Source organism: Streptomyces rubellus, assembly GCF_036323805.1.
Taxonomy (GTDB): Bacteria; Actinomycetota; Actinomycetes; order Streptomycetales; family Streptomycetaceae; genus Streptomyces.
On the sequence record NZ_JAZDCX010000026.1, the window covers coordinates 1 to 97,302 of the forward strand.

At 73.9% G+C, this 97,302-nt stretch carries 83 protein-coding genes and 1 pseudogene; 63 read left to right on the forward strand and 21 right to left on the reverse strand.

Annotated elements, in window-relative coordinates; genetic code table 11:
• From V1L54_RS24590 to V1L54_RS24640, 11 genes are all read left to right on the forward strand, one after another.
• Positions 1–313, forward strand: a 313-nt coding sequence (locus tag V1L54_RS24590) for an acyl carrier protein (RefSeq protein WP_330120303.1), incomplete at its 5' end; no start/stop codon positions are given.
• Positions 310–2,253 (forward strand): aminotransferase class I/II-fold pyridoxal phosphate-dependent enzyme, encoded by a 1,944-nt coding sequence (locus V1L54_RS24595; RefSeq protein ID WP_330120304.1) that lies wholly within the window; start codon positions 310–312, stop codon positions 2,251–2,253. The genes V1L54_RS24590 and V1L54_RS24595, both read left to right, overlap by 4 nt.
• Before the next feature lie 5 nt (positions 2,254–2,258).
• Positions 2,259–3,959, forward strand: a complete 1,701-nt coding sequence (locus V1L54_RS24600) for an amino acid adenylation domain-containing protein (protein ID WP_330120305.1) — start codon at positions 2,259–2,261, stop codon at positions 3,957–3,959.
• A gap of 11 nt (positions 3,960–3,970) precedes the next feature.
• The gene (locus tag V1L54_RS24605) at positions 3,971–10,762 is read left to right on the forward strand and encodes an aminotransferase class I/II-fold pyridoxal phosphate-dependent enzyme (protein WP_330120306.1); all 6,792 of its coding nucleotides are present in this window, start codon (positions 3,971–3,973) and stop codon (positions 10,760–10,762) included.
• 114 nt (positions 10,763–10,876) lie between these two features.
• Entirely contained in the window at positions 10,877–11,875 is a 999-nt protein-coding gene (locus tag V1L54_RS24610; protein ID WP_330120307.1) for an NAD-dependent epimerase/dehydratase family protein, read from the forward strand.
• A gap of 67 nt (positions 11,876–11,942) precedes the next feature.
• The gene (locus V1L54_RS24615) at positions 11,943–12,824 is read left to right on the forward strand and encodes a thioesterase II family protein (RefSeq protein ID WP_330120308.1); all 882 of its coding nucleotides are present in this window, start codon (positions 11,943–11,945) and stop codon (positions 12,822–12,824) included.
• Complete coding sequence (locus tag V1L54_RS24620; protein ID WP_330120309.1) at positions 12,812–13,900, forward strand: SAM-dependent methyltransferase; 1,089 nt, start codon at positions 12,812–12,814, stop codon at positions 13,898–13,900. The genes V1L54_RS24615 and V1L54_RS24620 overlap by 13 nt, the downstream gene beginning before the upstream one ends.
• A 20-nt stretch (positions 13,901–13,920) precedes the next feature.
• Positions 13,921–16,626, forward strand: a complete 2,706-nt coding sequence (redH, locus tag V1L54_RS24625) for an undecylprodigiosin ligase RedH (protein ID WP_330120310.1) — start codon at positions 13,921–13,923, stop codon at positions 16,624–16,626.
• A gap of 114 nt (positions 16,627–16,740) precedes the next feature.
• Positions 16,741–18,009, forward strand: coding sequence for a Rieske 2Fe-2S domain-containing protein (locus V1L54_RS24630; RefSeq protein ID WP_330120311.1), 1,269 nt, complete (start codon positions 16,741–16,743; stop codon positions 18,007–18,009).
• 76 nt (positions 18,010–18,085) lie between these two features.
• Positions 18,086–18,769, forward strand: a complete 684-nt coding sequence (locus tag V1L54_RS24635) for a DUF1295 domain-containing protein (RefSeq protein WP_330120312.1) — start codon at positions 18,086–18,088, stop codon at positions 18,767–18,769.
• Between the two features lie 72 nt (positions 18,770–18,841).
• Entirely contained in the window at positions 18,842–19,810 is a 969-nt protein-coding gene (locus V1L54_RS24640) for a lysophospholipid acyltransferase family protein (protein WP_443076780.1), read from the forward strand.
• A 112-nt stretch (positions 19,811–19,922) separates the two neighbouring features.
• Here the strand turns inward: V1L54_RS24640 and V1L54_RS24645 are convergent, their stop codons facing one another.
• The 3 genes from V1L54_RS24645 to V1L54_RS24655 form a co-directional block, all read right to left on the reverse strand.
• Entirely contained in the window at positions 19,923–22,274 is a 2,352-nt protein-coding gene (locus V1L54_RS24645; protein ID WP_330120313.1) for an ABC transporter permease, read from the reverse strand.
• A 5-nt stretch (positions 22,275–22,279) separates the two neighbouring features.
• Positions 22,280–23,005 (reverse strand): ABC transporter ATP-binding protein, encoded by a 726-nt coding sequence (locus tag V1L54_RS24650; RefSeq protein ID WP_330120314.1) that lies wholly within the window; start codon positions 23,003–23,005, stop codon positions 22,280–22,282.
• A gap of 103 nt (positions 23,006–23,108) precedes the next feature.
• A complete protein-coding gene (locus V1L54_RS24655) occupies positions 23,109–23,747 on the reverse strand; it encodes a TetR/AcrR family transcriptional regulator (protein WP_330120315.1) in 639 nt (212 codons plus the stop codon).
• A 292-nt stretch (positions 23,748–24,039) separates the two neighbouring features.
• On the opposite strand from V1L54_RS24655, the gene V1L54_RS24660 reads away from it, so the two are divergent.
• Positions 24,040–24,777: an SRPBCC family protein gene (locus V1L54_RS24660; RefSeq protein ID WP_330120316.1), complete on the forward strand. Its 738-nt coding sequence runs from the start codon at positions 24,040–24,042 to the stop codon at positions 24,775–24,777.
• A 118-nt stretch (positions 24,778–24,895) separates the two neighbouring features.
• Entirely contained in the window at positions 24,896–25,762 is an 867-nt protein-coding gene (locus V1L54_RS24665; protein ID WP_330120317.1) for a DUF4184 family protein, read from the forward strand.
• Positions 25,763–25,784: 22 nt separating this feature from the next.
• Here the strand turns inward: V1L54_RS24665 and V1L54_RS24670 are convergent, their stop codons facing one another.
• Positions 25,785–26,813: a rod shape-determining protein gene (locus tag V1L54_RS24670; RefSeq protein ID WP_330120318.1), complete on the reverse strand. Its 1,029-nt coding sequence runs from the start codon at positions 26,811–26,813 to the stop codon at positions 25,785–25,787.
• Positions 26,814–27,276: 463 nt separating this feature from the next.
• Here V1L54_RS24670 and V1L54_RS24675 point away from each other — a divergent pair, with 463 nt between their 5' ends.
• The gene (locus tag V1L54_RS24675; protein ID WP_330120319.1) at positions 27,277–27,603 is read left to right on the forward strand and encodes a hypothetical protein; all 327 of its coding nucleotides are present in this window, start codon (positions 27,277–27,279) and stop codon (positions 27,601–27,603) included.
• Between the two features lie 116 nt (positions 27,604–27,719).
• Here the strand turns inward: V1L54_RS24675 and V1L54_RS24680 are convergent, their stop codons facing one another.
• Positions 27,720–28,127, reverse strand: coding sequence for a RidA family protein (locus V1L54_RS24680; RefSeq protein ID WP_330120379.1), 408 nt, complete (start codon positions 28,125–28,127; stop codon positions 27,720–27,722).
• Positions 28,128–28,368: 241 nt separating this feature from the next.
• Here V1L54_RS24680 and V1L54_RS24685 point away from each other — a divergent pair.
• From V1L54_RS24685 to V1L54_RS24695, 3 genes and pseudogenes are all read left to right on the forward strand, one after another.
• A pseudogene (locus tag V1L54_RS24685) lies at positions 28,369–29,573 on the forward strand (helix-turn-helix domain-containing protein); the annotation flags it as partial.
• A 272-nt stretch (positions 29,574–29,845) separates the two neighbouring features.
• Complete coding sequence (locus V1L54_RS24690) at positions 29,846–30,427, forward strand: flavoprotein (protein WP_330120320.1); 582 nt, start codon at positions 29,846–29,848, stop codon at positions 30,425–30,427.
• Positions 30,428–30,736: 309 nt separating this feature from the next.
• Positions 30,737–31,288 (forward strand): helix-turn-helix domain-containing protein, encoded by a 552-nt coding sequence (locus V1L54_RS24695; protein WP_330120321.1) that lies wholly within the window; start codon positions 30,737–30,739, stop codon positions 31,286–31,288.
• A 90-nt stretch (positions 31,289–31,378) separates the two neighbouring features.
• On the opposite strand, the gene V1L54_RS24700 is transcribed toward V1L54_RS24695, so the two are convergent.
• Complete coding sequence (locus V1L54_RS24700) at positions 31,379–33,286, reverse strand: ABC transporter ATP-binding protein (protein ID WP_330120322.1); 1,908 nt, start codon at positions 33,284–33,286, stop codon at positions 31,379–31,381.
• A 337-nt stretch (positions 33,287–33,623) separates the two neighbouring features.
• Here V1L54_RS24700 and V1L54_RS24705 point away from each other — a divergent pair, with 337 nt between their 5' ends.
• Entirely contained in the window at positions 33,624–33,983 is a 360-nt protein-coding gene (locus V1L54_RS24705) for an ArsR/SmtB family transcription factor (RefSeq protein ID WP_330120323.1), read from the forward strand.
• A 305-nt stretch (positions 33,984–34,288) separates the two neighbouring features.
• Positions 34,289–34,528, forward strand: coding sequence for a DUF397 domain-containing protein (locus V1L54_RS24710; RefSeq protein WP_100202822.1), 240 nt, complete (start codon positions 34,289–34,291; stop codon positions 34,526–34,528).
• 4 nt (positions 34,529–34,532) lie between these two features.
• On the opposite strand, the gene V1L54_RS24715 is transcribed toward V1L54_RS24710, so the two are convergent.
• Positions 34,533–35,156, reverse strand: a complete 624-nt coding sequence (locus V1L54_RS24715) for an ATP-binding protein (protein ID WP_330120324.1) — start codon at positions 35,154–35,156, stop codon at positions 34,533–34,535.
• A gap of 354 nt (positions 35,157–35,510) precedes the next feature.
• Between V1L54_RS24715 and V1L54_RS24720 the strand changes: the two genes are divergently transcribed.
• The 4 genes from V1L54_RS24720 (at position 35,511) to V1L54_RS24735 (ending at position 39,876) form a co-directional block, all read left to right on the forward strand.
• Positions 35,511–36,350: a Sco1979 family transcriptional regulator gene (locus V1L54_RS24720; RefSeq protein ID WP_330120325.1), complete on the forward strand. Its 840-nt coding sequence runs from the start codon at positions 35,511–35,513 to the stop codon at positions 36,348–36,350.
• A 324-nt stretch (positions 36,351–36,674) separates the two neighbouring features.
• Positions 36,675–37,238 carry a DinB family protein gene (locus V1L54_RS24725; protein WP_330120326.1) on the forward strand — a complete coding sequence of 188 codons (564 nt, stop codon included), beginning with the start codon at positions 36,675–36,677 and terminating at the stop codon, positions 37,236–37,238.
• A gap of 129 nt (positions 37,239–37,367) precedes the next feature.
• Positions 37,368–37,994, forward strand: a complete 627-nt coding sequence (locus V1L54_RS24730; RefSeq protein ID WP_330120327.1) for a PadR family transcriptional regulator — start codon at positions 37,368–37,370, stop codon at positions 37,992–37,994.
• Between the two features lie 202 nt (positions 37,995–38,196).
• Positions 38,197–39,876 (forward strand): threonine/serine exporter family protein, encoded by a 1,680-nt coding sequence (locus tag V1L54_RS24735; RefSeq protein ID WP_330120328.1) that lies wholly within the window; start codon positions 38,197–38,199, stop codon positions 39,874–39,876.
• Positions 39,877–39,901: 25 nt separating this feature from the next.
• On the opposite strand, the gene V1L54_RS24740 is transcribed toward V1L54_RS24735, so the two are convergent.
• A complete protein-coding gene (locus tag V1L54_RS24740) occupies positions 39,902–40,399 on the reverse strand; it encodes an inorganic diphosphatase (RefSeq protein ID WP_330120329.1) in 498 nt (165 codons plus the stop codon).
• A gap of 123 nt (positions 40,400–40,522) precedes the next feature.
• Here V1L54_RS24740 and dacB point away from each other — a divergent pair, with 123 nt between their 5' ends.
• From dacB to V1L54_RS24810, 14 genes are all read left to right on the forward strand, one after another.
• Positions 40,523–41,998 (forward strand): D-alanyl-D-alanine carboxypeptidase/D-alanyl-D-alanine endopeptidase, encoded by a 1,476-nt coding sequence (gene dacB, locus V1L54_RS24745; protein ID WP_330120330.1) that lies wholly within the window; start codon positions 40,523–40,525, stop codon positions 41,996–41,998.
• 165 nt (positions 41,999–42,163) lie between these two features.
• Positions 42,164–43,312, forward strand: a complete 1,149-nt coding sequence (locus V1L54_RS24750; protein ID WP_330120331.1) for an Rv3626c family coenzyme F420 biosynthesis-associated protein — start codon at positions 42,164–42,166, stop codon at positions 43,310–43,312.
• Positions 43,313–43,466: 154 nt separating this feature from the next.
• A complete protein-coding gene (gene tilS, locus V1L54_RS24755; RefSeq protein ID WP_330120332.1) occupies positions 43,467–44,588 on the forward strand; it encodes a tRNA lysidine(34) synthetase TilS in 1,122 nt (373 codons plus the stop codon).
• Between the two features lie 36 nt (positions 44,589–44,624).
• Entirely contained in the window at positions 44,625–45,164 is a 540-nt protein-coding gene (hpt, locus tag V1L54_RS24760; protein WP_330120380.1) for a hypoxanthine phosphoribosyltransferase, read from the forward strand.
• Between the two features lie 294 nt (positions 45,165–45,458).
• Complete coding sequence (ftsH, locus tag V1L54_RS24765; RefSeq protein ID WP_330120333.1) at positions 45,459–47,507, forward strand: ATP-dependent zinc metalloprotease FtsH; 2,049 nt, start codon at positions 45,459–45,461, stop codon at positions 47,505–47,507.
• 121 nt (positions 47,508–47,628) lie between these two features.
• A complete protein-coding gene (folE, locus tag V1L54_RS24770; protein WP_330120334.1) occupies positions 47,629–48,234 on the forward strand; it encodes a GTP cyclohydrolase I FolE in 606 nt (201 codons plus the stop codon).
• 71 nt (positions 48,235–48,305) lie between these two features.
• Positions 48,306–49,181: a dihydropteroate synthase gene (gene folP / locus V1L54_RS24775; protein ID WP_330120335.1), complete on the forward strand. Its 876-nt coding sequence runs from the start codon at positions 48,306–48,308 to the stop codon at positions 49,179–49,181.
• A gap of 174 nt (positions 49,182–49,355) precedes the next feature.
• Positions 49,356–49,856 (forward strand): nuclear transport factor 2 family protein, encoded by a 501-nt coding sequence (locus tag V1L54_RS24780; RefSeq protein ID WP_330120336.1) that lies wholly within the window; start codon positions 49,356–49,358, stop codon positions 49,854–49,856.
• A gap of 87 nt (positions 49,857–49,943) precedes the next feature.
• Complete coding sequence (gene folB / locus V1L54_RS24785; RefSeq protein WP_330120337.1) at positions 49,944–50,303, forward strand: dihydroneopterin aldolase; 360 nt, start codon at positions 49,944–49,946, stop codon at positions 50,301–50,303.
• Complete coding sequence (gene folK, locus V1L54_RS24790; protein ID WP_330120338.1) at positions 50,300–50,896, forward strand: 2-amino-4-hydroxy-6-hydroxymethyldihydropteridine diphosphokinase; 597 nt, start codon at positions 50,300–50,302, stop codon at positions 50,894–50,896. The genes folB and folK overlap by 4 nt, the downstream gene beginning before the upstream one ends.
• Positions 50,897–50,962: 66 nt before the next feature.
• The gene (locus tag V1L54_RS24795) at positions 50,963–51,448 is read left to right on the forward strand and encodes a DUF3180 family protein (RefSeq protein ID WP_330120339.1); all 486 of its coding nucleotides are present in this window, start codon (positions 50,963–50,965) and stop codon (positions 51,446–51,448) included.
• Positions 51,449–51,509: 61 nt separating this feature from the next.
• The gene (locus tag V1L54_RS24800; protein ID WP_330120340.1) at positions 51,510–52,133 is read left to right on the forward strand and encodes a class I SAM-dependent methyltransferase; all 624 of its coding nucleotides are present in this window, start codon (positions 51,510–51,512) and stop codon (positions 52,131–52,133) included.
• Between the two features lie 62 nt (positions 52,134–52,195).
• Positions 52,196–53,338 (forward strand): hypothetical protein, encoded by a 1,143-nt coding sequence (locus tag V1L54_RS24805; protein ID WP_330120341.1) that lies wholly within the window; start codon positions 52,196–52,198, stop codon positions 53,336–53,338.
• A 123-nt stretch (positions 53,339–53,461) separates the two neighbouring features.
• A complete protein-coding gene (locus V1L54_RS24810; RefSeq protein WP_330120342.1) occupies positions 53,462–54,490 on the forward strand; it encodes a hypothetical protein in 1,029 nt (342 codons plus the stop codon).
• Positions 54,491–54,516: 26 nt separating this feature from the next.
• On the opposite strand, the gene V1L54_RS24815 is transcribed toward V1L54_RS24810, so the two are convergent.
• Together V1L54_RS24815 and V1L54_RS24820 are read right to left on the reverse strand one after the other, a co-directional pair.
• Positions 54,517–55,836 (reverse strand): PH domain-containing protein, encoded by a 1,320-nt coding sequence (locus V1L54_RS24815; protein WP_330120343.1) that lies wholly within the window; start codon positions 55,834–55,836, stop codon positions 54,517–54,519.
• Positions 55,836–56,402, reverse strand: coding sequence for a PH domain-containing protein (locus V1L54_RS24820; RefSeq protein ID WP_330120344.1), 567 nt, complete (start codon positions 56,400–56,402; stop codon positions 55,836–55,838). Before V1L54_RS24820 ends, V1L54_RS24815 begins: the two co-directional genes overlap by 1 nt.
• A gap of 69 nt (positions 56,403–56,471) precedes the next feature.
• Between V1L54_RS24820 and V1L54_RS24825 the strand changes: the two genes are divergently transcribed.
• The 4 genes from V1L54_RS24825 to V1L54_RS24840 are packed head-to-tail and all read left to right on the forward strand — an operon-like array spanning position 56,472 to position 60,666.
• Positions 56,472–57,641: an NADH-quinone oxidoreductase subunit D gene (locus V1L54_RS24825; protein WP_330120345.1), complete on the forward strand. Its 1,170-nt coding sequence runs from the start codon at positions 56,472–56,474 to the stop codon at positions 57,639–57,641.
• Positions 57,638–58,687, forward strand: a complete 1,050-nt coding sequence (locus V1L54_RS24830; protein ID WP_330120346.1) for an SAM-dependent methyltransferase — start codon at positions 57,638–57,640, stop codon at positions 58,685–58,687. The genes V1L54_RS24825 and V1L54_RS24830 overlap by 4 nt, the downstream gene beginning before the upstream one ends.
• A gap of 36 nt (positions 58,688–58,723) precedes the next feature.
• Positions 58,724–59,944, forward strand: coding sequence for a sensor histidine kinase (locus V1L54_RS24835; protein ID WP_330120347.1), 1,221 nt, complete (start codon positions 58,724–58,726; stop codon positions 59,942–59,944).
• Positions 59,945–59,973: 29 nt separating this feature from the next.
• Positions 59,974–60,666 carry a response regulator gene (locus V1L54_RS24840; protein WP_330120348.1) on the forward strand — a complete coding sequence of 231 codons (693 nt, stop codon included), beginning with the start codon at positions 59,974–59,976 and terminating at the stop codon, positions 60,664–60,666.
• A gap of 776 nt (positions 60,667–61,442) precedes the next feature.
• Here V1L54_RS24840 and V1L54_RS24845 read toward each other — a convergent pair.
• A complete protein-coding gene (locus tag V1L54_RS24845) occupies positions 61,443–62,627 on the reverse strand; it encodes a threonine aldolase family protein (protein ID WP_330120349.1) in 1,185 nt (394 codons plus the stop codon).
• A gap of 137 nt (positions 62,628–62,764) precedes the next feature.
• Between V1L54_RS24845 and V1L54_RS24850 the strand changes: the two genes are divergently transcribed.
• The 11 genes from V1L54_RS24850 (at position 62,765) to V1L54_RS24900 (ending at position 73,790) form a co-directional block, all read left to right on the forward strand.
• On the forward strand, positions 62,765–63,676 hold the full coding sequence (locus tag V1L54_RS24850; protein WP_330120350.1) for a Rossmann-like and DUF2520 domain-containing protein: 912 nt from the start codon (positions 62,765–62,767) through the stop codon (positions 63,674–63,676).
• A gap of 11 nt (positions 63,677–63,687) precedes the next feature.
• On the forward strand, positions 63,688–64,614 hold the full coding sequence (panC, locus tag V1L54_RS24855) for a pantoate--beta-alanine ligase (protein ID WP_330120351.1): 927 nt from the start codon (positions 63,688–63,690) through the stop codon (positions 64,612–64,614).
• Positions 64,611–66,320 carry an L-aspartate oxidase gene (locus V1L54_RS24860; protein WP_330120352.1) on the forward strand — a complete coding sequence of 570 codons (1,710 nt, stop codon included), beginning with the start codon at positions 64,611–64,613 and terminating at the stop codon, positions 66,318–66,320. Before panC ends, V1L54_RS24860 begins: the two co-directional genes overlap by 4 nt.
• The gene (gene nadC, locus V1L54_RS24865) at positions 66,317–67,366 is read left to right on the forward strand and encodes a carboxylating nicotinate-nucleotide diphosphorylase (RefSeq protein ID WP_330120353.1); all 1,050 of its coding nucleotides are present in this window, start codon (positions 66,317–66,319) and stop codon (positions 67,364–67,366) included. The genes V1L54_RS24860 and nadC overlap by 4 nt, the downstream gene beginning before the upstream one ends.
• Positions 67,366–68,163 carry a type III pantothenate kinase gene (locus V1L54_RS24870; RefSeq protein ID WP_330120354.1) on the forward strand — a complete coding sequence of 266 codons (798 nt, stop codon included), beginning with the start codon at positions 67,366–67,368 and terminating at the stop codon, positions 68,161–68,163. Before nadC ends, V1L54_RS24870 begins: the two co-directional genes overlap by 1 nt.
• Before the next feature lie 140 nt (positions 68,164–68,303).
• Positions 68,304–68,804 carry a hypothetical protein gene (locus V1L54_RS24875; RefSeq protein ID WP_330120355.1) on the forward strand — a complete coding sequence of 167 codons (501 nt, stop codon included), beginning with the start codon at positions 68,304–68,306 and terminating at the stop codon, positions 68,802–68,804.
• 54 nt (positions 68,805–68,858) lie between these two features.
• Positions 68,859–69,041: a hypothetical protein gene (locus tag V1L54_RS24880; protein ID WP_330120356.1), complete on the forward strand. Its 183-nt coding sequence runs from the start codon at positions 68,859–68,861 to the stop codon at positions 69,039–69,041.
• A 145-nt stretch (positions 69,042–69,186) separates the two neighbouring features.
• A complete protein-coding gene (locus tag V1L54_RS24885) occupies positions 69,187–69,597 on the forward strand; it encodes a BlaI/MecI/CopY family transcriptional regulator (protein WP_330120357.1) in 411 nt (136 codons plus the stop codon).
• Positions 69,598–69,606: 9 nt separating this feature from the next.
• Positions 69,607–70,134: an amino-acid N-acetyltransferase gene (locus V1L54_RS24890; protein WP_330120358.1), complete on the forward strand. Its 528-nt coding sequence runs from the start codon at positions 69,607–69,609 to the stop codon at positions 70,132–70,134.
• A 171-nt stretch (positions 70,135–70,305) separates the two neighbouring features.
• Entirely contained in the window at positions 70,306–70,638 is a 333-nt protein-coding gene (locus tag V1L54_RS24895) for a histone-like nucleoid-structuring protein Lsr2 (RefSeq protein WP_330120359.1), read from the forward strand.
• A 626-nt stretch (positions 70,639–71,264) separates the two neighbouring features.
• Positions 71,265–73,790, forward strand: a complete 2,526-nt coding sequence (locus V1L54_RS24900; protein WP_330120360.1) for an ATP-dependent Clp protease ATP-binding subunit — start codon at positions 71,265–71,267, stop codon at positions 73,788–73,790.
• Between the two features lie 100 nt (positions 73,791–73,890).
• Here the strand turns inward: V1L54_RS24900 and V1L54_RS24905 are convergent, their stop codons facing one another.
• Entirely contained in the window at positions 73,891–76,452 is a 2,562-nt protein-coding gene (locus V1L54_RS24905) for an NACHT domain-containing protein (RefSeq protein ID WP_330120361.1), read from the reverse strand.
• 156 nt (positions 76,453–76,608) lie between these two features.
• Between V1L54_RS24905 and V1L54_RS24910 the strand changes: the two genes are divergently transcribed.
• Complete coding sequence (locus tag V1L54_RS24910) at positions 76,609–77,058, forward strand: VOC family protein (RefSeq protein ID WP_330120381.1); 450 nt, start codon at positions 76,609–76,611, stop codon at positions 77,056–77,058.
• Positions 77,059–77,127: 69 nt separating this feature from the next.
• Here V1L54_RS24910 and V1L54_RS24915 read toward each other — a convergent pair whose 3' ends face one another.
• From V1L54_RS24915 to V1L54_RS24940, 6 genes are all read right to left on the reverse strand, one after another.
• Positions 77,128–78,480 (reverse strand): sensor histidine kinase, encoded by a 1,353-nt coding sequence (locus V1L54_RS24915; protein ID WP_330120362.1) that lies wholly within the window; start codon positions 78,478–78,480, stop codon positions 77,128–77,130.
• Positions 78,481–78,487: 7 nt separating this feature from the next.
• The gene (cseB, locus tag V1L54_RS24920) at positions 78,488–79,192 is read right to left on the reverse strand and encodes a two-component system response regulator CseB (protein WP_330120363.1); all 705 of its coding nucleotides are present in this window, start codon (positions 79,190–79,192) and stop codon (positions 78,488–78,490) included.
• A gap of 9 nt (positions 79,193–79,201) precedes the next feature.
• Positions 79,202–80,053, reverse strand: coding sequence for a hypothetical protein (locus V1L54_RS24925; protein ID WP_330120364.1), 852 nt, complete (start codon positions 80,051–80,053; stop codon positions 79,202–79,204).
• A gap of 62 nt (positions 80,054–80,115) precedes the next feature.
• Complete coding sequence (locus tag V1L54_RS24930) at positions 80,116–80,718, reverse strand: SigE family RNA polymerase sigma factor (protein ID WP_330120365.1); 603 nt, start codon at positions 80,716–80,718, stop codon at positions 80,116–80,118.
• Positions 80,719–81,077: 359 nt separating this feature from the next.
• Positions 81,078–82,040, reverse strand: a complete 963-nt coding sequence (locus V1L54_RS24935) for an iron-sulfur binding domain-containing protein (protein WP_330120366.1) — start codon at positions 82,038–82,040, stop codon at positions 81,078–81,080.
• 167 nt (positions 82,041–82,207) lie between these two features.
• Positions 82,208–82,849 carry a phosphatase PAP2 family protein gene (locus V1L54_RS24940; RefSeq protein WP_330120367.1) on the reverse strand — a complete coding sequence of 214 codons (642 nt, stop codon included), beginning with the start codon at positions 82,847–82,849 and terminating at the stop codon, positions 82,208–82,210.
• Between the two features lie 226 nt (positions 82,850–83,075).
• On the opposite strand from V1L54_RS24940, the gene V1L54_RS24945 reads away from it, so the two are divergent.
• Entirely contained in the window at positions 83,076–83,897 is an 822-nt protein-coding gene (locus V1L54_RS24945; RefSeq protein ID WP_330120368.1) for a hypothetical protein, read from the forward strand.
• A 111-nt stretch (positions 83,898–84,008) separates the two neighbouring features.
• Here the strand turns inward: V1L54_RS24945 and disA are convergent, their stop codons facing one another.
• A complete protein-coding gene (gene disA / locus V1L54_RS24950) occupies positions 84,009–85,109 on the reverse strand; it encodes a DNA integrity scanning diadenylate cyclase DisA (RefSeq protein WP_330120369.1) in 1,101 nt (366 codons plus the stop codon).
• A 114-nt stretch (positions 85,110–85,223) separates the two neighbouring features.
• Positions 85,224–86,672 carry a DNA repair protein RadA gene (radA, locus tag V1L54_RS24955; RefSeq protein ID WP_330120370.1) on the reverse strand — a complete coding sequence of 483 codons (1,449 nt, stop codon included), beginning with the start codon at positions 86,670–86,672 and terminating at the stop codon, positions 85,224–85,226.
• 225 nt (positions 86,673–86,897) lie between these two features.
• On the opposite strand from radA, the gene V1L54_RS24960 reads away from it, so the two are divergent.
• The gene (locus V1L54_RS24960; protein ID WP_330120382.1) at positions 86,898–88,571 is read left to right on the forward strand and encodes a BACON domain-containing protein; all 1,674 of its coding nucleotides are present in this window, start codon (positions 86,898–86,900) and stop codon (positions 88,569–88,571) included.
• Here the strand turns inward: V1L54_RS24960 and V1L54_RS24965 are convergent.
• Positions 88,559–89,290 (reverse strand): DUF3109 family protein, encoded by a 732-nt coding sequence (locus V1L54_RS24965; protein WP_330120383.1) that lies wholly within the window; start codon positions 89,288–89,290, stop codon positions 88,559–88,561. The genes V1L54_RS24960 and V1L54_RS24965 overlap by 13 nt on opposite strands.
• Positions 89,291–89,499: 209 nt before the next feature.
• Here V1L54_RS24965 and V1L54_RS24970 point away from each other — a divergent pair, with 209 nt between their 5' ends.
• The 8 genes from V1L54_RS24970 to proC all read left to right on the forward strand — a co-directional run bounded on the left by V1L54_RS24970 (position 89,500) and on the right by proC (position 97,228).
• Positions 89,500–90,447, forward strand: coding sequence for a Ppx/GppA family phosphatase (locus tag V1L54_RS24970; protein ID WP_330120371.1), 948 nt, complete (start codon positions 89,500–89,502; stop codon positions 90,445–90,447).
• A gap of 104 nt (positions 90,448–90,551) precedes the next feature.
• Positions 90,552–91,382, forward strand: a complete 831-nt coding sequence (locus V1L54_RS24975) for a sugar phosphate isomerase/epimerase family protein (RefSeq protein WP_330120372.1) — start codon at positions 90,552–90,554, stop codon at positions 91,380–91,382.
• Positions 91,379–92,089 carry a TetR/AcrR family transcriptional regulator gene (locus tag V1L54_RS24980; RefSeq protein WP_443076782.1) on the forward strand — a complete coding sequence of 237 codons (711 nt, stop codon included), beginning with the start codon at positions 91,379–91,381 and terminating at the stop codon, positions 92,087–92,089. Before V1L54_RS24975 ends, V1L54_RS24980 begins: the two co-directional genes overlap by 4 nt.
• Before the next feature lie 172 nt (positions 92,090–92,261).
• Entirely contained in the window at positions 92,262–94,100 is a 1,839-nt protein-coding gene (gene ilvD, locus V1L54_RS24985) for a dihydroxy-acid dehydratase (RefSeq protein ID WP_330120373.1), read from the forward strand.
• A 43-nt stretch (positions 94,101–94,143) separates the two neighbouring features.
• Complete coding sequence (locus V1L54_RS24990) at positions 94,144–94,668, forward strand: hypothetical protein (RefSeq protein WP_330120374.1); 525 nt, start codon at positions 94,144–94,146, stop codon at positions 94,666–94,668.
• Between the two features lie 121 nt (positions 94,669–94,789).
• A complete protein-coding gene (locus tag V1L54_RS24995) occupies positions 94,790–95,548 on the forward strand; it encodes an ABC transporter ATP-binding protein (RefSeq protein ID WP_330120375.1) in 759 nt (252 codons plus the stop codon).
• Entirely contained in the window at positions 95,545–96,282 is a 738-nt protein-coding gene (locus V1L54_RS25000; protein WP_330120376.1) for an ABC transporter permease, read from the forward strand. The genes V1L54_RS24995 and V1L54_RS25000 overlap by 4 nt, the downstream gene beginning before the upstream one ends.
• 133 nt (positions 96,283–96,415) lie before the next feature.
• The gene (gene proC, locus V1L54_RS25005; RefSeq protein WP_330120377.1) at positions 96,416–97,228 is read left to right on the forward strand and encodes a pyrroline-5-carboxylate reductase; all 813 of its coding nucleotides are present in this window, start codon (positions 96,416–96,418) and stop codon (positions 97,226–97,228) included.
• The last annotated feature ends 74 nt before the right edge of the window (positions 97,229–97,302 follow it).

Here is a 97,302-nt window from a genome sequence, read left to right on the forward strand (position 1 = left end):
GCACCCCCGCCACCTCCTCATGACCACCGCCCCGGCGGCCGAGCCCAGGAAGCCCATGAGCACTCAGCAGTCCATCATCAACCACATCGCCGACGTCTGGCTGGACGGCGACGCCGACGGGCTGGACGCGCAGGTCCCCATCACCGAGCTCAACATCGTCGACTCGGCCGGGATCTTCGACCTCGTGCACTACCTCCAGGAGACGTTCCGGGTCACCGTGCCGCTGCACGAGATCACCCCGGCGAACTTCCGGACGGTCGAGGCGATCACCGGCCTCGTCGAGCGCCTGCGGAAGGAGGGGGCCGTCCGATGACGCACACGGCGGAGGAGACCGCGGCGGACCGGGCAGCCGGCACCCCGGCCGGCACCGCTGCCGGGGAGACCAAGGACGTCCACCGGCAGGTGGTGGACATCATCGCCTCGCGCACCCTGTACGACGAGTCCTACCTGCTGCCGGAGAGCGACTTCGAGGGCGAGCTGGGCATCGACTCGGTCGTCTTCGAGTCGATCCTGGAGACGGTGCGCGAGCACTTCGCCCTCGCCGGGCCGCTGCCCGGCGGGCTGACCACGATCCGCGAACTGGCCGAGGCGGTCGAGGAGGCGCTCGGCACCGTGCCGGACACCACATCGGGCACCGCGCCGGACACCGTGCCGGGCCCGGACGGCGACGTCCTGTTGGAGACCCTGGTCGCCCAGGCCATGCACCACACCCGGTACCAGCGGCACCAGCTCGGGCCGGACGCCGACTTCGAGAGCGAACTGGGCATCGACTCCGTGGTGCTGACCTCGATCGTCGCCGACACCGCCGACGCCCTCGGCCTGGCCGCGGACGTGGCGGGCGGCGTGACGGCGACCACCCTGCGGACCCTGGCCGAGGAGCTCCGTCCCCACCTCACCGGGACCGCGGGGGTCGTCCCCGTCCGGCCGGGGACCGGCGCGGACACCGGCGCGGAGCCCGGTGCCGTACCGCCGGAGCCGTACGGCGAGGACTCCTGGGACAGCCGCTCCATGAAGGACTTCATGGAGGAGCGCGACCCCGACCTCTTCGCCAAGACCCGCAGCTTCGGCGCCTATCTGCGGCGGCGCAGGCGGGACCGGCTCTACTGGTACGGCATGCCGCTGCGCTCCCGCTGCGGGAACCGGGCCGTGATCTTCGACGAACTCACCGGGCGCGAGCGCGAGTTCCTGATGTTCGCCTCCAACAACTACCTGGGCCTGGCCAACCACCCGAAGGTGGTCGAGGCGATCTGCGAGGCCACCCGCACCTACGGCGCCACCCACACCGGCTCCCGCTTCATCGGCGGCACCAACACCCTGCACAAGGAGCTGGAGCGGCGGCTGGCCGCCTTCAAGCAGCGCCCGGCCTGCATCGTCTATCCCGGCGGTTACGCGGCCAACCTCGGCGCCATCTCCGCGCTGGTCAAGAGCTACGACACGCTGATCACCGACAGGCTCAACCACATGAGCATCCTCGACGGCGGCAAGCTCTCCGGCGCCGAGCGCCGGATCTACCGGCACAACGACATGGCCGACCTGGAGCGCGTCCTGGCGCGCTGCGCGGACCGGCCCACGGGCAGGCTCATCGTCGCCGACGGCGTGTTCAGCATGCACGGCGACATCTGCGACCTTCCCGAGATCGTCCGCCTGGCCCGGGAGTACGGCGCGCGGGTGATGATCGACGACGCCCACGCCACCGGGGTGCTGGGCCGGCGCGGCTCCGGCACGGCCGAGCACTTCGGCCTCAAGGGGGCGGTGGACCTCGAACTCGGCACCATGAGCAAGACCCTCGCCGGCATGGGCGGCTTCGTCGTCGGCGAGGAGGAGGTCGTCGAGTACCTGCGCCACTACTCCAACTCCTACGTCTTCGCCGCGAACATCCCCGCCGGGGTGGCGGCCGGGCTCATCGCCTCGATCGACGTGATCGAGTCCGAGCCGGAGCGGATCGAGCGGCTGTGGGACAACATCCGCCTGCTGCACGGCCTGCTGACCGACGCCGGGTTCGATCTGGAGAACACCCGGAGCGCCATCCTCCCCGTGGTCGTCGGCGACGAGCGGGCCGCGATGGAGATGGGCCGGGCCGTACGCGCCCGCGGGCTGTACTGCCAGACCGTCGTCTTCCCCGGGGTGCCGCTGGGCGACGCCCGGCTGCGGGTCAGCGTCACCTGCGAGCACACCCGCCAGGACCTGGCGGAGGCGGCCGGGATCTTCGTCGACGCCGCCCGCGAGGTCGGCGTCCTGCCGTCGGCGGGGTGAGGCCGGTGACCAGGCAGCAGACCGGCCGCCCCGGCGCGTACGCCCCCGGCGGCGAGCCCGACGACCCCGATGACGTGGCCCTGATCCGGCTCCCCGCGCGGCTGCCGGACGGACAGGCCGTCCGTCCGGCGTTCGTGGGCGAGCGGACCGTGACCTACGGGGAACTCGCCGGGGAGGTCGTGGCGCTCGCCGCCGCCCTGGCGGAGCTGGGCGCCGTACCCGGCGACCGCGTCGCCGTCTGGACGGACAAGCAGCCGCGCTACGCCGGGGCCGTCCTGGCCGCCCTGCGGGCCGGGTGCGCGTACGTGCCCCTGGACGGCCGCCAGCCGCCGGACCGGGTGGGCACCATCCTGGCGGACGCCGAGCCGGCCGTGGTGTTCACCGACCGGACCCGGCTGGGCCCGCTGGCCGGGGCGGGCCTGCCCGCGTCGGTCCGGGCGGTCGTCCTCGTGGACCCGGAACCGGACGCCGGACCGGACGCCGGGCCCGCCGGTACGGCGCCGGAGCGCGGGACCGCACCCGTCCCGGTGCCCGTCCGCACCTGGGACGCCCTCACGGACCGCACCGCCGGCCGCACCGCCGGACCGGCACCCGGCCGCGACGACCTCGCCGCCCTCCTCTACACCTCGGGATCGACCGGCACCCCCAAGGGCGTGCGGATCACCTACCGGAACCTGGCGGCCTTCATCCGCTGGGCCCGCGCCGAGCTCGCCCTCGGCCCCGGGGACGTCCTGGCCAACCACGCGTCGTTCAACTTCGACCTGAGCACCTTCGACCTGTTCGCCGGGCTGTCGTCCGGCGCCGCGGTGTGGATCGTCCCCGACGACCGGACGCGCGACGTGGCGGCCCTGGCCGCGGGCGTCCGCGAGCACGGCGTCACCGTCTGGTACTCGGTGCCCTCGGTGCTCAACCTGCTGACGGTCTCCGGCGCGCTCACCCCCCGGGCCACCCGCACCCTGCGCCACGTGCTCTTCGCGGGCGAGGTCTTCCCCGTGCCGCAACTGCGCGCCCTGGCGGCGCTGCTGCCCGCCGAAACCTCCCTCTACAACCTCTACGGCCCGACCGAGACCAACGTCTGCACCTACCACCGGGTCCGTCCCGAGGACCTCGCGAACGACCGGCCGGTGCCGATCGGCGGGCCGCTGCCCGGTGCGCGGCTCACGGTCACCGGCGAGGACGGGCGTCCCGCCGAGGGGCCCGGGGCGATCGGCGAGCTGGTCGTCGAGGGCGACTGCGTCACCCCCGGCTACTGGCGGCGCGAGACGGAGTCGGCCGCCGCCGGGCACCACCTGGGCCGCCACGCCACCGGCGACCTGGTGAGCCGGGAGGACGGCGGGCTGGTCTACCGGGGGCGCCGGGACCGCATGGTCAAGCTCTCCGGCTACCGCGTCGAACTGGGCGAGATCGAGGCCGCGGCGCTGCGGCACCCGGCGGTCGAGACCGCGGCGGCCGTGGTCGCCGGGGGCGACGACCCGCGGATCGCCCTCTACTACACCGTCCGCGACGGCGCCGACGCGCCCGGCCTGCTCGCCCTCAAGCGGCACTGCGCCCGCCACCTGCCGCCCTACATGCTCCCGCGTACCGCCGTGCGCCTGGCCGAGCTGCCGCACAACGCCAACGGCAAGACCGACTACCGCCGACTGGCCGACGAGGCCGCCGAAGCGGCCGCGGCGGGCCGGCGCCCGCGGGCCCTGACCGGCAAGTGACGGAGACGCACATGACACCAGATCCGATCGAGGTCCTGTGGCGGGGAGGGGAACCCGAGACCGTCACCGCGGTCCTGCGGCACCACCTCGAACACCGCCCCGACGAGCTCGCCTACCGCTTCCTGACCGGGCACGACGGGGCCGAGGAGTCCTGGACCTACCGCGAACTCGACCTGCGGGCCCGCACCGTCGCCGTCCTGCTGCAGCGCGAGCACCTGGCGGGCCGCCCCGTCCTGCTGCTCCACCCCCCGGGTCTGGACTACGTCGCGGCCTTCCTCGGCTGCCTGTACGCGGGCGCCGTCGCCGTGCCCGCCTACCCGCCGGACACCGCGCGCTTCGACCGGACCGTGCCGCGGCTGGCGGCCATCGCCCGGGACTCGGGGGCTACCCACGCCCTGACCACCGAGAAGGTCGCCCGCTCCGTCGCCGGCCGGCGCGCGGAGGCCGAGGCGCTCGGGCTGGGCGGACTGCGCTGGACGGTCACCGACCGCGTTCCCGCGGCCGACCGCGACCCGGACGCCTGGCGCGACCCGGGCACCACCGGCGGCTGCCTGGCGTTCCTCCAGTACACCTCCGGTTCGACCGCCACGCCCAAGGGCGTCATGGTCGGCCACGCCAACCTGCTCCACAACCTCCGCTCGATCCATCTGCGGCTGGCGCACGACCGCGACTCCGCGATGGTGTCGTGGCTGCCGCCGTACCACGACATGGGACTCATCGGCGGCATCCTGACGCCGCTGTACGGCGGCTTCCCCGCCCATCTGATGTCGCCCCTGACCTTCCTCGCGCAGCCGTTGCGGTGGCTGGAGACGCTCTCCCGGACCGGCGCGTCCACCAGCGTCGCGCCCAACTTCGGCTTCGAGCACTGCGTCCGCAGGATCACCCCCGAGCAGCGCGGCGCCCTGGACCTGAGCGCCTGGCGGCTGGCGCTCAACGGCGCCGAGCCGGTGCGCGCCGACACCCTGGAGCGCTTCGCCGAGTACTTCGCGCCCTGCGGCTTCGACCGCCGGGCACTGCTGCCCTGCTACGGGCTGGCCGAGGCGACGCTGATGGTGACCGGCACGGACGCCCACGAGCCGCCCGCCGCCGGGACGTTCGCCTCCGGCGCGCTGGAGGCGGGCACCGCCGAGCCCGCCGAGCCCGGCGCCGGGCGGACCACCCGTGTCGTCGACTGCGGTACGGCCGTGGACGGCGTCGAGACCGCGATCGTGGACCCCGCCACCCGGCGCCGGGTCGCCGGCGAGGGGCGGATCGGTGAGATCTGGGTCGCCGGGCCGAGCGTGGCCAGGGGCTACTGGCGGCGGCCCGACGCCACCGAGGAGACCTTCGGCGCCCGGCTCCGGAACGACGACGGCGGCAGCGGCGCCGACGGCGGTGGTGACGGGCCCGGCACCACCTGGCTGCGCACCGGCGACCTGGGCTTCCTGCGCGAGGACCGGCTGCATGTCGTCGGCCGCACCAAGGACGTCGTCATCGTCCAGGGCCGCAACCACTACCCCCACGACATCGAGCTCACCGCGGAGCGGGCCCACCGGGTGGTCCGGCCGGGTGCCGGCGCCGCCTTCGGGGTCCAGGTGGAGGGCGCCGAGGAGCTGGTGGTCGTCCACGAGATCGAGGGACGCCGCCTGGACGACCGGATCCCCGTCGGGGACCTGCTGGCGCGGCTGCGCACCGCGATCACCGAGGAGCACGAGGTCACACCGCACGCCGTCGTCCTGGTCCGCAGGTCCGGGGTGCCCAGGACCACCAGCGGCAAGATCCGGCGCCGGGCCTGCCGCCAGGACTTCCTTGACCTGGCGCTGCCGGTGGTGGCCGCCGGGGTGCTCCGGGAGACGCCGGAGCACCCCGCCCGCACCGCCGGCCCGGCCGCGGGCCGGAGCCGGGAGGAGATCGCCGGGACCGTCGCCCGGGTGCTCACCGGCGCGGTGCCGGGGGACGCCGGGAACTCCGGGGCGGCCGGGGAGACCTCCGGCCGTACGTTCGCCGAGCTGAGTCTGGACTACCCGCGGCTGCTGAGGGCCGTGGCCGAGCTGGAGCGGCTGCTGGACGTCCGGGTCTCCGTCGGGGACCTGTTGGTCACCCCGACCGCCGACGCGCTGGCCGGGCAGTTGTACGAGCGGACCCGGCCGGAGGCGGGCGCCCCCGGCGGCGCGTCCGCCGGCACCCCCGGTGCCCGGCGGTACCGCGTGGGCGCGGCCGCCGTCGAGGCCTGGCTGACCGACCGGATCGCGGACCGCCTCGGGCTGTCCGCCGGAGCGATCGACCCCACCGTGCCCTTCACCTCCCTGGGGCTCGACTCCAGGCAGGCGGTCGCCGTCGCCGCCGAACTCGGCTCCTGGCTGGGCACCCCGCTGACCCCGGGGGTGGTCTTCGACCATCCGACCGTCCGCGCCCTGGCCGCCCGCCTCGCAGCCCCGGCGGAACCCCGGCCCACGGCCGTGCCCGCCGCCGTGCCCGCCCCGGCGCCCGCGGTCGGCACCGGTGGCGCCGGAACCGGTGGCGCAGGGGCCGACGAGCCGATCGCGATCATCGGCATGGGCTGCCGCTTCCCCGGCGCCCCCGACCCGGAGAGCTACTGGCGGCTGCTGACCGACGGCCGCGACGCCGTCGGCGAGGTGCCGCCGGGCCGCTGGGACCCCGAGCGGGTGCGGGCGCCCCGCCACGGCGGGTTCGTCGAGGGCGTGGACGAGTTCGACGCCCGGTTCTTCGGGATCTCCGCGCGCGAGGCCGAACGCATGGACCCGCAGCAGCGACTGCTCCTGGAGACCGCCTGGCGGACCCTGGAGGACGCCGGCACCGCGCCGACGAGCCTGGCGGGCGGCGACACCGGGGTCTTCGTCGGCATCAGCAGCCACGACTACGCCGACCTGCAGATGGGCCACCTCGACACCGTCGACGTCCACAGCGCCACCGGCAACGCCCTGTCGGTCGCCGCCAACCGCGTCTCCTACCTGCTGGACCTGCGCGGCCCCAGCCTGGCCGTGGACACGGCCTGCTCCTCCTCCCTGGTGGCCGTCCACCTGGCCTGCCGCAGCCTGCGTGACGGGGAGTGCGGCACGGCCCTCGCGGGTGGCGTCAACCTGATGGCCACCCCGGGCCTCACCGTGGCCTTCGCCGAGGGCGGGATGCTCGCCCCCGGCGGGCGCTGCCGCACCTTCGACGACGCCGCCGACGGGTACGCGCGCGGCGAGGGCGCCGGTCTGGTCCTCCTCAAGCCGCTGTCCGCCGCGCTCGCCGACGGCGACCGCGTCCATGCGGTGATCCGGGGGACGGCCGTCGCCCACGGCGGACGCGGCAACGGGCTGACCGCGCCCCGGGGCGCCGCGCAGCGCGCGGTGCTGACCCGGGCCCTGGACCGGGCGGGCCTGACGGCCGGGCAGATCGGCTACGTCGAGGCCCACGGCACCGGCACCTCGCTGGGCGACCCCGTCGAGTGGGAGGCCCTGACCGAGGTCTACGGGCGCGGCCGGGACGGCGCGGAGCCCTGCCTGGTCGGCTCGGTGAAGACCAGCATCGGCCATCTGGAGGCGGCCGCGGGCATCGCCGGACTGATCAAGGCCGCCCTCGTCGTACGGCACCGGCAGGTGCCTCCGCTGCTGCACCTGCGCACCCCCAACCACCGCATGACCTGGGAGGGTTCGGGCCTGGAGGTGCCCATCCGGTGCCGTCCGCTGCCGGGCGGCGGCACCGCGCGGGCCGGGGTCAGCTCCTTCGGCTTCGGCGGCGCCAACGCCCACGCGGTCCTGGAGGCCGCGCCGGAGCGGCCCGCCCGGCCGGAGCCGGACCCCGCCGCGCGGCCCGACCGGCGGGTGCACGCCCTGTGCCTGTCGGCGCACACGCCCACGGCGCTCACGGCGCTGGCGGGGGAGTACCGGACGCATCTGGCGAGCCGCCCCGGCGTCCCCCCGGCCGACCTGTGCCACTCGGCGAACACCGGCCGGGCCCAGCTGGCGCACCGCGCCGTCGTCACCGGCCGGTCGGCCGCCGAGCTCGACGCCGGGCTGGAGGCGCTGGTGCGGGGCGGGCCCACCACCGCCGTGGTCCGCGGCCACGCCGCGGGCGGCCCGGTCCGCCGGACCGCCTTCCTCTTCAGCGGCCAGGGCAGCCAGTACCCGGGCATGGGCCGGGACCTGTACGAGACGCACGCCGGGGCGGCCCGCGTCCTGGACCGGGCGGACGAGGTGCTCCGGCCGCTGCTGGACACCTCGCTGCTCGGCCTGCTGTTCGACGACTCCGGCGCCGAGCGGCTGCGGAGCACCCGCTACTGCCAGCCGGCCCTGGTGGCCCTGGAGGTGGCGCTCGCCGAGCTGTGGGCGTCCGCCGGAGTACGGCCGGACGCCGTGCTCGGCCACAGCGTCGGCGCGCTCGGCGCGGCCTGCGTGGCGGGGGTGCTCTCCTTCGAGGACGCCCTCACCCTGGCCGCCGAACGGGGCCGGCACATGGCCGCCCAGCCCGGGGACGGCGCGATGATCGCCTGCACCGGGGACGCCGGGACGGTCCGCGCCGCCGCGGCGGGCTTCGCCTCGGTCGCGGTCGCCGCCGTCAACACCCCCGGCCACCTGGTGCTCTCCGGGGAGCGGGAGGAGATCGACGCGCTGCGCGAGACGCTCACCGGTCAGCGGATCACCGTGAAGCCGCTGGAGGTCTCGCACGCCTTCCACTCCAAGCTGATGGCCGGGGCGGCGCCGCCGCTGCTGGCCGCGGCGCGCTCCGCCGTCCACGCCGAGCCGCGCGTGGCGTGGATCTCCGACGCCACCGGGGAGCGGGTCCGGCGGATCGGCGCCGACCACTGGGTCGAGCACCTGCTCGGCACCGTGCGGTTCGCCGACGGCTTCGCCGCCCTGCGCCGCATGGGCTGCGACACCTTCGTGGAGATCGGACCGCACTCCACCCTGCTCGGCTTCGGACGGCTCATGACCGCCGCGGCCGAGGACGGCACCGGGGACGGGGGTGAGCGGGACGGCGGGCCCGGTGCCGGGAGCCCGGCGCCGCTGTGGCTGCCGTCGCTGCGCCGCGGGGGAGACGACTGGGCCACGCTCCTGCAGTCGCTGGGCCGGCTGCACTGCGCGGGCGGCGAGGTGGACTGGGCCGCGCTGGACGAGGACCGGCCGCGCGAGCGGGTTCCCGTGCCGCACGCGGTCTTCGAGCGGCGGTCGTACTGGTTCACCCCGCCCCGGCCGGCCGGCCCCGCCGGGCAGCACACCGAGCCGTACGCCCGGCCCGCCACCGACCCGGCGGTCCCGGCTGCTTCCGTGCCCGCCCCGGCCGGCGCGGGCACGGTGCGCCACGCCGTCCTCGGCCTCGTCGCCCGGGTGAGCGGCTTCCCCGTGGAGCAGCTTCCGCCGTACGCCCGCCTCGGCGCGGACCTCGGCTTCGACTCCCTGATGCGGGTCGATCTCGAACGCCGTATCGCCGCGCGGTTCCCCGACCGGGTGGCGCGGCTGCGCCGGGACCTCCCCGAGGACCCCACCGTCGGCGACCTGACCGACCGCCTCACCGAGACCGCTCCGTTGCCCGAGACCGACCCCGAGACCACCGGAGCCCCCATGGCCGCGCAGCCCCGCACCCCGTGGCCGGAGGCGCCATCCGCCCCCGCTCCCGTGCCCGCCGAGCCGCCGGTGCGCATGGAGTACGAGTTCGAGGAGTGGGCCGAGTACGCGGAGCTCCAGGGCCGGCTGCGGCAGGCGGGCGCCGACGGCGCCAACCCCTACGGGCGCGTCCACGAGGGCTTCAACTCCGGCCGCGCCCGGCTGAACGGCCGGGAGGTCCTCAACTTCGCCGCCTTCAACTACCTGGCCCTCTCCCACCATCCGAGGGTCCGCCGGGCGGCCAAGGCGGCCATCGACCGTTACGGCACCTCCAGCTCGGCGACCCCGCTGCTGTTCGGCGAGACCCCGCTGCACCACGAACTCGACACCGAGATCGCCTCGTTCCTCGGCACCGAGGGCGCGATCGTCTTCGCCGGGGGGCATGCCACCAACGTGGCGACCGTGGGCCATCTCTTCGGCCCGGAGGACCTCATCGTCCACGACGAGTGGATCCACGACAGCACCGTGCGCGGCTGCATGCTCTCCGGCGCCCGGCGCCGGCCCTTCCCGCACAACGACTGGGCGGCCCTGGACCGGATCCTCGGCGCCATGCGCACCCGGCACCGCCGCGCGCTCGTCGTGGTCGAGGGTGCGTACAGCCAGGACGGCGACATCCCCGACCTGCCCCGGTTCATCGAGGTCAAGAGGCGCCACCGAGCCATGCTCATGATCGACGAGGCGCACTCGATCGGGGTGCTCGGCGCCACCGGGCGCGGCATCGGGGAGCACTTCGGCACCGACCCCGCCGACGTGGACCTGTGGATGGGCACGCTCAGCAAGGCCATCGGCAGCCTGGGCGGCTACATCGCGGCCCGCGGCCCGCTCATCGAGTACCTCAAGTTCACCGCCCCGCTGCACATCTTCAGCACCGGCATCTCCCCCGCCAACACGGCGGCGGCGCTGGAGGCGTTCCGCGTCATCCGGGACGAGCCGGAGCGCGTGACGCGGGTGCGGGAGCTGTCCGACCACTTCCGCGCCGGAGCCCGGGCTCGCGGCCTGGACATCGGGGTCTCCCGGCTCTCGGCGGTCGTCCCCGTGATCACCGGCGACTGGGGGAGGACCATGGCGCTCTCCAACTCCCTGCTGGAGCAGGGCGTCAACGTGATGCCGATCGGCTATCCCGCCGTGGAGCGGGACAAGTGCCGCCTGCGCTTCTTCGTCAACCACGACCACGACGAAGCCGACCTCGACCGCGCCCTCGACCTCCTGGTGTGACACATGGCGACCAACGGCAGCATTCCGGCACCCCCGGCCCCATCCCCGCCCTCACCCTCCCCCTTCCCCTCCCCCGCCCCCGGCCCCTCGGGGTCCCCGGGCCCCGAGGTGCTGGTGACCGGCGCCAGCGGCTTCCTCGGCGGGCATCTGGTCCGCCGGCTGACCGGGCGCGGGTACCGGGTCCGGGCCCTGGTCCGCGCGGACAGCGACCTCACCGGTCTGGCCGGCGCCGAGCCCGGGCCCGAGACCGTCGTCGGCGACCTCACCGACCCCGCCGACGTGCGCCGGGCCGCCGAGGGCGTGCGGTACGTCTACAACTGCGCGGGCGTGTCCGCCGACTGGGGCCCCTGGGAGCGGTTCCGGCGGGTCAACGAGGACGGCGCCCGCAACGTCGTCGAGGCCGCCCACCACGCGGGCACCGTCGAACGCGTCCTGCACGTCAGCACCACCGACGTCTACGGGTACCCGGTGCGGCCCTGCGACGAGAGCGCCCCGCTGCGGGACACCGGGCTGCCCTACAACCGCAGCAAGATCCTCGGCGAGCGCGCGGTGCGGGAGGCGTCCTGCCGCACCGGCGTACCGGTGACCGTCGTCCGCCCGGTGTCGGTCTACGGGCCCGGCAGCAAGGACTTCGTGATCGAGATCGCGAACCTGCTTCTGAGCGGGCAGATGGTCCACGTCCGCCAGGGCCGGGCCCCGGCCGGACTGCTGTACGCGGATAACGCGGCCGACGCGATGATCGACGCCTGCACCTCCCCGCTGACCGCCGGGCGGGCGTACAACCTGCGCGATCCGGACCTCACCACCTGGCGCGAGTACGTCGGGGCCCTCGCCCGCGGGCTGGGCACCCGCCCGCCGCGGCTGAGCCTGCCCACCCCGGTGGCGACCACCGTGGCGGTCGTCTCCGAGAAGCTCTACGGCGCGCTGCGTATCTCCGCGCGGCCGGTCCTCACCCGGCACGCCGTCCACCTCCTCGACCGCGACCAGTCGTACCCCGCCGACCGGGCGCGCGAGGACTTCGGGATGAAGAGCGAGGTGGACTTCGAGGAGGGCATGCGCCGCACCCTGGCCTGGCTGGACACCCCCGAGGGGCGCAGGCATGTCAAGCGCTGAGGCACCTGCCGGGCCGGGCCCCTGGTTCCCGCCGGCCGGCCCGCCCGGAGCCGGGCCGGCGGCGCCGGTGACACCGGTCGCCGCCGCGCCGGATGCCGCCCGGACGCGGCTGGTCTGCCTCCCGTACGCGGGCGGCACACCGTCGGCGTACCGCGGCTGGGACGGGCACCTCGGCGACCGCGTCCGGGTCGTGCCGGTGCTGCTGCCGGGCCGGGGGCTGCGGCTGCACGAGGCGCCGTACACCCGGATGGTGCCGCTGGCCGCCGACCTCGCCACCGCGCTGACCGCGCACGGGATCACCGGGCGGCCCGGCGGTTACGCGCTGTTCGGGCACAGCATGGGCGCCCTGCTGGCCTACGAGGTGGCCTGTGTGCTGCGCGAGCGGGGCGAGCCCGGTCCCCGGCACCTGTTCGTCTCCGGCAGCCGGGCGCCGCACCTGTACGGCGACCGGGCGGACCACGCCCTCGCCGACGACGGACTGCGGCGTTTCGTCCGGGACCTCGGCGGTCTGGGCGGTACGGACCCCGGTGGCGTCGGCGGCGCCTACCTGGAGCGCCGGCTGCCGGTGCTCCGCGCCGACCTCACCGTCTGCGACACCTACCGGTGGCGGCCGCGCGGCCCGCTCGGCTGCCCCATGACCGCCTTCTCGGCATCCGACGACCCCCTCGCCGGCCCCGGCGAGGTGGAGGCGTGGCGCGCGTACACCACGGGCTCGTTCCTGCGCCGGCACCTGCCGGGCGGCCACTTCTTCCTGCTGAGGGAGGCGCCGCGGCTCCGGCTGCTGCGCGAACTGCGGTCCGAGACCGACCGGTTCGGCCCCGGCCCCGGCTCCGGCCCGGAGAGCCCGCCGGAACCGCCCGCCGCGTTCGCCCCGCCCACCGCGTCCCGCGCCACACCACCCACCCCGCCGCACGCCACACCGCAGAGGAACCCATCGTGGACATACTGAGCCTGGCCCAGAACGTCGTGGACCGCGTAGAGGGCCCCCTGACCCAGGCCCGCACCGTGGCCAAGGTCCTCGGCGACCGGCGGACACCGCTGCTGCTGGCGCTGTCCAAGGGGCTGATCACCCCGCTGTACCGGGCCGCCTTCCTGGCCTCCGCGGCCGGCGCGGGGATACTGCGCCCGCTCGCCACCCGCCCCTGCGACCTGGACACCCTGGCCGAGCGGCTGGAGATCGAGGGCGGCGACCGTCAACTGCTGCGCGCCTGGCTGGACATCGGCGTCCAGCTCGGCGAGTTCGACCGCCGGGAGGGCTGCTACCGGCTGCGGAGCACGGCGGCGAAGACGCTCGCCCGGGCCGACAACGACGCCGTCGCCGCGGCCCTGGAGGAGGTCATGCGCTTCCACCTGCCGGTCCTGCTCGACGGCCCGCGCATGCTGCGGGAGGGGCGGCGCTTCTCGCTCGGCGACCAGGACGGCTCGGTCATCGCCCGCTCCAGCCTGGTCGTGCGGTCCTTCGTCGAGGAGGCCGTCGAGCGCACCCTGGACACCACCACCCCCGTCCACCTGCTGGAGATCGGCTGCGGCAGCGGCGTGTACGTACGGCACGCCGCGCGGCTGAACCCGCGGCTGACCGCCCTCGCGATCGACCTCCAGCCGGAGGTCGCCGACCGGGCCGCCAAGAACATGGCCGCCTGGGGGCTCGCCGAGAGGGTGGAGACCCGGCAGGGCGACCTGCGCACCCTCGACCTCCAGCCCCGCTTCGACCTCGTCACCCTGCACAACAACATCTACTACTTCGCCCCCGAGGAGCGGGTCGAGGTGCTGGAGCGGGCCCGCGCCCTGCTGGCGCCGGGCGGGAGGCTGCTGCTCACCACCTCGTGCCGGGGCGGCCACATCGGCCTGGAGGTGCTCAACCTCTGGTTCACCTACGCCGACTTCGGCGGTCCGCTGCCCCGCGAGGACGAGCTCACCGACCAACTGGAGCGCGCCGGCTTCACCGACGTCCGGGCGGACCGGATCGTCCCCGGCGAGCAGTTCCACGCCTTCACCGGCACCAACCCGCCCGCCGCACAGCTCTGACCGCCGAGGAGGCACCGACCATGACACAGCATGTCGAGGACCCGGCGGCCGGGGCGTCCCGCTCCGAGCACGTCGTCGTTCTGGGGAAGGACCCGGCCGATCCGGCGGTCCTGGGCGGCAAGGCCGCCCGGCTCGCCGAGCTGATCGGGGCCGGGCTGCCGGTCCCGCCCGCCTTCTGCCTCACCACCGGCCTCTTCGAGGACTTCCTGCGCGAAACGGGCCTGGCCGCGCAGGTCCGTACCGCCGAGCCCCGGGTGATCCGCGAGAAGATCCTCGCCACCGAGCTGCCCGGCCCGGTCGCCGGGGCCGTGCTGGCCGCCTACGAGCGGCTGGGGAGCCCCCGGGTGGCGGTCCGCTCCTCCGCGCTGTGGGAGGACTCCGTGGACCAGTCCTTCGCCGGGCAGCACGACACCGTCCTGGACGTCGGCGGGAACGAGGCGCTGCTGGAGGCGGTACGGCGCTGCTGGGCCTCGCTGTGGTCCGACCGGGCCGCGGCCTACCGCGAGGACGGCGCCGAACCCGGGGCGATCGCCGTGGTGGTCCAGGAGATGATCCACTCCGACATCAGCGGTGTGCTGTTCACCGTGGACCCGGTCGGCGGCCGGCCGCACCGCATGGTGGTGGAGGCCTGCCAGGGCCTGGGGGAGGGCCTGGTTTCCGGCCGGGTCTCCAGCGACTTCTTCGCCGTCGACGACCGCACCCTGGAGGTGGTCGAGGAGCGGGTCCGCTACAAGGTCACCAAGTGCGCGCCGGTCGAGCCCGGCCGGATCGGTATGACGAAGGTGGACCCCGCCGCGCGCGACGTGCCCTGTCTGACGGGGGAGCAGCTGCGCGAACTGGCCGGACTGGCCCTGCGGGTGCGCTCCCACTACGGAGGCACCGAGCAGGACATCGAGTGGGGCCTGCGGGACGGCGTCCTCCACCTCTTCCAGACCCGCCCCGTCACCACCCGGCCCGCCCCGGACGGCGCCGGGCGGGCGGACCGGCACAGCCCGTACGTCACCGAGCAGCCCGCGGAGATCCGGCAGGGCACGTTGTGGTCCCGGATGGACATCGGCGAGATCTTCGTCGGGCTGATGACACCGCTGGGCCTGAGCTTCGCCCGGTACTACCAGAAGCACGTCCACACGGACTGCGCCGCCGCGCTCGGCGTCCGCGTCACCGGCGACGCCGACCGGCACATGGGGTACCTCCAGGGGCACGTCTACCTCAACATCTCCTACACCGCCCATCTGCTCGGCCAGTGCCTGCCCACCCGGGACCAGCGCCACTTCACCAGCCGCTTCGTCAGCGAGGAGGTGGACCTGGCCGCCTACCGGAACCCGTTCGGCACCTTCCCCGGCGGTGTGGAGGACGCGCTCTCGACGGCGGTCTGGCTGAAGTACACGGCCGCCGAGGTCGCCCGGACGAGAAGCCGCGCCGAGAAGATGGTCTCCTCCCGGCTGTACGAGTTCGACCGCGCCCGCCGACTGGACCACACCCGGCTGAGCCGGCGCGAGCTGCACACCGAACTGAACCGCCACCTGGGCTACTTCCACGACATGCACGTGGGCTACATGCCCTACTACATCAACGCCTTCGGCTTCTACGGCGTCCTGACCGAGCTGTGCGCGCGATGGCTGGGCGAGGACGGCGTCAACCTCCAGAACCGCATCAAGACGGACATGTCGACGCTGCGGACCGTGGAGTCGGCCCGGGAGATCTGGGCGGTGGCCCAGGCCGCCCGGCGCATGCCGCGCGCCCTGCGGATCATCGAGGAGGAGCCGCTGGAGGGCATCGAGGCCGCGCTCCGCGCCGACGAGGAGGGCCGGGCGTTCTGGGAGCTGCACATGGAGCCGTTCCTGCGCATGAACGGCACCCGCGGCCGGCAGGAGATGGAGCTCACCCACCCGCGGTGGATCGACGACCCGGGCTACCTCTTCCAGATGATCCGGCGCTACGCGGCCGACGGCACTGCCGAAGGTACTTTCGAGGACGCCTTCGGACGGGGCGGCGGCGACACCGGCGAGGCCCGGAAGGTGCTGGAGCGGCTGCCGGCGGCCAAGCGCCGCACCATCGAGACGGTCATCTCCCTGTACGCCCTGTGCAGCGAGCTGCGCGAGGCCACCCGGATGGCGATGATCACCTCCATCTGGCTGGTGCGCAACGTGGTCTACGAGGTCGGCCGCCGACTGGTGGACGCCGGGGTGCTGCACTCGCTGGACGAGGTCGCCCACCTGGACTTCGAGGACGTGCGGAGCTATCTGGCCACTGGCGCCGACGCCCGCGAGATCTTCGGCCGCGGCCGGATCGACGAGGCACGGCGGCTGCACGAGTACCACAAGCGCCTGCCGGAGCCGCCGCTGACCTTCATCGGCGAGCACGACGTCACCCAGGCGGTGCGGCCGGTGCCGGACGGTGCCCGGCTGGAGGGGCTCGGGTCGAGTCCGGGCCGGATCGTCGGCCGCGCCCGCATCGTGGAGGACCTGGTGTGGCAGGCCGACGAGTTCCAGGCCGGGGAGATCCTGGTCACCCGGTACACGGACGCCTCCTGGACACCGCTGTTCGCCGTGGCCGGCGGGGTCGTCACCGACATCGGCTCCATGCTCTCGCACAGCTCGATCGTGTCCCGCGAGTTCAACGTGCCGTCGGTGGTCAACACCAAGCACGCGACCCAGCGCATCCGGACCGGCGACCTGGTCGTGGTCGACGGCGACACCGGTGTGGTCGAGGTCGTCGAGGGCTGAACGGCCGGACCGAGGACCGACGGCCGACAGCCGAGGGCCGGGGAAGTCGGCCAACCCCGAAGACGCCGCAATCCCCCGCCGGCCCCGGTGGGAGACGATGAGGAGAGACGACCGATGATCCGCAACCAGTGGTATCCGATCCTCCAGCCGGAGGAGGTCGGCAACGACAGCCCCACCGGGGTCCGCCGCTTCGGCGAGGAACTCGTGCTCTGGCGCGACGTCGAGGGCAACCTCGTCTGCCAGGGCGCCCGCTGCCCCCACAAGGGCGCCAACCTGGCCGACGGCCGGATGAAGGGCGACTCCATCGAGTGCCCCTACCACGGCTTCCGCTACGGCTCCGACGGCGCGTGCCGGGCGGTCCCGGCCCTGGGCTCCGGGGCGCGCGTCCCCGGCTCGCTGCGCGTCCCCACCCACCCGGTGCGCGAGCGGTTCGGGCTGGTGTGGATGTGGTGGGGCGAGGAGCGCGACGTCCTGCCGGACCTGCCGGTCCCCCGGGAGGTCACCGGCAATCCCAAGGTCTACGCGACGAAGCGGTGGACCCGCCCGGTCCACTACACCCGCTACATCGAGAGCCTGCTCGAGTTCTACCACGTGACCTACGTGCACCGGGACCACTGGTTCAACTACATCGACTACCTGCTGCTGTACGGGACGCCGAGCAAGCTCGGGCTGGACGGCCGGGAGCGCTACCTCGCCGCCACCAAGATCGCCAACCACCGGGTGGAGACCGAGGGCCAGACCATCCGGTACTCCTTCGACCACTGCCAGGAGGACGACCCCGCCAACACCACCCACTACGAGATCACCTTCACGTTCCCGTGCATGGTGCACGTGAGGACCGAGCAGTTCGAGACGACCTCGTGGCTGGTTCCCATCGACGACGGGCACACCGAGCACATCCTGCGCTGGTACGAGTATCCGCAGGTCAAGCCGATCCTGCGGTTCGAGAAGCTGCGGCGGGTCCTGCCCTGGGCCTCCCTGTACATGGAGAAGTGGGTACAGGACCCCCAGGACGTGCGGATCATGGAGCGCCAGGAGCCCAAGATCAGCGCGGGCGGCATCAACAAGTTCATCCCGGTCGACGAGATGAACGCCAAGTACCTGGCGATGCGCGCCAGGCTCATGCAGGAGGCCGGGCAGACAGGGGAGACCGGGAGCGAGCCCGCCGAGTCGTCCGGGCCCGGGCCCGAGCCCGCGGGGCGGCCCGCCCGCCGGACCGCGGCCCGGACGGCCGCGGGCGGCGGACGCGGGAGGAGCGCCGCGGGCCGGACGGCGGACGGCTCCAACGGCTCCAACGGGACCGGTGGCTCCAACGGCTCCGGCGGGGCCGCGGACGGCGGGACCGGGGCCAGGACCGGGGCGGGGAGGAAGGTGGTCGGCTGACCGGTACCGCTTCCCGAAGAGCTGTCCGTGAACGGGGGGAAGGCGCAGAAGAAGGCGCAGAAAGCGAGAGTGGCCCATGTACGGCCGACACGATCCCTCGACCGGCCCCAAGCTCCTGGTGACCGCGTGCAACGCGCTCGCGGTCGCCGGTGTCGCCTGGTTCCTCCTCCTCGGCGGAACGGACACGGTGGGGGACTGGTTCGGAACCGACCTCGAGCGGGCCGACACGCTCCGCCGGGTCCTCCTGGTGAGCCTGTCGGCGATCTACCTGCTGCGGTTCGTCGCGACGACCTTCGTCATGCTGAAGCGGAAGATGGAGTGGTCCGAGGCGGCGACCGTCGGCGCCTGGGTCGTGGTCATCCACGGCACCATGGCGTACTTCGGCGGCACCAACACCGCCTCCCCGGGCTTCCTCGTCTGGCTGGGCGTGGTGCTCTACGCGGTCGGCTCCTGGCTCAACACGGGCTCGGAGTACCAGCGCAAGCTCTGGAAGCAGCGGCCGGAGAACAAGGGCAGGCTCTACACCGGAGGGCTGTTCAGGTACTCCATGCACGTCAACTACTTCGGCGACACGGTCCTGTTCACCGGTTTCGCGCTGGTGACCGGTACGGTCTGGGCCTTCGCCATCCCGTTGATCATGGCGTGCATGTTCGTCTTCCTGAACATCCCCATGCTCGACAAGTACCTCGCCGAGCGGTACGGCGAGGCGTTCGAGGAGTACTCGGCCAGAACGGCCAAGTTCATTCCGTTCGTGTACTGACGCACCGCGGCCGGCTCCTCGGTACCGGGCGCGCCGACCGCCGGACAACGACACACCGAGGAGACAGCAGACGTGTTCCAGGAGCAGAGGCCGTTCGGACACCACGACGGCGGCGGCCACCCCGGCGGCCGGCCCGGCGGCGGTACGGCGGGCGCGCGGGGAGCGGGCGGCCCGCAGGCCGCGGAGCGGCTCTCCCCGCTGGCCGAGGTGGGCAGGGAACTCCTGGCGAGAGGCGCCGAAGTCCTCGAACGCGTCACCTCCGGCGAGGGCGCCGTGGACGACTTCGGCTTCGACCCCGGGCTGACCGACGAGGTGATCCTCCCCGCCCTGCGCCCCCTGTGCGAGAAGTACTTCCGGGTCGAGGTGGAGGGGCTGGAGAACATCCCCGACTCCGGGGGCGCGCTGGTGGTGGCGAACCACTCCGGCACCCTGCCCCTGGACGCCCTGATGCTCCAGGTGGCGGTCCGCGACCGGCACGCCGCGCGCCGCAGGCTTCGGCTGCTCGCCGCCGACCTGGCCTTCTCCCTCCCGGTGCTCCGCGACCTCGCCCGCCGGGCGGGGCATGTGCGCGCCTGCCCCGAGAACGCCGTCCGGCTGCTCGACGAGGGCGAGCTGGTGGGTGTGATGCCCGAGGGCTACAAGGGCCTGGGCAAGCCCTACGAGGAGCGCTACCGGCTCCAGCGCTTCGGCAGCGGGGGCTTCGCGCGGGTCGCGCTGCGCACCGGGCGGCCGATGGTGCCGTGCTCCGTCGTCGGCGCGGAGGAGATCTACCCGATGATCGGCGAGTCCCGCACCCTCGCCCGGCTGCTGCGCCTGCCGTACTTCCCGATCACCCCCACCTTCCCCCTGCTGGGCGTGCTGGGCCTGGTGCCGCTCCCGACGAGGTGGACGATCCGCTTCGGCGAGCCGGTGACCACCGACGGCTTCCCCGCCGGCGCCGCCGACGACGAGAAGGTGGTGGAGAAGCTGGCGGGCGAGGTGCGGGACACCATCCAGCACACCCTCAACGAACTGCTGGAGCACCGCGGTCCGGTCTTCTGACGCGCCACCCCTCCCTCCCCCCTCCGCGTACCGCCCCGCCCTCCGGACCGGCAGGTCCGGGGGGCGGAGCGGTACGCGTTCCGTCCGGGGCCCGCCTCGGCCCGCCGCCCGGCTACTGGGCCCGCTCCCGTACGACCCGGGCCAGGTCCAGGCGCCGCACCATGCGCACCGCCGGCACCTGGGAGAGCAGCGACGCCGCCAGGACGGCCGCCACGGCGGCGGCCAGCACCGGCCAGCCCATCGAGAGTTCGACCGTGAACATGTCGCTGTCGAAGGCGCGCAGGGACTCCCGGGCGGCGACCGCGCCGAGCGCCAGCCCAGCCGGGACCGCCAGCAGGGTGGCGGTGAGGTTCTCGACGGCCAGGATCTTGGCGATCCGGCGCAGGGGCACCCCCGCCGCCCGCAGGGTGGCCAGCTCGTTGGTGCGTTCGGCCACGTTGACGGTCATCGTCACGTAGATGACCGTCAGGGCCAGGATCCCGCCGAGGACCAGCATCACCCCGACGAAGATCCAGAACAGGCCGAGGAAGCGGTCGATCTGCCGCCGCAGGGCCTGCTCGTCGGTGTACGCCACCACGCCGTCCAGGGCGGTGACCGCTGAGCGCGCCTCGTCCCGCTCGTCCCCGGTGACGCCGTCCTCGAAGCGGAGCTGGTAGCCGTTGGCCTCCAGCCCGGTCAGGGAGGCGACGGTGTCCCGGGTGGCGTACAGCTCGGTGCCGATCGGCTCGTCGAGCAGCCCGGCCAGCCGCGCCCGTTCCGCGCCGCCCGGCGTGTGCACCGTGAGGGTGTCACCGACCGAGACGCCCAGCCGGTCGGCGAGCGCCTGTCCGGCCAGGACGCCCTCCCCGGGCAGCTCCCGGGTGCCGCCGTCCCCGGTGCGGAAGCCGTGCATGACGGTGTCGGGGCGGTACCCCGTCAGGGTGGTGGGGTAGGAGTGTCCGTCCGCCGACGCGGTCACCGGCACCGTGGTGATCGCCTCGACCCGGGCCACGGACTCCACCTCGCCCAGCCGTTCCGTCAGGTCCCCCGCGCGCGGATCGGCCACCACCGTGGCGTCCTGCCGCTGCACCGTGCCGAACTGCACGTCCAGCAGGGAAACCATGCTGGTGATCATGCCGACCGAGGAGAGCGTCAGGATCAGCGCGAGCACGGTGCCCGTCATGGTGGCCAGGGTGCGGCGCCGGCTGCGGGTCAGCTCGCGCAGGGCCATCCGCAGCACCACCGGGAGCCGGCGGGCCCGGGCCACCGCCCGGCCCCAGCGCCCGGGGGCCCTCGGGGTGCCGGCGTCGCCGCGCATCGCCTCCGCGGGAGCGGCCCGGGAGGCGGCCAGCGCGGGCGCGATGCCGCCGGCCAGGCCCACCAGAACACCGAAGAACAGGCCGGTGACCAGCACGCCCGGGCGGGTCTGCACCACCGTGTCGGGGATGTCCAGCGCCGAGGTGTAGGCGTGGGACACCCCGGCGGTGGCGGCCGTGCCCAGCGCCGCCCCGAGCACGGCACCCGCCGTACCGGCCAGGACGCCGTGGCCCAGGTAGTGGCGCACCACGGTGCCGCGCGGCGCGCCCGCGGCCAGGAAGGTGGCGATGATCTTCCGTTCGGAGAGCACCAGCCGGGTGATCAGGACGTACGCCGCGACGGCCGCCGCCGACAGGAACAGCACCGGGAAGGCCACGGCGAGCTGCTCGAAGCCCTTGAGGTCCTCCTTGAGGGTGGCGCTCGACGGCTGGTCGGCGCGCGGCATGACGTCCACCGCGCCGGCCTCGCGCAGCCGGTCCGCGATCCGGTCGGCCGCCGGGCCGCCGCGCACGGTGTCGGTCAGTTCCACGAGGGTCTGCCGGGAGCCGTCGCCCGCCAGTTCGCGGGCGGTGGCCTCGGGCGCGAACAGCACCGCGAAGGAGTGCGGGTCGATCAGCACCTCCTGCCGGGTGTACGCGGGCCACAGGTACTCCGGGGAGACCACCGTGCCCCGCACGGTCAGGGTCCGCCAGCCGGAGCCGTCGAAGACGCGGAGCGGGTCGCCGGGGGACAGTCCGAAGGTGTCGGCGGCGTGGCGCTCCACCAGCACCCCGCCGGGGTCGCCGGGGGACAGGCCGCGCCCGTCGATCACGTCCACCCGGCCCACCTCGGGCCGCCCGTCCGCGGGCAGTCCGGTGACCCGGCCGAGGAGCTTGTCGTCGCCGACGCGCATCGGGACCCGGGCCTCGGTGCGCACCGTCACGCCCGCGACGCCCTCGGCGTCCCGCACGGCGCCGGCGATCCGCTCCGGATCGCCGCCGGTGGCGGTGAGGTCGGCGAAGTGCAGCCGGTCGTAGGTGCGTTCGTAGGACTCGCCGAGGTTGCGGTAGGCGTCGTAGCTGGCGGTGAACAGCAGCACGCCGACCAGCACGGTCGTCGCGATCGCGGCGAACTGGGCCAGCCGGCGGCGGATGTCCCGCCGGGTCTTGGTGGACAGGATCCGCGGCACGCCGGTCACCAGCTCACGGCGGAGACGTCGGCGGGTGAGGCGTTGCGCTCCACGGACTCCACCCGGCCGTCCTTCATGGAGACCACCAGATGGGCCATCGCCGCGACCGAGGCGTTGTGCGTCACCATCACCACGCCGCGGCCCTGCCGGTTGGTCTCCTGGAGCAGCCGCAGGACGGACTTGCCGGTGGCCGTGTCCAGGGCGCCGGTCGGCTCGTCCGCCAGCACCAGGTCGGGATCGGTGGCCAGGGCCCGGGCTATCGCCACCCGCTGCTGCTGGCCGCCGGAGAGCTGGGCGGGGAAGTGGTCCATGCGGTCGGCCAGCCCGGCCGCCGTGAGCAGTTCCGGGACACGGGCCCGGTCCCCGCGCCCGGTCAGCTCGACGATCACCTCGGCGTTCTCCCGCGCCGTCAGCGTCGGCACCAGGTTGAAGAACTGGAACACGAAGCTGACCCGGTCACGGCGGAACCCGGCGAGCGAGTTCGGCGGCCGTCCGGTCAGGGTCTCCCCGGCGACCTCCAGCTCCCCGCCGTCAGCCGCCTCGATGCCGCCGATGACGTTCAGCAGGGTGGTCTTGCCGGAGCCGCTCGGGCCGAGGATCACCACCATCTCGCCGGGCTCGACGTCCAGGTCGACGTCGCGCAGCGCCGTCACGGCGGCCTCACCGGCGCCGTAGGTCTTGGACACCTTGCGCAGCCGGGCTCCGCCGCGCGCTTGTGCTGTCTGGGCCATGTCTCTCCTCGGGGTCGTTCCTCGGGTGCACCGGTCGTGTCCCGCCGCGCGGCGCGGCACCCGTCGGCGGGCGGGACGGAACGCCGAGGGCGCGCCCGGGCGGTCAGCCGCCGCCCCCACCCGGGGGGCCGGTGGGGGCGGCGGGGCTCTCGGGCGGACCGGTCCGCGGGGCGGAGGCGGGGGCGCCCACGAGACGCCGCAGCGGGCCGGAGACCGGGACGGCGACCAGCTCCGGGTCGATCATGCGGTGCAGCACCAGGCTGTCCAGGGCGGCGCCCAGCAGCACCGCGGTGGCCTCCGGGTCCGGGCATCGGCCCGCGGCGCGCAGCCAGTCGGCCACGGCGGTGCGCCACTCGCGCAGCAGCTCCGCCATGCCCGCGCGCAGCCGCTCGTGGCGCCGGGCGGCCAGCAGCATCTCGGTGAACAGGATCGTGCCGGGGTCCTCGGGGGAGTACTCCGCCACCGCCTCCAGCAGCAGATCGAGGCCCGCCGCCGCGCCGGTGGACCGTACCGCCTCCAGGGCCCCCCGGACCTCGCGCCGGGCGGACTCCAGGGAGGCGTCGATCAGCAGGTCGGTGACGGTGTGGAAGTGGTAGTGCACCAGACCCGGCCGCAGCCCGGCGCGGTCGGCGACCTTCCGCGTGGTCACGGCGCCCCAGCCCTCCTCGACGATCAGCCGGGCGGCGGCGTCGAGCAGACGCGTCCGGGTCTCCTGGCCGCGCTCGGCCGCGGTGGGCGTCATCTCCCGGCACCTCCTGGGCGGTCGTCCTGGCCGCCCGGTCACTCGTATTGGGCGTTCGCATTGGGCGTATGACCAAGAAGTTAGCACGCCCCGCCGGCCGCCGCCAGGAGAGCCGGGCGGCCGGGCCCGGCCGGCGGCCGGCGGCCGTGCATAGCCCGAACGGCCCAGGAGCGCAGGACAGCGGGGGCGGGCGGTCCCAGCCTGGCTGTGTAGGAGGAGGTAGGTCCGGACGGGGCGCGGTCGGCCGGAGGGCCGTCGCGTGGCCGGTGCCGTGCTCCCAGGAGGTGGCCGGATGCCGCAGGTGCGGGTGTACGTGTCGATACCGCTGCCGGTCGAGGAGGTGTTCGGGTACCTGGCCGACGGCTGCAACCTGGCCGACTGGCACTCGGGTGTGATGGAGGTGCGGCCGGACGGGACGCGCGACGGCGCGCGGGACGGCACGGCCGGTGCGAGCGGCGCGGGCGAGGCGTACCGGTACCGGTTCCCGGGCCGCCGCCACGAGTGCCTGCTGACCCGGGCGGTGTACGAACCCCCCGCGCGGGTGGGGTTCGTCGGACAGCGCATGTGGACTCCGCTGGGCACCCAGATGCCGCGCTACGACTTCCGGTTGTGGCCCCGGGAGGGCGGCTGCCGGGTGGAGGTGGGGGTGACCTCGTCGCTGAGCGGCGCCATGGTGCTGCTGTGGCCGGTGGTGGCCTGCGGCTGGCGGCGGGACCTGCCCTTCGACGCGCAGCGGCTGTACGAGCGGCTCACCGGCGGTGGCGGGGAACCAGTGGCGGAGGAGGAGCGCGCGGTGCTCACGGCGTACGGGGCGGCGGGCGGCGGTCCGGCAGGCAGTCTCCCCGGGGACGCGCCCGCCCCGGACTTCCGCGCCCCGGCCGCCTCCCTGGGGGCCGCCGGAGGGCTCGGCGCCGGCCCCGACATCAGCACCGACCCGGGCTTCGGCCCCGTGGAACCGTGCCGGCGGACGCCCGCGGAGCCCCGGTGGCGCCGCTCCGTACGCCGCTTCCGGCCCGTCCCGCACGGCTGACCCGCCCGGACCCGTTCCGTCCCCTCCGGGGCGGGCGGGTCCGGACGGTTAGGGTCACGGGAGTCCGCCCCGGCAGAACCGGGCTCCGGGGGGACCGCGGGGAACAGGGGGAGAGGGAATGCCGTTCACGCTCAGCCACGCGGCCGCCGCGCTGCCGGGGATCCGTCCGGACGGGACCGGCCGGGGCCCGCTGCTGCCGTCCGCGCTGGTCGCGGGCACGCTCGCGCCGGACCTGACGTACTACGCCGCCAGCGCGGCACCCGCCGCCATGGAGCTGGGCGTGTACACCCACTCCCCGGCCGGGGTGCTCACCGTGGACGTGCTGCTCGCCGCCGCGCTGGTGGGGATGTGGCTGCTGCTGCGGGCGCCGCTGTCGGCCCTGCTGCCCCGGCGGCGGCAGGGCAGTGCGTACGCGCTGCTGCGCGGCGGCACCTGGCGCGGCCGGCCGCCCGCCGCCCTCGCGGCGCGGTTCTGGCTCTCGGCGGCGCTGGGCGCGGCCACCCACGCGGTCTGGGACTCCTTCACACACCTGGACCGGTGGGGGGTGCGGCGGGTGCCGTTCCTGGCCGAGGAGGTGCTGGGCGTACCGCTCTACCACCAGCTCCAGTACGGCAGCTCGGCCGTCGCCCTGGTGGCGCTCGCCGTCTTCCTGCGCCGGGCCTGGCGGTTGACGGCACGGCACCTGCCCGACGCCCCGGCGCCCGCCGGGCTGCCCGTCCTGGCCGCACCCGTCCGGCGGTGGGCGGTGACGCTGCTGGCCGGGGCGGCGGTGGCGGGCGCGGCGCACCGCTGTGCCCGCCGGGCGGCGGCGGAACCGGGGATAGCCTGGGACGGCTACCTGCCCACCGCGCTGTTCGGCGCGGGCGCCGGACTGGTTCCGGCGCTGGTGGCCTTCGCGGTGGCGGTGCACGCCGTACAGGCGGCGCGCGCCGGGCGGCCGGACGAGGCCGGCGCTGACCGGCCGCCCGCCGTGCCCCGCACCTGACGGCCGGCCGGCAGACGGCCGGTCAGCGGCCCAGTGGGTCCCGGTGGAGCGGCCGTACGCGTCCCTCCAGCATCGCGCCCAGCCCCTCCACCGCGCAGACGGCCGGCTGCTCGGCGACCCGGACCGGCATCCCGGTGGCCTGCCGCAGCATCGTGTCCAGCCCCGGCAGCGCCGCGCTGCCGCCCACCAGCGTGATCCCGCGGTCCGCCAGATCGGCCACCAGATCGGGCTGGCACTGGCGCAGCACCCCGCGGATGGCGTCCACCAGCGAGGTCAGCGGGGGACGGAGGGCGGCGCGCACATCGTCGGTGTCGACGCTCACCGTGCGGAACCGGCCGGTGGTCACGTCCCGGCCGTAGACCTCGGCCTCGGACCGCCCGGCGGGCGCGACGGACATGGCCAGGTGCAGCGGGTGGACCGCCTGGCCGGGCAGCAGCAGCTCGTGGTGGCTGCGCAGATGCTGGACGACGGCCCGGTCGATGACCTCGCCGCCCACCGGCACCGTCTCGGCGGCGACGATCGAGCCCAGCGAGAGCACCGCGGTATGGGAGGTGGAGGCGCCGCACAGCACGATCATCGTGGCCTCCGGCTCCGTCACGGGCAGCCCGGACCCGACGGCCGCCGCGATGAGACCGTCCACCAGCTCCACCCGCCGCGCGCCCAGCCCGGTGAGCGTCTCCACGGCGGCCCGCCGGGCGAGCGGCTCGGCGCCGTGCGGCACGCAGACGGCGGCACGCAGCGTCGGCCGGCGCCGCCAGGCCCGGCGGAGCCGGTCGCCGAGCAGGGCGCGCAGCATCCGCCGGGCCATGTCGATGTCGACCACGGTCCCGCCCGCCACCGGCCGGACGACCCGGATGTGCTCGGGGGTGCGGCCCACCATCCGCTCGGCGGGGGCGCCGACCGCGATCAGCGCGCCGGAGCGGGTGTTCACGGCGACCGCGGACGGCGCGTCCACGATGACACCGAACCGTTTGAGGTAGACCCGGGTCCGGGCCGCGCCGAGGTCGACGGCCACGGAACAGCGGCGCAGTTGCTCAAGACTGACGGTCACAGCGGCATCTCCCGTGGTGGTCCCGTGGTGATCGGACAGGGCCGCCGCGCCGGCGGTCCTGCCCTCATCGTGGGGGCGGTGCGCCACCCGCGCGCGCTGGACTGATCCGGATGGGCGTCGGCCCGGCCCGGACGCCGGACGCCGGACCGGCCGAGTGCCGCACGGCACGGCCTGGATGATGCGGGGTCAGCATGACGGAACATCAGCGGACGCCTGGTCAGGAGTTGGGCGGACGGGCGCGGGCGGTGCACCGCCCGCCGGGACCGGTCCCGCCGGGGCTCGGGCGACCGCCACACCCCGGTGCCCGGCCCACGCCTCGGCGGCCTGCACCGTCGCGTCACCGCGATGACGCAGGCGTCGCCGGATGCCGGTCCCTGCCTGTCACGGGAGGCGAGCAAGGCCGACAGCAGGGCGAAGACGGCGGCAGGGATGCATGCGTTTCTCGGCTTTGTGCAGTGTGTACATGACCGCGTCGCCCTGGGAGGCCGGCCACATCCCCCTCGTCCCGCTGGCCGAGGCGTGTGTCGACCTGCCCGGACTCGCGAACCTCGCCCACTGCACCGGGCGCCCGGCGATCCTCACCCGCTATGGGAAGCCATGGGCCGTCATAGCTCCCATGGCTGCTCTCGCCCATCTCGCGGAGGCAGCGCCCCCCGACTCCGGGGGAAGCGCGGACGTGGTGGAGGTCTCCGAACGCCTCGAGGCTCTGGGCGGGAGCACCGTGACACCGGAGAGCATCCTCGCCGCACTGCGCGCGGTCCGCGAGGAACAGGAGGAGGACGGGACGTGACCGTGGCGGCCGCTCCCCGTCGCCAAACTCCTCACCGACTTCGGGGACTCCGTGGCGGCGTGGTGCATGAGGCCGTGCGTGCCGGTTCTGCCGGTGGCCTGTGGGCCGTCGTGCGCTCAGTCGAGGACGGCGACGGCCTCGACCTCGACCAGGTGCTCGGGCACGTCCAGTGCCGCGACGCCCAGCAGGGTGGCCGGTGCGGCCGGGGTGACACCCAGCTTCGCGGCCGCCCGGTCGATCCCTTCCAGGAGCAGGGGCATCTTGTCGGGGGTCCAGTCGACGACGTGGACGTTCAGCTTCGCGACGTCGGCGAAGGAGCCGCCGGCCTCGGCCAGGGCGGCGGCGACGTTGAGGTAGCACCGCTCGACCTGCGCGGCGAGGTCGCCCTCGCCGACCGTGGCCCCGTCGGCGTCCCAGGAGACCTGCCCGGCGACGAAGACCATCCTCGACCCGGTCGCGACCGCCACCTGCCGGTAGACGTCGACCTTCGGCAGTCCCTCGGGGTTCATCAGGGTGATGGCCATGCTGTGCGCCTCCTCGTCGTGCGGGCCCATGGGCCCGCTTCCGCCGGACCGGGACACCCCCGGTCTCTCGTGGTTACTCGGAAACCGTAGGAGAGTGGCCGCTGACATGGAAGAACGCACTTTTCAGTGACAGGGGAACCTCAAGGTGACCCAGCAGCTCAGCGGCTCGGCGAGGGCCCGTCCCGGCCGGGGTGTTTTACGGTGCGGAGTGCTGAGGCCGGCAGCGCGTTAACTTTGTTCCGTGGCTGATGAGCACTTGGGCGACCGCATCGCGCGGCTTCGGCGGCTCGCAGGACTGACGCAGGAAGGTCTCGCGGAGGCTTCCGGCATCTCCGTGGACGTGGTGCGCAAGCTGGAGCAGAAGCCGCAAGCACTCGGCACGGCCGCCCACGCTTCATGCCCTGGCCGGAGGGCTCGGGGCGGAGGTCACGGCTTTGCTGGGGGGATCCACCCGGTGTTCCTTCCGCCGGCGGGGCCGAACCTCCGCAACTCGTGGCCGTGCGACGCGCGATCATGCCGCCGCTGTCCGCCCTCCCTCCGGAGCCGCGCAGCGCGGAACCCTTGTCGCTGTCACTGCTGCGGGCGGAGATCGCGGACGCGTGGACGCTCTGTCACAGCGCCGACTTCGGCAGGGTGATGGAGACCCTGCCGGGCATCATCGCGGACGCCCGGCTGGCGGCTGCCGTGGGCAGTGGAGACCAGCGGGCTGCGGGGCAGGCCGCGCTGGGCAAGACGTTGCAGCTCGGTGGTCACCTTGCCATCCGCCTCGGCAAGACGGATCTGGCCCTGGCGAGCCTCGAACGGGCGATGACGGCGGCCGAGGCGTCCTCGGACCCGCTGCTGGCCTCGATGATCTCGAACAGCGCCGCCTGGGCGTACCAGCGGCAGAACCGCCTGGAGGACGCCACGCACCTCGCCGTCCATGCCGCCGGTGTGGTCGAACACGACCACAAGCGCACCCCCGAAGGACTGCGGGTCCGGGGTGGCCTCCTGATGCCGGCGGCGACCAGTTACGCCCGGGGAGGCGACTACGACCGGGCCAACAGCATGATGGTGGCAGCGGAACAGGCGGCGAGCCGACTCGCCCGTATGCCGCCGCCTCCCGACGGGAGGATGGTGTCGATCTTCAGCCGCACCTCCGTCCGTATCGAACGGGTACGCCTGGCGGTACAACACGCCCGCCCGGAGGGGGCGTTGGAACTGGCCCGTGGGATGCGGCCGGGCAAGGACACGCCTCCGTCGTGGCGCACCTGGCTGTTGCCGGACGTCGCCCGTGCTCATGCGGACATGGGTGACGCCGATGCCGCGGTCAAAGCGCTGGAGTCCCTCCGCAGGGTTGCTCCGGCATGGATGCGCCACCACACTCTGGCAGTGACGATCGTGAACGACCTGCGAGCGAGTACCGCCCGTCCCGCCGGTGTGCGGAAACTCGCCCAGCTTCCGGGAGTCGACGGACAGCGGCGTAAAAGCAGGACGCAACGTCCCCGCAGAAACGGATTGCGCCCAGAACGCGGCGCCTCGTATCGAGTCGACCTCGCCCGTGCTCTGTCGCTTGCTGGGCGAGAGGGCGATACATTCGCGGAGCTACGTGCGGCAGAACACACCTCGCCGTAGTTTGCGGGCAGCAAGCCCAGGGTGCGCGAGACGCTGCGGGACTTGATCAGCCAGTTCTCGACGACTGCCGGTTCCCGCTCGTCCGAGGCGTTCGTGATGGCTCAATGGTGCAGGGTGGCGCGGTGGGGAAAGAAAAGCGCGGGGTCCTGGGAGTCGTCGGCACTGCGGCGGCGGGAGTCGAGACCCTGCGGACCGGTCTCGTCGAGCCCGCGATCGAGCGAGGCTGGCGGGTCGCGGTGACTCTGACACCGACGGCGGGGCAGTGGCTACGGGCGAACGGTGAGGCCAGGCGTCTGGAGAGGCTGACCGGATTGCCCGTCCGCGATCAGCCGCGTCTCAGCGGGGAGCCCCGGCCGCATCCGCTGGTCGACTGCTACGTCGTGGCTCCCGCGTCGGCCAATACGGTCGCGAAACTCGCGACCGGCGTGATGGACAACCAGGCATTGACGCAGGTGGGGGAGGCCATCGGCACCCTCGGCCTGCCCGTCGTCGTCTTCCCGCGTGTGAACGCGGCCCACGCCCGTCACCCCGCATGGCGGCGTCACATCGATGCCCTGCGCGAGGGAGGCGTCCACCTGGTCTACGGTCCGGACGTCTGGCCGCTGCACGAGCCTCGCGAAGGACCAGCAGAGCGTCAGCTTCCGTGGTCGGCAGCACTGAACACCGTTGAGGAAGCGGCTGGGTGACCCCTTCCGGTCTCCTGCTGCCCGGTTCCCGGTGCCGCGCCCGCCCCGCGCCTCACCACACCCCGTCTGGTGAGGCATTCGCCGATGTGGGACGGACCTCTTCGGACCTGTGCTCAGTTTCCCCTGTTTGGAATGTGCCGGTTCCTGGCGGCGACTGGACGGTGAGTCACCCGTCAAGGTCCTGTGGATCTTCCATGCGGCGGGATTGATCTGCCGAGGGGCGCATCTCGCGCATTCGGGGGTGTACGGGTTCTTCCTGGCAGTACCGTTCTGGGCGTCGGGAACACAACCCGCACAGCGGAGGCCGGTATGCCCCGTGTCGATGACGAGCACATCGGAACTCGTGTACGGATCGCCCGCACTGCGGCTGGACTGACTCAGCGGGAACTCGCCGACTTCCTGTCACGGTCGGAGGTGTGGCTGGCGAACGTGGAGTCCGGGCGGGTCTCGTTGGACCGGTACAGCGTCATCACCGCGATCGCCGAGCGGTGTGACGTCGATGTGGTGTGGCTGCTGGGACAGCCCTACCGTCTCCGGCGGGAGGGTGGGGGTCTGGCCCACTCCTGCAACCCGGCTCTGCGTACGGCGATGCGCCGTGCGAGTCCGATCCTGTCCGGACATCCGGGACTGGCCCCGCTGAGCGGGCCGGTGGATATGACCGGAGTGCGGAAGACGCTGCGGAAGGCCAACCTGGCGCGGCAGGCGGCGAATCTGCCGGAGGTGGCCCGCCTGCTGCCGCCGGTGGTCGAGCACCTGAACACCGCGTTGTTGAGCGCCGGGCCGGAGGAACGCGGGAGGGCGCTGCGCGCCCGGGCCCGCACGCCGGCCGAGTCCCTGGCGCTCCTGGAGTCCCTGGTCTGAGGGCCGGTGTTTCCGGCGTGTCCCCGCCACCGTCCGGGACCGGGACCGGAACGGCCGGAACGGCGGCGGGGACACGCCGGGGAGGCGGGTTCAGGAGGCGGGGGCGGAGACCGGCGCGGCGGTGGTGCCCGGGGCGAACTGGGTGCGGTACAGCTCGCCGTAGCGGCCGTCGGCCGCCAGCAGCTCCTCGTGGGTGCCGCGTTCGACGATCCGGCCGCCCTCCACCACCAGGATCTGGTCGGCGGCCCGCACGGTGGACAGCCGGTGGGCGATCACCACCGAGGTGCGGCCGTGCAGCGCCTCGGCCAGCGCCTCCTGGACGGCTACCTCGGAGGTGGAGTCCAGGTGTGCGGTGGCCTCGTCCAGGATCACCACCCGCGGCCGGGCCAGCAGCAGCCGGGCGATGGTCAGCCGCTGGCGCTCGCCGCCGGAGAGCCGGTAGCCGCGTTCGCCGACGACGGTGTCCAGTCCGTCGGGCAGGGAGGCGACCAGTTCCTCCAGCCGGGCGCGGCGCAGCACCTCCCACAGTTCCTCCTCGCCCGCGTCCGGCCGGGCGAAGAGGAGGTTGGCGCGGATGGTCTCGTGGAAGAGGTGGCCGTCCTGGGTGGCCATGCCGAGGGCGGACCGCAGGGAGGCGGAGGACAGCTCGCGCACGTCCACGCCGCCGATCCGCACCGCGCCGCCGTCGGTGTCGTACAGCCGCGGCACGAGCTGGGCGATGGTGGACTTGCCCGCGCCCGAGGAGCCCACCAGGGCGACCATCTGCCCCGGCTCGGCGCGGAAGGACACCTGGTGGAGCACCTGTTCGCCGCCGCGGGTGTCGAGCACGGCGACCTCCTCCAGGGAGGCCAGGGAGACCTTCTCGGCGGACGGGTAGGCGAAGTCCACCTTGTCGAACTCCACCGCCAGCGGGCCGTCGGGCACCCCGCGGGCGTCCGGGCGCTCCTCGATCAGGGGCCTGAGGTCCAGCACCTCGAAGACGCGCTGGAAGCTGACGAGCGCGCTCATCACCTCCACCCGGGCCCCGGCCAGGGCGGTCAGCGGGGCGTAGAGCCGGGTCAGCAGCAGGGCGAGGGCCACCACCGCGCCGGGTTCCAGGGCGCCGCTCAGGGCGAACCGGCCGCCCAGTCCGTAGACGAGGGCCAGGGCCAGGGCGGAGACGAGGGTCAGGGAGGTGAGGAAGACGTACTGGACCATCGCGGTGCGCACCCCGATGTCGCGCACCCGGCGGGCCCGTACCGCGAACTCCTCCGACTCGTCCGCCGGGCGCCCGAACAGCTTGACGAGGGTGGCGCCGGGCGCGGAGAACCGCTCGGTCATCTGGGTGCCCATCGCCGCGTTGTGGTTCGCGGCCTCCCGGGAGAGCCGGGCCAGCCGGGTGCCCATCCGCCGCGCGGGCAGCACGAACACCGGCAGCAGCACCAGGGCGAGCAGGGTGATCTGCCAGGACAGCCGCACCATGACCGCCACCGTCAGCAGCAGGGTGACGATGTTGCCCACCACCGAGGAGAGGGTGTTGCTGAAGGCCCGCTGGGCGCCGATGACGTCGTTGTTCAGCCGGCTGACCAGCGCGCCGGTGCGGGTGCGGGTGAAGAAGGCGACCGGCATCCGCTGGACGTGGTCGAAGACGGCCGTGCGCAGGTCCAGGATCAGGCCCTCGCCGATCCGTGCCGACAGCCACCGGGCGAACAGTCCGACGGCGGCCTCGGCCACCGCGATGGCCGCGATCAGTACGGCCAGCAGGACGACGGTGTCGGCCGCCCCCTCGGCCGGCGGTTGTTCGGCGATCACGTTCACCACCCGGCCGGCGAGCACCGGGGTGGCCACGGCCAGCAGCGCGGTGACCGTGCTGAGCAGCAGGAACAGGGTCAGCCGCCGCCGGTGCGGACGGGCGAAGCCCGCGATGCGGCGCAGCGTCGCCCGGTCGAAGGGGCGCTGGTCCTGGGGTGCGTGGCGCGCCTGGTAGAGCGCGTTCCACGCGGCGGATTCCATACTCATGGCGGGTCCTCCGGTCCTCCGCGCCGGCCTCCCGGCGCTGACGACGACGGTAGGAGGTGAAGTCGGCTTGAGGTCAAGGACGGGCGGAGCGGCGGAGGCGCCGCGGGGCGTCCCGCGGCGCCTCCGCCCGGCATCCGCCGGCCACCGTACGGCCCTTTGTCCAGGGGGCGTTCAGCCGACGGGACAGGGTTCCGCTTTCGGTGCCGGCGGGGGATCATTCGGGTGACCACTGATTGACCACAGTTACCGACGCGGAGGCGGGCGGTCCGGGGCCGCTGACCGACGGCACCGGAATGCTCCTCCCGCTCCGCGCCCACCCGAGGGCTCTAGGGGGAACATGACTGCCATCGGCGTACCCGAGGACCGGCTCCGGGAGGACCGGCTCTTCGCCGCGCTCGCCAACGCCACCCGGCGCGAGGTGCTGCGCCTGCTCCGCGTGGAGGGGCCGCAGCCCGTGCAACGGCTGGCCGACCACTTCGACATGCGGCGTCCCAGCCTCTCGGAGCATCTGAAGGTGCTGCGGGAGGCCGGTCTGGTCAGCGAACGGCGCATGGGACGGGAGCGGCACTACCGGCTGGAGGCCGGTCCGCTCAGCGAGGTACAGGACTGGCTCAGCCCGTACGAGCGGTTCTGGCGCGAGACGCTGGGAGATCTGCGCGACCTGCTCGACCGGGGGCCCGACGACCCGGCGGCGTAGGGGACCGGGCGGGCGGGAGCGGGTCCGGGGGCGGGGGTGCCGGGGCCCGGTTCCGTTTCGTCCGCCGGTCCGGCCGGCTGTGCCGTCCGGTTCCGCCGCGGGCGGTGCTGCTCCGGTCGTACGGTGCGCTCCGTACGGCCGCCGCCCGGCGGAGAACACTTCTCGACCCGTTGTCATGAACCCGTGACAGGCTGTCGTGCACGTGCATCTTCACGTGCATCCGCATATGAACGGGGCTATGATCCGAAGAAGTTGACCGTTCCAGCTACCTGACCGCACCCGACCGCACTGTCCGGGAGAGTCCGATGCCCCAGGCGTACAACGGCATGGCAGCCAGGGACCTCCACGGGGTCGTCTGGCAGAAGAGCAGACACAGCAACTCCCAGGGAGCGTGCGTGGAGTTCGCCAGACTGCCCGGTGGCGACGTGGCCGTACGGAACTCGCGCTTCCCGGACGGCCCCGCACTGGTCTACACCCCCGCCGAGGTCGAGGCGATGCTCCTCGGCGTCAAGGACGGCGAGTTCGACCACCTCGTACAGGACTGACGCCTCAGCGCGCCCGGGGGTTGAGCCGGAAGAGCGCCCAGACCACTTTTCCGGACGCCCCGGGCACGGATTCGGCCATCGGCTGCCAGCCCCAGCCGTCGCTGAAGGACTCGACGAGGAAGAGCCCGCGCCCGGACTCCGCCTCGGCGTCGACGCGGTCGGCGTGCTCGGTGCCCGGCGTGCCGGGCACCCCGAGCAGGTCCGCCGTGTCGTCGGCGGGATCGGGGCCGAGGAGGCCGGCCAGTTCCGCGAGCCCGGGCGTCCTGGCGACGGGCGCCTTTCCGCCGGGATCGCGCACGGCGCAGACCAGCCGGCCCGACCAGTGCATCAGGTGCAGCCTGATCGGCGGCGCCGGCCTGCCGGGCCCGGACCCCGGCCCGGACCCGGTGTCGGACAGGCCGTGGCGCAGGGCGTTGGTGACCAGTTCCGAGACGACGAGGGTCACGTTGTCGAGGCACCCGGCCAGCCGCCAGCGCGTCAGCGTGCTCCGGGTGAACTCCCGGGCGGTCCGCACCGCCTCGTGGCGGGGCGGCAGGACGCAGGAGGCCGAACCGGAGAGCGTGTCGGGGTCGAACGGCGGGAAGTCATGCCATAACCGGTCGAGCACGGTCGGTCCTTCGGTCCCCATGGCGAGGCACTCCTGGCGATGCGGCGGTCATGGCCCTGGCGGACCCCGTCAGCGGTCTTCCGTTTCCTCTTCCGCTTCGTTGCGCTGGTGCTGTGAATCGTGTACATGCCCAAGTGCCCTGACTCTGTGTGCACTCGCGCTTTCCCCATGGTTCCCAATGCCCACAGCAGATGCAAGGGCAGATGCACGTGCACGCACGACTTTCGATTGTGTGTAACCGCATGGGCACGCAACGGAGCGCATTAGTGGCACACTTCCTCCTGTGCCAGGGGTGGAGAGCTGATCACAACAGGAGTATTTCCGGTGAAAAACGGAGCGAACGGGGCAGGCGGGGCCGGCCGGTCGAGCGGGTCGATGGTGCGTCGCATCCTGCTCGGCTCTCAGCTGCGGCGACTCCGCGAGGCCCGCGGCGTCACCCGTGAGGCCGCCGGATATTCCATCCGGGCTTCCGAATCCAAGATCAGCCGCATGGAGTTGGGACGGGTGAGCTTCAAGGCGAGGGACATCGAGGACCTGCTCACGCTGTACGGCGTCACCGACAAGGCGGAGCGCGAGCCCCTGCTGGACCTGGCGCGGGAGTCCAGCGTGGCCGGCTGGTGGCACAGCTACAGCGATGTGCTGCCCAACTGGTTCCAGACGTACGTGGGCCTGGAGGGCGCCGCCTCCCACATCGGCGTCTACGAGGTGCAGTTCGTCTCCGGACTGCTCCAGACGGAGGACTACGCGCGCGCCGTCGTCACCAGCGGGCACCAGGAGGGGCTGTCGCGGGAGGAGATCGACCGGCGGGTCGCGCTGCGCCTGGAGCGGCAGAAGCTGCTCCTGTCCGAGCGGGCGCCGCGGTTCCGCTGCGTACTGGACGAGGCGGCGCTGCGCCGCCCGTACGGCGGCCGCGCGGTCATGGACGCCCAGCTGCGGCATCTGACGGAGCTCTCCGAGCTGCCCCATGTCACACTCCGGGCGATGCCGTTCGACACCGGCGGCCACCCGGCCGAGAGCGGGGCGTTCACCCTGCTGCGCTTCCCCGAGTCGGAGATCTCCGACATCGTCTACCTGGAGCACCTCACCGGCGCCCTCTACGTGGACAAGCCGGACGAGGTGGCCCAGTACGAGAAGGTGCTCGACCGGCTTCTGGAGGACAGCCTCCCGTCCGTGAAGACCCGGGACCTCCTCCACCGGATCCGGCAGACCCTCTGACGCGCCGCCGGGCACCGGCCCGCCGCAGCTTCCGGTGACGCCCTCCCGGGCGCCCGGGCGCGTACCGGCCGGGGCGCCGCACGGCGCGGTCCCGGCACCCTCCAGCTCCGGCGCGTGCCATGACGCCGTGGGGTACTCCCGTGTCCCCTGCTCCCCTGCTCCCCTGTTCCCGCGCCCCGCCGGTGCGGGGTTCTCCGGCGCGGTCCCCTTTTCTTTCCGGCTTCCCCGTCGTGCCCCTTGAGGACAGCACTCGTCCGCAAGGGTGCATAGCGTGTGAGTCGTCGGGGAGAACGGCCCCGTCCCTGAGCCCCGAGGAGAGTCGAGATGCCTGTTGTCGTCCCCACCGAAGCCCCCGGTGACGAGCGCGGCGCCCTGCTGGCCTACCTGGAGGCCCAGCGGGGCGCCGTCCGCCGCGCCCTGCACGGTCTCACCGAGGAGCAGGCCCGCAGCAGGCCGAGCGCGAGCGAGCTCTCGGTGGCCGGGGTGCTCAAGCACGTCACGGTGGGCGAGCGCGGCGCGCTGCGGATGATGCGCGGCGAGCCCCTCGACATCCGGAAGCAGTCGAAGGAGTGGGAGAACAGTTTCCTCCCCGGTCCGGAGGAGACGATCGAGTTCCTGCTGGCCCTCTCCGCGGAGGTGGCCCGCGAGACCGAGGCGGCGGTACGGGCGCTGCCCTCGCTCGACGTCACCTTCACCGCCCCGAGGGTCCCCTGGGACGAGGGCGGGGAGCGCTCCTGGCGCTGGGGCCTGCTCCACCTGATCGAGGAGACCGCCCGGCACGCCGGGCACGCGGACGTCATCCGCGAGTCGATCGACGGCAAGGGCGCCTTCGACCTGGTCTTCGAGACGGGCGCGATGCCGGAGCCGGACTGGTCCGTCATGGGGTGACCCGGCCGCCGCCGGGGCGCCCCGAGCCCGTACGCCGTGCCCGTCGCCGCCCGGATACGCTGGGCGGCGACGGGCGCCGCGCGTTTCCGGCGCCGTACGCGGAACAGGGCGGAACGGGAGAGGACGACGGTGTCGGCGATCAGGCTGCTGGTGCTGGGCGCGGTCCGCCAGCACGGCCGCGCGCACGGCTACCAGATCCGCAACGACCTGGAGTTCTGGGGCGCGCACGAGTGGTCCAACGCCAAACCGGGCTCCATCTACCACGCACTCAAACAGCTGGCGAAACAGGGCCTGCTGCACACCCGCGGCACCGGGCCCAGCACGGCCGGCGGCCCGCCGCGCACCGAGTACGAGCTGACGGACGCCGGCGAGGCGGAGTTCTTCCGGCTGCTGCGCTGGGCGCTGACGGCGCACGACGAGAAACCCGACGTGCTCACGGCGGGCGTGGGCTTCCTCGTGGACCTGCCGCGCGACGAGGCGATCGCCCTCCTCGAACAGCGGGTGAGGGCCCTGGAGGAGTGGAGCCGGGAGGTCGAACGCCACTGGACCCCGTCCGCCGCCCCGGAGGAGTGGGGCCACATCGGCGAGATCATGAAGCTGTGGGTGCACACCGCCGTCAGCGGCGCGGAGTGGACCCGCGGCCTGATCCGGCGCCTGCGGGACGGCGCGTACGTGATGGCCGGTGAGGGCGAGCGGTCGGTCGAGGTGCTGCCCGAGGGGACGGCGAACCCGTACGCCGAACGGCCGCCCGGCTGACGCTCCCGCACCGCCGTCCCGAGCCGCCGTCCCGGCCCGTCACCCCGCGCCCGCCGCCTGTGCGCACATCACACCGCCGGTGCCTTCCGTAGCGGCGGCGCGGTCCTATGCTCGCAGTTGGAACCGGGCATCTCCGGCGACAGGACGGGAACCCGCGAGGCCGTACGACGGTCGGCCGACGGCATGAGGAGCGGACAAGAGCGTGACCGGGCATACCCCGAGAAACAGCGGTACGACCGAGACGAGCCGCCCGGAGGACCACCGTTTCGACCGGCGCTGGTCCCCGTCGGAGGAGACGGGAACGCACAGCGCCTTCGCCCCGCCCGAGGGCATCCCGCTGCCGTCCCCGCAGACCGAGGACGAACACCCCACGTCGGAGTTCGTCGTCCCCGAGGGGCTGCGCAGGCCGGCACAGCACGAGCCCGGCATCGCCTTCACCCCGCCCGAGGGCATCCCCGCGCTCCCCGGTCTGACGCGGCCGGGCACGCCCTGGCAGGACCGGATGCGCACCATGGTGCGGCTGCCGCTGGGCGAGCGCCCGGTGCCCGAGCGGCCCCGGCGCACCGACGAGGAGGACGCCGAGACCGGACCGGCCCCGCCGCGCGTCCTGGACCTGACGCTGCGCATCGGTGAACTGCTGCTCGCGGGCGGTGAGGGCGCCGAGGACGTCGAGGCGGCGATGTTCGGCGTGACGCACGCGTACGGCCTGGACCGCTGCGAGCCCACCGTCACCTTCACGCTGCTGACGGTCACCTACCAGCCCTCACTCGTGGACGACCCCGTCTCGCTGAGCCGCACGGTGCGCCGCCGCGGCACCGACTACACCCGGCTGGCGGCCGTCTACCGGCTGGTGGACGACATCACCGGCGACGGGGTGACGCTGGAGGAGGCGTACCGCCGGCTCGCCGAGATCCGCCGCAACCGCCACCCGTTCTCCAAGGGCACCCTCACCGTCGCCAGCGGCCTGCTGGCCGGCGCGGCGTCCACCCTGGTCGGCGGCGGCTGGCTGGTCTTCTTCCTGGCGGCGGCCGGCGCGATGCTCGGCGACCGGATCGCCTGGTTCCTCGCCAAGCGCGGGCTGCCGGAGTTCTACCAGTTCGTGGCGGCGGCGATGCCGCCCGCGGCGATCGGGGTGGCGGTCGCGCTGTTCGCGTCGGACCTCGGCCTGAGCATCAGGGCGTCCGCGGTCGTCACCGGCGGTCTGTTCCCGCTGATTCCGGGACGGGCCCTGGTCGCGGCCGTCCACGACGGGCTGACCGGCTTCTACATCACCGCCTCGGCCCGGCTGCTGGAGGTGGTCTACCTGGTCGTCGGCATCGTGTGCGGGGTGCTGCTGGTGCTGTACATCGGCGCCGAGCTGGGCGCCGAGTTCAACCCCGGGGGACTGGACCTGCACAGCCGGCCGCCCCTCCAGCTCGCGGCGGCGATGCTGCTGGCGCTGACGTTCTGCGTGCTGCTCCAGCAGGAACGTTCGACCGTGCTGCTCGCCACCCTCAACGGCGGGGTGGCCTGGCTGGTGTACGGCGCGATGGCCGACGTCGGCGGCATCGACCCGGTGGCGGCGACCGCGGCGGCGGCCGGTCTGGTGGGCCTGTTCGGGCAGCTGATGTCGCGTTACCAGTTCGTCTCGGCGCTGCCGTACATCACCGCGTCGATCGGCCCGCTGCTGCCCGGTAGCGCCATCTACTTCGGGCTGCTCGGCATCGCGCAGGGCCATCTGAACAACGGCATCGGCAATCTGTCCCGGGCCGCCGCCCTGGCCCTGGCCATCGCCATCGGCGTCAACCTGGGCAACGAGCTGGCCCGGCTGTTCATCAAGGCACCGGGCCGGGAGACCCCGCTGCCCGGCCGCCGCGCGGCGAAGCGCACCCGCGGCTTCTGAGGACCCGCACACGTGCGGCGGGGCGTCAGTGGTGGCCGCCGCCCGACGCCTCCAGGCGCTTGATCGAGGCCTCGACCTCCGCCTCGGCGTCGGCGCGGCCGACCCAGTTGGCGCCCTCGACCGACTTGCCGGGCTCCAGGTCCTTGTAGACCTCGAAGAAGTGCTGGATCTCCAGCCGGTCGAACTCGCTCACGTGGTGGATGTCGCGCAGGTGCTCCACCCGCGGGTCGGACGCGGGCACGCACAGCAGCTTGTCGTCGCCGCCGGCCTCGTCCGTCATGCGGAACATGCCGATCGCCCGGCACTTGATGATGCAGCCGGGGAAGGTGGGCTCCTCCAGCAGCACCAGGGCGTCCAGAGGGTCTCCGTCCTCACCCAGGGTGTTGTCGACGAAGCCGTAGTCGGCCGGGTACACGGTCGAGGTGAACAGGTGCCGGTCGAGCCGGATGCGACCGGTCTCGTGGTCCACCTCGTACTTGTTCCGCGAACCCTTCGGGATCTCGATGACGACGTCGAACTCCAAGGGAGACTCCTCCGTGTGCTTCAGTCCTCGCCGGGGCCGCGGGGGCACTCCCCCCGGCACCGGCGGTGTGGTGGTTAAGTGTCCCTCACGCAGGTGTGTGGGCGCGAAAGGGGCTGGTCCGAGGTGCGGGACACATGGCGGGTGGCGATCGGTTCCGCCGCCGTCGGACTGGCGGTCGCGCTGTCGGCGGTGACCGTCGCGGGACCGTGGGACTCCGGCCAGCGTACGGCGGAGCGGGTCCGCGCCGCCGACCGGGACCGGCACAGTGGCGAGGAGCACACCGGCAGCCGCCCCGGTGCCGCGCCCGGCGCCGCGGCGGTGCTGACCGCGCTGGGCACCGGCCGGGGCGGGGGCCCGGACACTGCCGGGCCGGACGACCCCGCCGCGCCGGCCCCCGCCCCCGCGCCCGCCCGGCTCGCCGCCGTCCTGGACCCGCTGCTGGAGAGGGACGTCCTGGGCACGGTCCGTACGGCCGCGGTGGTGGACGTGGCGACCGGGCGGCAGCTGTACGGCTCGGAGGCGGACCGGGCCGTCACCCCCGCCTCCACCATCAAGATCGCCACCGCGGCCGCCGCGCTCTCGGCGGCCGGCCCGGAGCACCGGATCGCCACCCGGGTGGTGTGGGACGCGGCGGAGCGGCGGATCGTGCTGGTCGGTGGCGGGGACCCGACGCTGACCGGTGCGCAGCTGCGGAAGCTGGCCGAGGCCACCGCCCGGGAGCTGGCGGAGCGCGGCGCGGAGAGGAGCGGGCAGGACGCGCGGGGCGGGCGGGAAATCGCCCTGGCCTACGACACCTCGCTCTACACCGGCCCGGTCCGCCACCCGATCGGGGTGAACGACAACATCGCGCCGGTCGTCCCGCTGATGGTGGACGAGGGACGGCTGGACGACAGCACCGCCGGGCCCGCCCCGCGCTCGGCCGACCCGGCCGGCGACGCCGCCCGGGCCTTCGCCGGCCGGCTGCGCGAACTCGGAGTCCTCGGGGGCGATGCCGCCCGGCCCGTCGCGGCGGGCCGGGCCCCGGCGAACGCCGAGGAACTGGCCGCCCACCGGTCCGCGACGCTGGCGGAGCTGGCCGAGCGGATGCTGACGCACAGCGACAACGACATCGCCGAGGCGCTCGCCCGGCTCACCGCCGTCGAGCGCGGCGAGCCCGCGAGCTTCGCCGGGGCCGGGCGCGCGGTGCGGGCGCAGCTCGCGGAGCTGGGGCTGCGTCCGGCGGGGTCGCGCTTCGCGGACGGCAGCGGACTCGACCGGGACGACCGGATCTCCGCCGGGCTGCTGGCCCGGCTGCTCGCGCTGGCCGCCGAACCCGGCCGGCCCGGGCTGCGGCCGGCGCTGACCGGGCTGCCCGTGGCGGGTTTCAACGGCACGCTCGGCGGCCGCTACGACGGTGCCGGCACCCGCGGCGGCGCGGGCCTGGTCCGCGCCAAGACCGGCACGCTGACCGGGGTCAACACACTGGCGGGCACGGTGGTGGACGCCGACGGCAGGCTGCTGGCCTTCGCCTTCCTGGCCTCGGGCACCACTGACCGCCAGGGGGCCCACACCGCCCTGGACCGCCTGGCCGCGGCCCTCACCGCCTGCGGCTGCCGCTGACACCGGCACGCCGGCCCGCCCCGGCGGCGGCCGGATGCCGGCCGCCGGGCTTTACGAACGGGTCCCGGCGGGCACCCGTGAGCGGAGCCGGTCCGGACCCGGTGTCCCCTGTAGTCGTCCCCCGTCGTCCTCCCGTCCGGCGGCGACGGCACGTACGGTGAAGTCATGACGAGCCTCGGTGGTGTGGAGATGGTCGACTGGAATCTCGCGGTGGCGACCGCGACCCGGCTCGTGAAGCCGGGGCCCGAAGTGAGCCGGGACGAGGCGCGCGAGGCCGTGGCCGAGCTGCGGCGGCACGCGGCGGCGTCCGAGGAGCACGTACGCGGCTTCACCCGGCTGGCACCGGCCGACGGCGCCGGTGACACCCCCGTGCTCGTCGTGGACCGGCCCGGCTGGATCCGGGCCAACGTGGCGGGCTTCCGCGAGCTGCTGACGCCGCTGCTGGGCAAGATGCAGGAGCGGCGCGCGGGCGGACCGGGCGGCGCGGTGCTCGGGGTGGTCGGCGGCAAGGTGACCGGGGTGGAGGTCGGGATGCTGCTGTCGTTCATGGCCTCGCGCGTCCTGGGCCAGTACGAGACCTTCGCCCCGCCCACCCCCGACCTGCCGGGCACCCCGGGCGCGGGCGGCGGGCGGCTGCTGCTGGTCGCGCCGAACGTCGTGCACGTGGAGCGCGAGCTGGACGTCGACCCGCACGACTTCCGGCTGTGGGTGTGCCTCCACGAGGAGACGCACCGCACCCAGTTCTCGGCCGTGCCCTGGCTGCGCGACCACATCGAGGCGGAGATCCACTCCTTCCTCGGGGAGACCGACATAGACCCCTCCACGCTGCTGGAGCGGCTGCGCGAGGCCGTCCAGTCGCTGGCCGGGGGCGGGAAGCCGTGGACGGCGGGGACGGAGGGCGCGGAGGCGGACGGTGAGGGCCGCAGCTTCGTCGAGCTGGTGCAGACGCCCGCCCAGCGCGAGGTGCTCGGCCGGCTGACCGCCGTGATGTCGCTGCTGGAGGGGCACGCGGACTACGTGATGGACGGGGTCGGCCCCCAGGTGGTGCCGAGCGTGGCCGAGATCCGGGAGAAGTTCCAGAAGCGCCGCGCGGCCGGTGCCGGCCGCCTCGACCAGGCACTGCGCAAGCTGCTGGGGCTCGACGCCAAGCTGCGCCAGTACCGCGACGGCGAGCGGTTCGTCCGCGCGGTCGTGGACGAGGTCGGGATGGACGGCTTCAACAAGGTGTGGACCTCCCCGAACACCCTGCCCACCAAGGGGGAGATCGCCAAACCGGCGGACTGGGTCGCGAGGGTGCACCGGAAAACGGACTGATGACCACCGAACGCCCGCACAATCACTCTTCCGAGGGACCGTGAGCCGTGGGTGCGCGTGCGATGCTCAGGAAGACCACTCTTCTCTGTCACCATCTACGCACACTGTGTAGTCACAGTGGCCATCCACCCCCCTCCCGAGGAAGTGAACGGACATGGGTCCCCACCCCGCGGTCGCGGCGATACGCCTGGCGGTTCGCCGCACGCTCCACGAGATCCTCCGCGAGACCGGCGGAGACGTTCCCGGTGCCGGCTCCGGTGTTCCCGGCCGGGAGGCATCCGGTGCCGGGCTCCCCCCGCTGGTGCTCGTCGCCTGCTCCGGGGGAGCCGACTCGACGGCGCTCGCCTCCGCCCTCGCCTTCGAGGCCCCCCGCCTCGGCCTGCGGGCCGGCGGCGTCACCGTGGACCACGCCCTGCAGCCCGGCTCCGACGAGCGGGCCCGCGAGGTCGTCTCCCGTCTCACCGCCCTCCACCTCGAACCGGCCGAGGCCCTCACCGTGACCGTCGGCCGCGACGGAGGCCCCGAGGCCGCCGCCCGCACCGCCCGCTACACCGCCCTCGACGAGGCCGCCGAACGGCACGGCGCCCTCGCCGTCCTCCTCGGCCACACCCGCGACGACCAGGCGGAGACGGTCCTGCTCGGACTCGCCCGCGGGTCCGGCACCCGCTCGCTGGCCGGGATGGCGGCCGTCTCCGGTTCGCCGGCCGGGCGCCCGGCCGCCCGGCGCCGCTACCGGCGGCCGTTCCTCGCCCTCGACCGGCAGACCACCCGCAAGGCGTGCATGGTCCAGTCGCTGCCCGTCTGGGACGATCCGCACAACGCCGATCCGGCCTTCACCCGCTCCCGGGTGCGCCACGACGCCCTGCCCGCGCTGGAGAAGGCGCTCGGCAAGGGCGTGGTGGAGGCCCTGGCCCGTACCGCCCAGCTCTCGCGCGACGACGCCGACGCGCTGGACGTCTGGGCGTGCGAGGCCGAGCTCGCGGCCCGTACGGCCGCCCCCGCGGCGGACGGCGCCGCCGGCGCCACCGACCCCGGTGCCGGTGAGGCGGTCGCGTTCGACGTCGCCCGGCTCCGCGCCCTGCCGCCCGCCGTCCGCCGCCGGGTGCTGCGCCGGGGGGCCGTCGCGGCGGGGTCCCCGGCGGGTTCGCTGTTCGCCCGCCACATCGAGGAGATGGACCGGCTGGTCACGGACTGGCACGGCCAGCGGGCGCTCAACCTGCCCGGCCGGGTGGCCGCCCGCCGGCAGGGTGGCACACTGGTCGTCCGGCAAGTGTGAACCTCGACCGAGAGCGGCAGGGTGGACGAGAAGGACATGGGCACCGATCTGAAGTCGGTGCTCGTCACCAAGGAAGAGATCGACGCGAAGCTGGCCGAGCTGGCCCTTCGGATCGACGCGGAGTACGCGGGCAGGGACCTTCTCCTGGTCGGGGTCCTCAAGGGCGCGGTGATGGTCATGGCCGATCTCGCCCGGGCCCTGTCCACACCGGTCACCATGGACTGGATGGCGGTGTCGTCCTACGGCGCGGGCACCCAGTCCTCCGGCGTGGTCCGCATCCTCAAGGACCTGGACACCGACATCCAGGGCAGGCACGTACTGATCGTCGAGGACATCATCGACTCCGGCCTGACGCTGTCCTGGCTGCTGTCGAACCTCGGCTCGCGCGGGCCCGCGTCGCTGAACGTGTGCACCCTGCTGCGGAAGCCGGACGCGGCGAAGGTGGCGATCGACGTGAAGTGGGTCGGCTTCGACATCCCCAACGAGTTCGTGGTCGGCTACGGCCTGGACTACGCGGAGAAGTACCGCAACCTGCCCTTCGTGGGGACGCTGGCACCCCACGTCTACGGCGGCTGACGCCCCCGGCCCCGGCCGGCGGCGGGCGTCCGAATGTCCCCGCGGCCGCCCGGGAACGCGGGGAGAGGGCTCGGCGTTGTAACCAATGGGCGGGATTGTTCACAGCCCCTCAGGCGCCGCAAGGCCGTGCTTCGGGCGACAATGCTGGGGTACCGTCCGAAGGTCGGTCTGTTGAGGCAGTCTGTTCGTAGGCCGAGCCAAGCCGAGTAATACACCGTACGCACAGCGACCTCCCCCGGGATCGCGGTGCCTCAACTGTGGCAGGAGGGACGGGGCGCACGCCGCCCCGTGTGGATGGACGTGAAGCGCTACTTCCGTGGTCCCATCATGTGGATCGTGCTGGCCGCCCTCGCCGTGGTCGTGTTGATGAACGTCGTCGGCTCGTCCGGCGGCTACAAGACGGTGGACACCGGCGAGGTCGTACAGGCGATCAGCAAGAACCAGATCAAGTCCGCCGAGCTGACCACCGGCGACGAGCAGAACGTCAAGGTCGAGCTCAAGGGCGACACCGAGATCGAGGGCAGCAACAAGGTCCAGGCCAGCTACATCGACGAGCAGGGCTTCAACCTGGCCCAGCAGCTGCAGTCCAAGTACCAGGAGGGGCAGATCCCCGAGGGGTACACCGTCTCGCCGCAGAAGCAGAACGCGTTCGTCGGGATGCTGCTCTCCCTGCTGCCGTTCGTGCTGATCGTGGTCGTCTTCCTGTTCCTGATGAACCAGATGCAGGGCGGCGGCTCCCGGGTGATGAACTTCGGGAAGTCGAAGGCGAAGCTGATCACCAAGGACACCCCCAAGACGACCTTCACGGACGTCGCCGGCTCCGACGAGGCGGTCGAGGAGCTCCACGAGATCAAGGAGTTCCTCCAGGAGCCCGCCAAGTTCCAGGCCGTCGGGGCGAAGATCCCCAAGGGCGTGCTGCTGTACGGCCCGCCCGGCACCGGAAAGACGCTGCTGGCGCGCGCCGTCGCGGGCGAGGCCGGGGTGCCGTTCTACTCGATCTCCGGTTCCGACTTCGTGGAGATGTTCGTCGGTGTCGGCGCCTCCCGGGTCCGCGACCTGTTCGAGCAGGCCAAGGCGAACGCCCCGGCGATCGTCTTCGTCGACGAGATCGACGCCGTCGGCCGCCACCGCGGCGCCGGCATGGGCGGCGGCCACGACGAGCGCGAGCAGACGCTGAACCAGCTGCTGGTCGAGATGGACGGCTTCGACGTCAAGGGCGGGGTCATCCTGATCGCCGCCACCAACCGGCCGGACATCCTGGACCCGGCGCTGCTGCGCCCGGGCCGCTTCGACCGGCAGATCGCGGTGGACCGTCCCGACATGCAGGGCCGGCTGGAGATCCTCAAGGTCCACGCCAAGGGCAAGCCGATGGAGCCCGACGTCGACCTGGGCGCGGTGGCCCGCCGCACCCCCGGCTTCACCGGCGCCGACCTGGCCAACGTGCTCAACGAGGCCGCGCTGCTCACCGCGCGCAGCGACAAGAAGCTGGTCGACAACAAGTTCCTGGACGAGGCGATCGACCGCGTCGTGGCCGGACCGCAGAAGCGGACCCGGATCATGAGCGACAAGGAGAAGAAGATCACCGCGTACCACGAGGGCGGACACGCCCTGGTCGCGGCGGCCCTGCCGAACTCCGACCCCGTCCACAAGATCACGATCCTGTCGCGCGGCCGGGCACTGGGCTACACGATGGTCCTGCCCGACGAGGACAAGTACTCCACCACGCGCAACGAGATGCTCGACCAGCTCGCGTACATGCTGGGCGGACGCGCGGCCGAGGAACTGGTCTTCCACGACCCGACCACGGGCGCCGCCAACGACATCGAGAAGGCCACCGCCACCGCCCGTGCCATGGTCACGCAGTACGGCATGACCGAGCGGCTGGGCGCGATCAAGTTCGGCTCCGACAGCTCCGAGCCCTTCCTGGGCAAGGACATGGGCCACCAGCGCGACTACTCCGAGGAGGTCGCCGGGCTGGTGGACGAGGAGGTCAAGAAGCTGATCGAGGCCGCGCACAACGAGGCGTGGGAGATCCTCGTCGAGAACCGGGACGTCCTGGACAACCTGGTGCTGGCCCTGCTGGAGAAGGAGACCCTCGGCAAGGAGGAGATCGCCGAGATCTTCCGCCCGGTCGTCAAGCGCCCCTTCCGTCCCGCCTGGACGGGCTCCGCGCGCCGGACGCCCTCGACCCGGCCGCCGGTCTCCACTCCCAAGGAGCTGGCCCTGGCCAACGGCTCGTCGTCCGTCCCGGAGAAGGGCAAGGAGATCGGTCCGACCGAGACGGCGCTCTCCAAGGAGGACCCGGCCCGGCGGTCCCAGGAGGAGCCCCGCTCCGAGGGCTGACCCGGCCCGTGAGTGACGGGAGCCACCACGGCTCCCGGAATGCCGTACCGCGCCCCTCCGGTTCACCGACCGGAGGGGCGCGTCGCATTTGCGCCGCGCAGGCACGAGAAACGAGGAACGCATGATCGACCCGGTGACGCTGGACGGCGACAGCCCCGTCGGCGAGTTCGACGAGAAGCGCGCCGAGAACGCCATACGCGAACTGCTCCTCGCGGTCGGCGAGAACCCCGACCGCGAGGGACTGCGGGAGACCCCGGCCCGGGTGGCGCGGGCGTACCGGGAGATATTCGCGGGACTGCGGCAGCGGCCCGAGGACGTCCTGACCACCACCTTCGACCTCGGACACGACGAGCTGGTGCTGGTGAAGGACATCGAGCTGCTCTCCTCCTGCGAGCACCACCTGCTGCCCTTCCACGGAGTGGCCCACATCGGCTACATCCCGGCCGCCTCGGGAAAGATCACCGGGCTGTCGAAGCTCGCCCGGCTGGTGGAGGTCTTCGCCCGCCGCCCCCAGGTCCAGGAGCGGCTGACGACCCAGGTCGCCGACTCGCTCATGCGGATCCTGGACGCGCGCGGGGTGATCGTCGTGATCGAGTGCGAGCACATGTGCATGACGGTCCGCGGGGTCCGCAAGCCCGGCGCCAAGACCATCACCTCCGCCGTCCGCGGCCAGCTCCGCGACGCCACCACCCGCGCCGAGGCGATGAGCCTGATCATGGCCCGCTGACCGGTCCGCCGACCGGCCCGCCGCCGTACGGGTACGCGGACGCCGCGGGGCGAGCGCCTAGGCTGGACCACATGAGTACCTTGCGCGCCTCACGCGGGGAAGTGGCCGGACTGCCGTCCTGGGACCGCTGTGCGGTCATGGGGGTGGTGAACGTCACGCCGGACTCCTTCTCCGACGGCGGTCGCTGGTTCGACGCCGGGGCCGCGGTCAAGCGCGGACTGGAACTGGTCGCGCAGGGCGCGGACCTGGTCGACGTGGGCGGCGAGTCCACCCGGCCGGGCGCCACCCGGGTGGACGAGGCCGAGGAACTGCGCCGGGTGATCCCCGTCGTACGGGAACTGGTCCAGGAAGGCGTGGTGGTCAGCGTGGACACCATGCGCGCCGGGGTCGCCGAGCGGGCTGTGGCGGCCGGCGCCCGGCTGGTCAACGACGTCAGCGGCGGCCGGGCGGACCCGCGCATGGTGCCGGTGGTGGCCGGGGCCGGGGTGCCCTACGTGGTGATGCACTGGCGCGGCCAGAGCGTCGACATGAACGACCGGGCCGTCTACACCGACACCGTCACCGAGGTGATCGGTGAACTGCGCGCCAGTCTGGAGCAGGCGGTGGCGGGCGGCATCGCGCCCGAGCGGATCGTCGTCGATCCCGGACTGGGTTTCGCCAAGCAGGCCCCGCACGATCTGGCGCTGGTGGACGCCACCGCCCGGCTCCGCCGGGAACTGGGACGGCCGGTGCTGGTCGCCGCCTCCCGCAAACGGTTCCTCGGCCGGGTGCTGGCCGGAGCGGGGGGCACCGTACCGCCGGCCCGGGAGCGGGACGCGGCCACGGCCGCGGTCTCGGCGATCGCCGCCCGCGAGGGCGCCTGGGCGGTACGGGTGCACGAGGTGCGCGCCAGCGCGGACGCGGTCCGGGTGGCCCGGGCGCTGGAGACGGCGGGGGAGGCGCTGTGAGCGTCGCACGCGCGGCTGCCGGGCCGCACATCGCCACGCTGCCGGGCGGTTGCCGCGGGGGCGGAGAAGCTCACCGGGAGGCGCTGTGAGCGTCGCACGCGCGGCTGCCGGGCCGCACATCGCCACGCTGCCGGGCGGTTGCCGCGGGGGCGGAGAAGCTCACCGGGAGGCGCTGTGAGCGGAGAGGCCCGCACGGACGTCGAGGCCGTCGAGGCGGCGAACGCGGCACTGTACGAGGCGGTCGAGCGCGGCGACATCGACGCCCTGGCCGACTACTGGCTGAACGACGACGTCAGCGTCGTCCACCCCGGGTGGCCGGTGCTCAACGGGCGCGACGAGGTGATGCGCTCGTACGCGCTGATCATGGCGAACACCGAGTACATCCAGTTCTTCCTGACCGACGTCGAGGTCTCCGTGCTGGGTGACACCGCCGTGGTGACCTGCACCGAGAACATCCTCAGCGGCGGCCCCGCCGAGGCGGACGGCTCGGCCGGCCCGCTGATCGGCGGTCTGGTGGTCGCCACGAACGTCTTCCGCAGGGACGAGGACGGCCGGTGGCGGGTCTGGGCGCACCACGGCTCCCCGATCCTGGTCGAGGAGGACGACGAGGACGAGGACGGCGACGGCATCGGCGGCGTGGACGGCATGGATCCGGAGGGCGGGACACTGCTCTGACGGCCCCGTCTGAGAGAGTGGCCCCAGCGGTGGCACGGGGTGGCAGACCCACCGCGTCCGCCGGCCGACCGACGGGGAGTGAAACGGGTGGATCGCGTCACACTGCACGGGCTGCGGGTCCGCGGGCATCACGGAGTGTTCCAGCGGGAACGGGAGCAGGGCCAGACCTTCGTGGTGGACCTGGCCCTGGGCCTGGACACCCGGTCCGCCGCGGCCGGTGACGACCTCACCAGGACGGTCCACTACGGCGTCGTGGCGGAGGAGGTCGCCGCGGTCGTCGGAGGCGAGCCGGTCGACCTGATCGAGACCCTCGCCCAGCGGATCGCCGACCAGTGCCTGACACACGAGGCGGTGCAGGAGGTGGAGGTCGTCGTCCACAAGCCGGAAGCCCCGATCACCGTCCCGTTCGACGATGTGACCATCACCATCAAGCGGAGCCGTGTATGACGCCGAACAGCGACCCGACCGTGCAGCCGGTGCCCGCCTCCGTGGTGCGCCAGGTCGACGCCGCCGACATGACCCTGCACAACCCCAAGCGCGCCGTCCTCTCCATCGGCGGCAACCTGGGCAACCGGCTGGAGACCCTGCAGGGCGCCGTCGACGCGCTGGAGGAGACCCCGGGGGTGCGGGTCAAGGAGGTCTCGCCGGTGTACGAGACCGAGCCCTGGGGAGTGGAACCGGGCACCCAGCCCGCGTACTTCAACGCCGTCGTCCTGCTGAAGACGACCCTGCCGCCCGCCTCGCTGCTGGAGCGGGCCCACGCCATCGAGGAGGCCTACGCGCGGGTGCGCGACGAGCACTGGGGGCCGCGGACGATCGACGTGGACATCGTCGTCTACCAGGACGCCGTCTCCGACGACCCCGTGCTGACCCTCCCCCACCCGCGCTGCCACGAGCGGGCCTTCGTCCTGGCACCGTGGCACGATGTGGACCCGGACGCCGAGGTTCCGGGGCGCGGTCCGGTGGCGGAACTGCTCGACACGGTCGGCCGGGAGGGCATCACCCGCCGGGACGACCTGGAACTGCGACTGCCCGAGTGACCACGGCGGCGCCACCGGGCACCGCCGCCTCTCAACCGCCGCCTCTCAGACGACGTGGGGAGTTCCGTGAGGGAACTACGTATCAGGACGCTGGCCGGCCTCTTCGTACTCGCCCTGGTGCTGTCCTGGGCGGGCACCGGGATGTGGGACGGGCTGGGCACACCACCGGCCGTGCCGGTCGCGGCCCCGGTCGTGCTCGCGCTGATCGCCGCCGTCCTGGCCGCCACCGCCCTGTCGCTCCGCGCCCGGCTGCGCGCCCAGCGCGAGCGGCAGCCCGGTGCGAAGGGCGTGGAGCCGATCATGGCGGCCCGCGCCGTCGTCCTCGGCCAGGCCAGCGCCCTGGTGGCGGCCCTGGCGGCGGGCGCGTACGGCGGCGCCGGCCTCCACCTGCTCCTCAACGCCATGGACGTGCCCGCCCGCCGCGACCAGGTGGTCTACGCCGGTCTGGCGGTGCTGGCGGGCGCCGCGGTGGTGGCGGCGGGCATCTTCCTGCAGCGGGTGTGCAGGCTCCCGGAGGACGACGACGAGCCGCCGACGGCGGCAACGGCCTGACCAGGCCCGCACGGCGGACGGCGGCTACCGGTCCAGACCTGTCGGCGGTTATCGTCACGGAATGGAGGAGATCCCGAGCCCGCCCGACCTGAAGGCCGACGTCCATCCCAGCCGCCGTTTCCAGGAGCGTCTGCTGAGGGATCCCGAGGACCACGAAGCGTGGCTGGGCCTGCGGCTCTCGTACGAGCGGATGGCCGAGGAGTGGCGGTCCTGGACCGACGGGCAGTACGGCTACGACCTTCCCGTGCGTGAGGGACTGCGCCGTGCCCGGCCCGCCCGGTGGGCGGTGGAGATCTGCTGCGGTACCGGTGAGGCGACGGCCGCCGTAGCCGAGACCGTTCCCACCGTGGTCGCGTGTGATCTGAGCCCGGAGATGATACGGCGGCGCGTGGAGGTGCCCAGGGTGTGCTGGGCGGTGGCCGACGTACGGGCACTACCCTTGGCGACGGCGCGGGTTCCCTTGGTAGTGTCGCTCAACGGGGTGTTCAACCCCGCCGAGATCGCGCGGGTCGTCGAACCCGGCGGGCAGCTCCTGTGGTGCACCTCGTTCCGTTCGGGGACGCCGCTGTACGTCCTGCCGGACCGGATGCGGAGGCTGCTGGGCAGGGGATGGGCCGTCGAGGGCGGCCAGGCCGGACACGGCGAGTGGACACTGTTCACGGCTCCGGGCGCGCAGACGGCCTGATGGCGCACGGCCCGTCCGCGGTCCGATCGGCGGACGACGGGGATGTGCAGGGGGCGGCTGTCATGCAGGTGGTACTCATCGCGCCTTTTCTCATGCGCTTCCGGTTATGCGCGAACACCTTCGGGGGCGAGGTCGGCAGGGCGTTGAAGGAGGCCGTCACCGAGACGGTGCCCGATTTCTCACCACAGGTCGACACACCGGACTCCCAGTTGCTGTTCGACCACCACATGTCCACCGGCGGATCCCGGCTCAGCGGCGAGAAGACCGTCGGCACGGTCCGCCTCGCGGGCATCGGACCGCTGCGGTGCCGCTTCGGGCCCAACGGTTACTGCTACGTCATGCTGACGATCCAGGTCCCGGACCGGAATGCCATGCACCGCCGCGAAAGTGAACTGGTGGAGAATCTCAACCCGCATGTCGCCCGCTGGACCGACGGCGTCTCGGAACGGATGCTCGCCCGCGGGCTGGTCGATCCGGTGGGCGAGGCGGCGATGGAACCCGGACGGCTGCTGTGGTGGCACCGGGTGCTGGTGGACCCGCCGCGGGACCAGGAGCCGGGCGCGACCCGGGTCTACGGCGTGGAGCGCAGGATCCACGATGACGCGCTGCTGCGCTTCGGGGACGGCTTCACGACCCTGGAGCGGCTGCCGGGCCACCGGATCCGCGAGGTGCTGGAGGGCGTGATGGCGGCCACCACCGAATGGATCGCGGTGGACGAGGCCAACCGGCTGGTGTCGGCCCGGATGCTGCAGCTCAACGACACCCGCTGGAACCGGGTGGCGGAGGTCGACCGGCAGTTCACCGCCTCCCTCAAACTCAGCAAGGATCTGGCGCTGCGCGACATGGTGCGGCTGGAGGAGAGCCGCTACACCGTGAACGCGGGCGCGGTGGTGATGGACGCGGCGATGGAGCGCTGGGCGATGGAACGCGAGCGCGGTGTGCTGGAGGTCCAGCTCCAGTCGTTGCGCGACATCCTCGACTTCCATCGCAGCATGACGCAGTACCGGCGGGACGAGCGCCGCAACCGGCTGCTGTTCGTCTTCACGGCCATCGCCCTGTTCCAGTCGGTCCTGGTCTGGTACGACTTCGCCCACGAGGGCAACAACACCCTCGGGCCGGCGATGCGGCTGGCCGTGGTCAGCGTCATCGCCGTGCTCACCGTGGTCGTGGTGGTCTCGGCCCTGGTGGTCCGGCGCCGAGACTGATCGTTCCCGTCACGGGAACGGGACGGCGGTTTCTGACGGGGTGTGGGGATCGGGGGACACGCGAGATAACGAATGGGGAGGGACGGTGCCTCAATGGGCGGCACCCACGGTAAATTCCAGGCCATGCCACGAGGACGCCACCGCCAAGCACCTCCCCTGCACCGGATGCTCGCGCCGTCCGCCGTGGCGGGCGCCGCACTCTTCTGCGCGCTCGTGGCCTGGCTGGTGGGTGATGTCGGCGCCCCGGGAGTGGTGGCGCTGCGCGTGCTCACCACCGGAGCGGCGCTGGCCGCCGTCGCCGGGGCCGTGCTGCTGCGCCACTGGGACCGGGAGGCCGGCCGGCGGGTGGCCGAGGTGCGGGCCGCCCGGGCCACGGCCGAGTGGCGGGCCGAGGAGCGGCAGGCGGAGCTGGAGACCGAGCTGGAGGAGGCCGCCGAGCTCCGCAGGAAGGTGGAGATCACGCTCCGGGAGAAGCAGGCCGAGCTGACCCGGCTGCGGACCGAGCACGCCGCGCTGCTGCGCCGGTACGCCACCGCCGAGACCGAGCGCGCCAGCGCGCTGGAGGGGCGGCGGCAGCTCGCCCTGGAGGCCGCCGGGCAGGTCAAGGAGCTCACCACCGGGGCGGCCGACCACCGCCGGGCCTCGGGCGCGCCCACCCCGCTGACCTATCTCCAGGCGAGCGAGGCCCTGGCCCGGCTGCGGACGAACGCCGTGCTCCAGGAGGAGCAGCAGGAGAAGGCACAGCGGGAGCGGGAGGACGCCGAGCGGAAGGCGGCGGAGGAGCGGGAGCCGGCCGTGCCGCCGCCGGGACGGGAGCCGTATCCGAGCCGGAGCGGCAGCCAGACGCCCAAGCGCGGCGGCTTCGACTTCTTCGGCACCGGCGGCGCCCCGCGGCGGCGCAGAGGGTCCGGGGGGCCGCGGCCGCCCGCCGAGTCCCCGTCCGACCGGGACGAGGAGGGCGACCGGGCGGCCGGGACCCCTCCCGGACCGGAGTCCGGGGCTTCCGCCGCGGGCGAGGTCATCCGTCCGGGTGCGGCCGGCACCGCGGAATCCGGCGCGGCCGGTCCGGACGGCGAGGACGCCGGGAGCTCCGCCGGGGAACAGGAGAAGGACTCCGGGGAGCCGAGCCAGCCGAGCCGCGCCCGCGCCTGACCCGCCCGACCCCGCGCCCGCCGCCGCTACCGCGTCAGCCAGCGCTCCGGACGTGCCGTGCGGCGCCCGGTGCGGGAGCGCTCCGCCTGGGCCTCGACCACCGCGCGGGCCTCGTCGGCGTCCCGCAGCCGGGCCGCCACCGCGCCGTTCGCGCCGTGGTCGACCTGGACGTTCGCCAGCCCCAGCCGCCTCTCCCACGGTCCCTGGTTCATCCGGACGCTCTGCACCTTCGCGTGCGGCACCATCTCCAGCCTGCGGCACAGCAGCCCGCGGCGGGTCGCGAAGACCGACCCCGTCACCCCGTGCCCGTACCCCCGCCACCACAGCGGCACCACCCAGCGGGCCCGGCGCGGCACCGGGGCCAGGGCCGCCTCCGCCTCGGCCGGGTCGACCTCGGGGAGCACCCGCCCCAGCACGCCCCGGGCGGTCTCCCGGGTGGCGACCGGCAGCAGGACGCCGCCCTCGTTGCCCCCGGCCGCGACGTCCAGCTCGACCCGCACCCAGCCGCGCCGCCGCCACAGCAGCGGCTCGACGATCCGCACCGCCTGGATCCGGCCCGGCGGGACGGTGGCGTGCGCGCGGTCCAGCAGCCCGTGGTCGAGCCGCACCCCGTCCGGGGACTCGGCCACCACCCAGTCGAACTCGGTCATGAAACGGCCCGCGCTGGTCCGCCACACCCCGCCGATCAGCGGTACCGCGATCGCCACGGCGGGCCAGACGCTGCCGAGCAGCAGCCCGAACAGCAGCGGGAAGAAGAGCGCCGCGGCCAGCGCCGCCCAGCCGCTGCCGAGCAGCAGCAGGGAGCCGAGCAGCATCCCCGTGTCGACCCGGACCAGCTCCCGGGCGGGCGCCTCGCCCACCCCGGGCGCGTCCTCGGGCGCCATGCCCGCCGCCCGCGCCAGCAACTCGGCGCGGAGCGCCACCGCGTCGGACTCGCCGAGGAAGGCCAGCTCGTCCTTCTTCTCCGCGCCGACCACGTCCAGTTTGAGCTTGGCGACCCCGGCGATCCGGGCCAGCAGGGGCCGGCCGACGTCGATCGCCTGGATGCGGTCCAGCCGGATGTGCGCCGCGCGCCGGAAGAACAGGCCGGTACGGATGCGCAGTTCGGTGTCGGTCACCAGATAGCTCGTCATCCACCAGGACAGGAAGCCGTACGCCGCCGCCACCAGCAGCACCACCGCCAGCGCGGCCAGCAGCCAGACGGGTGTCAGGGACTCCACGCCCCGCCGGGCCCGCTCCGGGTCCTGCACGGCGAAGGCCAGCAGCGCCGCCACCGGCGCCCAGGCCCGCCGCCACGGCGTGACCGGGTGCAGCCGCCTGCCCTCGGGACGTTCCAGCAGCGCCATCACAGCCCCGCGGACCGGGCTTCGCCCAGCTCGGTGAGACGCTCCCGCAGCCGCTCGGCCTCCTTCGGCGTCAGACCGGGGATGTGCGCGTCGGTGGTCGCCGCGGCGGTGTGCAACTGCAGCCGGGCCAGCCCGAAGTGCCGCTCCAGCGGCCCGGAGGTGACCTCCACCAGCTGCATCCGGCCGTACGGCACGACGGTCAGCTCGCGCCAGATCACCCCGCGGCTGATCAGCAGCTCGTCGGCGCGCTCGGCGTACCGCCAGGACGCCCAGTTGCGGGCGAGGGCCCGCCAGCCCCAGGCCGCCGCCGCCAGCGGCACCAGCGCGGCGGCCGCCCAGCCCGGCCCGGCCAGCGGATACAGGAGCAGGCCCAGCACCGCGGCGAGCGGGAGGAGCACGGCGGCCAGCACCGTCCTGCGCATCCGCAGCAGCCCCCGCTCCACACCGCGCCACGACTCGTCCCCGGTGGTGCGCTCCGCCGTGCCCGCCGGCTCGGGCCGCTCGGCCGTCCCCGGCGGTCGCGGTGGCTGCGGCGGCTGCGGTGGTCCTCCGGCTGGCTGGCTCATACCGGCAAGAGTAGGCGGGAGCGGTGGCCGGCGGCGCGGGGCGTCGCGCACTGCTGCCAGACTGGGACCATGACCCAGCCCGGCACGGCCACCGAGCACACCGAGACGACCGTCGGCGTCGGAGGCGCGGCGGAGAGCACCGACATGGTGCTCAACATCGGTCCCCAGCACCCCTCCACCCACGGCGTGCTGCGGCTGCGGCTCGTCCTGGACGGCGAGCGGATCACCGCCGCCGAGCCGGTGATCGGCTACATGCACCGCGGCGCCGAGAAGCTCTTCGAGGCGCGCGACTACCGGCAGATCATCGTGCTGGCCAACCGCCACGACTGGCTGTCGGCGTTCTCCAACGAGCTCGGCGTCGTCCTGGCCGTCGAGCGGATGCTCGGCATGGAGGTGCCCGTCCGCGCGGTGTGGGCGCGGACCCTGCTGGCGGAGCTCAACCGGGTCCTCAACCACCTGATGTTCCTCGGTTCCTACCCCCTGGAACTGGGCGCGATCACACCGATGTTCCACGCCTTCACCGAGCGCGAGGCGCTCCAGCGCGTCCTGGAGGAGGTCTCCGGCGGGCGCATCCACTACATGTTCAACCGGGTCGGCGGCCTCAAGGAGGACCTCCCGGCCGGCTGGCTCGGCCGCACCCGGCAGGCCGTCGCCGAGGTCCGCGCGAAGACGGACGTCTACGACCGGCTCGTCCTGGGCAACGAGATCTTCCGCGGCCGCACCCGCGGGGTGGGCGTCCTGGACGCGGCCACCGTCCACGCCTACGGCGTCAGCGGCCCCCTCGCCCGCGCCTCCGGGGTGGACTTCGACCTGCGCCGCGACGAGCCGTACCTGGCCTACGGGGAGCTGGCGGACGTCCTGACGGTCGTCACCCGGTCCGAGGGCGACTGCCTGGCCCGCTTCGAGGTGCTGCTGGAGCAGACCCATAACTCCCTCGACCTCGCCGACGCCTGCCTGGACCGCCTCGCCGAACTGCCGCCCGGCCCGGTCAACCAGCGGCTGCCCAAGGTGCTGAAGGCCCCCGAGGGCGCCACCTACGCCTGGACGGAGAACCCCCTCGGCCTCAACGGCTACTACCTGGTCTCGAAGGGGGAGAAGACCCCGTACCGGCTCAAGCTCCGCTCGGCCTCGTACAACAACGTCCAGGTGCTGTCCGAACTGCTGCCCGGCACGCTGGTGGCCGACATGGTGGCGATCCTGGGCTCGATGTTCTTCGTCGTCGGCGACATCGACAAGTGACCGGCGAGCGGAGGCCGGGACCACGGCGCTGGCGGGAGGCCGCCGAGGAGGCCCTCTACGGGCCGGAGGGGTTCTTCGTGCGGCAGGCGCCCGCCGCCCACTTCCGCACCTCGGTGCACGCCTCGCCGCTGTTCGCGCACGCGGTGGCCGAACTGCTGCGGCGCGTGGACGAGGTGCTGGGGCACCCCGCCGAGCTGGCGCTGATCGACTACGGCGCGGGCCGCGGCGAACTGCTGACCGGCGTGCTGGCCGCGCTGCCCGGCGAACTGGCCCCCCGAGTGCGCGCCCACGCCGTCGAACGCGCCCCCCGCCCCGCCGGACTGGACCCGGCGATCGGCTGGTCCGCCGAACCACCGCACCGCGCGGCCGGGCTGCTGTTCGCCAACGAGTGGCTGGACGACGTGCCCGTGGACGTCGCCGAGACCGACGGCGACGGCGTACCGCGCTACGTCCTGGTGGACGGCGACGGCACCGAGCACCCGGGCGAACCGGTGACCGGCGCGGACGCGCGGTGGCTGGCCCGCTGGTGGCCGCTGCCGCCCGGGCCGGGCCACCGCGCGGAGATCGGCCGCCCCCGCGACGAGGCGTGGGCGGCGGCCGTGTCCCGCCTGGAGAGCGGTCTGGCCGTCGCCGTGGACTACGCCCACACCCGCGCCGCCCGCCCGCCGCTGGGCACCCTCACCGGCTACCGCGACGGCCGCGAGGTGCCGCCCGTCCCCGACGGCGACCGCGACCTGACCGCCCATGTCGCCCTCGACGCCTGCGCGGCGGCCGTCCACACGCCGCCGGACCACGGACCGGCCCTGCTGCTCCCCCAGCGCGAGGCGCTGCGCGCCCTGGGCGTGCGCGGCGACCGCCCGCCCCTCGCCCTGGCCTCGACGGACCCGGCCGCGTACGTGCGGCTGCTCGGCCGCGCGGGCGAGGCCGCCGAGCTGACCGATCCCGCGGGCCTGGGCGGTTTCACCTGGCTGCTCCAGCCGCGCCGGGCACCGCTGCCTCCACCCTGGGGAGTAGGCGGAACGGACGGGGATCGCCCGCCGGGTTGACTCCCGCCCGTGCCGCGTCTGCCTACGCTGGGTGATGTGTACCGGGTATACGAGTTCATACGCAGGCATCCCACCTGGGTCGACAGTCTGTGGGCCCTGGTCCTGCTGGCGATGTCCGCCGGATGGCTCGTCTCGGTCATAGCGGCGCCGGAGCCGCCGGTGAAGCAGAGCGAGGTACAGCTGATCGCCTCCGTGCCGATCGTCCTCGCCCTGTGCACGGCGGTGGCCCTGCGGCGCCGCGCGCCCGAGCGGATGCTGCTGCTGACCGCCGGGACGGGGATGGCCGAGGTGGTGACCGGCGCGTTCCCGGTGCCGGCCAACTTCGCCATGCTGGTGATCGTCTTCACCAACGCCTCCCGGGGCAGGCGCTGGGCCTCCCGGCTGGCCCTCGCCGGTGCCCTGGTCGCGCCCACGATCTCCGCGCTCCGCTGGCCCGACGAGAAGCAGTCGATCGCCGCGGAGATCGTCGGCACCGTCTTCCTGACCGCCACCTTCGTGCTGGCCTGGGTGCTCGGCGACTCGATGCGCACCCGGCGGGCGTACTACGCGCAGCTCGAGGAACGTGCCGCCCGGCTGGAGAAGGAGCGCGAGGCGCAGGCGAAGGTGGCCGTCGCCGCCGAGCGCGCCCGTATCGCACGGGAGCTGCACGACGTGGTCGCGCACAACGTCTCGGTGATGGTCGTCCAGGCCGACGGCGCCGCCTACGTCCTGGACAACGCGCCCGACCAGGCCAGGAAGGCGCTGGAGACCATCTCCGGCACCGGCCGCCAGGCGCTGTCGGAGATGCGGCGGCTGCTGGGCGTGCTGCGCACCGGGGAACAGGCCGAGGGCGGGGAGTACGTGCCGCAGCCCGGGATCGAGCAGCTCACCGAGCTCGTCGACCAGGTGCGCGGCACGGGCCTGCCGGTGGACTTCCGCGTCGAGGGCACCCCGCGCCCGCTGCCCAGCAGCATCGGGCTGACCGCGTACCGCATCGTGCAGGAGGCGCTGACCAACACCCGCAAGCACGGTGGGCCGGACGTCGGCGCGACCGTCCGGCTGACCTACGGCGCCGACGACCTGACCCTGCTCGCCGAGGACGACGGCCGCGGCGCGCAGCGGGAGCTGTACGAGGTCGGCGGCCTGGACGGGCTGGGCCAGGGGCTGATCGGGATGCGCGAGCGCGTCGGCATGGTCGGCGGCAGCCTGGACGCCGGGCCGCGGCCCGGTGGCGGCTTCCGGATCAGCGCGGTGCTGCCGCTGAAGAGCACGATGTGAACCGCGCGACCACAGGAGAGGGACCTGCCATGACCATCCGGGTGATGCTCGTCGACGACCAGGCGCTGCTGCGCACCGGCTTCCGCATGGTGCTGGACGCCCAGCCCGACATGACGGTCGTCGCCGAGGCCTCGGACGGTGCCGAGGCCCTGGAGAGGCTGCGCGCCACCGCCGTGGACGTGGTGCTGATGGACGTGCGGATGCCCCGCCTGGACGGCGTCGAGGCCACCCGCCGCATCCGTGAGCGGGGCGAGGGCGGCCCCGGAAACCCCAGGGTGCTGATCCTGACCACCTTCGACCTCGACGAGTACGCCTTCTCCGCGCTGCGGGCCGGGGCGAGCGGCTTCCTGCTCAAGGACGTGCCGCCGGGTGAACTGCTGGGCGCGATCCGCGCGGTCCACAGCGGGGACGCGGTGGTCGCCCCGTCCACCACCCGCCGCCTCATCGACCACTTCGCCACCCTGCTGCCCGCCGCCGGGGAGCGGCCGCGGGCCGGGGGGCTGGAGCGGCTGACGGACCGGGAGCGCGAGGTGCTGCTGCTGGTGGCGCAGGGGCTGTCCAACGGCGAGATCGCCGCGCGGCTGGTGCTCTCGGAGGCCACCGTCAAGACGCATGTGGGCCGGGTCCTCGGCAAGCTGGAGCTGCGCGACCGGGTGCAGGCGGTGGTGCTGGCGTACGAGACGGGGCTGGTGCGGGCGGGGGGCGGCCCTGCCACGGGGTGAGGGTGCGGTTGCCGTGCCCGGGCTGCGCCCGGGGTGCGGGTGGGGTGCGTGCTGGGGTCGGGGCCAGTCCGGGGCGACCATTCCGGACGGCATGATTTACGGCCGTTGCCGTAGCACGTGCCGTGGCTCTCTCATTGGCCGCAAATCACGCTTGAGTGTCCGGAACGGTCGCCCCTCCCCGTCCCCTCCCCGCCGTCGCCGGGTGCGCCCCGTCGTGCCTGCGGTCCTCCACGCCCACCCACCCCATACGTCGTGTGACGCCCCTGGCCGTGGCCGGACGGCCACTCGCTCCTGGTGGCGAGGGTGACCAGGACGTGCCGCGGTGCGGGCCGGGTTGCCGGCCGTGCGCCCGCACCTGTGAGGGCGGCCGGTGCGCTGCTCGTCCCGGTGTGCGGGGGTGTCCCCTGGCGGAGCCGGGGCGACCTGCGGGCACGTCCGACCGCCCGGTCCGTGCCGATCCCCGATCCGGGCGACCATCTCGGGAGCGGGATCGGCCCGGGGAGGTATGTGACGCGGTCCGCGATCGGGCGACCGTGTCGGGAGTGGGGCTGGTCTGGAGCGCAGGGGAATCGGACCGGTAGTCGGGCGACGGCGGGAGGGGACGGGGAGGGGCGGCCGTTCCGGACACTCAAGCGTGATTTGCGGCCAGTGAGAGAGTGACAAAACGTGGCACGATCACGGCCGTAAATCATGCCGTCCGGAATGGTCGCCCCGGACTGGCCCCGACCCCCGCACGCACAGAACCCGCACCCCCCGGTGCCCGCCCAGGGCACACCTCACCCCGTGGCGGGCACCCGGGCCAGAAACGCGGACAGTGCCTCGCGGACGTCCGCCGGACGCCAGCCCAGACCGGGCGCGCCCACCGTCACCTCGGCCATCGCCGTCCCGGGCGGCCCCGGCGCCCCCCACCACCGGAACAGCACCGTCCCGTCCTCCTCCGCCTGCCGCACACCCGCCTCGGTCAGCTCCTCGGCGCCGTACGGCAGCCACACCTGGAACTGGTGGGTGTGCGGCTCCTCCGGATGGATCCGGAACCACGGCACCCCGGCCGCGGCCAGCCCCTCCCGCAGGGCGCCCGCGACCGTCCGTGCGTGGGCGACGTACTCCGGCAGCCGGGGCAGCTCCCGCTCCAGCCCCACCAGCGCGGACAACGCGGCGGGCCACTGCTGGAAGAGCTGCCCGCCGTAGCGGTGCCGCCAGGCGCGCGCCTCCTCCACCAGGTCGGGCGGACCGGCCAGGGCGGCGCCGGAGAGCCCGCCGAGGGACTTGTAGTACGAGACGTACACGGTGTCGGCCAGGGCGGCGATCTCGGTGAGCGGGCGCCCGAAGTGCTCGGTGCACTCCCACAGCCGGGCCCCGTCGAGGTGCACCACCGCGTCCCGTTCCCGGGCCGCGGTGACGGTCTCCACCAGCTCCTCCCAGGTGGGCAGCACGAAGCCCGCGTCACGCAGCGGCAGTTCCAGCAGCAGTGTGCCGAACGGCTCGGGGAGCTCCCGTATCTCGTCGGCGGTGGGCATGCGCGGCTCGGCGGTCGGGTGCACGGTGTGCAGCCCGGCGAGCCGTACCAGCGCTCCCCGTTCGTGGCGCTCGGGGTGCGACATCGGGTGCAGGGCGACGACGGGGCTGCCGGTGCGGTCCGCCCAGCAGCGCAGGGCGATCTGCTGGGCCATGGTGCCGGTGGGGAAGAACGCGGCGGCCCCGGTGCCCAGCAGGGCGGCGGTGCGCTCCTCCAGCGCGGTGACGACGCCGTCCCCGTACAGGTCGGGGCGGCCCGCCAGGTCCCAGACCCCGGCGCCCACCTCGGCGAGCCGGGCCAGCCACCCGGCGAGCGTCCCGCCGGCGGGGCCGTCGGCCAGTCTGCGCGGCGCGCGGTTCCACGCCGCGAACCGCCGCTCCCGCGCGGCGTCCTCGCCGGTGCCGCCGGGTGCTTCCTCGTTCGTTCTGTCCGGATCCGGGGTCATGGGCCGATCATCGCCCACCGGGACCGCACCGGGTACGGCCGTACCGCCTCCGGAACGGCGACCCCGTACGTCCGCGTAGCATGGCAGCAATCGTCCGGTACCGGATCCGTCGGACTGGAACGGAAGGCCCATCTCACGTGAACCAACACTCCTCGGGTGCCGCCGGGGACCGTCCCGCGCGCCTGACCGTCGGCGTCGTCGGCGCGGGCCGCGTCGGCCCCGCCCTGGCCGCCGCGCTCGGGCTGGCCGGCCACCGCCCGGTGGCCGCCTCGGGCGTCTCCGACGCCTCCCGCCGCCGGGCCGCGGCCCTGCTGCCGGGGGTGCCGCTGGTGGAGCCCGCCGAGGTGCTGGCCCGCGCCGAGCTCGTCCTGCTCACCGTCCCCGACGACGCCCTGCCCGCTCTGGTCGCGGGCCTGGCCGGGACCGGCGCGGTACGGCGCGGCCAGTTGCTGGCGCACGCCTCGGGCCGCTACGGCACCGCCGTGCTGGACCCGGCGACCCGGGCCGGCGCCCTGCCGCTGGCGCTGCACCCGGTGATGACGTTCACCGGCACGCCCGTGGACGTCTCCCGGCTGGCGGGCTGCCCGTTCGGGGTCACCGCGCCCGAGGAGCTGCGGCTGGCCGCCGAGGCGCTGGTCATCGAGATGGGCGGGGAACCCGAGTGGATCGCCGAGGAGGCCCGGCCGCTGTACCACGCGGCCCTGGCCGTCGGCGCCAACCACCTGGTCACCCTGGTCGCGCAGGCCATGGACCTGCTGCGCGCGGCCGGGGTCGCCGCCCCCGACCGGATGCTCGGCCCGCTGCTCGGCGCGGCCCTGGACAACGCGCTGCGCTCCGGCGACGCCGCGCTGACCGGCCCGGTCGCCCGGGGCGACGCGGGGACGGTCGCCGCCCATGTCGCCGAACTGCGCCGCCACGCCCCGCAGGCGGTGGCGGGCTATCTGGCCATGGCCCGCACCACCGCGGACCGGGCCCTGGCCAACGGCCTGCTCAGGCCGGAGCTGGCCGAGGACCTGCTGGAGGTCCTCTCCGACGGGGGGAACCGGTGACCGGAGGGACCGTGGAACGAGAGGGCCGGGCCGTGCCCGTACCGCGCACCGCCGCCGAGCTGCGCGCCCTGCCGCGCGCCGGGCGGCGGGCGGTGGTGATGACGATGGGTGCCCTGCACGAGGGGCACGCCGCCCTGATCCGTGCCGCCCGCGCGGCGGCCGGGCCGGACGGGCAGGTGGTGGTCACCGTGTTCGTCAACCCGCTGCAGTTCGGCCCGGACGAGGACCTGGACCGCTATCCGCGCACCCTGGACGCGGATCTGGTGGTGGCCGCCGGGGCGGGCGCCGACGCGGTCTTCGCGCCGCCGGTCGCGGAGGTCTACCCGGGCGGGGAGCCCGAGGTGCGGGTCAGCGCCGGCCCGATGGGGGAGCGGCTGGAGGGCGCCCACCGTCCCGGCCACTTCGACGGCGTGCTCACCGTCGTCGCCAAACTCCTCCACCTCACCGCCCCCGACGTGGCGCTGTACGGGGAGAAGGACGCCCAGCAGCTCGCCCTGATCACCCGCATGGTCCGTGATCTGAACTTCCCCGTGGAGATCGTGGGCGTGCCCACCGTGCGCGAGCCCGACGGGCTGGCGCTGTCCAGCCGCAACCGCTACCTGTCGGCGGCCGGGCGCACCACGGCCCTGGCCCTGTCCCGCGCCCTGTCCGCCGGGCGCGAGGCGCTCGCCGCCGGCGGCGGACCGCGCGAGGTGCGCGCCGCGGCCGGGGCGGTGCTGGACGGGGCCCGGTCGGCCGACCCGCCGCTGGAGACCGACTACCTGGCGCTGGTGGACCCGGACGGCTTCACCCCGGTGCCGGAGGAACCCGGCGCCTACGAGGGCGAGGCCGTGCTCGCCGTGGCGGCACGGGTGGGCACCACCCGGCTGATCGACAACGTCCGGCTGCGCCTGGGGCCTCCTGCCGGAGGAACCGGAGAAAGCGGAGGAGCCCGGTGAACGACTTCGCGGACTCGGCGGCCGGCCTGCGGCTGACGGCACCGCCCGCCGGCTGGGCGATCGAGGCGGACGTGGTGGTGGTCGGCTCCGGGGTGGCCGGGCTGACGGCCGCCCTGCGCTGCGCCGCCGCCGGGCGGCGGACGGTGATCGTCACCAAGGCCCGGCTGGACGCCGGCTCCACCCGCTGGGCACAGGGCGGGATCGCCGCCGCGCTGGGCGAGGGCGACACCCCGGAGCAGCACCTGGACGACACCCTGGTCGCGGGCGCGGGCCTGTGCGACGAGGCGGCGGTGCGGACCCTGGTCACCGAGGGCCCGGACGCGGTGCGGCGGCTGATCGGCGCCGGGGCGCGGTTCGACACCGGGGCGTCCGGGGAGATCGCGCTGACCCGCGAGGGCGGCCACCACCGGCGCCGTATCGCCCACGCGGGCGGTGACGCGACCGGTGCGGAGATATCCCGGGCGCTGGTCGCGGCGGTACGGGAGGCCGGCATCGAGACGGTGGAGAACGCCCTCGTCCTGGACCTGCTCAAGGACGGGCGCGGGCACGCCGCGGGCGTCTCCCTGCATGTGATGGGCGAGGGACGGCACGACGGCGTGGGCGCCGTGCACGCCCCGGCGGTGGTGCTGGCCACCGGCGGCATGGGGCAGGTGTTCTCCGCGACCACCAACCCGGCCGTCTCCACCGGCGACGGCGTCGCCCTGGCGCTGCGGGCCGGGGCGGAGGTCTCCGACCTGGAGTTCGTCCAGTTCCATCCGACGGTGCTCTTCCTGGGCGCGGGCAGCGAGGGCCAGCAGCCGCTGGTGTCGGAGGCGGTGCGCGGCGAGGGCGCGCACCTGGTGGACGCGGACGGGACGCGTTTCATGCTCGGGCGGCACGAGCTGGCCGAGCTGGCGCCGCGCGACATCGTCGCCAAGGCCATCATGCGGCGGATGCGCGAGCGGGACGCCGACTGCATGTACCTGGACGCCCGGCACTTCGGGGCACGGATGTGGGCGGAACGTTTCCCCACCATCCTCGCCGCCTGCCGCGCCCACGGCATCGACCCGGTCACCGAGCCGGTCCCGGTGGCGCCCGCCGCGCACTACGCCTCCGGCGGGGTCCGCACCGACCTGGCGGGCCGTACCACCGTGCCGGGCCTGTACGCCTGCGGCGAGGTCGCCTGCACCGGGGTGCACGGCGCCAACCGGCTGGCCTCCAACTCCCTGCTGGAGGGCCTGGTGTTCGCCGAGCGGATCGCCGCCGGCATCGCCCGCGCCCCGCGCCGCGCCGCCGCGCCCGCGGCCGGTGCCGGTGCCGGGCGGACGGTCCCGCTGCCGCCGCCCGAGGCGCGGTACGCGATCCAGCGCACCATGACCGCCGGCGCCGGAGTGCTGCGCTCCGCCGGCAGCCTGGCGCGGGCCGACGCGGAACTGGCGGCGCTCTGCGCGGCGTCCGACGGGGTGGGCAAGCCCGCCGAACCCGGCGTCGAGGCCTGGGAGACGGCCAACCTGCACCTCGTCGCCCGGGTCCTGGTCACCGCCGCCCTGCGCCGCACCGAGACCCGGGGCTGCCACTGGCGCGAGGACCACCCCGATCGCGACGACGAGGCCTGGCGCCGGCATCTGGTGGTCGCTCTGCGCCCCACCGCCGAGGGCTCTACGCTCGTCGTCCGTACGACCGACTCGACCGCCTTTCCACCGGTCGCCCCCGAGGAGAAGCCGTGACCCCCACACCCGACGAACTACCGCTGCTCCAGATCGGCCGCCACCGCCCGGACGAGGCGGTGAACGGTGCGGCGGGCGGCTGCGGGGACGCCTGCGGCTGCGGGGCCGGCGACGGCGACGAGTTCGGCCTCGACCCCCTGGAGTGCGGTCTGGACCCGGACCTGGCGCGGCTGCTGGCGGACGCGGGCCTGGACCCGGTGCAGGTCGAGGACGTCGCGCATCTGGCGATCGAGGAGGACCTCGACCACGGCGTGGACGTCACCACCGTCGCGACCATCCCCGAGGAGGCCGTCTCCACCGGCGACTTCACCGCCCGTCAGGCGGGCACCGTCGCGGGGCTGCGGGTCGCCGAGGCGATCCTGTCGGTGGTGTGCACCGAGGAGTTCGAGGTCGAGCGGCACGCCGAGGACGGCGACCGGGTGGCGCCCGGCCAGAAGCTGCTGTCGGTGCGCACCCGCACCCGCGATCTGCTCACCGCCGAGCGCAGCGCCCTCAACCTGCTGTGCCGCCTGTCGGGCATCGCCACCGCCACCCGGGCGTGGGCCGACGAGCTGGAGGGCACCGGCGCCCGGGTCCGCGACACCCGCAAGACGACCCCGGGGCTGCGCGCCCTGGAGAAGTACGCGGTGCGCTGCGGCGGCGGGCTCAACCACCGGATGTCGCTGTCGGACGCCGCGCTGGTCAAGGACAACCACGTGGTGGCGGCGGGCGGTGTGGCGGAGGCGTTCCGCCGGGTCCGCGCGGAGTTCCCCGGAGTGCCGATCGAGGTGGAGGTGGACCGGCTGGACCAGCTCGAACCCGTCCTGGCCGAAGGCGTGGAACTGATCCTGCTGGACAACTTCACCCCGGAGGAGACCGCCGAGGCGGTGAAGCTGGTCGCCGGGCGGGCGCGGCTGGAGTCCTCCGGCCGGCTCACCCTGGACAACGCCCGCGCGTACGCCGCCACCGGTGTGGACTACCTGGCGGTGGGCGCGCTCACCCACTCCTCGCCGATCCTCGACATCGGCCTGGACCTGCGTAACGAGACGGGGGAGGAGGGGAGCTGATGCTGCTCACGATCGACGTCGGCAACACGCACACCGTCCTCGGACTGTTCGACGGCGACGAGATCGTCGAGCACTGGCGGATCTCCACCGACCCCCGGCGCACCGCCGACGAGTGGGCCGTCCTGCTCCAGGGCCTGATGGGGATGCATCCGCTGCTGGGGGTGGAGCTGGGCGACGGCATCGACGGCATCTGCGTCTGCTCGACCGTCCCCTCGGTCCTGCACGAGCTGCGCGAGGTGACCCGCCGCCACTACGGGGACATCCCGTCCGTCCTCGTCGAGCCGGGCACCAGGACGGGGGTGCCCGTCCTGATGGACAACCCCAAGGAGGTCGGCGCGGACCGCATCGTCAACGCGGTGGCCGCGGTCGAGCTGTACGGCGGCCCGAGCATCGTCGTGGACTTCGGCACGGCCACCACCTTCGACGCGGTCTCCGCACGGGGCGAGTACGCCGGCGGCGTCATCGCGCCGGGCATCGAGATCTCGGTCGAGGCCCTCGGGGTGCGCGGCGCGCAGCTCCGCAAGATCGAGCTGGCCCGGCCGCGCAGCGTCATCGGCAAGAACACCGTGGAGGCCATGCAGTCCGGCATCCTCTACGGCTTCGCCGGACAGGTGGACGGCGTGGTGGAGCGGATGGCCCGGGAGCTGGCGGACGACCCGGAGGACGTGACCGTCATCGCGACCGGCGGACTGGCCCCGATGGTGCTGGGCGAGGCCGCGGCCATCGACGAGCACGAGCCGTGGCTGACGCTGATCGGCCTGCGGCTGGTCTACGAGCGGAACCGGGCCCGGAGCTGACGTCCCGGCGTTCCGGGCGAGGGCGGGACGGGGGCGGGACAGGGCGCGGCATACGGCCGTATGCCGGGTGTTCCGGGTGGTTTTCCGGCCTTTCGCGTCGTGTGCCGGGTTCTGCGGTTTTCCTGACGTACCGTCACCGTATGCCCATGCCATACGGTTGCCGAGGCGCCCTGGTCATCAGCGCCGAGGAGCTGCGGGTGCTCGAAGGCGCCCTCGCGTTCGCCCTCCGGTCCGCCGGCGCCCCGGCGCCGCACGCGCCGCGTCCCGGCGCCGTACGGCCCGAGGCGGCGCGGGAGTACCGGCGGCTGGCGGGGGCCCTGGCGGAGGCGGCCCGGGAGGCGCGGCGGCTGCGGGCGTTCCTGCTGGCCGACCTGGACCGCCACCGGGCGGCGCTGCCGGGCGCGGTGGCCGGCTATCTGGCACTCCTGGAGGAGGCCCTGGCGCTGGACTGCGTGCCGCGCCGGGCCGATCTGGAGGCGCTGCGCGGGCTGTGCGCCGAGCCGGCCGGGGCGGCGGAGGAGGAGCGCCGTGCCGGGCTGCTGCGCCGCTGTGAGCGGGCGGTGGCCGCCCGGTCCGCCCGGGCCCGTCCGGCGTCCGTGCCGCGCCCGTCCGCACCGCCGCGGCGGTCCCTGCCGGTCTGACGTCCGGGGGTGCCGGTTAGGCTGGAAGGCCCGGACCGAAGGAGGCTGACCGGCATGGAGTACATCGCCGCACTCACCCCGTCCGCGGTGATGGCCGTGGCCTTCACCGCGCTCATCGTGACGATCGTCAAGAACCAGGGCGGCGCCAACAAGGCCAAGGAGGACGCCGCCGTGGACGCGATGGCGCGGGCCGAGGCCGCGCGGGGCGCGTCGCCCGACGGCGGCGAGGAGCGCTAGACGGCGGCAGCCGCGGCCGGCGGGAGGCGTGCGCCGCGGGGACGTGACGGACGTGCCCCGCGGCGCACGCCTTTTCCGTCCGCGGCCCGGCGGATGAAGCGGTGCGTACGGGGCATTTCGCCCATACGGGACTATCGTTATTCCCGTGCCCCGGCCACTCGGAGAGTTGGAAGACGCGGTGATGACACGGGTATGGCGGTGGAACCGCCCGGTCACGGTGCGAGAAGTGCTGGACGACCTTCGGCGGGAACGGCCGATCGCATACACCACCGTCATGACCGTAATGGACAACCTCCGGGAGAAGGGCTGGCTGCGGCGCGAGCGAGAAGGCCGGGCCTATCGATATGAAGCGGTCTCCACCCGGGCCGCCTACTCCGCGGCACTGATGAACAACGCATGGTGCACGAGTGACAACCCCGCCGCGGCGCTTGTGGCGTTCTTCGGCATGATGTCGGCGGAACAGCGGGAAGCCCTGCGGGATGCCTTGCGGGTCGTGCAGCCGGAAGGCGTGCATCTCGATGCCCCCGGGGGAAGCGGCGGGGCTTCGGAGCGATAGCGTCCGGACATGCCAGAAGCCCTGAGCCCGGTAAGCGAGGTCACCGTCCGCCGCGCGAGAACCGGTGATGTGCGTGCCGTGCGCCGCCTCATCGACACGTACGCGCGCGATCGCATCCTGCTCGACAAACCGATGGTGACGCTTTACGAGGACATCCAGGAGTTCTGGGTCGCCGAACGCGACCACGACGCCCGGGTGGTGGCCTGCGGCGCCCTCCACGTCATGTGGGAGGACCTGGCCGAGGTCCGCACGCTGGCGGTGGACCCCGCGCTCAGGGGCACGGGGGTGGGGCACCTGGTGCTGGAGAAGCTGCTGCAGACCGCGCGCTGGCTGGGAGTGCGGCGCATTTTCTGTCTCACCTTCGAAGTGGACTTCTTCGCCCGGCACGGCTTCGCCGAGATCGGCGAGACGCCGGTCGACGGGGATGTCTACAGCGAGCTGCTGCGTTCCTATGACGAGGGGGTGGCCGAGTTCCTCGGTCTCGAACGGGTGAAACCCAACACCTTGGGCAACACACGGATGCTGCTGCACCTATGAGCCGCCGGTGCCGTGTGGCCTATGTCCGAAAGGTCCCGCCAATCCGGCTGGATCCGCCGGGCAAACTTCCCCGAGGGTTTGTGTTTTCCCCGAAAAAGCGGTTTGCTTTCTTCGTCAGCATCAGTAATCGGTTTTCGATGACTGACCGCACACGACGAATGGGAGTAACCGGTGGCGCAGAAGGTCCAGGTCCTTCTTGTTGATGACATCGACGGCGGTGAGGCGGACGAGACGGTGACGTTCGCCCTCGACGGCAAGACCTACGAGATCGACCTCACCACCGCCAATGCGGACAAGCTCCGAGGTCTGCTCGAGCCTTATGTGAAGAGCGGCCGCCGCACCGGTGGACGTACGGCCCGCGGCAAGGCCCGTACGGCCGGCGGTGGCGGCAGCCAGGACACCGCGAGGATTCGCGCGTGGGCCAAGGAGAACGGCTACGAGGTCAACGACAGGGGTCGGGTCCCCGCCAACATTCGCGAGGCCTACGAGAAGGCGAACGGCTGAAAGTCGCGCGCGGTGGCGTTCCGCCCGCCGGAGCGACCGCTCCGTACCGGCCGGGGCGCCGGCCGGAGCCGTTCCGCAACCCCGCCCGGGAGGCCGCGGTCGCACAGCGGCCTCCCGAGGGCCGTACGCGGGCCGGGCCGCGGGGCCCGGTCACGCACCGCCGCCGTCCGTCACCCGGCGTGCCGGAGTGTCGTGGTTGAGCGGGCGTCGTCCGCCGCGCAAGAGTGTTCGCCAGTAGCGGATGCGCCCCCCGTGCCCCGCATGGACTGTCAGTGTCCCGGGGTAAGAAGTCGGTTAGGAAATCCCACGTGGAACGGGGGTGCGGCACCGGCGATGGAGCGGTGGACGGGCGTGTCGGCCATGGGGCGTTCGCCGTCGGCGTAGTGGAAGCGGGCGGATATGTCTGGCCTGCGGGAACATCGTCTCGCACCATCGGGTTGGAACTGTTGTCGGCTGTCCGGGGCGAGGGCGGGAAGGTGTACGGCTTTCCTCCGCCTCAGCGCGGGGGCGATCCGGACGGGTGTCGGCAGTCGGAACGAGCGGTCCCCGCTTGCGGGACTAAGCTGCGGAAGGACAGGGAGGGGACCGACCCCTTACTGCCTGACCGCTCTGAGGAGCGATTAACGATGTTCGAGAGGTTCACCGACCGCGCGCGGCGGGTTGTCGTCCTGGCTCAGGAAGAAGCCCGGATGCTCAACCACAACTACATCGGCACCGAGCACATCCTCCTGGGACTGATCCACGAGGGTGAGGGTGTCGCCGCTAAGGCCCTGGAGAGCCTCGGGATTTCGCTCGAGGCGGTCCGCCAGCAGGTGGAGGAGATCATCGGCCAGGGCCAGCAGGCCCCGTCCGGCCACATCCCCTTCACCCCCCGTGCCAAGAAGGTCCTGGAGCTGTCGCTCCGCGAGGCCCTTCAGCTCGGCCACAACTACATCGGTACGGAACACATCCTGCTCGGCCTGATCCGCGAGGGCGAGGGCGTCGCCGCCCAGGTCCTCGTGAAGCTCGGCGCCGACCTGAACCGGGTGCGGCAGCAGGTCATCCAGCTGCTGTCCGGCTACTCCGGGGGCAAGGAGACCGCCGCCGCCGGCGGTCCCGCCGAGGGCACGCCCTCGACCTCCCTGGTGCTGGACCAGTTCGGCCGCAACCTCACCCAGGCAGCCCGCGAGTCCAAGCTCGACCCGGTCATCGGGCGCGAGAAGGAGATCGAGCGGGTCATGCAGGTGCTGTCCCGCCGTACCAAGAACAACCCGGTCCTCATCGGCGAGCCCGGCGTCGGCAAGACGGCGGTCGTCGAGGGCCTGGCCCAGGCGATCGTCAAGGGCGAGGTGCCCGAGACGCTCAAGGACAAGCACCTGTACACGCTGGACCTGGGCGCCCTGGTCGCCGGGTCCCGCTACCGCGGTGACTTCGAGGAGCGCCTGAAGAAGGTGCTCAAGGAGATCCGCACCCGCGGCGACATCATCCTGTTCATCGACGAGCTCCACACCCTGGTGGGCGCGGGCGCCGCCGAGGGCGCGATCGATGCCGCCAGCATCCTCAAGCCGATGCTGGCCCGCGGTGAACTCCAGACCATCGGCGCGACGACGCTCGACGAGTACCGCAAGCACCTGGAGAAGGACGCGGCCCTGGAGCGCCGCTTCCAGCCCATCCAGGTCGCCGAGCCGTCGCTGCCGCACACCATCGAGATCCTCAAGGGTCTGCGCGACCGCTACGAGGCGCACCACCGGGTGTCCATCACGGACGCCGCCCTGGTGGCCGCCGCGCAGCTCGCCGACCGCTACATCTCCGACCGCTTCCTGCCCGACAAGGCGATCGACCTGATCGACGAGGCCGGCTCCCGGATGCGCATCCGCCGGATGACCGCCCCGCCGGACCTGCGCGAGTTCGACGAGAAGATCGCGAACGTGCGCCGGGACAAGGAGTCCGCGATCGACGCGCAGGACTTCGAGAAGGCCGCCTCCCTGCGGGACACCGAGAAGCAGCTCCTCGCCGCGAAGTCGAAGCGGGAGAAGGAGTGGAAGGCCGGCGACATGGACGTCGTCGCGGAGGTGGACGAGGAGCTGATCGCCGAGGTCCTGGCCACCGCCACGGGCATCCCGGTGTTCAAGCTCACCGAGGAGGAGTCCTCGCGCCTGCTCCGCATGGAGGACGAGCTGCACAAGCGCGTCATCGGGCAGGAGGACGCCATCAAGGCGCTGTCCCAGGCCATCCGCCGTACGCGGGCCGGTCTGAAGGACCCCAAGCGTCCCGGTGGCTCGTTCATCTTCGCCGGCCCCTCGGGTGTCGGTAAGACCGAGCTGTCCAAGACGCTGGCGGAGTTCCTCTTCGGCGACGAGGACGCGCTGATCTCCCTCGACATGTCGGAGTTCAGCGAGAAGCACACCGTCTCGCGGCTGTTCGGCTCGCCTCCCGGCTACGTCGGGTACGAGGAGGGCGGCCAGCTGACGGAGAAGGTGCGCCGCAAGCCGTTCTCGGTCGTCCTGTTCGACGAGGTCGAGAAGGCCCACCCGGACATCTTCAACTCGCTGCTGCAGATCCTGGAGGACGGTCGCCTGACCGACTCCCAGGGCCGGGTCGTGGACTTCAAGAACACCGTCATCATCATGACGACCAACCTCGGCACCCGGGACATCTCCAAGGGCTTCAACCTGGGCTTCGCCGCCCAGGGTGACGTCAAGACCGGCTACGAGCGGATGAAGAACAAGGTCAACGAGGAGCTCAAGCAGCACTTCCGGCCGGAGTTCCTCAACCGTGTCGACGACACGGTAGTCTTCCACCAGCTCACCGAGACCGACATCATCCAGATCGTCGACCTGATGATCGCCAAGGTGGACGAGCGGCTGAAGGACCGTGACATGGGCATCGAGCTCGGTACGGACGCCAAGAAGCTGCTCGCCAAGAAGGGCTACGACCCCGTCCTGGGCGCCCGGCCGCTGCGCCGGACGATCCAGCGGGAGATCGAGGACATCCTGTCGGAGAAGATCCTCTTCGGCGAGCTGCGCCCCGGTCACATCGTGGTCGTCGACACCGAGGGCGAGGGTGAGGCGAAGAAGTTCACCTTCCGCGGTGAGGAGAAGTCGGCCCTGCCGGACGCCCCTCCGGTGGAGTCGGCGGCGGGCGGCGGCCCGAACCTCTCCAAGGAGGCGTGACGCCTCCCGGCGCGTAGGCGCCGGGCAGCACCACCGAGCCACACGACGCGGCCCGGGACCTCGGAAGGGGTCCCGGGCCGCGGGTGTGTGGGTGGGTGAATCAGGGCTCGGAGCGGAGTTCGATGCCCGGAGGCAGCTTCTCGACCGACCGGAGCCTCGTCACCAGGACTCGCAGCCGGGGGAAGACCTCCAGCCAGGAGAAGTCCGGTGAGTATGTATCGGCACGGATCCACAGATGGGTCAGCGTGCCCGCGTCGATGTTGTCGATCAGGCGTGCGGGCTTGAGGGAGAAGCACCGGTACTGGATACGGGAACGGCCGCCCAGCGCGCGCAGAGCGCGCAGGTCGTCCGTGCTGCGGGCGGAGAAGTACAGATCCTCCTCGTCGAGGTGGGCGAGGATCTCCTCGGCGTAGGTCTCGCGGTCGAAGCGGTGCCAGGACCAGGCGAGCTGGCGGCGCACGCCGAGTGAGGGATGGCTCCGGTACCGGGTGAGCAGGGGGAGTGCCGCGTCGGTGCCGATACGGGTGGCGGTGACGACGACCGCCTCCGCCACCTCGTCCGGCAGCCCCTCGGGGCCGGGCAGCAGCTCCAGGACGAGTGGCCCGCCGAAGTCGGCGAGGGCGCGAGCGGTGCGTGGGTCCCGCGGTGGCAGCAGCTCACCGGCGAGGGAGCGCACCTGTTCCCGCACCGTGGGATCCAGCTCGGTGGCCTGCTCCAAGCAGGCCAGTGCCAGCAGCACACGGCGGACGGCCGTGCCCTCGCCCAGGACATCGCCGAGCACCCCGGTGATGATGCGGGCGCGCTCGTCCGGGCGGGCGTGGGCGACGGCCATCCGCACCACGTCCTCCAGTTCGGTCCGGTCCGCGTTGTCCACCAGCCACGGGAAGTCGCGGGCCTCCACCAGCGCTTTCGCCGCCAGGTAGTCCTGGAAGGTGCGGTGGACGAAGTCGACCCGGCCCGCGACGGGCTCGCGCAGCAGGCCGCTGCGCTCCAGCAGGTACCGCAGCACCTCCTCCGGGCCGGCCTCGAGGTACGCCATCATCGGCAGCGCGTCCCCCAGGACGGCCAGTGCGTCCGCGCGGTCCATCTGGGCGCGGTCGTTGCGCACCATCCAGTACGCCAGCTTCTGCAGCAGGGTGATCTGCGGCTCCTTGGCCAGCCGCAGATCACCGTCCCGGTGCATGCCGCGCTCGACGTCGCGGCGCTCCAGCAGCATCGACAGCGCCGCCTCGTACAGGTCCCGGCGGCTCTGCGGAAGGAAGCCCCGGCGCTCGCGGTGCAGGGCGCACAGCAGGCCGCACATCAGCGGGTTGGTGGCCAGCCGGCCCAGGTCCTGCTTGGTGCGCAGGGCGGTCAGCAGGGAACGGGCCATCTCGGGGTCCGCCCCGGCGGCGGTGTGCCAGCGCGTCACGAACGCCGCCACGTCGTCCCGGTCCATCGGTGTCAGGGACAGCTCACCGAAGCCCTGGGAGGCCAGCCACTCGTCGCGCACGGCCGAGGGGCGGGAGGTGACCAGCCAGAGGTTGTCCGGGAAGGCGCCGAGCAGGTCGTCCAGCCGGCGGCGGGTCTCCTCGCGCTCCCGTTCGGGGATCTCGTCCACGCCGTCGACCAGCAGCAGTCCGCGCCCGTCCGCCAGCACCCGGTCCGCCCAGCCCGGCGGCTGGGCCCCGGCGAGCGGGCAGCGCACCGCTTCCAGGAAGCGGTCGGGGGTGGGCAGCCCGCCGGTGGCGGCGAAGGCGCGCAGCGGCAGGACGAAGGGGACGCGGCCGGTGAGCTCCGGGTGCGGTACGTCCTCCGCGTCCGGCGACCGTACCGCCGTCACCGCGAGCCACTGCACCAGCGTGGTCTTGCCCGAGCCGGCCGCCCCGCGCAGCAGCACCCGGGTGCGGCCGGTGAGGATCCGGTCGGTGCGGACCGGGACCGGCTGCTCGCCCGCGCCGTCGTCCCGGCTCGCCTCCAGGGACAGGAACGCCGTGTCGAGCCGCCACTCGCGCGAGTGCGCCAGGTCCAGACCGTAGATCGTCAGACGGCTGTGCTTACGGGCGACGTAGTCGGCGTACCGGCGCTCGAACGCCGCGTCCTCGGCGGAGCGGGCGGCCAGGGCGCGGGCCCTCCCGGCCGCCGGGGACAGGCTCGCCTCCAGCGCCGCGAGCCGCCGGGTCTGCTCCACCAGGGTGCGGGGGATGAACGTGGAGCGCTGGGTGAAGAAGTGCAGGAGCTGGCGGCAGGCGGCCTCCAGCAGCGCGTCGTGCAGGACGGCCGCGCCCCCGGCCAGGTCCCGGGTGGGCTCCCCGGCCGCCGCGCGCAGTCGCCGGGCCAGTTCCCGCTCGCCCAGCTCGACCGCCTGGACGTCGTCCATGTCCAGATCGCCCAGCGCGTACAGGGTGCGGGCCAGGGCGTGGGCGGTGGCCCGCTCCTCGTGCGCGGGCAGCCGCTCGGCTGCCGGAAGCGGCTCGACGGCCCGCGCCACCAGCTCGTCCGCGAGCTTCTCCAGCTCCTTCTCGCCCAGGGTGCGCTTCTCGCCCCGGAAGGAGAGCCGGCCGCTCAGCCGCACCGGCCGGTCGGCCAGTCCCGCGCCCGGGCCCTCCCGCACCAGCAGTTTCCGCACCAGCGGCGCGACGGCGCCCGCCGCCAGCCGCGCCCCGACGGTCGCGGCGTCCATGGCTCCCCCCGTGGGCTTCTCAGGCTCTTCCCGGGGAGATCGTAGGGCGGCCGGCAGGGCCGTGCACGAGCATCGGAGAGCTGGGTTCGGGGAGTGTGATTGCGGAGAAGCAAGGGGGTGAGAGCACGGGTCCACGACCGGCTTCGGGAGCACACCATGATCAAGGGAATGTCCGCGGTCACCGTCTGGTCCACCGACCAGGACCGGGATCTGCGGTTCTTCGTCGAGAAGCTGGGCTTCGAGTTGCGCGGTGACATCACCGTGGACGGCACGCGCTGGGTCACGGTCGGTGTCGGGGACCGGCCGGACGTCGAGCTGACCCTGGTGCGCACGGATGCCCCCGGTCTCGACCCGGAGTCGGTCGAGGCCCTGACGAGACTGGTCGGCAAGGGGGTGCTGGGCGCCGGGGCGCTGCGGACGGACGACTGCCGCGGCACCTACGAGAAGCTCAGGGCACGGGGCGTGGAGTTCGTCCAGGAGCCGCGGGAGCGGCCGTACGGCATCGAGGCGGTCTTCCGGGACACCTCCGGCAACCGGTACGCGCTGACCCAGCGCCGCGAGGACTGGCTGGACCCGGACAAGGAGTGGTCGGAGGTCTGCGACTGACGGCGGCGCCTCCCGAGCGGGCCGCCTCCCGTACGAGGCGCCTCCCGTACGGGGCGGGCGCGGGCTCCTTCACACCAGCCGGGCGTCCGGCGGCGTGTGGGGGAGCCACAGGGCGGCCACCGCACCGTTCGGCCGGGCGTTGCGGAAGGTGAGCCGGGCGCCGAGCACCCGGGCCTGTCCCACCGCGATCGTCAGCCCCAGGCCGTGCCCGCTGCCGCGGTCCGGGCTGCCGGTGCGGAACCGGCTCGGCCCCTCGGCCAGCAGTTCCTCGGGGAAGCCGGGGCCGTGGTCGCGCACCCGGATCCGGCGGCCGTCGACCGCGACCTCGACGGGACCGCGGCCGTGGCGGGCGGCGTTGGCGAGGAGGTTGCCGAGGATGCGCTCCAGCCGGCGCGGGTCGGTCGTCACCACGGACTCCCGCGTGATGTTCAGCCGCGCGTCGGGCGCCATCACGTGCACCCGGCGTGCGACGAACTCGCCCAGCGCCAGTTCCTGCAGTTCGGCGCGCTCGGCGGCACCGTCCAGCCGGGCGACCTCCAGTACGTCCTCCACCAGGGTGCGCAGCGCCTGGGCCCGGTTGCGGACGAGTTCGGTGGGACGTCCCGGGGGCAGCAGCTCCGCGGCGGCGATCAGACCGGTCACCGGGGTGCGCAGTTCGTGGGCGATGTCGGCGGTTACCCGGCGTTCGGCCTCCAGCCGCTGCTGGAGCGCCTCGGCCATCCGGTCGACGGCGCGGGCCAGCTCGTCGGTCTCGTCGCGCACCCGGTCGCCGATCGAGTCCCGCACCCGTACCCAGGTCTCGCCCTCGGCCACCTGGCCCGCCGCCGCGGCCGCCTGGCGCAGTCGGCGGGAGAGCCGTCCGCCGATCAGCACGCCCAGCACCGTGCCGCCCAGCACCACCGCCACCGAGCCGAACACCAGCGCCCGGTCGAGGTCGGCGAGGACGGTGTAGCGGTCGGTGTAGCGGGTGCGCAGGGAGAGCACCCGGCCGTCGGGCAGCAGGGTGGCCGCCCAGACGTCGAGGTACTCGCCGTGGCCCTCCGTCACGAAGGTGGCGCGCTCGCCCCCGGCCACGGCCTTCCGCAGCGGCTCGGGCAGCCCGGGATCGTCGATCTCGGCGCCGAGGGAGATGCGGCCCGTGGACTCGTGCACCCGCTGGACGGTCAGCAGCCGCTCGTCCTGGAGATCACGACTGCTGTTGATCATCGAGGACTGGGCGGCGCCGTGCACCAGCAGGCTGAGCACCAGCGCCACCAGCGCGCCGACGATGGCGATGGCGGTGCTGAGCTTCCAGCGCAGCCCGGTGCGCGGTACCCACCGCCGGCCGCGGCGGGCGGTCTCCCGCAGCGGCCGGAACCTGGGGAGGGTCTGGAGCAGGCGCCGGTGCGGGCGCGGGCCGACGAGCAGATCCAGCGGGTCCATCCGCCGCTCAGCCCCTCAGCTTGTAGCCGAAGCCGCGGACCGTCTCTATGCGCCGCTGTCCGATCTTGCCGCGCAGTCGCTGGACATGGACGTCCACCACCCGGGTGTCGCCGCCCCAGTCGTAGTCCCACACCCGCTCCAGCAGCCGGTCGCGGCTGAGCACCGTGCCCGGGGCGGCGGAGAACTCCAGCAGCAGCCGCATCTCCGTAGGGGTCAGCAGCACCGGTGCGCCGTCGCGCCGCACCTCCATGCCCTCGGTGTCGATCTCCAGATCCCCGAACCGCAGGGTGCCCGGGCCGGCGGCGCCACCGCCGCCGTCCTGCCCGGCGGACGCGGTCGCCGCGTGGTCGAAGCGGCGCAGTACCGCGCGGATGCGGGCGACCAGCACGGTGCTGTCGAACGGTTTGGTCACGTAGTCGTCGGCACCGGCCTCCAGGCCCAGCACCACGTCGATGGAGTCCGCCCGCGCCGACACCATGATCACCGGCACCAGCGACTCCTCGCGGATCCGGCGGCACAGGCTCACCCCGTCCAGGCCCGGCAGCATCACGTCCAGCAGCGCGATGTCGGGGTGCCGGGAGCGGAACGCCGCCAGACCGTCCAGGCCGTCGGCGGCGGCCGTCACGGTGAAACCGTTGCGCTCCAGGGAGAGCTGGGTGGCCTCCCGGATGACGTCGTCGTCCTCGACGAAGAGCACGTGTGTATCGGCCATCGGATCCGCTCAACCCTCCTGGCCCGCTCCCGGACCGGTTCTTCCCGTCGTCCCCGTCGTCCTCGTGCCGTCCGCACCGGTGAACCCGCCGGACACATCCTCGACGACCGTCCGCCGGGGCTCCGGCTCCGGCGCGATCAGCTCGCCGAAGGACCGGTGCCTGCGCGCCAGTTCGACGAACCGGTCCTGCCGCCAGCCGTAGCTGACCACATAGTGGCCGGAAGGGCAGCATGCCGGGTCGCCCTCCGCGTAGACCTGGTGGGTCACGTCCAGCAGGGCGCCGTTCGTCTCGGCGCGCACGGGCGGGGTCTCGTCGGCGAAGACGCCGATGTACTGCCCGTTGGAACTCTGCCGGTAGACGTAGCTGCCCAGACCCATGTTGTCGGTGCAGTCGAAGACGTTGATCACGATATCCGGTCCGTGCTCGTCGCCCGTCAGCCTTCCGTACGCCACGTCCACCGGCCAGGTCTCGGCCGAGCACGGCCGCAGGGCCCGTTTGACGCCCTCGCCGACCTTGGGGTCCTCGCGCAGCAGGGTGAGGACGTCCAGCTCCCCACCGGTGTTCGGCGGGCTGATGGGCTGGGCGCCGGTGGGCAGCGGCGAGAGGACCGGCGCGTGGGGCAGCGACTCGGCCGGCGGTTCCGCCGGCGGGGAGGGCCGCGGGCCGGCGGGCAGCGGCGACGCCTTGGAGCGCGGTGCTTCGGCGGTGGTGGTGACGGACGTCTCGATGCGCACCCCGCTGCCGCCGCCGCATCCGGTCAGCACGGTGGCCGACAGCAGGAGGACGGCGGTGGCGCGGGCCACCGCCGTCCGGGTGCCGGAGGTCACCGACACCACCGGCCGTCTCCTGGCCTCACGCACCCGCCTCCTCCTCCGCTCCCGGCGGCCGCGCCGGCCCTGCCGCTCCGGTGGTCGGTGCCGTCTCAGCGCCTGCCGTTCCGCTGCGCCCTGTTGCAGTCCGCGCTGCTTCCGACGGTGCCCCGGTGTCCGGAGGGGCGGCCGTCCTCGTCACCGTGTTCCCGGCGGGCGCGATTCTCCAGCTCCTCGCGAAGCCGCGCCAGTGCACGGTGCAGAGTGCTCTTGACAGTACCGGGTGAGATACCCAGTGCGGCAGCCGTTTCCTCGGTGCTCAGCTGCTCCCAGTGGCGCAGCACGACCACACCGCGCTGCTTGGGGGCCAGGACCTGGAGTATGTCCAGCAGCAGGGCCCGGTCGGCGTGCTGCTCGGTGCCGTCCTCCATGCTGGCCACGTCCGGCGGCATGTCGGTGGGTATCTCGTCCAGGCGCCGGGAACGCCACCACTGGGTGCGGGTGTTGATCATCACCCGGCGCAGATAGGCGTCCGCCAGCGACTTGTCCGCGATGCCGTCCCAGTGGCCGTAGGTGCGGGTCAGCGCGGTCTGCAGCAGGTCCTGGGCGTCCACCGGGTTGCCGACGAGCCGGCGGGCGCTGCGCAGCAGGGCGTCCTGCCTGGTCCGGACGTACTCCTCGAAGTCCAACGTCTGGGGCGCCGTCGCCGTGCTCATGCTGTCTCCCCCTGATCGAGCGGGTTCCGTGGTCGGCGGCCCCGCTGTGGCCGGTACGGACAGAGACGCTAGGGAGGCGGTGTTGCGGGCGGCCCCACGGCGGGAGCACGGACAGTGCACGGCTGTCCGGCGGTTGTGTAACGACCGGGGAGCGGGTCCGGGACCGAGGGTGATGGCACCTGGTCAGCGAGGTGCGGAAAACACGCCGTCCGAACAGAGCGTGACGAAGAGGCGGATGTCACGGCGGAACATCACCGTGAGTGCGGGAGGGGGGCGGGTACGGCGGTGCGGCCGCCGTGGCGGCCGCACCTTCTTCCGGCTGTCTCTCGGCTGTCTGCCGGCTGCCCTCCGGCAGCCCTTCAGATGGTTCGCGGCCGACTCTGGGGCAGCCGGTAGACACCGCCCTCCAGCGGCTCGACCAGTCCGTCCGCCACCAGCCCGTCCAGGGCGCGGGACCGCTGCACCGGCTCGTCCCACACCCGGTCCAGGACGGCCCGGGGCACCGGGTCCACCGCCTCGCGCAGCACGGCCAGCAGCCTGCCGCGCACCTGGCGGTCGGTGCCCGCGTAACTCTGGGTACGGCGCGGCGGCCCGTCGTGCGCGGGCGAACCCGCCCGGCGCCAGGCGCACAGGTCCATGATCGGACAGTTCCCGCAGTCCGGCTTGCGGGCCGTGCACACCAGGGCGCCCAGCTCCATCGTCGCCGCCGCCCAGCGGGCCGCCATCGCGTCCTCCTCGGGCAGGACGGCCCGGGCGAGGCGGCGTTCGGCGGCGGTGGTGGCGGTCGGCGGGAACTCGCGGCCGCCGAAGGCGCGGGCGAAGACCCGCCGGACGTTGGTGTCCAGCACCGCGTGCCGCTGGCCGTACGCGAAGGAGGCGACGGCCGCGGCCGTGTACTCGCCCACGCCCGGCAGCGCGAGCAGCTGGGCGTGCTCGCGCGGCACGTCACCGCCGTGCCGTTCCGTTATGGCGGCGGCAGCGCCGTGCAGCCGCAGCGCGCGGCGCGGATAGCCGAGCCGCCCCCAGGCGCGTACCGCCTCGCCCGGCGGCTCGGCGGCCAGGTCGGCGGGACGGGGCCAGCGGGCGAGCCACTGCTCGTACACCGGCAGCACCCGGTTGACCGGGGTCTGCTGGAGCATGAACTCGCTGATCATCACCCCCCAGGCGCCCGCCTCGGGGCGGCGCCAGGGCAGGTCGCGGGCGTGGTGGTCGAACCACTCGACGACGGGGGTGTGGAGGTCGGTGGGGGCGGGGGAGTCGGGGGAACGGAGGCCGGCCGTGGTCGGACCGGTGGCGCTGTGCTCGGATGTGGTCGCAGTCATGGCGCTTCCGATCCTGACACGACAGAGCGCGGCAACGCAGCGGCCCGCGCCGGTGGGCGGTCGGCACCACCCGTCGTACCGCATGCCGCACCCGTTCTGCGGTATGCCGTGGCGGTGGCACTCCGGTCCCGCGCCCGTGCCGGCCGGTCCCGGGGCCGCCGCCGCGCCTACGGCACCGGTTCGGTACGGCCGAGCCGTACGCGCGCCCGCTCCACCAGTACGGCCGTCGGCCGTGCCGCCGCCCCGGCCACCAGCGGCACCACGGCCGCGCCCAGCAGCGCGCCCGCCGCCACGTCGTGCGGGTAGTGCACCCCCAGGAACACCCGGGAGAACGCCGTCAGCGCGGCCAGCGGCAGGACCAGCCAGCCCGCCGCCCGCCAGACGAGCACGACGGCCACCGCAGAGGCGGCCGCGAGGGTGGCGTGGTTGCTGGGGAAGGACCAGTCGCCCGGTGCGGGGCAGGGGGCGAGCGCGGGCGCCGCGTCCGCCACGGCCCGGCACGGCCGCTCCTGCCGCACGACCAGTTTGACGGTCTCGCTGAGGCCGTACGCCACCGCCACCGCCACCGGGCCGAGCAGGGCCCGGGCGAGCACTCGCGGTCCGGAACGCCGCACCCGCCAGCACGCCACCGCCAGCACGGCCGCGAGCACCAGCAGCCCACCCCCGGTGCCGTGCTCGGCGAGGGTGTGCGCCCAGCCGGGAGCGCCCGCGGCGAAGCCGGTGACCTCGCGGTAGAGGCCGTCGCCGGCGCCGGCGCCGGTGTGCGAGGGGAAGCGCGGAAGGAAAGAGGCATGGAGATCGCTGCTCATGCCCGAACGGTACGGAAAGTGCTCATGCGATCACACGCGGCCACATCCGGGTGTCGCCTCCGGCGGCCGCCGGGAAACGCCCGGCCGATCATCATAAAAGTTGTCCGCCGGTACGGCGGGTGAGGACCATGGGGCTCTTGATGTCTCGTAAGGTTTCCGCGTGGGATCTCTGCGCAAACCGGTCGGGCCCCTGCCTTCCTCGATCTACTGGCGGCGAAGGGCGGTTGTGCTTGCGCTCCTGTTGTGCCTGGCGCTGCTCGTCATATGGGCCGTCGGATCCGGCGGCCCGGGCGGTGGCGGCGGTGACGACCAGGGCCGGGAGCGGGGCGGCGACGGGACCGTCAGCTCCATCACCCCCGGGCCGACCTCCTCCGAGTCACTGATCAGCGAACGCCCCGGCGGACGCGAGGAGGAGGTGGGTGGCGGCACCGGCGGTACGGGCGGTGGCGACACCGACGGCGCCCGGGGCGGTACGGGCTCCGGAGGCGGTGGCACCGGTGACTCCGGCGCGAACGGCGGCGGTTCGGACGGTGCCGGCCCGGACGGCGCCGCCGGTTCGGGCGCCGGCGGCGCGGACACCGGGGTCTCGGGCGGCGCCGAGGCCGTCCCGGCCGGCTCCCCACTGCCGGACTGCCGTCCCGGCTCGGTCGAGACGACCCTGCGCAGCACCGAGAACCGGTACGCGCCGGGCGAGAAGCCCGTCTTCCGGCTGACCGTGCGGAACGGGGGCGACAGCGCCTGCAAGGTCGACTTCGGCGGCGGCGCCACCGTCTTCACCGTCATCGAGGCCGGAGACGACGACAAGGGCGGCAAGGGCGACAAGAAGGTATGGCAGTCCGACGACTGCCCGAAGGGCGCCCGCTCGGCCCACTACCGGGTCCCGGCGGGCGGAACGGCCGTCCGCACCCTGGAGTGGGACCGCCGGCACAGCGATCCGGCCGGGTGCGCCACCCCGGGCGCCGCCGCCAAGGCGGGCACCTATCTGGTCGAGGCCCAGGTGGCGGGGCTGGAGAAGGCCCGCACCTCGTTCGTGCTCACCAAGGACTGACGGACCGAAGGACCGCGGGACCGGCCGGCGGACCGGAGGTGGGGGACGGTGACGGCCGGGCGCGTACGGCGCCCGGCGGGACGCGGCCGTACCGCCGTGAGTGACCCGGCGTCAGACGTACCGCTCCAGGATCGACGACTCCGCCAGCCGCGACAGCCCCTCGCGGACCGACCTGGCCCGCGCCTCCCCCACGCCGTCGACGGTCTGCAGATCGTCGACGCTCGCGGCCAGCAGCTTCTGCAGCCCGCCGAAGTGCTCCACCAGCCGCTCGATCACGGTGTTCGGCAGCCTGGGCACCTTCGCCAGCAGCCGGTAACCGCGCGGCGAGACCGCGGAGTCCAGTGTCTCGGGGGACCCGCTGTACCCCAGCGCCCGCGCCACGGTGGGCAGTTCGAGCAGCTCGGTGTGGGTCAGCCGGTCCAGCTCGGCCAGCGCCTCGCCGACCGTGCGGGACCGCTTGGCGCTCGGCTCGGGCACGTAGTCGCGGGCGACCAGCTCGCGCTCGGGCTCCACACCCGCGATCAGCTCGTCGAGCTGGAGGGAGAGCAGCCGTCCGTCGGTGCCCAGCTCCACCACGTACTCGGCGATCTCCGTGGCGATCCGCCGGACCATCTCCAGCCGCTGCGCCACCGCGGAGACGTCACGGACCGTCACCAGGTCCTCGATCTCCAGCGCGGAGAGGGTGCCCGCCACCTCGTCCAGCCGCAGCTTGTACCGCTCCAGCGTGGCCAGCGCCTGGTTCGCCCGGGACAGGATCGCCGCCGAGTCCTCCAGGACCCGCCGCTGGCCGTCGACGTACAGGGCGATCAGCCGCATCGACTGACTGACCGACACCACCGGGAAACCCGTCTGGATCGACACCCGTTGCGCGGTGCGGTGCCGGGTGCCGGTCTCCTCCGTCGGGATCGAGGCGTCCGGGACGAGCTGTACGCCCGCCCGCACGATCTTGGTGATGTCCTTGTCGAGGATCAGCGCGCCGTCCAGCTTGCACAGCTCGCGCAGCCGCGTGGCGCTGAACTCGACGTCCAGCACGAAACCGCCGGAGCACAGCGCCTCGACGTGCTTGTCCATGCCCAGCACGATGAGTCCGCCGGTGTTCCCCCGCAGGACGCGCTCCAGGCCGTCGCGCAGGGCTGTGCCCGGCGCGACCGCGCTCAGTGAGGCGCGCAACAGGCCGTCGGCGCCGGCTGCTGCCCGGTCGTTGGCTGCCACGGCACTCCTTCTGGTCGTGCGTACGTACGGGCGAGACCAGGGCAAAGTCTACCGGCGGTAGTCGGCCCCGTGTGGTGCGCTCCGCCCGGACGGGCCGAGGCGCCGGGCCACGGGTCAGCCGTCGCCCCGTCCGGAGCCCTGTCCGCCGGGCCGTCCGGCGTCCCCTTCCCCGGCCCGCGCGGACCGCGGGGGCCGCGCGGGCAGCACCCGCAGCGCCTCCCCGATGTCCGCGACCTCCAGCACCCGCATCCCGGCCGGCACCTTCCCCGGATCGGCCGGCACCAGGGCGTGGGTGAAACCCAGCCGGGCCGCCTCGGCCAGCCGCCGCTGCACCCCCGTGACCCGCCTGACCTCGCCCGCCAGCCCCACCTCGCCGATCGCCACCAGGTTCTTCGGCAGCGGGACGTCGCTGGCGGCGCTGGCCAGCGCGAGCGCCATGGCCAGGTCCGCGGCGGGCTCCGACAGCCGCACCCCGCCGACGGTGGCGGTGTAGATGTCCCGCTTGCCCAGGGCGCTGATCCGGCCGCGCTGCTCCAGCACGGCCAGCATCATCGACACCCGGGAGTTCTCCAGCCCGGAGGTGGTGCGCCGCGGCGAGGGGATCTGGGAGTCCACCGTCAGCGACTGCACCTCGGCCACCAGCGGACGGCGGCCCTCCAGGGTGACGGTCAGACAGGTGCCGGGCACCGGCTCGTCGCGGCGGGTGAGGAACAGCCCCGACGGATCGGCCAGACCGGTGATGCCCTCGTCGTGCAGCTCGAAGCAGCCGACCTCGTCGGTCGCTCCGTAGCGGTTCTTCACCCCGCGCACCAGCCGCAGCCGGGCGTGCCGGTCGCCCTCGAAGTGCAGCACCACGTCCACCAGGTGCTCCAGCAGCCGCGGTCCGGCGATGGCGCCGTCCTTGGTGACGTGGCCCACGAGCAGCGTGGACATCCCGCGCTCCTTGGAGGCCCGGATCAGCGCCCCGGCCACCTCCCGCACCTGCGCCATCCCGCCCGGCGCGCCGTCGATCTCGGGAGAGGCCACCGTCTGCACCGAGTCCAGGACGAGCAGCCCGGGCTTGACCTCGTCGAGATGACCCAGGACCGCGGCCAGGTCCGTCTCGGCGGCCAGGTACAGGTGGTCGGCTATCGCCCCGATCCGGTCCGCCCGCAGCCGCACCTGCCCGGCCGACTCCTCACCGGTGACGTACAGGGTGGGGTGCTCGGCGTCGGCCGCCTTGGCCGCCACGTCCAGCAGGAGCGTCGACTTGCCCACGCCCGGCTCGCCCGCCAGCAGCACCACCGCGCCGGGCACCAGCCCGCCGCCCAGTACCCGGTCCAGCTCGGGCACACCCGTACCGCGCGCGGTGGCCACCTGCCCGTCCACCTGCCCGATGGGCAGCGCGGGGGACGAGACCCGGCCGGGCGCGGTGGTGCGGACGGCCGGGGTGCCGCCGCTCTCCTCGACGGTGCCCCAGGCCTGGCACTCCGGACAGCGGCCGAGCCACTTGGCGGTGGTGTAGCCGCACTCGGTGCAGCGGTAGGCGGGACGGTCCTTCGCGGACGACTTGCGGGCAGCCATGGCCTCACGGTAGCCGGAGCGGCTGACAACCGGTCCCGGCCGCCGGTCCGGCCCGGTTCCGGCCACCGGACACCGGGACCGGCGGCGGACGCCGTCCGGGCCGCTCCGCGCCGCGGGTTCCGTGCCGCGCCTCCCGTGTTCCACCGCCGATGGTCACCCGTAAGGGTTAAACCCACCCGAGCAGGGCCGGTGAGCCCCGGCCTTCCGCCTACGGTCGGCTGGGTGATGAACACTCGGCGCGAGCACCCCACGCACACCACCGGCGCACACCCGGCGCACCGTGGCACGCACCGCACCGCGCCGCGGCCGGGGGAGTCCCCCGACCTCTGCATGGACCATCTGGACGGGCTGTTCACCTACTGCCTGTCCGTCATGTGCGAGCACGAGGCGGCCGTCGCCGTCCTCGGCGAGGCGCTGGCCGTCGCCGACCGGCGCCGCCGGCGCGGCCGCGCCCCGGCCGACACCGCACTGCACCGGGCCTGGCTGTACGCGCTGGCCCGGTGGACCTGCCTGCGGCGGCTCGCCGAGCGGCCGGGGCTGCCCGAGCCGGCCGAGGCCACCGGCCCCCTCGCCACCGAGCGCCGCCGCGAACTGGCCTCGCTCGCCTGGCCGGAGGCCGCCGGCACCGGTCCCGAGCAGCGCGAGGCCCTGGAGCTGGCGGTACGCCACCAGCTGCCGGTCCACGAGGTCGCCGCCGTACTCGGGCTGGGCCACGACGCCGCCGGGCTGCTGCTGTCCAGCGGCGCCTGCGAGGTGGAGCGCACCCGCACCGCGCTCGCCGTCGTCGACCGGGGCGGCTGCCCGGCCGTCGCCCGGCTCGCCGAGGGCCGGGAGATGCTGCTGGACAGCACGCTGAGCCGGGAGCTGGTGCGGCACGTGGACGAGTGCGGCGAGTGCCGCCGCACCGCCGAGCGGGTCCTGGCGGGCGGTCCCTGGCCGGGCACCGCTCCCGCGGACGCCGGCGCGCTCACCGTCCTGAGGGCGCCGGTCGAGGAGGTGCGCGCCGCGACGCTCGCCGCGCAGCGTGCCCGAAGCCGCCGCGTCCCGCGCTTCGACCGGCGCGGCTTCCCCGCCGGCCCGGGGGGCCGCGCCGAGCACTTCGCGCGGCTGCGCCGCCGCGCCGCGGTCGCCGTGGTGGTGGCGGCCCTCGTCACCGCCCCCGCGCTGGCCCTGTGGACGGCGTACCGGGGCACACCGGAGGACGGCGGTCCGGGCGGGACCCAGGTCTCGGCGGCCGAGCGGGGCGGCTCCGGCGGGCGGCACGGCGCCCCCCACGGGGACGGCGGCCGGCCCGGGAGCGACACCCTCCGGGACGGGAGCGGCGGTGTTCGCGTCGACGTCGACGTGACCGGCGTGGACGGCCGGAAGGGCTCCGCGGGCGGCCCGGACCGGCCGGGGGGACCGGAAGGGCCGGGAGAAGGGGAGGCACCGGGGCGGGACGACCGCACGGGGCCGGGCCGGCTGACCGTCGGGGCGCGGCCCGCCGGCGGCGCCACCCTCGTCGTCCTCACCGCCTCGGGCGGCGAGCGGGTCCGCTGGACGGCCCGGACGGACGCCTCCTGGCTGCGGCTGAGCCGCACCCGGGGGACACTGCGGCCCGGCGAGTCGGTCACCGTCACGGTCACCGTGGACCGGGGCCGGGAGCCCGCGGGCGCGTGGAGCGCCCGCATCGCGGTCGATCCGGCGAAGGCGGTGGTCACCCTCCGGGGGCAGGGGAGCCGGGGGGAGGGGGACGCCCCGGCGCCCGCCGAGGAGCCGCCGGCCGAGCCCGAGCCGACGCGGGAGCCCGCCGAGGAGCCCCCGGCCGAACCGCCCGCCGAGCCCTCCGACCCGCCGCCCGCCGAGCCCTCCGCACCCCTTCCCGGGGAGGCCGGCCCCGGGCCCGGTCAGCAGGGCTGACCGGGCCCGCCGTCCGCCGGGTGCGGCACCGGCGGCGCCTGCGCCGCCAGCCGTTCCTCGCACAGCTCCACCAGCCGCTCGTACCCCGCCGGGCCCATCAGCTCCGTCAGCTCCGGCCGGTACGAGACGTACACCGGCTCGCCCGCACCGTGCGCGGACGGCGCCCCCGTGCACCACCAGTGCAGGTCGTGCCCGCCCGGGCCCCAGCCGCGGCGGTCGTACTCGCCGATCGAGACGTACAGCCGCTGCTCGCCGTCCGGCAGTTCCACCCACTCGAAGGTGCGCCGGATCGGCAGCTGCCAGCACACGTCCGGCTTGGTCTCCAGCGGCTCGCGCCCCTCCCGCAGCGCCATCGTGTGCAGGGCGCAGCCCGATCCGGCGGGGAAGCCGGGCCGGTTGAGGAAGATGCACGCGCCCCGGTGCAGCCGGGTCTGCCGCTCGCCGTCCTCGGTCACCTCGGTCCAGCCGCGCCCGGATGTGCCCTCCGCGTGGAACTGCCACAGCTCGGGAGTGAGCCGCGCCACGTGCGCCGCCACGCGCTTCTCGTCATCCTCGTCGGAGAAGTGTGCGCCCAGCGTGCAGCAGCCGTCGCTCGCACGCCCCGCGCTGATCCCCTGGCACCCCTGGCCGAAGACGCAGTGCCAGCGGGAGGTCAGCCAGGTCAGGTCACAGCGGAACACCTGCTCCTCGTCCGCCGGGTCCGGAAACTCCACCCACATCCGGGCGTGTTCCAGGGGGACCTCCTCGCCCGCCGCCCGGCGCCGCTCACCCCCCACGTTCCGGCCGCCGCCCGAGTCACTGCCCGGGTCGTCGTCCGGGCCGCTGTCTGGGTTGTAGGAGTTCGCCGTTTTCGTCTTCGTCACGCACCCAGGGTATGCACCCCCGCCCGGTCCATGGTCCTCACCCGGTCGCAGTAGCGTGGCCCCTTATGAGACTCGGTGTCCTCGACGTGGGTTCGAACACGGTGCATCTGCTGGTGGTGGACGCGCACCCCGGCGCCCGCCCCCTGCCCGCCTACTCCCACAAGGCGGAACTGCGCCTGGCCGAACTCCTCGACGACGACGGCGCCATAAGCCCCCACGGGATCGAGCGGCTCGTCGCCACCGTCCGCGAGGCGCTGGAGGTGGCGGAGGACAAGGGCGTGGAGGACCTGCTGCCGTTCGCCACCTCCGCCGTCCGGGACGCCGCCAACGCCGATCTGGTGCTCCGGCGGGTGGCCGACGAGACGGGCGTGGCGCTCCGGGTGCTGTCCGGCGAGGACGAGGCGCGGCTGACCTTCCTGGCCGCCCGCCGCTGGTTCGGCTGGTCGGCCGGCCGGCTGCTGGTCGTCGACATCGGCGGCGGTTCGCTGGAGATCGCCTACGGCATCGACGAGGAGCCCGACACCGCGGCCTCGCTGCCCCTGGGCGCGGGCCGGCTCACCGCCGCCCGGCTGCCCGGCGACCCGCCCGCCCCGGCCGACGTCCGCGCGCTGCGCCGCCACGTACGGCACGAGATCGCCAAGGTGGTCGGCGACTTCAGCCGGCTGGCGCCCCCCGACCGCGTGGTCGCCACCTCCAAGACCTTCAAGCAGCTCGCCCGGCTGGCGGGCTCCCCCGGCAACGGCGAGAGCAGCATGTACACGCAGCGCGAGCTGGACCGCGCCGCGCTGGAGGAGTGGGTGCCCAAGCTGGCCGCCATGCCCACCGCCGAGCGCGCGCGGCTCCCCGGGGTCTCGGAGGGCCGGGCCCGGCAGCTGCTGGCGGGGGCCCTGGTGGCGGAGGGCGCCATGGACCTTTTCGGCGTGGCGCGGCTGGAGGTCTGCCCCTGGGCGCTGCGCGAGGGCGTCATCCTGCGCCGGCTGGACACCCTGGCCGCCGCCGCCCCCGCCGGCTGACGGCCGGGGCGGTGCCGTGAGCTTGCCCACAACCCCGCCCGCCGGGGCGTGGAACGGCCGCCGCGGACCCGGGGATCTCCGCCGCGCGCCGTAGGCTGTTCTGCGTGGTCGATCCAGCGGTGCGTTTCCCGAAGCCGGAACCGAAGGTCGCCCTGTCCACGGCCTCCGTCTACCCGGAGACCACGGCGACGGCCTTCGAGATCGCCGCACGCCTCGGTTACGACGGGGTCGAGGTCATGGTGTGGACCGATCCGGTCAGCCAGGACATCGAGGCGCTGCGCAGACTCTCCGACTTCCACGGTGTGCCGATCCTCGCGGTGCACGCCCCCTGTCTGCTGATCACCCAGCGGGTGTGGTCCAAGGACCCCTGGAGCAAACTCCAGCGCTCCCGCGAGGCCGCCGAGAAGCTGGGCGCGGACACGGTCGTGGTGCACCCGCCGTTCCGCTGGCAGCGCGCCTACGCCCGGGAGTTCGTCCGGGGCGTGTGGCGGATGGCCGACGAGACCGACATCCGCTTCGCCGTCGAGAACATGTACCCCTGGCGCTACCGGGACCGCGAGATGCTCGCCTACGCCCCCGCCTGGGACCCGACCGAGGAGGACTACCGCCACTTCACCCTCGACCTGTCCCACACCGCCACCGCCCGCAACGACACCCTCGCCATGGTGGACCGCATGGGCGACCGGCTGGCGCACCTCCACATCGCCGACGGCAACGGCTCCGCCAAGGACGAGCACCTGGTGCCCGGCCGGGGCACCCAGCCGTGCGCCGAGGTCCTCAAGCACCTGGCGGCGAGCGGCTTCGACGGGAACGTGGTGGTCGAGGTCAACACCCGCCGCGCGATGTCCCCGGCCGAGCGCGAGGCGGATCTCGCCGAGGCGCTGGCCTACACCCGCGCCCACCTCGCCGCCGCGCCCCGGACGGCCGGGCCGTGAGCGGCGCCGGACACCCCGGGGGTCCCGGACGCCCCGGGACCGAGCCCGGGACCGGATCCTCCGGCCGTACCGCCCCGCCCGTACGCCGCCGCGGCCGCCCCACGTCGGCCGCCCGCGCGGCGGCCGGGGAGGCCGCCCGGGACCGCATCCTGGCCTCGGCCCGCACCGAGTTCGCCGAGCGCGGCTACGACAAGGCCTCCATCCGGGCCATCGCCCGCGGCGCGGACGTCGACCCGGCGCTGGTTCACCACTACTTCGGCACCAAGGAGCAGGTCTTCGAGGCGGCCGTCGAGGTCTCCTTCGCCCCCGCCAGCGAGGGCCTGCGCGCCCTGCCCGCGCACACCCCCGGCACCCTGGGCGCCCAGCTCACCCGCTTCTTCCTCGGGGTGTGGGAGAACCCGGTCACCCGCGAACCGCTGCTGGCCCTGGTCCGCTCGGCGGTCAACAACGAGACCGCGGCCCGGATCCTGCGCGCCCTGGTGACCCGGGAGCTGATGGCCACCGTCGCCCGGGAACTGGACGGCCCGGACCGGGAGCTGCGGGTGGAGCTGGCGGCCGCGCAGCTGGTGGGCACGGCGATCATGCGCTACGTGATCAAGGTCGAGCCGCTGGCCTCCGTGGATCCGGGGGAGCTGGCCGGCCGGCTGGCCCCGACCGTCCAGCACCAGCTGACCGGACCGGTGGGGGAGCGGCCCCGCGGAGGGTGAGAGGCGGGAGGGGCGGGCGGAGCGCGCCCGCCGGGCGGAAACCGTGTCTTACGATCCGGACTTTTCGTCCGCATCCCGGTCCCGGAGGCGTACGCTCGACAGCCACGGTCCACGTATGGCCGCGCACGGCCCCGCGGAAGGTCCGCACCGGCTCACGAAGGAGTGGAGCAGCATGCCCGAGCTGAGGTCCCGTACCGTCACCCACGGCCGCAACATGGCGGGTGCCCGCGCCCTCCTGCGGGCCGCCGGCGTAGCGCGCGAGGACTTCGGCAAGCCGATCGTCGCGGTGGCCAACAGCTTCACCGAGTTCGTCCCCGGCCACACCCACCTCCAGCCGGTGGGCCGGATCGTCAGCGAGGCGGTCAAGGCGGCCGGCGGCGTCCCCCGGGAGTTCAACACCATCGCCGTGGACGACGGCATCGCCATGGGCCACGGCGGCATGCTCTACTCGCTGCCCTCCCGCGACCTGATCGCGGACTCCGTGGAGTACATGGTCGAGGCCCACTGCGCCGACGCCCTGATCTGCATCTCCAACTGCGACAAGATCACTCCGGGCATGCTGATGGCCGCGATGCGGCTGAACATCCCCACCGTCTTCGTCTCCGGCGGCCCCATGGAGTCCGGCCGGGCCACCCTCGTCGACGGCACCGTCCGCAAGCTCGACCTGATCAACGCGATCGCCGACTCGGCCGACGACTCCGTCTCCGACGAGGACATGGCCCTCATCGAGGAGAACGCCTGTCCCACCTGCGGCTCCTGCTCGGGCATGTTCACGGCCAACTCGATGAACTGCCTCACCGAGGCCATCGGCCTCTCCCTGCCCGGCAACGGCTCGGTGCTGGCCACCCACACCGCCCGCCGGGCGCTGTACGAGAACGCCGGCCGCACCGTCGTGGAGATCACCCGGCGCCACTACGAGCAGGACGACGCGACCGTCCTGCCGCGCGCCGTCGGCTCCCGGGCCGCCTTCGAGAACGCCATGGCCCTCGACATCGCCATGGGCGGCTCCACCAACACGATCCTGCACCTGCTCGCCGCCGCCCAGGAGGCCGGGCTGGACTTCGGGCTGCCCGAGATCGACGCGATCTCGCGCCGCGTGCCGTGCCTGTCCAAGGTGGCGCCCAACGGCTCCTACTACATGGAGGACGTCCACCGGGCCGGCGGCATCCCCGCCATCCTGGGCGAGCTGTACCGCGCGGGCCTGCTCAACGAGGACGTGCACACCGTCCACAGCGACTCGCTGGCCGAGTGGCTCAAGACCTGGGACATCCGCGGCGGCTCCCCGTCGCCGGAGGCGGTCGAGCTGTTCCACGCCGCCCCCGGCTGCGTCCGCTCCGCCAGCGCCTTCTCCCAGTCCGAGCGCTGGGAGTCGCTGGACACCGACGCGGCCGGCGGCTGTGTCCGCGATGTGGCGCACGCCTACTCCAAGGACGGCGGACTGGCCGTCCTGCACGGCAACATCGCCGTCGACGGCTGTGTGGTGAAGACCGCGGGCGTCGACGCGTCGATCCTCACCTTCACCGGCCCGGCCGTCGTCTGCGAGTCGCAGGAGGAGGCCGTCGAGAAGATCCTGAGCAAGCGGATCAAGGAGGGCGACGTCGTCGTCATCCGCTACGAGGGCCCCAAGGGCGGACCGGGCATGCAGGAGATGCTCTACCCGACCTCCTTCCTCAAGGGCCGCGGCCTGGGCGCCAAGTGCGCGCTGATCACCGACGGCCGCTTCTCCGGCGGCACCTCGGGCCTGTCCATCGGCCATGTCTCCCCGGAGGCGGCCGCGGGCGGCACCATCGCCCTCGTCGAGGACGGCGACCTGATCGCCATCGACATCCCCGCCCGCACCATCGAGTTGAAGGTGGGCGAGGCGACCCTCGCCGCCCGCCGGGAGGCCCTGGGCGGCCGGTACGCCCCGAAGGCGCGCGACCGCAAGGTCTCCGCGGCGCTGCGCGCGTACGCCGCCATGGCCACCAGTGCCGACAAGGGCGCGGTGCGGGACGTCGACAGGCTCGGCTGACACCCCCGGTCCGGCCGGAAGCCCCGCCGTCATAATCGACACCATGAGCGAGACGCGGGAGCGCCCCGAGCCCGAGCCGATCCGTTTCTACGGCACCACCTGGGTGGACCACTCCGGTGGCTACCACGTCCGCCGGATCGTGCTCGCCCTCGGGGCGTTCGCGCTCGCCGCCGCCGGGGCCTGGGTGCTGCGGCTGGCCTACGAGGGATCGACCCTCACCGAGGGCGGCAGTGTGCTCGGCATCCTGCTCGTGGTGGCCTTCGCGCTGTCCTGCTCCATGGCCTTCAGCCGCACCCTGACCGACTACATCCGCGATCCCGCCGATCCCGCCGTCCGCGACCGGCCGGACGTCTCGATGCGCTCCATCAAGGTGGTGGGCTTCCTCGGCGTCCTGCTCGCCTACGCCCTGCGCAGCCTGGTCGAGGCACCGGGCGAGAAGCCGCGGCGCGCCGAGTACGACCGGGCCGTCGAGCGGTACGAGCGCCGCAGCGCGAGCCGTGCCGCCCGGCGCGGCAACCCCGCCGCCCGCCGCGGCTCCGCCCCGCGCCGTACCCGCCGGAAGCGCTGACGCGCCGCCGTACCCGCCGCCCCGTGTGCCCCCGTCCCGGAAGACCCCGGGCCGGGGGCACCCGCGTCTCCGCCGCCGTCGCGCTTGACGCCGCCGACACCCCGGGAGCATTATTCAACACATGATGAATTACTCTCCGGGGGCGGCCGTCCGGGCCGACGGACTCACCGTCGTACGCGGTGGCCGCACCGTCCTCGACGACCTCTCCTTCGAGGTCCCGTACGCCACCGTCACCGGCCTCCTGGGCCCCAGCGGCTGCGGCAAGTCCACCCTCATGCGCGCCGTCGTGGGCACCCAGGCCAGGGTCACCGGCACCCTGGAGGTCCTCGGCCACCCGGCCGGCACGGCACCGCTGCGCTCCCGCGTCGGCTACGTCACCCAGTCCCCCTCCGTCTACACGGACCTCACCGCCCGCCAGAACCTGGACTACTTCGCCGCCGTCCTCGGCCTGTCCCGCGACGAGCGCCACACCCAGGTGGAACGCGCCCTCGCCGACGTCGACCTCACCTCGCACGCCGACTCCCTGGCCGGAAACCTCTCCGGCGGCCAGCGCTCCCGGGTCTCCCTGGCCGTCGCGCTGCTGGGCAGCCCGGAGCTGCTGGTCCTGGACGAGCCCACCGTCGGACTGGACCCGGTGCTCCGCCGCGACCTGTGGACCCTCTTCCACCGTCTGGCCGGCGAGCGCGGCACCACCCTGCTGATCTCCTCCCACGTCATGGACGAGGCCGACCGCTGCGAGAGGCTGCTGCTGATGCGCGCCGGCCGGGTCCTCGCCGACGACACCCCCGGCGCCCTGCGTGAACGCACCCGCACCGGGACGATCGAGGACGCCTTCCTCCACCTGGTCGACACCGCCCGCGCGAAGGAGGCGGCCCGATGAACACCCGGCGCACCCTGGCCACCGCCCGCCGAGTACTGCACCAGCTCGGCCACGACCGCCGCACGATCGCGCTCCTGCTGTTCGTGCCCGTGCTGCTGCTGGTCCTGCTCTACCACGTCTTCGACGCCGACCGCCGGGCCTTCGACGGCATCGGCGCCTCCCTGCTCGGCATCTTTCCGCTGATCACCATGTTCCTGGTGACCTCCATCGCCACCCTGCGCGAGCGCACCTCCGGCACCCTGGAGCGCCTGCTGGCCATGCCGCTGGGCAAGGGCGACCTGATCCTCGGCTACGCCCTGGCCTTCGGCGTGCTCGCGGTGGCCCAGGCGGCGCTGGCCACCGGTGTGGCGATCTGGCTGCTGGACCTGGACTTCGCGGGCTCCCCCTGGCTCCTGCTGCTGATCGCGCTGCTCGACGCCCTCTTCGGCACCGCGCTCGGCCTGTTCGTCTCGGCCTTCGCCGCCACCGAGTTCCAGGTGGTCCAGTTCATGCCCGCGCTGATCTTCCCCCAGATCCTGCTGTGCGGCCTGTTCGCGCCGCGCGACAGCATGCAGCCCGTCCTGGAGGCCGTCTCCAACGTGCTGCCCATGTCCTACGCGGTCGACGGCATGAACGAGGTGCTGCGCAGCACCGACGTCACCGGCGACTTCCTCCGCGACGTGGCCGTCGTCGCGGGCAGCGCCGCCCTCGTCCTCGTCCTCGGCGCGGTCACCCTCCGCCGCCGCACCGCCTGACCACGTCCGTCACACGGGACGCCGCCGAACGCCCCTGCCCGCCAGTCGGACGCCGAGGCGGCCACCCCGTAACGGGTGCGAGGATTGCGGCGCAACCGTGTACGCACCGGATCCCGGCAAGGTGAGTCCTCCCATGACCCAGAAGATCGCCATCCTCGGAGCAGGCAAGATCGGTGAGGCCCTGCTCTCGGGCATGATCCGCGCGGGCTGGACGCCCGCCGACCTCCTGGTCACCGAGCACCGCCGGGAGCGGGCCGAGGAACTGCAGACCCGCTACGGCGTCACCGCCGTCACGAACGCCGAGGCCGCCAAGACCGCCGACACCCTCATCCTGGCGGTCAAGCCGCAGGACATGGCGGCACTCCTGGGCGAGCTCGCCCCCCACGCCCACGCCGACCGGCTGGTCGTCAGCGTCGCGGCCGGCGTTCCGACCGCCTTCTTCGAGGAGCGCCTCCCCGAGGGCACCCCGGTCGTCCGGGTCATGCCGAACACCCCAGTGCTGGTCGACGAGGGCATGTCCGTGATCTCCGCCGGCACCCATGCCACCGAGGCGCACCTCCTCCGCACCGAGGAGATCTTCAAGCCGGTGGGCAAGACGCTGCGCGTCCCGGAGAGTCAGCAGGACGCCGCCACGGCCCTCTCCGGCTCGGGCCCGGCGTACTTCTACTTCCTGGTGGAGGCCATGACGGACGCCGGCATCCTGCTCGGCCTGCCCCGGGACAAGGCGCACGACCTGATCGTCCAGGCCGCCATCGGCGCCTCGGTGATGCTCCGCGACAGCGGCGAGCACCCGGTCACGCTCCGCGAGGCGGTCACCTCCCCGGCGGGCACCACGATCAGCGCCATCCGCGAGCTGGAGAAGCACGGCGTCCGCGCCGCCCTCATCGCGGCCCTGGAAGCGGCCCGCGACCGCAGCCGCGAGCTGGCCTCGGGCGGCAAGGACTAGCGATTTGGCGCACGGCATCCTGTCGTGTAATGTTCTCCGGGCTGTCACGGAGCCGCTCGGCTCCGAGCAGCTCC

Excerpts from the sequence above, each read along its gene's own strand:
- V1L54_RS24655 (WP_330120315.1), bottom strand. The coding sequence starts at position 23,747 with ATGACGCCCACCGCGGCCGAGCGCGGCCAGGAGACCCGGACGCGTCTG.
- V1L54_RS24915 (WP_330120362.1), bottom strand. The coding sequence starts at position 78,480 with ATGGACCCGCTGGATCTGCTCGTCGGCCCGCGCCCGCACCGGCGCCTG.
- V1L54_RS24690 (WP_330120320.1), top strand. The coding sequence starts at position 29,846 with ATGGTGCAGGGTGGCGCGGTGGGGAAAGAAAAGCGCGGGGTCCTGGGA.
- V1L54_RS24705 (WP_330120323.1), top strand. The coding sequence starts at position 33,624 with ATGACTGCCATCGGCGTACCCGAGGACCGGCTCCGGGAGGACCGGCTC.
- V1L54_RS24725 (WP_330120326.1), top strand. The coding sequence starts at position 36,675 with ATGCCTGTTGTCGTCCCCACCGAAGCCCCCGGTGACGAGCGCGGCGCC.
- V1L54_RS24970 (WP_330120371.1), top strand. The coding sequence starts at position 89,500 with ATGAGACTCGGTGTCCTCGACGTGGGTTCGAACACGGTGCATCTGCTG.
- V1L54_RS24635 (WP_330120312.1), top strand. The coding sequence starts at position 18,086 with ATGTACGGCCGACACGATCCCTCGACCGGCCCCAAGCTCCTGGTGACC.
- V1L54_RS24820 (WP_330120344.1), bottom strand. The coding sequence starts at position 56,402 with ATGAGCCAGCCAGCCGGAGGACCACCGCAGCCGCCGCAGCCACCGCGA.
- V1L54_RS24700 (WP_330120322.1), bottom strand. The coding sequence starts at position 33,286 with ATGAGTATGGAATCCGCCGCGTGGAACGCGCTCTACCAGGCGCGCCAC.
- V1L54_RS24880 (WP_330120356.1), top strand. The coding sequence starts at position 68,859 with ATGGAGTACATCGCCGCACTCACCCCGTCCGCGGTGATGGCCGTGGCC.
- folE (WP_330120334.1), top strand. The coding sequence starts at position 47,629 with ATGATCGACCCGGTGACGCTGGACGGCGACAGCCCCGTCGGCGAGTTC.
- V1L54_RS24665 (WP_330120317.1), top strand. The coding sequence starts at position 24,896 with ATGCCGTTCACGCTCAGCCACGCGGCCGCCGCGCTGCCGGGGATCCGT.
- V1L54_RS24720 (WP_330120325.1), top strand. The coding sequence starts at position 35,511 with ATGGTGCGTCGCATCCTGCTCGGCTCTCAGCTGCGGCGACTCCGCGAG.
- radA (WP_330120370.1), bottom strand. The coding sequence starts at position 86,672 with ATGGCTGCCCGCAAGTCGTCCGCGAAGGACCGTCCCGCCTACCGCTGC.
- V1L54_RS24905 (WP_330120361.1), bottom strand. The coding sequence starts at position 76,452 with ATGGACGCCGCGACCGTCGGGGCGCGGCTGGCGGCGGGCGCCGTCGCG.
- V1L54_RS24845 (WP_330120349.1), bottom strand. The coding sequence starts at position 62,627 with ATGACCCCGGATCCGGACAGAACGAACGAGGAAGCACCCGGCGGCACC.
- V1L54_RS24930 (WP_330120365.1), bottom strand. The coding sequence starts at position 80,718 with ATGAGCACGGCGACGGCGCCCCAGACGTTGGACTTCGAGGAGTACGTC.
- folP (WP_330120335.1), top strand. The coding sequence starts at position 48,306 with ATGAGTACCTTGCGCGCCTCACGCGGGGAAGTGGCCGGACTGCCGTCC.
- V1L54_RS24990 (WP_330120374.1), top strand. The coding sequence starts at position 94,144 with ATGAGCGAGACGCGGGAGCGCCCCGAGCCCGAGCCGATCCGTTTCTAC.
- V1L54_RS24715 (WP_330120324.1), bottom strand. The coding sequence starts at position 35,156 with ATGGGGACCGAAGGACCGACCGTGCTCGACCGGTTATGGCATGACTTC.
- folK (WP_330120338.1), top strand. The coding sequence starts at position 50,300 with ATGACGCCGAACAGCGACCCGACCGTGCAGCCGGTGCCCGCCTCCGTG.
- V1L54_RS24800 (WP_330120340.1), top strand. The coding sequence starts at position 51,510 with ATGGAGGAGATCCCGAGCCCGCCCGACCTGAAGGCCGACGTCCATCCC.
- V1L54_RS24675 (WP_330120319.1), top strand. The coding sequence starts at position 27,277 with ATGACCGCGTCGCCCTGGGAGGCCGGCCACATCCCCCTCGTCCCGCTG.
- ilvD (WP_330120373.1), top strand. The coding sequence starts at position 92,262 with ATGCCCGAGCTGAGGTCCCGTACCGTCACCCACGGCCGCAACATGGCG.
- V1L54_RS24900 (WP_330120360.1), top strand. The coding sequence starts at position 71,265 with ATGTTCGAGAGGTTCACCGACCGCGCGCGGCGGGTTGTCGTCCTGGCT.
- V1L54_RS24650 (WP_330120314.1), bottom strand. The coding sequence starts at position 23,005 with ATGGCCCAGACAGCACAAGCGCGCGGCGGAGCCCGGCTGCGCAAGGTG.
- V1L54_RS24910 (WP_330120381.1), top strand. The coding sequence starts at position 76,609 with ATGATCAAGGGAATGTCCGCGGTCACCGTCTGGTCCACCGACCAGGAC.
- V1L54_RS24940 (WP_330120367.1), bottom strand. The coding sequence starts at position 82,849 with ATGAGCAGCGATCTCCATGCCTCTTTCCTTCCGCGCTTCCCCTCGCAC.
- V1L54_RS24960 (WP_330120382.1), top strand. The coding sequence starts at position 86,898 with ATGAACACTCGGCGCGAGCACCCCACGCACACCACCGGCGCACACCCG.
- V1L54_RS24630 (WP_330120311.1), top strand. The coding sequence starts at position 16,741 with ATGATCCGCAACCAGTGGTATCCGATCCTCCAGCCGGAGGAGGTCGGC.
- cseB (WP_330120363.1), bottom strand. The coding sequence starts at position 79,192 with ATGGCCGATACACACGTGCTCTTCGTCGAGGACGACGACGTCATCCGG.
- tilS (WP_330120332.1), top strand. The coding sequence starts at position 43,467 with ATGGGTCCCCACCCCGCGGTCGCGGCGATACGCCTGGCGGTTCGCCGC.
- V1L54_RS24695 (WP_330120321.1), top strand. The coding sequence starts at position 30,737 with ATGCCCCGTGTCGATGACGAGCACATCGGAACTCGTGTACGGATCGCC.
- proC (WP_330120377.1), top strand. The coding sequence starts at position 96,416 with ATGACCCAGAAGATCGCCATCCTCGGAGCAGGCAAGATCGGTGAGGCC.
- V1L54_RS24805 (WP_330120341.1), top strand. The coding sequence starts at position 52,196 with ATGCAGGTGGTACTCATCGCGCCTTTTCTCATGCGCTTCCGGTTATGC.
- V1L54_RS24750 (WP_330120331.1), top strand. The coding sequence starts at position 42,164 with ATGACGAGCCTCGGTGGTGTGGAGATGGTCGACTGGAATCTCGCGGTG.
- V1L54_RS24995 (WP_330120375.1), top strand. The coding sequence starts at position 94,790 with ATGATGAATTACTCTCCGGGGGCGGCCGTCCGGGCCGACGGACTCACC.
- V1L54_RS24935 (WP_330120366.1), bottom strand. The coding sequence starts at position 82,040 with ATGACTGCGACCACATCCGAGCACAGCGCCACCGGTCCGACCACGGCC.
- V1L54_RS24875 (WP_330120355.1), top strand. The coding sequence starts at position 68,304 with ATGCCCATGCCATACGGTTGCCGAGGCGCCCTGGTCATCAGCGCCGAG.
- V1L54_RS24965 (WP_330120383.1), bottom strand. The coding sequence starts at position 89,290 with ATGTGGGTGGAGTTTCCGGACCCGGCGGACGAGGAGCAGGTGTTCCGC.
- V1L54_RS24710 (WP_100202822.1), top strand. The coding sequence starts at position 34,289 with ATGCCCCAGGCGTACAACGGCATGGCAGCCAGGGACCTCCACGGGGTC.
- V1L54_RS24870 (WP_330120354.1), top strand. The coding sequence starts at position 67,366 with ATGCTGCTCACGATCGACGTCGGCAACACGCACACCGTCCTCGGACTG.
- ftsH (WP_330120333.1), top strand. The coding sequence starts at position 45,459 with ATGGACGTGAAGCGCTACTTCCGTGGTCCCATCATGTGGATCGTGCTG.
- V1L54_RS24815 (WP_330120343.1), bottom strand. The coding sequence starts at position 55,836 with ATGGCGCTGCTGGAACGTCCCGAGGGCAGGCGGCTGCACCCGGTCACG.
- V1L54_RS24605 (WP_330120306.1), top strand. The coding sequence starts at position 3,971 with ATGACACCAGATCCGATCGAGGTCCTGTGGCGGGGAGGGGAACCCGAG.
- redH (WP_330120310.1), top strand. The coding sequence starts at position 13,921 with ATGACACAGCATGTCGAGGACCCGGCGGCCGGGGCGTCCCGCTCCGAG.
- V1L54_RS24810 (WP_330120342.1), top strand. The coding sequence starts at position 53,462 with ATGCCACGAGGACGCCACCGCCAAGCACCTCCCCTGCACCGGATGCTC.
- V1L54_RS24660 (WP_330120316.1), top strand. The coding sequence starts at position 24,040 with ATGCCGCAGGTGCGGGTGTACGTGTCGATACCGCTGCCGGTCGAGGAG.
- V1L54_RS24825 (WP_330120345.1), top strand. The coding sequence starts at position 56,472 with ATGACCCAGCCCGGCACGGCCACCGAGCACACCGAGACGACCGTCGGC.
- V1L54_RS24595 (WP_330120304.1), top strand. The coding sequence starts at position 310 with ATGACGCACACGGCGGAGGAGACCGCGGCGGACCGGGCAGCCGGCACC.
- V1L54_RS25000 (WP_330120376.1), top strand. The coding sequence starts at position 95,545 with ATGAACACCCGGCGCACCCTGGCCACCGCCCGCCGAGTACTGCACCAG.
- V1L54_RS24680 (WP_330120379.1), bottom strand. The coding sequence starts at position 28,127 with ATGGCCATCACCCTGATGAACCCCGAGGGACTGCCGAAGGTCGACGTC.
- V1L54_RS24840 (WP_330120348.1), top strand. The coding sequence starts at position 59,974 with ATGACCATCCGGGTGATGCTCGTCGACGACCAGGCGCTGCTGCGCACC.
- hpt (WP_330120380.1), top strand. The coding sequence starts at position 44,625 with ATGGGCACCGATCTGAAGTCGGTGCTCGTCACCAAGGAAGAGATCGAC.
- V1L54_RS24890 (WP_330120358.1), top strand. The coding sequence starts at position 69,607 with ATGCCAGAAGCCCTGAGCCCGGTAAGCGAGGTCACCGTCCGCCGCGCG.